General features: G+C 41.9%; 81 protein-coding genes and 1 tRNA gene (1 of these 82 running past the window's edge). 45 read left to right on the plus strand and 37 right to left on the minus strand.

What is annotated here, in order from left to right; all coding sequences use genetic code 11:
• Positions 1-257 precede the first annotated feature (257 nt).
• From KTO63_RS09730 to KTO63_RS09745, 4 genes are all read right to left on the minus strand, one after another.
• Positions 258-1,529, minus strand: a complete 1,272-nt coding sequence (locus KTO63_RS09730) for a glycoside hydrolase family 71/99-like protein (protein ID WP_217791072.1) — start codon at positions 1,527-1,529, stop codon at positions 258-260.
• A 94-nt stretch (positions 1,530-1,623) separates the two neighbouring features.
• Positions 1,624-3,882, minus strand: coding sequence for a glycoside hydrolase family 3 N-terminal domain-containing protein (locus KTO63_RS09735; RefSeq protein WP_217791073.1), 2,259 nt, complete (start codon positions 3,880-3,882; stop codon positions 1,624-1,626).
• A gap of 382 nt (positions 3,883-4,264) precedes the next feature.
• A complete protein-coding gene (locus KTO63_RS09740; RefSeq protein WP_217791074.1) occupies positions 4,265-6,823 on the minus strand; it encodes a Kelch repeat-containing protein in 2,559 nt (852 codons plus the stop codon).
• A gap of 536 nt (positions 6,824-7,359) precedes the next feature.
• Positions 7,360-9,654 carry a GH92 family glycosyl hydrolase gene (locus KTO63_RS09745; protein WP_217791075.1) on the minus strand — a complete coding sequence of 765 codons (2,295 nt, stop codon included), beginning with the start codon at positions 9,652-9,654 and terminating at the stop codon, positions 7,360-7,362.
• 1,095 nt (positions 9,655-10,749) lie between these two features.
• Here KTO63_RS09745 and KTO63_RS09750 point away from each other — a divergent pair.
• The gene (locus KTO63_RS09750) at positions 10,750-12,945 is read left to right on the plus strand and encodes a GH92 family glycosyl hydrolase (protein ID WP_217791076.1); all 2,196 of its coding nucleotides are present in this window, start codon (positions 10,750-10,752) and stop codon (positions 12,943-12,945) included.
• Positions 12,946-13,073: 128 nt separating this feature from the next.
• Positions 13,074-14,360 (plus strand): L-fucose:H+ symporter permease, encoded by a 1,287-nt coding sequence (fucP, locus tag KTO63_RS09755; RefSeq protein WP_217791077.1) that lies wholly within the window; start codon positions 13,074-13,076, stop codon positions 14,358-14,360.
• A gap of 186 nt (positions 14,361-14,546) precedes the next feature.
• Here the strand turns inward: fucP and KTO63_RS09760 are convergent, their stop codons facing one another.
• Entirely contained in the window at positions 14,547-14,993 is a 447-nt protein-coding gene (locus tag KTO63_RS09760; RefSeq protein ID WP_217791078.1) for a PepSY-like domain-containing protein, read from the minus strand.
• Between the two features lie 177 nt (positions 14,994-15,170).
• On the minus strand, positions 15,171-15,608 hold the full coding sequence (locus KTO63_RS09765; protein ID WP_217791079.1) for a DUF6526 family protein: 438 nt from the start codon (positions 15,606-15,608) through the stop codon (positions 15,171-15,173).
• Between the two features lie 162 nt (positions 15,609-15,770).
• Between KTO63_RS09765 and KTO63_RS09770 the strand changes: the two genes are divergently transcribed.
• Together KTO63_RS09770 and KTO63_RS09775 are read left to right on the plus strand one after the other, a co-directional pair.
• The gene (locus tag KTO63_RS09770) at positions 15,771-16,217 is read left to right on the plus strand and encodes a PepSY-like domain-containing protein (RefSeq protein ID WP_217791080.1); all 447 of its coding nucleotides are present in this window, start codon (positions 15,771-15,773) and stop codon (positions 16,215-16,217) included.
• Positions 16,218-16,347: 130 nt separating this feature from the next.
• Entirely contained in the window at positions 16,348-16,797 is a 450-nt protein-coding gene (locus KTO63_RS09775) for a GreA/GreB family elongation factor (RefSeq protein WP_217791081.1), read from the plus strand.
• 445 nt (positions 16,798-17,242) lie between these two features.
• On the opposite strand, the gene fabF is transcribed toward KTO63_RS09775, so the two are convergent.
• Positions 17,243-18,487 carry a beta-ketoacyl-ACP synthase II gene (fabF, locus tag KTO63_RS09780; protein ID WP_217791082.1) on the minus strand — a complete coding sequence of 415 codons (1,245 nt, stop codon included), beginning with the start codon at positions 18,485-18,487 and terminating at the stop codon, positions 17,243-17,245.
• Between the two features lie 360 nt (positions 18,488-18,847).
• On the opposite strand from fabF, the gene KTO63_RS09785 reads away from it, so the two are divergent.
• The 5 genes from KTO63_RS09785 (at position 18,848) to trxA (ending at position 26,761) form a co-directional block, all read left to right on the plus strand.
• A complete protein-coding gene (locus KTO63_RS09785) occupies positions 18,848-19,864 on the plus strand; it encodes a GntR family transcriptional regulator (RefSeq protein ID WP_217791083.1) in 1,017 nt (338 codons plus the stop codon).
• A 1-nt stretch (position 19,865) separates the two neighbouring features.
• The gene (locus KTO63_RS09790; protein ID WP_217791084.1) at positions 19,866-21,470 is read left to right on the plus strand and encodes a solute:sodium symporter family transporter; all 1,605 of its coding nucleotides are present in this window, start codon (positions 19,866-19,868) and stop codon (positions 21,468-21,470) included.
• Positions 21,471-21,762: 292 nt separating this feature from the next.
• The gene (locus KTO63_RS09795) at positions 21,763-23,919 is read left to right on the plus strand and encodes an alpha-galactosidase (protein ID WP_217791085.1); all 2,157 of its coding nucleotides are present in this window, start codon (positions 21,763-21,765) and stop codon (positions 23,917-23,919) included.
• A 63-nt stretch (positions 23,920-23,982) separates the two neighbouring features.
• Positions 23,983-26,016, plus strand: coding sequence for an alpha-amylase family protein (locus KTO63_RS09800; protein WP_217791086.1), 2,034 nt, complete (start codon positions 23,983-23,985; stop codon positions 26,014-26,016).
• A gap of 442 nt (positions 26,017-26,458) precedes the next feature.
• Positions 26,459-26,761, plus strand: a complete 303-nt coding sequence (trxA, locus tag KTO63_RS09805) for a thioredoxin (RefSeq protein WP_217791087.1) — start codon at positions 26,459-26,461, stop codon at positions 26,759-26,761.
• 40 nt (positions 26,762-26,801) lie between these two features.
• Here the strand turns inward: trxA and KTO63_RS09810 are convergent, their stop codons facing one another.
• The 5 genes from KTO63_RS09810 to KTO63_RS09830 all read right to left on the minus strand — a co-directional run bounded on the left by KTO63_RS09810 (position 26,802) and on the right by KTO63_RS09830 (position 30,335).
• On the minus strand, positions 26,802-27,281 hold the full coding sequence (locus KTO63_RS09810) for a DUF488 domain-containing protein (protein WP_217791088.1): 480 nt from the start codon (positions 27,279-27,281) through the stop codon (positions 26,802-26,804).
• Between the two features lie 209 nt (positions 27,282-27,490).
• On the minus strand, positions 27,491-27,676 hold the full coding sequence (locus tag KTO63_RS09815) for a hypothetical protein (protein WP_217791089.1): 186 nt from the start codon (positions 27,674-27,676) through the stop codon (positions 27,491-27,493).
• Between the two features lie 300 nt (positions 27,677-27,976).
• A complete protein-coding gene (locus KTO63_RS09820) occupies positions 27,977-28,759 on the minus strand; it encodes an MlaD family protein (RefSeq protein WP_217791090.1) in 783 nt (260 codons plus the stop codon).
• Between the two features lie 5 nt (positions 28,760-28,764).
• On the minus strand, positions 28,765-29,550 hold the full coding sequence (locus KTO63_RS09825; RefSeq protein ID WP_217791091.1) for an ABC transporter ATP-binding protein: 786 nt from the start codon (positions 29,548-29,550) through the stop codon (positions 28,765-28,767).
• An 8-nt stretch (positions 29,551-29,558) separates the two neighbouring features.
• Complete coding sequence (locus KTO63_RS09830; protein WP_217791092.1) at positions 29,559-30,335, minus strand: MlaE family ABC transporter permease; 777 nt, start codon at positions 30,333-30,335, stop codon at positions 29,559-29,561.
• Positions 30,336-30,644: 309 nt separating this feature from the next.
• Here KTO63_RS09830 and KTO63_RS09835 point away from each other — a divergent pair, with 309 nt between their 5' ends.
• The 4 genes from KTO63_RS09835 to KTO63_RS09850 all read left to right on the plus strand — a co-directional run bounded on the left by KTO63_RS09835 (position 30,645) and on the right by KTO63_RS09850 (position 36,799).
• Positions 30,645-30,920 carry an ArsR/SmtB family transcription factor gene (locus tag KTO63_RS09835; RefSeq protein ID WP_217791093.1) on the plus strand — a complete coding sequence of 92 codons (276 nt, stop codon included), beginning with the start codon at positions 30,645-30,647 and terminating at the stop codon, positions 30,918-30,920.
• A gap of 135 nt (positions 30,921-31,055) precedes the next feature.
• On the plus strand, positions 31,056-32,129 hold the full coding sequence (locus KTO63_RS09840; protein ID WP_217791094.1) for an efflux RND transporter periplasmic adaptor subunit: 1,074 nt from the start codon (positions 31,056-31,058) through the stop codon (positions 32,127-32,129).
• Between the two features lie 147 nt (positions 32,130-32,276).
• Positions 32,277-35,414 (plus strand): efflux RND transporter permease subunit, encoded by a 3,138-nt coding sequence (locus KTO63_RS09845; protein ID WP_217791095.1) that lies wholly within the window; start codon positions 32,277-32,279, stop codon positions 35,412-35,414.
• Between the two features lie 14 nt (positions 35,415-35,428).
• Complete coding sequence (locus KTO63_RS09850; RefSeq protein WP_217791096.1) at positions 35,429-36,799, plus strand: TolC family protein; 1,371 nt, start codon at positions 35,429-35,431, stop codon at positions 36,797-36,799.
• 400 nt (positions 36,800-37,199) lie between these two features.
• Here KTO63_RS09850 and bshC read toward each other — a convergent pair whose 3' ends face one another.
• From bshC to KTO63_RS09885, 7 genes are all read right to left on the minus strand, one after another.
• On the minus strand, positions 37,200-38,798 hold the full coding sequence (bshC, locus tag KTO63_RS09855; RefSeq protein WP_217791097.1) for a bacillithiol biosynthesis cysteine-adding enzyme BshC: 1,599 nt from the start codon (positions 38,796-38,798) through the stop codon (positions 37,200-37,202).
• A 317-nt stretch (positions 38,799-39,115) separates the two neighbouring features.
• On the minus strand, positions 39,116-39,583 hold the full coding sequence (locus tag KTO63_RS09860; protein WP_217791098.1) for a Dps family protein: 468 nt from the start codon (positions 39,581-39,583) through the stop codon (positions 39,116-39,118).
• 134 nt (positions 39,584-39,717) lie between these two features.
• The gene (locus KTO63_RS09865) at positions 39,718-40,593 is read right to left on the minus strand and encodes a transglutaminase-like domain-containing protein (RefSeq protein WP_217791099.1); all 876 of its coding nucleotides are present in this window, start codon (positions 40,591-40,593) and stop codon (positions 39,718-39,720) included.
• A 240-nt stretch (positions 40,594-40,833) separates the two neighbouring features.
• Complete coding sequence (locus KTO63_RS09870) at positions 40,834-41,973, minus strand: glycosyltransferase (protein WP_217791100.1); 1,140 nt, start codon at positions 41,971-41,973, stop codon at positions 40,834-40,836.
• Positions 41,970-42,926 carry a glycosyltransferase family 2 protein gene (locus tag KTO63_RS09875; RefSeq protein ID WP_217791101.1) on the minus strand — a complete coding sequence of 319 codons (957 nt, stop codon included), beginning with the start codon at positions 42,924-42,926 and terminating at the stop codon, positions 41,970-41,972. Before KTO63_RS09875 ends, KTO63_RS09870 begins: the two co-directional genes overlap by 4 nt.
• Positions 42,927-42,957: 31 nt before the next feature.
• Complete coding sequence (locus KTO63_RS09880; protein ID WP_217791102.1) at positions 42,958-43,452, minus strand: DUF4199 domain-containing protein; 495 nt, start codon at positions 43,450-43,452, stop codon at positions 42,958-42,960.
• 5 nt (positions 43,453-43,457) lie between these two features.
• On the minus strand, positions 43,458-44,720 hold the full coding sequence (locus KTO63_RS09885) for a dihydroorotase (RefSeq protein WP_217791103.1): 1,263 nt from the start codon (positions 44,718-44,720) through the stop codon (positions 43,458-43,460).
• Positions 44,721-45,111: 391 nt separating this feature from the next.
• Here KTO63_RS09885 and KTO63_RS09890 point away from each other — a divergent pair.
• Positions 45,112-45,185, plus strand: a tRNA-Pro gene (locus KTO63_RS09890).
• 98 nt (positions 45,186-45,283) lie between these two features.
• On the opposite strand, the gene KTO63_RS09895 is transcribed toward KTO63_RS09890, so the two are convergent.
• Complete coding sequence (locus KTO63_RS09895; RefSeq protein ID WP_217791104.1) at positions 45,284-47,902, minus strand: Ig-like domain-containing protein; 2,619 nt, start codon at positions 47,900-47,902, stop codon at positions 45,284-45,286.
• 778 nt (positions 47,903-48,680) lie between these two features.
• Between KTO63_RS09895 and KTO63_RS09900 the strand changes: the two genes are divergently transcribed.
• Together KTO63_RS09900 and KTO63_RS09905 are read left to right on the plus strand one after the other, a co-directional pair.
• Positions 48,681-53,909 carry a T9SS type A sorting domain-containing protein gene (locus KTO63_RS09900; RefSeq protein WP_217791105.1) on the plus strand — a complete coding sequence of 1,743 codons (5,229 nt, stop codon included), beginning with the start codon at positions 48,681-48,683 and terminating at the stop codon, positions 53,907-53,909.
• 124 nt (positions 53,910-54,033) lie between these two features.
• Positions 54,034-55,059, plus strand: a complete 1,026-nt coding sequence (locus KTO63_RS09905) for a helix-turn-helix transcriptional regulator (RefSeq protein WP_217791106.1) — start codon at positions 54,034-54,036, stop codon at positions 55,057-55,059.
• A gap of 317 nt (positions 55,060-55,376) precedes the next feature.
• On the opposite strand, the gene KTO63_RS09910 is transcribed toward KTO63_RS09905, so the two are convergent.
• From KTO63_RS09910 to KTO63_RS09935, 6 genes are all read right to left on the minus strand, one after another.
• Positions 55,377-55,835 carry a type II toxin-antitoxin system RatA family toxin gene (locus tag KTO63_RS09910; RefSeq protein WP_217791107.1) on the minus strand — a complete coding sequence of 153 codons (459 nt, stop codon included), beginning with the start codon at positions 55,833-55,835 and terminating at the stop codon, positions 55,377-55,379.
• A complete protein-coding gene (locus tag KTO63_RS09915; RefSeq protein ID WP_217791108.1) occupies positions 55,835-56,344 on the minus strand; it encodes a hypothetical protein in 510 nt (169 codons plus the stop codon). Before KTO63_RS09915 ends, KTO63_RS09910 begins: the two co-directional genes overlap by 1 nt.
• Before the next feature lie 58 nt (positions 56,345-56,402).
• A complete protein-coding gene (locus tag KTO63_RS09920) occupies positions 56,403-56,840 on the minus strand; it encodes a hypothetical protein (RefSeq protein WP_217791109.1) in 438 nt (145 codons plus the stop codon).
• A 15-nt stretch (positions 56,841-56,855) separates the two neighbouring features.
• Entirely contained in the window at positions 56,856-57,392 is a 537-nt protein-coding gene (locus tag KTO63_RS09925; RefSeq protein ID WP_217791110.1) for a hypothetical protein, read from the minus strand.
• 38 nt (positions 57,393-57,430) lie between these two features.
• Positions 57,431-58,036, minus strand: coding sequence for a hypothetical protein (locus KTO63_RS09930; RefSeq protein WP_217791111.1), 606 nt, complete (start codon positions 58,034-58,036; stop codon positions 57,431-57,433).
• 183 nt (positions 58,037-58,219) lie between these two features.
• Positions 58,220-59,092 (minus strand): AraC family transcriptional regulator, encoded by an 873-nt coding sequence (locus tag KTO63_RS09935; RefSeq protein WP_217791112.1) that lies wholly within the window; start codon positions 59,090-59,092, stop codon positions 58,220-58,222.
• Between the two features lie 172 nt (positions 59,093-59,264).
• Between KTO63_RS09935 and KTO63_RS09940 the strand changes: the two genes are divergently transcribed.
• The 7 genes from KTO63_RS09940 to KTO63_RS09970 all read left to right on the plus strand — a co-directional run bounded on the left by KTO63_RS09940 (position 59,265) and on the right by KTO63_RS09970 (position 68,514).
• Positions 59,265-60,653, plus strand: a complete 1,389-nt coding sequence (locus tag KTO63_RS09940; RefSeq protein WP_217791113.1) for a hypothetical protein — start codon at positions 59,265-59,267, stop codon at positions 60,651-60,653.
• 47 nt (positions 60,654-60,700) lie between these two features.
• Positions 60,701-62,083, plus strand: a complete 1,383-nt coding sequence (locus KTO63_RS09945) for a sugar porter family MFS transporter (protein ID WP_217791114.1) — start codon at positions 60,701-60,703, stop codon at positions 62,081-62,083.
• Between the two features lie 33 nt (positions 62,084-62,116).
• Entirely contained in the window at positions 62,117-62,905 is a 789-nt protein-coding gene (locus tag KTO63_RS09950) for an SDR family NAD(P)-dependent oxidoreductase (protein WP_217791115.1), read from the plus strand.
• Between the two features lie 11 nt (positions 62,906-62,916).
• Positions 62,917-63,345, plus strand: a complete 429-nt coding sequence (locus KTO63_RS09955) for a hypothetical protein (RefSeq protein ID WP_217791116.1) — start codon at positions 62,917-62,919, stop codon at positions 63,343-63,345.
• Positions 63,346-63,356: 11 nt separating this feature from the next.
• Entirely contained in the window at positions 63,357-64,022 is a 666-nt protein-coding gene (locus tag KTO63_RS09960) for an RraA family protein (protein ID WP_217791117.1), read from the plus strand.
• A gap of 154 nt (positions 64,023-64,176) precedes the next feature.
• Positions 64,177-65,235: a mannonate dehydratase gene (locus KTO63_RS09965; RefSeq protein ID WP_217791118.1), complete on the plus strand. Its 1,059-nt coding sequence runs from the start codon at positions 64,177-64,179 to the stop codon at positions 65,233-65,235.
• Between the two features lie 120 nt (positions 65,236-65,355).
• Positions 65,356-68,514, plus strand: a complete 3,159-nt coding sequence (locus tag KTO63_RS09970; RefSeq protein ID WP_217791119.1) for a GH92 family glycosyl hydrolase — start codon at positions 65,356-65,358, stop codon at positions 68,512-68,514.
• Positions 68,515-68,605: 91 nt separating this feature from the next.
• On the opposite strand, the gene KTO63_RS09975 is transcribed toward KTO63_RS09970, so the two are convergent.
• The 3 genes from KTO63_RS09975 to KTO63_RS09985 all read right to left on the minus strand — a co-directional run bounded on the left by KTO63_RS09975 (position 68,606) and on the right by KTO63_RS09985 (position 70,329).
• On the minus strand, positions 68,606-69,082 hold the full coding sequence (locus KTO63_RS09975; protein WP_217791120.1) for a hypothetical protein: 477 nt from the start codon (positions 69,080-69,082) through the stop codon (positions 68,606-68,608).
• Positions 68,997-69,395: a hypothetical protein gene (locus KTO63_RS09980; protein ID WP_217791121.1), complete on the minus strand. Its 399-nt coding sequence runs from the start codon at positions 69,393-69,395 to the stop codon at positions 68,997-68,999. Before KTO63_RS09980 ends, KTO63_RS09975 begins: the two co-directional genes overlap by 86 nt.
• 337 nt (positions 69,396-69,732) lie before the next feature.
• Complete coding sequence (locus tag KTO63_RS09985; protein ID WP_217791122.1) at positions 69,733-70,329, minus strand: hypothetical protein; 597 nt, start codon at positions 70,327-70,329, stop codon at positions 69,733-69,735.
• A gap of 145 nt (positions 70,330-70,474) precedes the next feature.
• On the opposite strand from KTO63_RS09985, the gene KTO63_RS09990 reads away from it, so the two are divergent.
• Together KTO63_RS09990 and KTO63_RS09995 are read left to right on the plus strand one after the other, a co-directional pair.
• Positions 70,475-71,776 (plus strand): amylo-alpha-1,6-glucosidase, encoded by a 1,302-nt coding sequence (locus KTO63_RS09990; protein WP_217791123.1) that lies wholly within the window; start codon positions 70,475-70,477, stop codon positions 71,774-71,776.
• Between the two features lie 221 nt (positions 71,777-71,997).
• On the plus strand, positions 71,998-72,924 hold the full coding sequence (locus KTO63_RS09995) for an SGNH/GDSL hydrolase family protein (protein ID WP_217791124.1): 927 nt from the start codon (positions 71,998-72,000) through the stop codon (positions 72,922-72,924).
• A 112-nt stretch (positions 72,925-73,036) separates the two neighbouring features.
• Here the strand turns inward: KTO63_RS09995 and KTO63_RS10000 are convergent, their stop codons facing one another.
• The 4 genes from KTO63_RS10000 to KTO63_RS10015 all read right to left on the minus strand — a co-directional run bounded on the left by KTO63_RS10000 (position 73,037) and on the right by KTO63_RS10015 (position 76,051).
• Positions 73,037-73,468, minus strand: coding sequence for a hypothetical protein (locus tag KTO63_RS10000; RefSeq protein ID WP_217791125.1), 432 nt, complete (start codon positions 73,466-73,468; stop codon positions 73,037-73,039).
• 63 nt (positions 73,469-73,531) lie between these two features.
• On the minus strand, positions 73,532-74,122 hold the full coding sequence (locus tag KTO63_RS10005) for a dihydrofolate reductase family protein (protein WP_217791126.1): 591 nt from the start codon (positions 74,120-74,122) through the stop codon (positions 73,532-73,534).
• A gap of 440 nt (positions 74,123-74,562) precedes the next feature.
• Positions 74,563-75,279 (minus strand): LuxR C-terminal-related transcriptional regulator, encoded by a 717-nt coding sequence (locus tag KTO63_RS10010; RefSeq protein WP_217791127.1) that lies wholly within the window; start codon positions 75,277-75,279, stop codon positions 74,563-74,565.
• Between the two features lie 166 nt (positions 75,280-75,445).
• Complete coding sequence (locus KTO63_RS10015; RefSeq protein ID WP_217791128.1) at positions 75,446-76,051, minus strand: DUF502 domain-containing protein; 606 nt, start codon at positions 76,049-76,051, stop codon at positions 75,446-75,448.
• Positions 76,052-76,330: 279 nt separating this feature from the next.
• On the opposite strand from KTO63_RS10015, the gene KTO63_RS10020 reads away from it, so the two are divergent.
• The 7 genes from KTO63_RS10020 to KTO63_RS10050 all read left to right on the plus strand — a co-directional run bounded on the left by KTO63_RS10020 (position 76,331) and on the right by KTO63_RS10050 (position 85,890).
• On the plus strand, positions 76,331-77,260 hold the full coding sequence (locus KTO63_RS10020) for an aldo/keto reductase (protein WP_217791129.1): 930 nt from the start codon (positions 76,331-76,333) through the stop codon (positions 77,258-77,260).
• Positions 77,244-78,419, plus strand: coding sequence for an enolase C-terminal domain-like protein (locus tag KTO63_RS10025; RefSeq protein ID WP_217791130.1), 1,176 nt, complete (start codon positions 77,244-77,246; stop codon positions 78,417-78,419). The genes KTO63_RS10020 and KTO63_RS10025 overlap by 17 nt, the downstream gene beginning before the upstream one ends.
• A gap of 18 nt (positions 78,420-78,437) precedes the next feature.
• A complete protein-coding gene (locus KTO63_RS10030) occupies positions 78,438-79,994 on the plus strand; it encodes a sodium:solute symporter family transporter (protein ID WP_217791131.1) in 1,557 nt (518 codons plus the stop codon).
• A gap of 44 nt (positions 79,995-80,038) precedes the next feature.
• The gene (locus KTO63_RS10035) at positions 80,039-80,467 is read left to right on the plus strand and encodes an L-rhamnose mutarotase (RefSeq protein ID WP_217791132.1); all 429 of its coding nucleotides are present in this window, start codon (positions 80,039-80,041) and stop codon (positions 80,465-80,467) included.
• 165 nt (positions 80,468-80,632) lie between these two features.
• Complete coding sequence (locus tag KTO63_RS10040; RefSeq protein ID WP_217791133.1) at positions 80,633-82,906, plus strand: hypothetical protein; 2,274 nt, start codon at positions 80,633-80,635, stop codon at positions 82,904-82,906.
• A gap of 40 nt (positions 82,907-82,946) precedes the next feature.
• Complete coding sequence (locus KTO63_RS10045; RefSeq protein ID WP_217791134.1) at positions 82,947-84,866, plus strand: DUF1565 domain-containing protein; 1,920 nt, start codon at positions 82,947-82,949, stop codon at positions 84,864-84,866.
• 241 nt (positions 84,867-85,107) lie between these two features.
• The gene (locus KTO63_RS10050; RefSeq protein WP_217791135.1) at positions 85,108-85,890 is read left to right on the plus strand and encodes an endonuclease/exonuclease/phosphatase family protein; all 783 of its coding nucleotides are present in this window, start codon (positions 85,108-85,110) and stop codon (positions 85,888-85,890) included.
• 142 nt (positions 85,891-86,032) lie between these two features.
• Here KTO63_RS10050 and KTO63_RS10055 read toward each other — a convergent pair whose 3' ends face one another.
• A complete protein-coding gene (locus KTO63_RS10055) occupies positions 86,033-86,902 on the minus strand; it encodes an AraC family transcriptional regulator (protein WP_217791136.1) in 870 nt (289 codons plus the stop codon).
• A gap of 411 nt (positions 86,903-87,313) precedes the next feature.
• Here KTO63_RS10055 and KTO63_RS10060 point away from each other — a divergent pair, with 411 nt between their 5' ends.
• The 8 genes from KTO63_RS10060 (at position 87,314) to KTO63_RS10095 (ending at position 104,990) form a co-directional block, all read left to right on the plus strand.
• Positions 87,314-90,478: a SusC/RagA family TonB-linked outer membrane protein gene (locus KTO63_RS10060; RefSeq protein ID WP_217791137.1), complete on the plus strand. Its 3,165-nt coding sequence runs from the start codon at positions 87,314-87,316 to the stop codon at positions 90,476-90,478.
• Between the two features lie 26 nt (positions 90,479-90,504).
• A complete protein-coding gene (locus KTO63_RS10065; RefSeq protein WP_217791138.1) occupies positions 90,505-92,331 on the plus strand; it encodes a RagB/SusD family nutrient uptake outer membrane protein in 1,827 nt (608 codons plus the stop codon).
• Between the two features lie 399 nt (positions 92,332-92,730).
• Entirely contained in the window at positions 92,731-94,857 is a 2,127-nt protein-coding gene (locus tag KTO63_RS10070) for a glycosyl hydrolase family 95 catalytic domain-containing protein (RefSeq protein ID WP_217791139.1), read from the plus strand.
• A gap of 210 nt (positions 94,858-95,067) precedes the next feature.
• Positions 95,068-97,455: a glycoside hydrolase family protein gene (locus tag KTO63_RS10075; protein ID WP_217791140.1), complete on the plus strand. Its 2,388-nt coding sequence runs from the start codon at positions 95,068-95,070 to the stop codon at positions 97,453-97,455.
• 15 nt (positions 97,456-97,470) lie between these two features.
• A complete protein-coding gene (locus KTO63_RS10080) occupies positions 97,471-99,303 on the plus strand; it encodes a right-handed parallel beta-helix repeat-containing protein (RefSeq protein ID WP_217791141.1) in 1,833 nt (610 codons plus the stop codon).
• Between the two features lie 96 nt (positions 99,304-99,399).
• Entirely contained in the window at positions 99,400-101,706 is a 2,307-nt protein-coding gene (locus KTO63_RS10085; RefSeq protein WP_217791142.1) for a glycoside hydrolase family 20 protein, read from the plus strand.
• 119 nt (positions 101,707-101,825) lie between these two features.
• A complete protein-coding gene (locus KTO63_RS10090) occupies positions 101,826-103,937 on the plus strand; it encodes a family 20 glycosylhydrolase (RefSeq protein WP_217791143.1) in 2,112 nt (703 codons plus the stop codon).
• A 498-nt stretch (positions 103,938-104,435) separates the two neighbouring features.
• Positions 104,436-104,990, plus strand: coding sequence for an ORF6N domain-containing protein (locus KTO63_RS10095; RefSeq protein ID WP_217791144.1), 555 nt, complete (start codon positions 104,436-104,438; stop codon positions 104,988-104,990).
• A 79-nt stretch (positions 104,991-105,069) separates the two neighbouring features.
• Here the strand turns inward: KTO63_RS10095 and KTO63_RS10100 are convergent, their stop codons facing one another.
• Positions 105,070-105,918: a carbonic anhydrase family protein gene (locus KTO63_RS10100; RefSeq protein WP_217791145.1), complete on the minus strand. Its 849-nt coding sequence runs from the start codon at positions 105,916-105,918 to the stop codon at positions 105,070-105,072.
• Entirely contained in the window at positions 105,896-107,101 is a 1,206-nt protein-coding gene (locus tag KTO63_RS10105; RefSeq protein ID WP_217791146.1) for a DcaP family trimeric outer membrane transporter, read from the minus strand. The genes KTO63_RS10100 and KTO63_RS10105 overlap by 23 nt, the downstream gene beginning before the upstream one ends.
• A 406-nt stretch (positions 107,102-107,507) precedes the next feature.
• Here KTO63_RS10105 and KTO63_RS10110 point away from each other — a divergent pair, with 406 nt between their 5' ends.
• The 3 genes from KTO63_RS10110 to KTO63_RS10120 all read left to right on the plus strand — a co-directional run bounded on the left by KTO63_RS10110 (position 107,508) and on the right by KTO63_RS10120 (position 113,794).
• Complete coding sequence (locus KTO63_RS10110; protein ID WP_217791147.1) at positions 107,508-108,254, plus strand: DeoR/GlpR family DNA-binding transcription regulator; 747 nt, start codon at positions 107,508-107,510, stop codon at positions 108,252-108,254.
• Between the two features lie 339 nt (positions 108,255-108,593).
• On the plus strand, positions 108,594-111,785 hold the full coding sequence (locus KTO63_RS10115) for a SusC/RagA family TonB-linked outer membrane protein (RefSeq protein ID WP_217791148.1): 3,192 nt from the start codon (positions 108,594-108,596) through the stop codon (positions 111,783-111,785).
• A gap of 20 nt (positions 111,786-111,805) precedes the next feature.
• A complete protein-coding gene (locus KTO63_RS10120; RefSeq protein ID WP_217791149.1) occupies positions 111,806-113,794 on the plus strand; it encodes a SusD/RagB family nutrient-binding outer membrane lipoprotein in 1,989 nt (662 codons plus the stop codon).
• 157 nt (positions 113,795-113,951) lie between these two features.
• Here the strand turns inward: KTO63_RS10120 and KTO63_RS10125 are convergent, their stop codons facing one another.
• Positions 113,952-114,173, minus strand: a complete 222-nt coding sequence (locus KTO63_RS10125; protein WP_217791150.1) for a hypothetical protein — start codon at positions 114,171-114,173, stop codon at positions 113,952-113,954.
• 191 nt (positions 114,174-114,364) lie between these two features.
• On the opposite strand from KTO63_RS10125, the gene KTO63_RS10130 reads away from it, so the two are divergent.
• The gene (locus KTO63_RS10130) at positions 114,365-115,123 is read left to right on the plus strand and encodes an L-rhamnose mutarotase (protein WP_217791151.1); all 759 of its coding nucleotides are present in this window, start codon (positions 114,365-114,367) and stop codon (positions 115,121-115,123) included.
• An 85-nt stretch (positions 115,124-115,208) separates the two neighbouring features.
• Positions 115,209-115,343: the 5' end (the start) of a Gfo/Idh/MocA family protein gene (locus tag KTO63_RS10135; protein WP_217791152.1), read on the plus strand. Its footprint extends 930 nt past the window's final position; the window shows 135 of its 1,065 coding nt (coding positions 1-135); its start codon is at positions 115,209-115,211; the stop codon falls past the right edge of the window.

Below are 115,343 nucleotides of genomic sequence, written 5' to 3' on the forward strand. Positions count from 1 at the left end.
ATTAGTTTCTAGTAATTCTAGGGAAACGGATTAATATTTATCTAAAGGCTCTTTGCGGTTTAAAAAAGGAAAACCCTCCCAACTTTCAGGCTGCTTCTGCCTTACCAGTCGAAAGGGTTACTTCCATGTTTTAAGGGTCATGTTCTGTATCAAAAACTAAAAAACGAAGAGAAACTATTTTCCAGTGCCATGGTTCGTGTCCTCACGAACCATTTGTTTGTGACTGTTGCGATTTCGTGAAGACACGAACCGCGGTACTATTTTCTTTCAGGCATTGTAAAGCTCAGGGGAACTTCACCGCGCAATGTCTTACCTGCTTGGCCTGTGAGCCATAAATATTGGTCAGAAGGCGTTCCGCCCATTTTTAAGAACTCTACATTTTTTCCAACAGGCACATTGTCGGTACATTTAAAAATGGCAGTGCCTTCATTCACTTCATCAAACATAGCTACGTACAACATTTTGCCTCCTGACTTAATCGCGGTTGAAATAAGCTGCCAGTAGAAACGCCCGCCCTGGCGCGGAATAGAGCCAACGGGTTTTATATCATCCGGAAATGCATGTACACTCAGGTTGTGCCAGCTAAAGCCAGGGTACACGCAAGGCACATAGTCAATATTGTTTTGCCTGCACCACTTCATGTCTTCAATCATCAGGTCGCGGTAACGATCCATATCATTGTGCAGCAGCGGCGAGAAGCGTTGAACCGTCCATGGTAAGATCATGTCTGCCATGCGGATCAGTTCATGCAGATAATTATCCTGCAGACAATCAGCATTCAATTCGCGCCATGCTGTAGGTACACCAAGCATTACAGTACAATTGCCATATACAGGATCATTCTTAAGGAAGTTGATCAAACGTTCTAAACCAATGTTGCGAATGTTATAAGGTCTGTCAGGAAAGCCAACGCCCCAGATCACAACAACGGGTTTGCCACGATGATGCAGGTATGTTTTTTCTCCGTCCTGGTTGGTAACTTTTAATTGATCAACAAGGTATTTCCAGTCGTTAATAATAGCGGAGCAATCTTCGCCACTGCCCGGTAGTCCCGATAGGTCGTACATCACAGCGATTGCTCTTTTGTATTTAGAAGCCGCTTCAAATGCATTTTTTAAAATAGCAGAAGATTCTTTTTTGCGATTTTCATTTTTTACATCATCAAAAAAGCGTTGCATAAAAACACCGTCAACACCATATTGCTGCATCCATTTGAAGTGTAAATCTGTTGTGCTTCTATCAACGGAGCTGAAAAATTTTGCCGGTTTTCCATCTGCTAATTTTAGCGGTGTTTCGTATGTCTTTTCGTATTCGCTTACATCAGGCCAGGCATCAACGCCCGATCTGTTTTCATTTCCGTAAGCATAGCCTTTTGCAGAACTGCCATCTCCTGCAGCCCTGAACCAGCCTTGATATCCGGCCATCACCAAGCCATCATACGTTGGGAATAAGGTCGAGCTGCTGTGTCTTGATTGTGCGTGGCTGCTTAAGGTGCAGGCCACAAGAACGATTGCTAATAGTCTTTTCATGTTAGTTATAAGTAATGAGTTATGAGTTTTGAGTTATGAGATTGTCGTGCAGTTGTGAAACCAGTTCGAAGCTGCACCTATTAATTCTTAATTATTAATTCACTCGAAGCGTCGCATTCTGACGAATGTCTTCCGACGAGCTTCCTACCATAATCTTAAAGTCACCAGGCTCCACAACGTGTTTCATTTCGCGGTTCCAAAGTGCCAGGTGTTCAAAGCCAATTTTGAAATCGACAGTTTTGCTTTCGCCTGGCTTCAAAGTAACACGACCAAAGCCTTTCAGTGATTTGACAGGAGTAGTTACACTGCTCACAACATCACGGATGTACAATTGAACAACCTCGGTTCCTTCTGTTGTGCCGGTGTTTTTAATGGTAACATGCACCGTCGCTTTCCCGTTAACAGGAATGGTTGCAGGAGAAATAGCAAGATTGCTGTAATCAAAAGTTGTATAACTTAAACCGTGTCCAAACACAAACAGCGGCGTGTTTGCTTCGTCCACATAAGAATGTCTTGATGTTGGTTTGTGGTCATAATAAAAAGGAAGCTGACCAACCGAACGGGGAAATGTCATCGGTAATTTTCCGGAAGGGTTGACATTGCCCAGCAAAATATCTGCAACAGCCAAACCGCCTTTTTCACCTGAGAACCATGATTCTACAATTGCGGGAATATTTTTTGCCACCCAGTTAATAGAGAGAGGTCTGCCATTGGCAAGTACCGCCGTTATTGGCTTTCCGGTCGCCTGCAGTGCTTTTAAAAGATTTACCTGTTTTTCATCAAGATCAAGATTTGCTCGATCTTTTCCTTCCCCCACAATTTTCAAATCTTCTCCGATCACGACAACAACAGCATCCGCATTTTTTGCAAGAGCAACTGCTTTTTGCTGTAAATCGTTTTCATTTTCAGTCTTCTCGGTTGAATAGCCTTTTTCGAAGTTGACGGAAATACTGTTGCCCGCTCTTTGTTTTAATCCATCCAGTATAGAAATTGCTTTTCCTTCTTCGTTAGAGTATCCGCCGAGGTAGGTGTTTTCGGCCAATGCACCGATCACTGCAATTGATTTTGCATCTTTTTTTATTGGCAATACGCCGCCTTCATTTTTCAACAGGCAAATACTTTCCTGTGCCGCTTTTAACGCCATGTCCTGGCTCTCTTGTGTATGAAATACTTTTGCTTTTAAAGAAGTGTCGGTGTAAGGTTTGTCGAAGAGACCCAGCAAAAATTTTACACGTAATACGTCGCTTACTGTTTTATTCAATTGAGCGATCGAAAGTTTTTTGTCAGCAATTGCTTTGTTCATTGATGTCAAAAAGCCATCGTGAGAGAAGTCGTAGAATTGCATATTTAAACCGGCATTCAATGTTTGAGCCAACGCGTCACTGGTATCACTTGCCACCTGGTGATTTTCAAGGCTCATTCTTATTGCGCCAAGATCTGACAATACAAAACCTTTGAAGCCCCATTCTTTGCGCAATACATCTGTCAGCAACCATTTGTTATCTACGCACGGAATGCCATCAAGCTCACTGTATGCGGCCATCATAGATAAAGCGCCACCTTCTTTTACTGCTTTTTCAAAAACATACAGAAAAGAAGATCGCCCTTCACGTTCGCTCATGAAAACCGGAGAAGTATTGCTGCCACCTTCCGGAATGCCATGTATGGCAAAGTGTTTGGGTTCTGCCACAACTGAGTTTGGCTGGTTTACGCCTTTGCCCTGCAAACCCTTTACCATGGCAACGCCATTCAATGCCGCGAGGTAGGGATCTTCGCCATAAGTTTCTTCCACACGTCCCCAGCGTGGATCACGTGGCAGGCAAAGCACGGGTCCAAGTATCATGTCTACACCATGCGCTCTTGTTTCGGTTGCGATGGTTCTGCCGATGTTGTGTACAAGGGTAGTGTCCCATGCACCTGCCAGTTGCAAAGGGATAGGAAAGGATGTGCTACCAAAACCGCTGTAACCATGTAAACCCTCTTCAATGAAAAGCACTGGAATACCCAGGCGCGTTTTCTCCATGGCATATTTCTGTATGCTATTTGTGATGTCTGCCGTTAGCGGATAAAAATCATGAACTGAGCCGATGCCGGTTTTGCCAATTGCTGCGGCTGTTTTTTCTTCGGAGTAAGCAGATGCTTCGTGGCCGCCCATGGTGGCGACTTCTTTTCCCCACCACATATCAAGCTGTTTGATCTTTTCTTCTGTGGTCATTCTGCCAACCAGGTCAGCCACTCGTTGGTCAACCGGTAGTGATGCATTTTTGTAGGGTAGAACAGTTGGCCGCACCGGATCTTTTGCAAAAGAACATAACGCAACCAGTGCAACTGCCAGAGAGATTTTTGCATTCATATTGCAAGCTTTTGATTTTATATGAATGCAAAGAAAGAAGCGGTGAATTAATTAATGCCTAATTATAGATTAATTGGAGAAGATATTTGGAGAAAGAACACAGATTTTTAATGGGAAGCACGCAGATGACGCTGATTAAGCTGATGTCCGCAGGTGATTGGCACACGGATGACACGGATTAGACGGATTTACACGGATCTTTTAGTAACTGAATTGTTTTCATGAATAGGTTGACGATTATTGATGAAAAAAATCAGTGCAAATCAGTCCAATCCGTGTCATCTGCGTGCCATAAAAAGCAAATCAAGAATACCACAAAAAATAAACGGATCTCCACAATGATCCGTGAAAATCCGTCTAATCCGTGTCATCTGTGTGCCAATCAATTGATCACGTCGTGGAAAGATTTATCGAATTCTTCGCCGTAGATGTCTTTATAATCTTTTACAAATTTCAGGTAAGTGTTATTCGCCAATGTGTGGCGTTTTAGCTGTATCAGGCTTTTGCATTTGTATGTTAATGCATCTTCATTCAATTGATCGAAGTAGAATACATAATGCGTTAACTCGATAATGAACTCAGGGTCCTTGGTAATGTTTTGGTTCTTAATATAGTTAAGGCACAGGTCGATTACAGAATTGGAAACCTCCGACTTCACATTGTCCAGCCAGTTGTATTCTGTTTGTGAAAGGAACGGTCCGCGTCTTATAACCTCTGCCAATGGGTGAACGTATTCCTGTGCGTGTTCTGCAGCATACTTCAATTGCATGAAACGTTTGTAGTCAATATGAATACTGTCGTCAGGTGTTTGGAACTGCCAGTAGCCCGCTTCTTTATTGATTACGCAGTTGCCCACTTTCTCGAGAATTACTTTCAGTTTGGCAATATTTACCGAACGGTTATTCTTCGCGTCTTTTGCAGATTTATCGTGCCATAAAATTTCATCCAGCCCTTCTGAAGAAATACCCCTGCCATCTTTCACGGTGTAAATAAGAATGATGAGGAACAACTCTTTCAGCAAAGGAGTAAACAATCTTGTGATATCGTTGCCATCTTTATCGTACACCTGGAAGTGACCAAACAGGAAGATGGAAGATTTGAACTGCTTTTCATTGTTCGGCGAAAATGCATTGGTAAAAATCGGTTGAAAAACTTCTTCTTTCTCTGGTTGCGCTGGTGTTGATGCGAGTTCTTTTTTGTCTGGCTGCGCTTTCTTTTTGCGAAGCAGATAAATAACCAACCCTGCCACCAGCAATGCCGGAATGATCAGCCAGTAACGGTTCTGTTTTTTTATTGCCGTCACGAAAGTATTGCTGTCAGCGACTTGCGGCGGAAAGTTAAGCGTATATATTTTTACAATAGTGTTTTTGTCTTTTACTTCCTCTTTAGAATACAGCATTGTAACCGCAATCAGTTTGTTGCTGATAGGCGAGTAGTACAGATCCGCATAAGATTCGATATCGTGAAAACTATACGGAATAGAATCTGCCACCAGGTGCAATGTTGAGTCGGTTAAAGAGCCTTTCACCAGTTGCAGTGCGGAGTTAAAACGATCATTGTTTGGAAAGATCAAACCATAAAAATCATCTTTGCCCGGGCCTATTACAAGACTGTTGGCAAAAGCAAACTGAGAGCCAAATGGTTTGAAGTTGTATACTTTTTTAAAGGTCGACGTTTTAATATCAAACCTGTACAGGTCGTAGTAGTTCTTTGGATCAAGCATCTGGTCGCCGGTTTGGCTGCCATAGCCACCAACGATGTATGCCACGTTTGCGTTCTTGTCTACACCAAGCGCAGACAAATAACGCGGAGGAAAATAATCTCCTTTGGTATGTACAGAGTCCCACTGCTGTGTGGCAAAGTTGTAGTGCAATACTTCATTTTTATAACGCAATTGTCCGTAGCCACCTACAACATACAACGAGCCGTCAGCGGGAGAAATGAACTTGTTGGAGTGCCAGAATTCTGTGAGTGGACCGGGCGCAAAGCTTCCGCTCCATTGACGTTGATCAAAATCGTAACCGAACACCTGTTGCTTGTCTACATAAACGTCATAGAATTTTTTAGTGGCACTGTCATAAATCGCCTGGTTACCTGCGAGTAGGTTTTGGTGCTTTGCATTTGGCGTCCACTGCATTATGCCACGATCTCCTTTCAGCTGATACACACCCATAGAGTCATTTCCGCCAATGAAAAGCCTGTCCTGTACAGGATCGTAACCCACATTAGCAAAGCCATTGATGGCGAATGTAGCTGCCATTTCCCATTTCTGGTGCTTTGGTTTTATCCAAACGGGATTGGTTACTTTGGCTTGCTTGTTGCCATTTTTATCATTGCAAACATCTCCGTCAATTTCATCAAGCGGCCAGTAATGTTTAACTACCCCCTGTTCAGATAATTTGATGTCCTTTATCTGCATGGGAGGGATGTCCCTGGTTTTGAATTTCTGAAAGTCGTTTGCGCCCCACAGAAATTTATAACAATTGGCGGCAAATGGCACATTGCTTTTGCCGACAGATTTTTCATTTACAAGTAATTCAATAGTATGTGCGGAGAGATCAAATTTGAAATGGATATTTGACCATTGCTTATAGAGGTGCATGCTGTCAATGAAAAAGCTGATGCCAGATAAGCTTTCGCCGATAATCACCCTGAAGTCTGAGGATCGTTGATTGTATATAAGATCAATGTTTTGGTTATCATGCGTTATCATGCGCAGCACATAACCAAAGTATGTTTCATGATTGGGAAGAAATTTGATATCGAAATTAAGATCGAAATTTTTGGAGAAGCATATGGAATCTTCGGGGGACAGATCAAGAGCCGTTCTTTTTTCAAGTACGACTTCATGACTATTAAAAGTTAACCCATAGGATTGGGAAAAACCAGTAACGTTCAGTAATAAAAATGCAAGCGCAAAACAGAATATATACCTCATCATAAGCAATCGTAAAAATAAGTATCTTTTACAAAGAAACCGTTATATCCGGCGCAACGCCAAATTAAATTTCTTAAACGAATAAGTTCGTGTTTTTTAATGTTGAATCAATGCTGATGTAATGCAAGCGTCAGGGTTAAAAATAAGGTAATTGATTGTTTTTCCATCAAATAAAGTGATAAAAAATCGCCCCGGGAGAGAAGGCACGCAGATGACGCAGATTGGACTGATTTATACGGAGACTATTATTCGCTTTTCCAAATAATTGTTCATTAGCGTTCAGGTTTGACAAGGCTTCGACAAGCTCAGCCTGACAACCTGATTAGAGTGTCACCCTGAGCTTGTCGAAGGGCATTGCACATTCACCATGTTTTTTTAAAAAACCGAAAGGCCCGGATGATCTCCACCCAGGCCTTCGAAAGATTCACAAAGTAAACGTCACTAGAAAACATATTTTAATAACTCTCAACTCTCCATTCTCAACTCTCAACTATTCTGGGCGAATGCGATTCGCCCCCACCATTTTCAATTTTCAATTTTCAATTTGCCTTCGCAAACGGTTTCGCCGGTTTCACATCCGTACCCCAGGTCTTATTTGGTTTCGGACCCATTTCTAATTCGATGGTACAGCCGCTCACCAATTGATCATGAGTGAACCATGGCGTTTTCAAAACTTTGCCATTCAGTTTTGCACTCTGGATATATTTGTTCACCTCATTGCTGTTGTGTGCAATAAGTGTAAATGTTTTTCCATTTTCCAATGCTATCGAAACCTTGCTGAAAACCGGACTGCCAATGGTGTAGACCGGAATGCCCGGTGTCATAGGATAAAAACCCATGGAAGAAAAGACAACAAAGGCAGACATGCCACCACCATCTTCATCGCCCGGAATGCCAAACACATTATCCTTGAACCACAGAGATAAAAGGCTTCTCACTTTCTGCTGCGTTTTCCACGGAGAAGAAGTGTAGTTATATAAATATGGTATGTGAAAGCTTGGTTCGTTGCCCATTGAGTACTGTCCTACAAGACCCGTAGCATCAGGAAACTTTGCCCAGAATTCATACTTGGATCTGTCGAGCCCCTCGCGGAACAGTTGATCAAGTCGTAATTCAAAACTATCTCTTCCGCCCATCAAACCAATCAGACCGGGAATATCCTGTTGTACCTGCCACATATACGTCCATCCGTTGTTTTCGTCATAATAGTCTCTGCCGCCAAGGCCGCCGTCAAACTTCGGATCGATCAATATCCAATTGCCTTTATCGTCCTTCGGCAAAAAGAAATTCGTTTGTTTGTTCCAGAGGTTCCTGTAGTTCTGTCCTCTTTTTTCAAATGTATTGTAGTCGCTTGTTTTGTTGAGGTCCTTTGCAAGCTCTGCCAACGCCCAGTCATCAAAGGCGCCACCGAGTGTTACCGCAACCGCTTGTCTTTTCTCGAATGAATGTACTTCTTTCACGGTCTCTTGTTCGCCATCACGAAGAGCTGGGAAGTAGCCGTTGTTGTGATAGAAATCGTCGAGCGATGTTTTGGGGCCGTTTCTCCATGGCAGCATCGTTGCGTCGGTTGCATTTTTTCTGATGCCTTCGTACGCTTTTTCCACGTCATAATTTTTCAGCCCTTTTCTATACGCATCAAGAAAAACGATAGAAGAATGGAAGCCGTTCATACAGGCATGATCGCCGAAAAGTACTGGAAATGTTGGCATCCAGCCACTTTGCTCATACATGCGCACATACGATTGCAACATGTCCTCTTCTTGTTTCGGATGCAGGATTGTTCTCAACGGATGCAGCGCCAGGTATGTGTCCCACGACCAGTCATCAACATAAAACGGGCGGTTGTCCGTATTGATTTTTTTGTTGTAGCCGCTGTAGTAATGCGCATCTTCGCTGATGTCCACCATGCGTTCATGGCATCTGTACAGCGCTGTATAGAATGAACGTCTTTGCGCTTCTGTACCACCTTCAATTTTTATTTGCGCCATCAGATCGCTCCATGCGGTCTTTGCATTTTTTTCTACGGTAGCAAAATCTTTCGAGGCAATTTCTTCTTCAAAATTTTTCTTTGCCTGTTCAGCACTTACAAAACTGATCGCATATTTCAGTTCAACCGTGCGGGCACTTGCAGGGAAATTGATGTATGGTCTTGCCCCTCCTTCGGTTATGCTTGATGCGTTTTTGATCGCCTTGTTGCTGTCCACATAACCCGTTGTTCCTGCAACATTGAATACGCCGTAAGTGTAAACCCTTATATCGTTGTGATAAGTTTCCATTCCTTGCAACACATTGCCACTAAACTTCCAGGAGGCCGCACCATCATTAAAGTTGCTGAACAGCAGGAACTTATTTTTCCCTTCCGGAAATGAAAACCTGTAGTAGCCGGATTTTTCCGAGGGAGTGAACTCCACTGTGATGCCATCTTCGATCAAATACGTTGAATAGTACCATGGACGCGTAATTTCAAGATTGTGATCATAAGGCATACGCTTACTCCAATTCTCGGCTGCCAATTCTTTTACCGAAGGCTTTACCGAAAAAACCTCGCCCAGTCGGTGAGAAACAATCGTTAGCGGAAAACTCGATATCTGATCATCCAGGTAGTCCTTGCGGATGGGGTACATGCGGATAACCTGGTTGGGCAATTGTGCCGTGGGCCTTGTTGGCTCAAGCAGTTGGCCAATGTTGCCAATTGTAGGGTCGATGTAATCTATGTTTTGTTTTTTAGGTGCCGTCGTATCTTTTGGGACGTTTGCACAGACAACGCCGGTGAAAACCGCTTGTTGCAAAAGCAATAGAAGAATGCCCTGTTTGCTTAAAAATTTTTTCTTCATTCAAAGTTCTTTTTAGAATATGCTATTCTGCCTGGCATTCATAAATCGCTTGTAGCTCCTTGAGAAAATAAATGGCAAGGCGTAACAAATTGGTTGTTTCAGAAAACGATTAGGTACCCGAAGCCTTGGGTTCAAGACCGGGTGAAAAAAATATTTTACTGGTATTTTTTACATGAAAAATGAAAACGGGAATGTGCAAATGGGTCGGTTTCGCTGTAACTTTTTTCAGATTTTCTGACGCTAACGCCGGAAGGAGGGCTGGCAAAAAATGCATTTCCGGGTGCAAACGAACCGCACTGTGTAATGGATCATTCAATTGCAGATGTACTGCATAGCACCCTAAAAGGGATATTACCAAAAACAGCAAAACCATTTTTTCCATAACAAGCAATTGTTTAAAAAATGAGAATCTCCGGTACCCGGAACACTGTGAATTTCAAAATGCAAATAAGCGGGAGAGGTATTAATAAATGATCTAACAAACTATTAATACAGAAATTAATTGGAAACAAATGGAAATTAATGCATCAACTAGCTAATTATTAGGAGGTTAACCACGAAAAAAGTCTTCCCAAACAGTTCATCTAACAACCGGCAACTATCAACTACCAACCAATTAATAGTGTCTTACTGACAATCTTTAGCTGGGCAGCCCCATCATAATTTCTTATTAATAGAAAAAAGTCGCATTAATTTTCCCAATTAAGCAGTTTTTAGCCTTCCTGTTAAGGTCAGGGTAGTTTCTTGCAGGCAGTTACGAAACAAAACGATTGCCGTATGAGGTTACTGCCAGCTGGCGAAATGCCATTAAGCGAATTCTGTAGAGACGCGTTGAACGCGTCTCCGATTTTTAGACTGACATACCCTTTTTTCGGGAGACGCGTTCAACGCGTCTCTACAGGGGTGCAAAAATTTCAACGACATAATATTTATATACACAACCCCTGATCTTTTTATCTCACCTCTTTCGTTGGAATAACAAAGTAGTTTTTTTCTCTCCTTACATGCAAGCAATCATTCGTCATACTACTAGTTGTTCCGACGAAAGAGGTTTTAACAAATTAATACTTCACCCTTCGTTAAAACGATTTCAACATGAATTTTTCACGTTCAAAAAAAATATTCCTGCAGCTCTTTTGCCTCTTTTTTGCAATTCAGGGCAAAACGAATGCGCAGCAATTGATTTCCTATGTTGACCCCTTCATCGGCACCGGAGGTCATGGCCATACATACCCCGGCGCCACCGTACCTTTTGGCATGGTGCAGCTAAGTCCGGACAATGGTACTTCCGGCTGGGACTGGTGCAGCGGCTACAATTACAGTGATACCGTGATCGCCGGGTTTTCGCACATGCACTTAAGCGGAACTGGTATTGGCGATTGGGCAGATATTTCTGTATTGCCGCTCACGCAAATAGTTTCCGGAAAGGAGGAAATGTATAAAATCGGGTTTAGTCATGCCAATGAAAAAGCAAGACCGGGCTTTTACTCCGTAAAATTGAACAATGGCGTACAGGTCTCTCTTACTGCAACTGAAAGATGCGGGTTGCATAAATATGAATTCCCGCAGGGCGATTTGTCTGTAATCAGGTTTGACCTTGGCTTCAGGATAAACGGCGATCATCCAACGGACACCTATATTCGCCAGGTAAATGATTCCACCATTGTTGGTTATCGCTTTTCTTCCGGCTGGGCGAGGGTACAGCGCGTGTATTTTGCCGCAAGAACTTCCGCTCCCATTAAAAAGATCGAAGCAACCAACACGAGCGACAAAGTTGCCAAAGCGCAATTGATCTTCGATGGCGGCAAAACCATTTTAATGAAAGTAGGACTGTCATCTGTTGATGAGCAAAATGCGCTGCTGGCATTGAACGAAATTGGTGACTGGAATTTCGACAACGTATCGCAAAAGGCTGCCGCGAAGTGGGAAAAGGAGTTGGAGAAAGTAAAAATAGAAACGTCAGATGAACACCTTAAACGAGTTTTCTACACGGCATTTTATCACACGTGCATGGCACCCGTTTTATATTCGGATGCTGATGGAACGTACAAAAATGTAAACGGAAATGTTACAAAAATGGCTTCAGGCCAGCGTTACACGGTTTATTCTTTGTGGGATACATTTCGTGCGCTCAATCCATTGATGAGCGTTACACAACCCGATCGCTATGGCGATATCTTAAACACAATGCTCGCATTTTACGACGAAAACGGACTGTTGCCGGTTTGGGATCTCAACACTTACGAAACCAACACGATGACAGGCTATCACGCCATTCCTGTATTGGCCGATGCTGTGTTGAAAAACTGGCCGGGCGTAGATGCAGAGCGGGTTTACAAGGCGATGCAAAAAAGCGCTTATCAATCCATAAGAGGTATTCCTGATTATATAAAATATGGTTTTTTGCCACAGGACAAAGAAGCGAGCAGTGCATCCATTACGCTGGAGTATGCGTATGATGATTGGTGCATTGCGCAGGTGGCCCTGAGGCTTGGGAAAAAAGACGATTACAACCTGTTTATGAAAAGATCACAGTCGTACATCCATCTTTTTGACAAAAGCACAGGGTTCATCCGCGCAAAAAATTCCGACGGACAATTTGTATCACCTTTCGATCCTTACTATTCAGAACACAACGGAAGAAGAGCAGCTTACACAGAAGGAAACGCATGGCAGCATTCATTCTTCGTGCCGCAGGATATTCGCGGACTTGCGAAATTGCATGGTGGTAACGATAAGCTTGGACAAAAACTTGATTCTCTTTTCTCTGTAACGTCCAATGTAACTGGGGAGAACGCTTCTGCAGACATCAGCGGGATGATAGGCCAGTATGCACATGGCAACGAACCGAGCCATCACATTGCATACATGTATGACTTTATTGGCCAGCCGTGGAAAACACAAAACATTGTTCGCCTCATCATGGACTCATTGTATCATGACGCGCCGGATGGTTATTCAGGAAATGAAGATTGCGGACAAATGAGCGCGTGGGCAGTGTGGAGCATCGTTGGCTTGTATCCTGCAAATCCTGCGAGTGGCAGGTATGTGTTTGGCAGCCCTTTAGTTGACAACGCTGTTATCACAGTGAAGGGCAACAAACAATTCACCATCAAAGTAAAAAACAACAGCCGCGAAAATAAATATATCCAGTCCGTAGTACTAAACGGCAAGAAGTACGATAAGGTGTACGTTGATCATGCTGACCTGATGAAAGGCGGAATGCTTGAATTCACGATGGGCAAGGAGCCGAATAAGAAGTTTGGCACTGAAGCATCACAATGGCCGTAATGGAACGCAGATTTTCATGATTGTCATGATTTGTCAAGATTTTTTTTGATTTGAAATTTGGATTCCAGATCTTTCCTAATCATGACAATCATGAAAATCTGCGTGCTTGTCTTAACGATTAAAACTATATGATGAATAAAGTATCTTTTACAGAGAAGAAATTCCTGGTAACTTTTGTTTTTGTGACTTCTCTTTTCATGCTCTGGGGCATTGCCCATTCTATGAGCGACGTATTGAACAAGCACTTTCAAAACGTATTGAATTTGTCCAAAGCCAATTCTGGTTTAATACAATTATCCGTCTTCGGAGCTTATGCCGTTATGAGTATTCCGGCAGGGATCTTCATGAAAAAGTTTGGCTACAAAGCAGGTGTGTTGTTTGGCCTTATATTATTTGCCACCGGAACATTTTTATTTGTGCCTGCGGCAAATGAAAAGTCTTTTACTTTTTTCAGAGTTGCCTTATTCATATTGGGTTGCGGAATGGCAACGCTTGAAACCGTGGCGCACCCGTTCGTTGCTGCACTTGGCGATCAGAGGGCCAGCGATAGAAGAATCAATTTTTCACAATCATTCAATGCGGTGGGAACGATGATCGGCCCTGCATTGGGTTCTTATTTTTTATTGCGTGCAAATACAGAAGTAACAGGAGATTTGTCTTCCGTGAAAGGGTTATATGTTGGTATCGGCAGTTTCATTGCATTGGTTGCCGTGTCATTTGCTTTTGTAAAAGTGCCCGCGCTGGTAGATCCGCATGGTGCTTCATCGGCTGATCTGGAAAAAGAAAATGTGGATACAGAACCGGGTAAAAAATTATTTCAACATCGTCATTTTGTGTGGGCCGCTATTGCACAGTTTTTTAATGTTGCGGCACAAGCAGGAACCTGGAGTTACTTCATTAATTACGGACATGAAAAAATGGGTTTCACCGATCAAAAGGCGGGCAACTTCATGGTGGTATTTATGGGCATGATGGCGCTTGGTCGTTTTGTAGGAACTTTCTTGATGAAATACATTGCGCCAAATAAACTGCTTGCATACTTTGCATTGGGCAGCATTGCCATGTGTTTGATCGTGGCGCAAAGCTGGGGCTGGCCTTCATACATAGCGTTGCTGATGATCAATTTTTTCTTCAGCATTATGTTCCCAACCATTTTCAGTTTAGGCTTAAAAAATCTTGGTAGTCATACACAACAAGCGGCGCCATTTATTTCCATGGGTGTTGTGGGCGGCGCATTTTTCCCATTTGTTATGGGTCTCATCGCCAACCAGGATGTTGCCAAAGCATACTATCTTCCTATTGTTTGTTATTTCGTTATCTTCTTGTTCGGCTATAAGTTTTATGAAGTGAAGAAAACTGTAGCACCAAAGTTAAGAGCAGTTCATGCTGAGGAAGAATTAGGAATTAAGAATTAAGAATGCTTTATAATAATGTCTTTGCGACAAACGCATAGAAGAACCTAAAAAGGCATCGATGGCCCAAGCTATCGATGCCTTTTTCTTTTAGGCTACATATTTTGTTGCACGTGTTGAAAAGCTTCAAATCGTTAATCTGCCGCACACGAAGCATTCTTAATTCTTAATTCCTAATTCTTAATTGTTCTAAATTCCAGTACTAGACTTAATCTCCTTTCCGTCCTTATCTAAATACAAATACTTTTTCTCGATGCCTTTTTTTAGATTAAAGCGGTAAAGGCTTTGCCCCTTATTGTCTTCAACAAAATCTGTAGAGTTCAGTTGCCAATCTGCATAGCGGCTTTTTGAGAAAGATTCTTTAACGTCTTTTGGTAGATCGTCTTTATCTATTTTTGTTTCCGTGTTGTCCCAAGTGCCATCCACGTTATAATGTGCCACATAGTCCTGTTTCTTTTGTTTAAACTTGGCAGTGTAGTTTGATACATTGTTGCTCCATTTTACATCGCTTGCTTTGGGATACTTTTCTGCAAAGCTCGTTTTCGCTTTGTCGGGTATGTTAACTACCTGTGCCCGGGATATATTGGTTGCCAGCAACATAGCGGCAACAAGAAATGAAAAGATTGCGAGTTTCATAAATGTTTGTTTTCAATATGAAACCTATAACAGGATTGCAGGGATTTAGTTTAGAAATTAGGAATTAGAAATTAGGAATTAGGAATTAGAAGTGCAGAGGCAAACGATGATCGCGAATTATTCATAGCTAACCGACCTTAAATTTCTAACTCCTAACTCCTAATTCCTAAATCCTGCCTACACTCTCATATCATCTGCCACCCAGTTTTTAATCGATTTCTTTATTGCATTCGGAGATAGATTTTCTGCGAGCGTTCTGTCGATAAGCGGCAACAATTCTTCATCAGAAGCAAAGCGCAATGCTGCAATTTGTCCGAAGGTGAGTTTGCTTTCCAGTTCATCCATTTTTTTATTCGTCAAAATGAAATAGCGCAAACGCATTTCAAGGCGCACAATTCTGTTTTGATTGTTCAACGCATAATGTTGCCTTAGCATAAAAGATAGCCAGCCTATGACAGCGAATGCGGCCGCAATGGTAATCCAGAGATCATGTTGCTCGGGATACTTGTAACTACATCGTACGCTAAAAATGATGGCTATTAAAATGACGGGATAGAATATAAAATGATGAGGCGCATAGTACTTTCTGTGGTTACTATAATTCTGGGCTGACATGTTTGTGTTTTTTGTAAATCTAGCGTAAAAAGACTTACCCTGATTCCTCAATAAGGCACGGTAAGGTTTTTGCATCTACTGTAATAAACCTTTGATAAATACCGATCCCGATTACAAGCATCGGGAGTGGAAGTAATTTGTTTACCATTAAAACTTGAATTTATGAAACTTACAATGTTGTCATTTTTTGCGGGCATTATGTTGCTGGCCAATAATCTGTGCGTCGCCCAGGTAGTTAACATTCCTGATAAGGCGAAGAAAGCTTTTGCAGAAAAATATCCGCATGCCACTAATGTAGACTGGGACAATAATGTATCCAATTACTCCGCCAAGTTTAAAGAGCACGGAAAAGGATACGAGGCCCACTTTAATGTAGATGGTGTATGGGACAATACCGAAACACAAGTAGCAAATGGCGATGTACCTGGTGAAGTTAGAGAGTCTTTTACCAAAAGCCGTTTCAAAGATTGGGAAATAGCTTCTACGGATTATGTAGTTGATAACAAGAACAATCACTATTATCGTTACAACCTTAAAAAAGGAATCGAAAAGAAATTCCTGTATTTCGATAAGGCAGGTAAGGAAGTGAAGGTGAACACGGGGATATAGGGGAGTTAGGAATTAGGAATTAGAAGTTAGAATATTGGGGCTTTGATAAGTTTGGCTAAGGTTCACGCCAAACTTGTCAAAGCCTTTTTGTTTTCAAACAATTAATTTTGAAGGCTAGGAAATTATTGAAATGACTCTTAAAGAACAGGTATATAATCAATGCGTGAATATCGTGTCCCAAAGAATTACCGATGTTCAAAAAACGTTGGATGATTTGAGGGAAAGCATCGCGAATGAAACCAAAAGCACGGCAGGCGATAAATACGAGACAGCAAGAGCAATGCTCCATATAGAGCAGGAAAACGTGACGAAGCAAATGACTGACTTGCTTGAGCAAAAAGCACAACTCGAAAAGCTCTCGATGATTGAGGCGAGTGACACTGTCATAAAAGGAAGCCTCGTAAAAACAGACCGTGGATATTTGTTCCTCAGCATTGCGTTGGGAAAAATCAAACTGAGTGATCAAACTGTTGTTGCTCTATCTCCACAGTCGCCGCTGGGCAAGCAGTTGATGGGATTGAGAGTGGGAGAGAGTACTTTGATGAATGGCACTAAATATGCGGTCGAGGGGATTGAATAAATTATTACACTTAATAGCGGTGAAGTTTTGTCGGAGACTAAGACGTGACGGGTTTTAAAAACCTGTCACGTCTAGTGGTGCACCCGAAATATCAATTAATTACAAGCCGCACATTATGAAACAAGACCGCGTCGTCATTGCGAGGCAAGCGGAGCATGTTGTCTGATATTGTGAACGCATATTGCACTAGCTGGAATTGCCGAAGCAATCTCCCAGAGCGGTGAGATTGCTTCGCCCAGTTGTTGTATGGATAGTCTTCGTTTTAATTAGGCCTTTCATTGTCCGCAGGGCTCGCAATGACGGTGCGAGATTCACTAGTATATCTGAGGTCTTTTTTAAACGCAAAAAGACCTGAAAGGTTTCAAACCCATCAGGTCTCGAAATATGAAAATAAAGATCACACATTAACCAACTGGCCGCCGGCTACCGGAAACCGGCCGCTGGCCTACGGCTCATACTTTTTAAACACCGTAGTAGCAATGTGGCCGCCAAAACCAAATGTGTTGCTCATCGCATAGTTCACATTCTTTCTAACAGCTTTGCCCAAAGTATAATCATAAGCATCTGCAAATTCAGGCTGCACGTTTTCAGTGTTGATCGTTGGTGGAATAATGCCATGCACGATAGCATTCACACAAGCGATTGCTTCAACAGCACCAGCCGCGCCGAGCAAGTGACCCGTCATGGATTTGGTAGCGCTGATATGCAATTTTGATTTGTCAGTAAATACTCTCTGTACAGCTTTCAACTCACTGCTGTCACCAAGAGGAGTAGAAGTAGCGTGCACGTTCAGATAGTCAATATCAGAAGGAGAAATACCTGCATCGTTCATTGCTTCCAGCATACCCAGGTAAGCACCTTCGCCTTCAGGGTGAGTTCCTGTCAAGTGATACGCATCAGCAGCCATACCGCCGCCTACAACTTCTGCGATAATCGGCGCACCTCTTTCCAATGCGTGCTCAAGGCTTTCAAGAATAAGCGTACCAGAACCTTCACCCATTACAAAGCCATCGCGTTTCACATCAAAAGGACGTGAAGCTTTTGCAGGATCGTCGTTATATGTAGACAATGCTTTTGCTGCATTGAATCCACCCATACCAGATTTTGTGATCGGCGCTTCAGAACCACCAGTGATGATCATATCTGCCTTGCCCCATTTGATATAGTTGAATGCGTCAATGATAGCCGTGTTAGAAGTCGCACAGGCAGACACGGTAGTGAAGTTTACACCACGCAAACCGTGCTTAATGGAAATGATACCAGATGCAATGTCAACGATCATTTTAGGAATGAAGAACGGATTGAAATGTGGCGTACCATCACCTCTTTCAAACTCTGCCACTTGTGTTTCGAATGTACCAATACCACCGTTACCCGAACCCCAGATAACGCCAATGCGGTTTCTGTTCAGTGTAGAAAAATCGATCTGGGCATGTTTAATCGCTTCCTCTGTAGAAATAACCGCATACTGGGTAAACAGATCGTATTTTCTTGCTTCAGATTTTTCGATGAAAGTATGAGGATCGAAGTTTTTCAACTCACAGGCAAATCTTGTCTTGAATTTAGCAGCGTCGAACTTAGTGATGGGAGCAGCTCCGCTAACACCATTTTCAAGCGCAGTGGTAAAGTCTTTCAGATTGTTACCAATAGGAGTCAACGCTCCCATACCGGTAATTACAACTCTTTTCATTGAGATGAAGTGTATTTAATTTTAAATGAGAAAGGATAAGACGCCGCAAATGTATGAAATTATTATTTAATAAAATACCGATTGGTATATTTTGAGATTTTCGTTCAATAATCTATTATATTAAATCACAACCATTTATCGTATCTTTCATTTTTTCCTCCACAAAGAAGATTTATATAATTATCACGCCTTTTTATTTGGTAACATTCAATTGATGTTTATATTTGTGGTATAGAATAGGATAGGATAGTTTGAAACGATGTTGCCATTCCTCTCTTGCTAAGCGATAGTATGTCACCGTCTTTTTAACTATTTTACAATCTAACGTTATCCCAACATTTTAGACGATTGAGTTTCTTTATGAGAAATATTTTTGAACAAATTCACGAACTTGATGGCATTCCCGGCTTGTCAAAGCATGAACAACTTGTGCAGGGAATCATCAACTCCATAAACGAAAAGATTGTAACGCAAGGCGATCCTCTTCCCTCCGTAAATACTTTAATAAAAGAAGTGGGTTTTGCCCGCGAAACCATAGCAAAAGGTTATAAAGAACTTGTACGAAGAGGCATTGTGGAATCCAAGAATCGTGTGCGTTTTTATGTAGCCAATGAGGCAACCGGCCAGCAATTGAAAGTTGCCCTCTTGCTTTTTGCATTTGATAGTTTCCAGGAAACATTTTATAAAACCTTCCGCTCCAAACTTGGTGAGAACGTACACATTGATGTGTTCTTTCATCATAATAATATTGACGTATTTGAAACCATCATTTCAAACATGCGTGGCAAGTATGGCATGTATGTGATAGCACCGATACCGCATCCAAGAACTGCAGGCATATTGAAAACACTGCCGATGAACATGTTCCTGATGATCGACCGGTACGAGCCCATGGATGTTGAGTTTTCTTATGTTACACAAGAGTTTGAGCAAGCTTCCTATGATGCATTTGCCCAGCTGGCAGACACGATCAAGAGCTTTGACGAAATGATTTTCTATCACCGTCCTGCGGCTGATACACCCATTGAAATACTCAATGCATTCAAGCGATTCATAAAAGACTTCAAAGTAAAAGGTGTGGTAAAAAACGAATACCTGCCCGGCGCTTTAGAAAAAGGGAAAGTCTACTTTACCATAAATAACGCAGAATTATGGCTGATGCTGAAGGATTCGAAGACTAAGAAAATGAAGCTAGGTAAAGATGTTGGCATTCTGTCGCACAATGATGATGTGGTGAAAGAAATTATTTGCGATGGTATTACCACTTACTCCACTGACTTTAGATCGATGGCAGAGAAAGCAGCAGAGTTTGTGTTGACACGCAACAAAGTGCAGGAGATCATTCCAACAGTTTTGATCAGACGTAATTCCATTTAGAATGCGCTGGCAAATCGTCATCAGTTTTTTGTGTTGCTCTTTGCTCGTGGCAGTTATTTCGTGGATCAAAACACACAAGCAAAAGCTTCGCACTTCCACAGATTATTTTCTGGGAGGAAGAAGCCTTGGTTTTATAGTAGTAGGCGGCTCACTTTTTTTAACCAACATCAGCGCCAATCAGTTCATTGGAGAAAATGAATCTGTCTATATAAACAACATGTCCGTAATGGCGTGGGGAATGACTTCCATCTTTGCCATGCTGATCGTGTCGGAATTTTTTCTTCCTATTTATTTACGGATAGGAGCCATAACAACACCTGATTTTCTGGCAGTGCGTTTCGATAGTGCCACCAAGAAAATTGTATCCGTTATTTTCCTGGCAAGCTACATCATAAGCCTTATCCCTGCTGTGTTATACGGCGGAGCAGTTGCTTTTGAAGGTATGTTTCACATACAGGAAATGTTGCGCATCAGCTACTGGGAAACGATTTGGTTTTTGGTAATAGCTATTGGCGTAGTAGGAGGATTGTATTCTCTGCTTGGCGGACTGAAAGCAATCAGTATTTCGGATACCGTGCTGGGTCTGGGTTTGCTGATAGGTGGTTTGTTATTGCCTTACTACGGATTCAAATACCTTGGTCATGGCAATGTCCATGAAGGGTTGAACGTGGTGCTGAGTTCAAAACTATCTCACCTCAATTCAATCGGCTCGAAAGACGATGCGGTGCCTTTGTCGACCCTGTTCACAGGCATGCTGCTCATCAACCTTTACTATTGGGGAATGGAGCAATATATAATGCAGCAGGTATTGGCATCAAAGAATTTGGCAGAAGGACAAAAAGGAATTGCACTCGCGTGTTTTTATAAATTGATTTCACCATTGTTGCTTAATGTGCCGGGCCTTATTGCGGTGCACATTTATGCGAACCTAAACAATACGGCCTCTGTATTTCCAACGTTAGCGGGAGATGTACTGCCGCCGCTATTTACAGGACTTATTGCAGCGCTTGTTTTTGGGGCGGCACTAAGTACGTTCAGTGCGGGTATTAACAGTGTAGGTACTTTGTTCATCATGAACCTGTACAAACCCTGGGCCGAGGCGAAAGGAAAAAATAGCAGTGAGAAACAGTTGCTGAGAGTAGGAAAGCGATTTCAATTTGCGGTGATATTGATAGGTATACTAATTGCGCCGTTCATTATTTTTTCATCCGGCGGATTTTATACCTACATACAAAAGGTGTCGAGCTTTTTTAGTGTGCCGGTGTTTACGATTTTGATCGTCGGGTTCACCACCAAAAAGGTGCCTCCGATAGCAGCGAAAGTGGGTGCATTGTTTTTTATCATCGCTTACTCGATCACGCAGTTTGTTGTGGACACAGGCATTCATTATTTGCACATGGTCGCAATATTATTTGTCGTAACAGTATTGTTGATGTTGTTGATGGGAAAGCTTTGGCCCATGCCGGTTCCCTACAATCGCACCATGCAGCCTGCAGGTACTGTCGATCTCAAACCATGGAAGCACCGTTACATATTCGGGATCATTTTGATAGTGCTGATGGTGTTGACGTTTGTGGTCTTTTCTCCCGTGGGGCTAGCGAAGTAATTTGAAAATTTGAGAATTTGAAGATTTGAAAATGAGAGGTGTAACATTTCTCATTGAAATATATAGGGTTTGAAGTTTGAAGTTTTTTGTGGAGTCAGCAGTGGTGCTACTATTAAGGTTTCGTTGTGTCACTCACTTCAGCATTTGTATTTCTATTCAGCAGAGGATAGTATTTACAGCTGTAACGAAACTCGCACAGAAAGAATTTTCAAATCTTCAAATTTTCAAATTCTCAAATTGGTGTTCTCATTTTCAAATTAGCATATTAGCATATTGATTAAAATTGTTAAGAATGAAGAAGAATCTTGTTTTCTCGGTAGTACTCCTTCTGGCTGGTTGTGTTCACGGCTTTGCTCAGAAAGAAAAGATCGTTATTGAAACGCAGAATGCTGCAATAGTTTTTTCCGTGAAAGGTGACGGCAAATTGTACCAGACTTATTTTGGTGAAAAGCTGATGGGTGCTGATGCATACGCGCAACTATCAGAGGAAGGCAAAGAGAGTTATATTCCTGCCGGAACAAACAATCTGTTTGAACCTGCAATCAGGATGGTGCATGCAGATGGCAATCCCTCGCTCGAGCTTAAATACGAAAGTTCAAAAACCGATAAGCAAGGAGATGTTTCACATACTTCCATTGTGTTAAAAGACAATAAGTATCCTGTAACTGTAGTGCTGCATTTTGAAAGCTACTTCAAAGAAAATACTTTCAAAGAGTGGACAGAAATCACACAGAACGAAAAGAAAGAGGTGCAGTTAACCCGCTATGCATCTTCTATGTTGCATTTTAGTGCAAACGATTACTGGCTTACACAATTTCATGGTGATTGGGCCGCGGAAATGCGTATACAGGAAAGTAAACTCACAAACGGCATCAAAACTATTGATACCAAACTTGGTACCCGTGCTGATATGTATGCTACCCCAACTTTCTTCCTGGCTCTCAACAAACAATCCGATGAAACAAGCGGCGAAGTAATTGCGGGAACGCTTGCATGGACGGGCAACTTCCAATTCACTTTTGATGTGGATGAAAAAAATGACCTGCGCGTTATTTCCGGCATTAATCCTTTTGCTTCAGAATATTCATTGAAATCCGGCGAGGTATTTACAACGCCTGCATTCATTTTCACTTACTCTCACAATGGTAAAGGCGAAGCCAGCAGAAGCCTGCACGCATGGGCAAGAAACTACGGCGTACTCGATGGAAACGGTAGCCGCCTTACGTTGCTGAACAACTGGGAGTCCACACAATTTGACTTTGATGAAAAGAAACTCTCCGGTTTATTTGCTGATACAAAGAAACTAGGTGTTGATATGTTCCTGCTGGATGATGGTTGGTTCGCTAACAAATATCCACGCAATGACGACCACGCGGGACTCGGCGACTGGCAGGAGAACAAAGCGAAACTGCCAAACGGCCTCGGTCATTTGGTAAAAGATGCAGAAAGCAAAGGTGTAAAATTTGGTATCTGGATAGAACCTGAAATGGTGAATCCAAAAAGTGAATTGTATGAAAAACATCCTGACTGGATCTTGAAACTTCCTAATCGCGATGAAGATTATTTCCGCAATCAATTGGTGCTAGATCTTACAAATCCTGTGGTGAAAGAATTTGTGTACAACATGGTGGATGATATGATGACAAAGAATCCCGGCATTGCGTACATCAAATGGGATTGCAACAGGATGATGACGAATACTTATTCTCCGTATCTTAAAAACAAACAGTCTCATGTATACATCGAGTATGTGAGAAGCCTGTATAGCATATTAGAAAGATTGAGACAAAAATATCCAACACTTCCAATCATGCTTTGCTCCGGTGGCGGTGGCAGAACCGACTATGGCGCATTGAAATACTTTACAGAATTCTGGCCAAGCGATAATACAAACGCTGTTGACCGCGTGTTTATTCAGTGGGGTTACTCTTACTTTTTCCCCGCAAACACTATTGCAAACCACATCACGTCATGGGGCAAGCAATCGCTTAAATATCGCACAGATGTTGCAATGATGGGCAGACTTGGTTATGATATCGACGTTGAAAAAATGAGTCCTGACGAATTTACTTTCAGCCAGGACGCCGTTAAAAATTATAAACGCCTGAGCGACGTTATCTGGCACGGCAATCTGTACAAACTTGTTTCTCCATATGACGAGAGTCGTGCAGTGTTGATGTTCTCCAACGATGCAAAAACAAAAGCAGTTGTCTTTGCTTACAACCTTAATTTCCTTTACGGAAAAAGATGGGAAGCTGTAAAATTGCAGGGCCTTGATCCTGCAAAAAAATACACCATAAAAGAAACGAATCTTTATCCGGGCCACAACTCATCTGTTCCTGAAAATGGAAAAACATTTACAGGCGACTACCTGATGAAAGTGGGCATCAATCCAAGTTCTGACAGAGAGTTGACAAGTACTGTAATTGAAATAACAGAAGCTCCGTAAATAAACTTCCGGGCAGATTGAAGCAATCCGCCCGGAATTATTCCAAATAAACAAAGATGCGTTATGAAGTATAATGTAATGTTATGCAAGCTATTCGTATTGACTTTATTCTCGTTTAATTTATTTGCACAAAACGGTTCAGGCATAAAAACAATTGCGTTTGGAAAGAACAATGTCATTCGCTATGATCTTTCTACAGGTTTTTACGATGTTGTCTTTAACGGCAAGGTCGTAATCAAAAAAGCGTTTGCAGAGGGTCGATCAACTATGTCTTTCACCAGCAAAGATTTATCGAAAAGAACATTTTCTTCCAAAACCATCACAGATAAATTTGGCAAAGGGACCTGCAGCATTGTAACGCTAACCGGCAACAATAACTTGCAGATGCAACAATTGTTTTTTACATATCCGGGCAAAGATTATTTCTTCACACAACTTGTTGTTACAGGCGCAAAAGAAGGCTGCAACTATCTTTCCGTATTAAACAGCGCCGCAGTTGACATGGAAAAAGATGCAGATAATCGCTCAGTTTTCATTCCGTTTGATAACGATGCGTGGATGCGTTATAGTTCTTACAATTTGGATAAAAGTAATTTCACTGGATCTGAAGTTGGGGTAGTGTACAGTGATAAAAACGATCACGGCTTTATTGCAGGTTCACTTGATCAGGATGATTGGAAGTCTGGTGTAATGATTAAAGGACAAAGCGAATCAACATTATTGTTGAATGTTTTTGCAGGATTTACAGACAGCCTCGTAACACGTGACCGCAAGGCTCATGGCTTTGTGGGACTCAATCAAAAGTCATCAGCTTCTCCAAGATTTTTGATTGGTCTTTTTGATAACTGGAAAGATGGAATGGAAACCTATGCAAAGAGTGTGCGAACGCAATCTCCCCGTTATATTTTCAAATGGAACAAGGCAAAACCGATGGGGTGGAACAGCTGGGGCGTACTACAGGAAAAAATAAATAAGGAGAATACTGGCGCGGTCATTGACTTTTTTGCTGATTCCTGCAAAGGTTTTCGCAACGCTGATAACACTTTATATATTGATCTCGATTCATTTTGGGACAACATGACAAGCGGTGGAATCGGCGGCGACATCAGCACATTAAAAGCATTTGCGGATCATTGCAGAGCGAAAGGTCTGCGTCCCGGCGTGTATTGGGCGCCTTTCACCGACTGGGGCAAAAATGCTGACAGAAAAGTAGAAGGGTCTGATTACAAATACAAGGATTGTTGGCTCACAGTAAATGGACAGTATCACGACTTTGACGGAGGAAGAGCGATGGATCCAACACATCCGGCAACGCTGGCAAAGATTGCGTTTTACATGAAACGCTTTAAAGAATGCGGCTTTGAAATGATCAAGATCGATTTTCTCGGACATGCTGCTATTGAAGCAGATCATTATTTCGAAAGCAACGTTCACACGGGCATGCAGGCATACAAAAAAGGAATGCAATATCTGAATGATCAAATGGCAGGCACTATGCTTGTGTACGCGGCTATCTCCGCCAATATTGCAACCAGCAAATATGTTCACATGCGTCGCATCGCCTGTGATGCATTCAAACAAATAAATGAAACTGGATACACGCTTAACAGCACCGGACTGGGCTGGTGGCAAAATGAGTTGTATGATTTCGTAGATGCCGACCACGTTGTGTTTGGCAATGAAAGCGAAGGTGTTAATAAAGCACGTTTAACCTCATCTCTCATTACCGGGACGTTAATAACAGGCGATGATTATTCTAAAGACGGCCAATGGAAAGAGCGTGCAAAGAAGTTCCTGCAGAATAAAGACATTATTCAGCTTGCACAGGCAACGAATAATTTCCGTCCTGTTGCAATTGAGGTGGGTGATAAAGCACCAAATATTTTTGCGAGCGTGGGAAAACAATATACCTACATAGCAGTGTTGAATTATGATGACGCAGAAAAGCAGTTTACTGTTGACTTGACGAAGCTTGGTTTGAAGAATGCAAATCACACGACAAAAGAACTTTATTCAGGTAAAGAGAGAAATGTTGGGAATACTTTGCAATTAACATTGCCTGGCAAAGATGCGGTGATTTATAGGATATCGAATTAGTGTGAACATGTTAAAGGGATTGCTTCGCCTCGTCCCCGACGAAGCGATCTTTGCCTAATGTGTTCGGTATTCATTTTCTGCAGAGGCTCGCAATGACGTGTAACCTCGGAACTTGAATGGAAACTGCGAGGCAATAAAACAAGACTGTGGCGTCATTGCGAGACCAGTGGAGCAGGAAGGTCGTAGAAGATTAAGAGTGCGGAACATGAACTAATCGGTCGAAGCAATCTCATTGAGAGTGCTCTACCGATGTGAGGTCCCAGACAATGATGACTTTCATAACAAAGACAGAATAGGCAGGAATCGTTCATTAGCAAAGCGTTTGAGTTAATACTCAGGCGCTTTTGTTTTTTTCCGAATTTTATCATATTAATCTACGGGCGGACCGGTATAAAAAACCGCTGCGGTACAATTTTTTGGCAACTAACTTAAATCAATGTTTATGGAAGGAAATCAAAGCTTTGGCAATCTGATAAATGGGAGCAAGCCCGTGGTGGTTGATTTTTTTGCAGAATGGTGCGGCCCTTGTAAATTGATGCCTCCCATTCTTAAAGAATTGAAGGACATGGTGGGCGACAATGCCATCATCATTAAAATAGATGTCGACAAGAATCCGAATGTTGCAGCTGCCTACAATATACAAGGAGTTCCTACGATCATGATATTCAAAAACGGCAAAGTGATGTATCGCCAGAGTGGAGTAGTGCCAGCAAAGCAGTTGAAAATGGCGATGGATCAGGTGTAGAGACAAGGCATTGCCTTGTCTGAACGGGCACGCCCAATACCTAGTTCGCAATTTCATTCTGCGAACGCAATTCCCCGTTCTCATCAATATGCTGCACGTCAACGTTCAGTTCATTCAACACTTTGCCGATCAATTTACTTCGGTGGCATTCAGAAGGTTTGCTTTCGCTGCACATTAGTACAACCCTGATATTTTTTTCGTAAGCCGTTTCAATTCGTTTGATACCGTTTTTAAAAGCCTCGGTTTCTGCCAACAGGTCGTAATTCACTTTGCCTTTTTCATCGTAAAACTTACTGTTCGCAGGTCGTCCGCCAAGCGCTTCCCCCATGAAGAGGTAAGTGATATTGTTGTCTTTCAATGTATCAGCGAGTTTCCGGGCAATATATTGAGGGTTGTGTTTCGAGTAGGGAATAGAGCGCACATCAATCAGGTATTGAATATCAAACTGCTTTAGTAAAGCGATGAATTCTTCAATTGTTCGAGTGCCGTGACCGATTGTGTATATAGGGTGTTTAATCATGGTGATTGCAGCCGGTAGTCCGTGGCCGGTGGCCGGTGTTTTAGTGCGGGAATGTTTATAATAATTTCATACCAGTGAATGTTTATCATTTTGGTTGGATGTTCTAACCAACTACTGGTTGCCGGCTACTGGCACCAGAGAAAAACACCAAAAGGAGGCTTTCGCCTCCCTTTTTCCATGTACGCCTATAAACGGCCCTGTTTATTAGCTTAAGCTTCGAAAGATTGTTTGTTTGCATTGGCTTCTGCCATCAGTTCTTTAGCCGCTTGCAATGCAAGTTCCTGTATTTGTTTACGGATCGTCGAATTTTTAATTTCATTCGCCAGCGAAATAATGGCCAGCGCGGTTTCTATTTCCTTATTTACCCTTCTTTCTGCGTTTAGATCGTTATTCATAAGCATCTTTTGATTTCAGTTAACAAGCGATGACTTAGTCGCAGGAATTTCCGGGAGGGAAACAACGTGGAGGAATTTTTTTACTGCAATCACCACAGACTGAATAACTGAATAACTGAGTAACTGAATAGTTCAAAGTCAATCGGTTAGGTTGGTCAAAAAAGCGCTTTGCTTTAATACAGATCAAATCACATCAAGCTAGTTGGCCATCAACATTCAGTTATTCAGTTACTCAGTTATTCAATTATTAGCAAAAAAATCCGTGTAAATCAGTCCAATCCGTGTCATCGGTGTGCTATTTTAGTTTTTAGTCGCTTCCCTTGTCGAGTCAGCTGACTTCTTCGCTTCGCGTTCTTTCTTTTTTTGTTCCTTTTCTTGCTGTTTTTCTTTTTTACGGTAGTATTTTTTGAAGAGGAAATTTGAGTGTAAGGCCTCCATGTTTTCACTAAAGCCTTCAGAGCCTTTTTTAACGGAAGTCAAAGCCGCCTTAGCCGAATTTGATGTGCTTTCCAAACTTTTTGCCAGGCTGTCGCTGTTTAGCAAACGGCCGATCGTGCCATGGCCAGAATTCACCTTGGTAATCATGTCGGAAAGACTATTCGTCATTACTTCAGCGTTGTCAATAATGCGTTTTGCTTTGCCCAATACCTTGTCGTACTCAATAGGATTGATCGTTCTGATCTGATCACCGTCCTTTATAGGCACCGAGGAAGCCATCATTGTAGAATCGATGGCGCTGCTGATCACCACTAATTTATCCCCCATCAAACCATCGGAGCCTATGCTGGCGATCGCGTTGTTTTTTAGAAACTTTTTTACTTTGGATTGCAGTATCATATCCACGCGGGCAAGCGAATCGGAAATGATTTCTATGGCGTCAACAGTTCCTACATTAATACCAACAAAACGCACGTTATTGCCCACTTGCAGGCCACCAACATTTTTAAACGTGCCATACACTCTGAATGTGCTCTTGAACATATTCTTTTTGCTGCCGATAACAAAAATGCCAATGAACAATACAAGCAATGCAACAATAGTGAATGCACCCAGCTTAATTTTTTGTTGTGGTGTGGTTTTCATTTTATCTATTTGAAGAATGAGTTTACTCGCTCATCCTGTGATTTTTCGAGGTCTTTGTAAGAACCTTCTGCAATGAACTTACCCTCATGCAAAACCAGGATACGGTCGCCCGTGATCTTAGCGCAGGCCAGATCATGCGTAATGATGATAGACGATGTCTGGTATTTTTTTCTCAGGTCCATAATCAATTGGCTGATCTCTTTTGATGTGATGGGATCAAGTCCCGTTGTTGGCTCATCATACAACATGATAGCGGGTTTCAATATCAGAGTTCTCGCTAGTCCGATCCTTTTGCGCATACCACCGGAAAGGTCACCCGGCATTTTGTCAATGGCATCTTTTAGTCCTACTGCATCCAAGACATCCTCCACCTCTTGATTGATCTTGCTGTCATCCTTCATTTTCAGCACACGCGTCAAGGGAAAGGAAAGGTTTTCCCTCACCGTCATTGAATCATACAAAGCACCGCTTTGAAAAAGGAAACCCAGCTTTAAACGGATTTCTTTTAACTCATCTTCAAGCAGCTCTTTAATCTCTTTTCCAAAAACTTTTAACGATCCTTCATCATAGTCCAGCAATCCAACAATGCATTGTATCGTTACAGATTTACCCTGTCCCGATCTGCCCAGCACAACTAAATTTTCTCCTTTACAGAGCGTGAGATTGATATCTTTCAAAACTTTATTGTCTTCAAACGATTTTTGCAAATGTTCCACTTTTATGACAATATTGTTATCATCCGTTTTAGCTTCAGTTGCTTGTTTAGTTTCAATGGTTAATTCATCTTGCATACTAACGTTTAATTATAAGCGAAAATGTTTGTTAGTTGTACAGCAATGCCGTCCAATATTATGATCCATAGTGAGGCGCTTACTACGGCTGAGTTGGCTGCATGTCCTACGCTTTCTGTTCCTCTGTTGGAATGATAGCCGTGATAACAACCAATAAAACCAATAGCAAACCCAAAGAATACGGTCTTGATAACTCCGGGAAAAAGATCGCTGAAAGCCAAGGCATTGAATGCCTTGTTGAAGTATAAGTGCAGACTAACTTTGTTATCTAAATTGGAACCAACAAATCCTCCGAAAAGAGAGATTGCGTCGGCCATCAAAGTCAATAGCGGAATCATGAAAGTGCATGCCAGGATACGCGTTACCACCAGGTATTGAATTGGGTCTGCGCTCGAAACTTCCATAGCACTGATCTGTTCTGTTACCTTCATGCTTCCCAATTCTGCGCCAATACTCGAAGCTATTTTTCCGGCAGAGATCAGAGCAATGATAACAGGTCCGATTTCTCTTACAACTGAAACCGATACCATGCCGGGAACATAACTCGCAGCGCCGAAATCTTTTAACGTTGGTAGGGACTGAAGCGTTAGAACAAACCCCAGTATGAAGCCGGTTACTGCGATAAGTGGGAATGATTTATAGCCGATAATAAAGCACTGGCGGAGGAATTCGTTCCACTCAAATCCTTTCCTTAAAAGATGGCGAACAAAGGAGAGGAAGAAGTTCACCTGGTCGCCAACCTTTTCAAGTAATTTGTAAACGCCGGATTTGATAGTCTGTTCCATGGTAAGGAAAACAGAAAGTTTTAAATCCGCTTAGCTGATAACTTCCTGCAAGCCAATAGGTATAAAACAGTGCCGCCAGAGTAGGGGTATTTTGAAGAGGTTTTGTGGAAAATAATGCCCAGCGGGGCGTTTAACGCTAAACGCTTAATGCTTAATGCCGCCGGAAAGCTGCACATTTGCGTTAGGCGTTAGGCATTTAGCCTTAAGCAGTTATTTTTCCCGGTACAATTCCTAAAGAAAAGTTGTTTTTGCAACCAATTTAAATATTTGAATAAATAAATTTGTTTCTTTGTGAAAATTCATGCAACAATGGATATCAAAAGAGCAGAGAAAATTTCCAAAGCATTGGCTGATGCAAACCGCCTGACCATTCTTAAGGAAGTGAAGAAGAGCAAAGATTGTCTGTATTGTGTGGACCTCAACGAAACCCTCGATCTGGCCCAGCCTTCCATCTGTCACCACTTGAAACAGTTAATCGACAATGAACTCATTTCTTCTGAAAAAGAAGGCCGTAATGTGAAATACTCTCTAAACAATTATGTGATAGATGATTACATCAAGTTTTTGGAAGGACTAAAAGTCTAAAAAAAAATTTTTTAATTTATTTATCGAAATATTTAAATAAATCAATAGGTTTGTATTCTATTTCAATTTTGAATTCTGACATAAAGATGCAATTTATTTATTGAAATATTTAAATAAATCGAAAAAAGAAACACCATGCTGACAGATTTTAGAGGAGCGAAAAGACTATTGAACTTATCCTTATTCATTATTGGTTCATCTATTTTCCTGGCCGCTTGCTCCAGCCAGGCAAAAGAACCCAATCACACGGCCATCAACACCGTACCTCAGGCAACTGCTGTAGACGGTAACATTATAACTCCTTCGGTTTTAACTGACATACTGGAGGTAACTGGTACGCTGGTGGCTAATCAACAGGTGGATATTGCGAGCGAGCTTACCAGGAAGATAGTAAGCGTGAATGTAAAAGAAGGATCGCTCGTGAAGAAAGGCGCTTTGCTTTTTCAACTTGACGACGCAGACTTGAAAGCGCAGCTTGAAAAATTGCAGCAACAGGAAAAGCTTGCAGCGCTTAATGAAGAAAGGCTTCGTGATCTTATCAAACATGAAGCAGTGGTACAACAGGATTACGATCAGGCTTTCACCAATTTAAAAGTATTGCAGGCGCAAATACTCGAGTTGAAAGTAATGATCGACAAAACGCGCATTCGTGCACCGTTTGATGGACAGATCGGTATCATTCACGCATATCCCGGTGCCATCGTTTCTACCAACACGATATTGACCAACATTCAGGATAACAGTTCTGTAAAAGTTGAATTCAATGTGCCGGAGAAATACACAAACACAATTACTCCTGGTAGTTTACAGAAGTTCACTGTTGCTTCTGACAACAAGCAGTACGCTGCAAAAGTAGTTGCCCGCGAATCAAAGCTGGATCAGAATACAAGAACCTTGCTGGTTCGTGCGGTAGCAGATAATTCAGGAAGGACATTGATGGCTGGACAAAGTGCTAGATTGAACTTATCGCTACATTCATCCAACAACGCCTTACTGGTTTCATCACAGGCATTGATGCCTTCTTCACAAGGCTACAATGTGTACGTTGCCAAAGATGGCAAAGCACAGATAGTGCCCGTGGAAATTGGCCAGCGCAATCCCTCAAACGTAGAAGTGCTGAAAGGTTTGCAACCCGGCGACACGGTGATAACGAGCAATTTGTTAAGACTTGTACCTGGTTCTGCGATTCGCTTTGTTACTGTTAAATAGGTTTTGAGTTGTGAGTATTAAGTTTTGAGTAAGGTTCCCGATTTTAAAAGTCAGCCTAACGGATGCTGGCACTTCCTACTCAAAACTTATAACTCAAAACTCACAACAAAATCCGTCCCCACATACTATAATTCATACAACATATTTATGAGTGCTATTTCACAAGTAAGCATATCCCGGCCTGTGCTGGCGGGGGTAATGTCAGTCCTATTGATTTTATTCGGGATCGTTGGTTACACGTATCTCGGTACAAGGGAATATCCTGTAACGGATTCACCCATTGTAACAGTAACCACCGTGTATCCCGGTGCCAGTGCGGATATCATCGCTTCGCAGGTTACGAAACCTTTGGAAGAAGCGGTTGCAGAAGCAAACGGCATTCGAGCCATCTCGTCTCAATCAAGAGAGCAGGTGAGCATTATAACAGTAGAGTTTAATTTGAATGCAGATCTGGAAGCTGCTGCAAACGACGTACGGGACAAGGTTTCCAAGTCGCGTCAACAATTACCAACAGACATTGAACCTACAATAGTTGAGAAAGCGGGTCCTGCAGATTTTCTCGTGTTTCTTACTGTTCAAAGTGATAGTAAGAGCCTTGAAGATATTACTGACTTTGTAAACATCAATATCAAAGAAAGACTGCAATCCATACCCGGAGTGCGTTTGGTTGATACGTATGCGGGTCGTAAACGTGCCATGCGCCTGCGCATGGACCCGGTTAAACTCGCTGCGTATCATTTAACGCCAGCTGATATTCAGACTGCGTTGCAAAAAGAAAATGTCGATTTGCCAAGCGGAAGAATTGAAGGCGACAATACAGAGGTTACACTTCGTACACAAGGAAGATTGGTGACAGAAGATGATTTCAACAACATGATCGTGAGTGAGAAAGGCGGCGCTATCGTTCGGTTCAGAGATGTTGGTACGGCTATTATGTCCTCTCAAAACGAGCGTACAGCAATGATCGTAGGCGAAGGACAAACAGCTCGCTACGGTGTAGGTACCGGAGTTCAACCGCAACGTGGTGCGAACTCCCTGGCTATCGTGGATGAATTTAAAAAACGCTTTGATGATATCGTAAAATCCGCACCGAAAGATTACATCATTTCTCTTGGTAAAGATTTCACTGTTCCGGTGCGTAACTCACTGGCCGAAGTAGAAGAGACTTTGCTACTTGCATTTGGTCTCGTGGCAATGATCATTTTTATTTTCTTACGGGACTGGAGAAGTACGATCATTCCGTTGGTTGCGATTCCGGTGTCGATCATTTCTGCATTCTTCATCATGTACATCTGTAATTTTTCCATCAACGTGTTGACGCTGCTGGGATTGGTACTCGCCATCGGGCTTGTGGTGGATGATGCGATTGTAGTTCTAGAAAATATTTACAGCAAAGTAGAAGAAGGCATGACGCCGTTACAAGCAGCGAGAAAAGGTTCGGACGAAATTTACTTCGCGGTTATTTCTACCACTGTAACACTCGCGGCGGTGTTCTTGCCAATACTGTTCCTGGGAGGAATTACAGGAAGACTGTTTAAAGAGTTTGCCATCGTGGTATCTGGTTCTGTATTGATCTCAGCTTTCGTTGCGCTGACCCTTTCGCCAATGATGAGTGCCTATCTGCTGAAAGCAGGAACATCACATGGATGGTTGTATCGCAAGACAGAGCCATGGTTCGAAGCATTGAACAGAGGCTATGCGAAAACACTGAGAGCGTTCTTTAAAGTAAGATGGCTTGGCTTTGCAATATTGCTGATATCATTTGGAGTAGCATATTTTCTCGCTCCTAAATTACCATCCGAGTTGGCTCCGCTGGAAGATAGATCAATGGTAGGTTTGGCGGTTATCGCACCTGAAGGAACATCTTACGAAAGCATGGAGCAGACTATGAAGGAGATCAGCAATTATGTGTCAGATTCTATTCCTGATTTGAATGAGAACAGAACATACGCAGCAGTTGCGGCTTCTTCCGGAACGCTGGTTCAGCCTGTAAATGGCGGCTTCCAGTGGATATTCCTGAAAGATCCGAAAGATCGTAAAAGCGGAATGACGCAACAGCAGGTGTATGAAAAACTAGTAGCGGCATCTGGCCGGTTCAGAAATGTAATTTGTATTCCGATACAAATACCAACCATCGGGGGTTTCTCAAGTTCCCAACCTTTGCAATACGTTATTCAGGCTCCTGATTTGAAAAGCCTTGAAGATGTTATGCCGAAGTTGATGGGTGAAGTTTACCAAAGCAAAAAGCTCAGTTTCCAGGACCCCGACTTCAAGATCAACCGTCCGGAAATAGGCATCACCATTGACAGACAACGCGCCGCACAACTTGGTATTTCAACACAGGAAATAGGAAGAACATTGCAACTGGCATTGAGTGGAAGACGATATGGCTACTTCATTTACAATGACAGGCAGTACGAAGTGATCGGACAACTGGAAAGAAAAGAAAGATCTGCACCAACCGATTTGAGTTCATTGTTCCTGAAATCAGGAAGCGGAGATATGGTGTCGCTGGATAACCTTGTAACAAGAAATGAGAGCGTGAGTCCACCCGCTATTTATCGCTACAACCAATCTTACAGCGCTACCATTTCTGCAACGCCTGCAGCAGGTGTAAGTCTTGGCGAAGCGATCAAAGAAATGGATGGCATCGCAACAAAAGTGTTACCAAAAGGATTCAGAAAGGACCTTGCCGGACAAAGCCGCGACTTTTCTGAAAGCAGCTCCAGCCTTGTGTTTGCTTTCATCTTTGCGATCATATTGATCTATCTGGTATTGGCTGCACAATTTGAAAGCCTAATCGATCCATTCATCATTTTGCTCACAGTGCCAATGGCTGTTACCGGAGCATTGTTGAGTTTGTGGCTCACACATCAATCCATCAATGTATTTAGTGAAATCGGTATCATCATGTTGATTGGTTTGATTACAAAGAATGGTATCCTCATTGTTGAGTTTGCCAACCAAAGAAAGCAGGAAGGAATGAGTGTGAAGGATGCGATCCTGGACGCCGCGATCTCACGTTTCAGGCCAATTTTGATGACAACATTGGCGATGATCTTTGGTACACTGCCAATTGCATTGTCATTGGGCACTTCATCAGGAAGCCGGACATCACTGGGTATCGTAGTAGTGGGTGGTTTGTTGTTCGCCGGTGTGCTTACGTTGTATGTCATTCCTTCGGTGTATTCATTCTTCTCTCGTCCATATAAAAAGAAAGTTGAAACCGGCGTTGTTCCCAGTGGTCATGGGGAACTGATTGCTCAACCTTCTATTGTTCATTAAATAAAATAATAATCATGCACGCGGATAATTTTCATTTTAAATATTTAGTCTACACATTGCTGCTGTTCATTGCGTTGTGTTCCATCTCGTACGTCGCGAGTGCACAACAGCCGGGTGTTCAGCGGTTGTCTATAAAAGATGCGGTTTCGATGGCCGTACAACATAACAGGGAAATAAAGATCAGCAGCCTGGATATAAGCAAAGCACAGGAAGGTTCAAAGATAGCTCGCAGCAAATATTTACCTGTAGTTGGCGTAACCGCACAAGTGTCTCATTATTTTTCTCAACCCATATTTTTTGGGTTGGGAAATAATGGCACCGATGATAAAATTCCATACAGCCGTTTCGGCGGAAAAGATCAGGCGTTAGGAGCATTTAATATAGTTCAGCCTTTGTACGATCCATCAGCGAAATCTGCTAACACACAAGCGAAACTTTTAGAAGAAGAAAGCAGGCTTTCATTGTCGGATAAACAAACGGCGGTTGCAGCGTATGCACGCCAAACTTATTTACTGATAGTTGTATTGGGTGAACGTATCAAACTACAAAAAGAAAGTCTTTCGCGTAATGAAAAAGCCTTGCAGGACGCACGATCGCTGCTGGCGCAGGGCCGTGCATTGCGTGTAGACACTTTGAGAGCGTATACATCCGTAAAGAACCTTGAGCCTGATCTATTGAAATTGTCCAACGCCATTGATGTAAACAAGCAACAATTGAAAACATTGCTGGGCCTTGATTCATTGCAGACAATCGAACTAACAGATTCCATCGCCTTGCCGCTTGCAGAAAAGACAGTGCCTTCTGAGGAGGATGTATACAACCAGGCAAAAGAAAAAAGAGCGGACCTGAAGGCTGTTGCTTTGCAACAACAAATAAGTGATCAACAGATTCAATCGGCGAAAGCGGATAAGCGACCTAATGTAGCGTTGGTGGGACAATATATGATACAAACGCAAACGAATCAGTTTAACTATGCTAATGCTTATTATCCATCGACAACTTTTGTTGGTGCACAGGTGAACGTACCGATATTCAGCGGGTTCAGTAAGGATGCAAAGATTCAGCAGGCAAAGATTGATAAGCAACAGGCAGTGTTGCAAACTGAAAACGTGTATGAGCAATTACGTGTGGATGTGAAGCAGGTGGTATCAGCACTGAATGAGACGAGTGCACGCATGCAAACAAGAATAAACGTTAAAGAAACGGCACAGCTGAGTTATGACATCACACAATATCGTTACGCAAAAGGTGTGGCGTCAAGACTTGAGTTAACAGATGCTGAACTGGCGCTTACTGGTGCACAACTGAATTATTTAGAAGCAGTGTATGATTATTTGACCGCGCAGATTTCGTTGTACCGCGTTACGGGGAGAGTTGAAAATTGAAAATTGAAAATCGAGAGTTGAAAATTGAGAGTTGAGAGTTGAGAGTTGAGAGTTGAGAGTTGAGAGTTGAGAGTTGAGAGTTGACAAAAGTGTAGTCGTTGAAGATACAATATTTGACCTAAAACATCGAATGGTTGACTGCGAATAACTCTCAATTCTCCATTCTCAATTCTCCACTAATTTTCGTGTTTGATATATTGTTTTTTAAAAAAGGAAAGGGCTGTTTTTCTAAACGGGCCCTTTTTTTGTTCGTAGAGACGCATGAAAATGCGTCTCTGGTGTTGCGCCAAATCCCTGTTCAAAAAAAACGTTCGGTGCGACATGTGCCCGAACGTTGTAAATAATGTATGTATGAATGTGCCGTGCGGGTGCCGCACCAGAGACGCATTTTTATGCGTCTCTACGGGAGGGAAATAACGATGAATTCTTTGCCCAGGCCTTGTGTGTTTTTGTAAACACAATCGATAAATGTTGGTCCGTACTGCGCATAGAACGGCATAAAATTATCTGTTCTTTCCTGCAGGCTGTTATTCGGAAAGAGCGCCTTTTTGATCACTGCTATCTGATGCTGTTGTGCTGAGAATTTTCTTTTTTCTGCACGAAGCATTTTCTTTTGCAGATTCTGTAGTTGCTTTGCGCTTTTTGTGTGCAGTGCATCTACGTGTTGCAGCAATGTGGTGTCGATGTTGTTCACTACATCTTTCAAATGTTTGTACAATGCATCAAAGTCCTTGAACTCGTTGTTCAGATCGACCTGCACGTTGGAGTCACGCTTTACCAATTTTTCCAGCAATATGTTTTCAGGTTTGAAAAAGTCAGCAATGTCAAAATCGAGATGGCTGATCTTTTCATTCCATTTCTTTTCGACCACTAAAAACGAATTGCGCAACAGCAAAACAGGATAGGGAACGTTGTAATGCTCAAAAAGATCTTTTAGTTCCAGCCAGTACGCCAATTCCCCGCCACCACCGATGAATACAATGTTTGGTAAAATTGTTTCCTGGAACATTCCGCGCAATATAACGTTAGGGCTAAAACGTTCCGGATGCTGTGCCAGCTCCTGTTGTAATTCTTCTTTGGTAAAATGTATTTGTTGATGATCTACTTTGTAGCCGTCATTATTTTCAACAATGCGTTCGCGAATATTATCTTTTAAGTAAAAAAGGTTGATCTCTCTTGGATTCGCTTGTACTTTATAGTGGTGATCCAGTTTTTTAATGGTGCCTTCAACAATCGAAGAAGGTGTTTTGTGCAAAAAATCTTCTTCGAAAATTTTGTGCATGGTTGCCTTCAATGCCGCACTGTCAGGGATTAAAACGATCAGCCCATAGTTTGCGAAAAGTGCATGTGCCAGTTTGAATGTAGCCGTCTGGATATTTGAACCTTCTGCATAACATTCACGCAGCAGTTGGATCAAATCTTTGCCGTGAGGGAAGATGGATAATTGTCCGTCAAAAGCATCGATCATTTTCAGCAAAGCCTTGTCTACTTTCATTCTTCCAACGGCGCCGGTTTGTGTGGTTTGCCAAACAAATTTTTGTCCGTCAACTGTTACTTTGCCCAATTCATCCAGGTCAGCATCTTCGCTGCCCATATAATAAACGGGAACAAAATTGTATTGTGGTAACTGTTGCTTTAGTTCACCTGCGAGTTTTATGGTGTGCAATATTTTGTAGACGAAGTATAAGTAGCCGGTGAAGATATTCGGCTGGTGTGCCGTAACAATCGTAAATGTATTTTCCTGTAAAAGACTTTCGATGTTGTTGTTTACCTCAGTGGCGTTTGATACTGCAGCATATTGCTCTTTCAATGCATCCACCAGCAATTGCCTGTTGGTAGGGAATGCTTGTCTTGCCGCAATTGCTTGCTGTATGCCGTTTATATCCTGTGAATGTTTGTAGAAAGGTTGTAGTGCCTCTGCGTTTGCAATGTAGTCCAAAGTTATTTTAGAGAAGAACCCTGTCTCTGCAAATGAAGCATTGGTTGATGTGCAATTCATAGTTTACAAAAGTACATGTAATTTGAAAATTTGAAGATTTGAAAATTTGAAAATGGGGGTTAACGACAGAGTTTGTGATGATCGGTAGGCTTTTGTTTGGGAATTGTAATGTTGAATAAAAATGCCGAATAATATTCTGTCGATGAATGGAGCGTCGCAAGGATGGTGGGCTTTATTACAATTGCTGATAACACAATCGGAACCCAAAAACAAACAATGCCGATCAATAACCGGCACTGCTTTTTATTTGCTCATTTTGACGACTTGAAAAACCAGAGACCTTAATTTTCAAATTTTCAAATCTTCAAATTTTCAAATTATTTCAGGTAGGAGCGAAGCATCCACGCTTTTTGCTCGTGGAATCTCAACAGTCCGGTAAGGAAATCTGCGGTTCCGGTATCTCCGAGACCATCAACTTCTTTGATGTCTTTTCTGATGAGGTTAGCCAGTGTTTCGTGGTCGTTCACGAGGTTTTTCAGTTGCTCGTCCTGGTTAGTAGTGTATGCCGGTTCATCAAGACGTGCGAGTTCAAGATAGTCTTTCAATCTGCCTTCGGCGTGATGGCCGAGCATTCTTATTCTTTCGGCAACACCATCGATGTGTTCAGCCAGCTCTTCGTACTGTCCTTCATAGAGCTTGTGCATTTCCATGAAATTATCACCCTCGTAATTCCAGTGGTAATTTCTCGTCTTTGTATACAAAATTGTTTCGTCGGCTAAAAGAACATTCAATTTTTCTGCTGCTTGTTGCAAATGTTTTTCTGGAATGCCAATGTTCGGTTTCATGTTAACGCTGGTTTTATTTATTAATAAGTTTTGTGTAGTGAGTTATGGGTAACGAAAGTTACAAAAAAAATTATCCCTTATATCTGAGATTTGCCGCTTCTTCGACCAGCATAACTCAAAACTTGCAAAAAAGTTTACTCACCCAGCAGGTCGGAAAGGCCCATGAGTTCGTTATACTTGTACAAATGTTTGTCTTTTTCGAAACATTTTGCAAGTTCTTCCAGCAGTAATTGTATTACTTTTTTGTTATCGAGTGGCTTAAAGTAAGAGGTGACAGGTGGTACTGAAATACGGTGAAAGTAAGTATCCACGTCTTTTTGCGTGTATACCTGCCCATTAGTGGGATCTATATAAAATTGAATTCTGTCAGCCGGATTTTGCTTTACAGCTTCCCAATCGCCGTCTTCTACATCGTAATAGGCAAGGATAAACTGGCGAGGAATGTTAACTGCCCGGATGGGAATGTCCAGCAGGTTTGATATGATCAGCAAAAGAATTCCATTATTAAGTGTATTGCCTTTGCGTGCATCAAGCAGTTTATTGAGTAAAAAATCGTTGGGTTCGGTATAGGCAACTTCCATTCCTTTAATACGGTAGTATTTGTAAAGTATGGTCGTAATGACTTTTGTTTGCTCAAGGCAGGTGAGGTATCCGTTTAGCTCCAGCCATATATTGCGGCGCATTTTTTCGATCTCCTGCAATGCCTGCTCGGCTGTTAATTCGGGATATTGATATTTTGCAGCCAGCAAAGCCCCTCCTAAAAGATCAGGTTGCGGTTGGTCTTTCCATCTTGTAAAATCATCTGTAAGATCGCGGAAATGCAGGCGGTGGATGAGCAATTCGATACGCTCCTGCGTATTCTCGTCGGGAGTGTTTTCCCAGAGATGCTCCAGGTTGGGGATAATGTTTTTCCCAAACGAAATGATCCGGTCACTTACCATGCCAAATACTTCTCCATCGGGATCGTCCATAAGGTGAAAAAGGGCAGATATTTCTCGGGTTTCTTCCATGCAGTTTTCTCATCCAATTTGGAAATAAATTTCGTGTTAAGTCTACAATTTTTCAGATTAACTTTTCCACAGGGGTGAATAAGACGGCACGCAGATGACGCTGATTAGACTGATTTGTACTGATTAGTTCGTTGAGATACTTATCCAACCGGCCTTTTCATTTAGTGTTTTTTTTCAACGCATCGGAATAATGGGAAACAGGAACCGCGTAAATCAGTCTAATCAGCGTCATCTGCGTGCTCACTCTGCGATCGCTTCAATCGCTTCCGCCAGCTTCTGCCAGCTGTATTTCTTTTTCTCTTCTTGTAAAAATGGTAGGAAATGCGTTTCGCCCTGATTGAAATATTCAACTACGCTTTCGGCAATGGCTTGAGCATTGGGTTCACATACCAGGCCTACTTTGCCATTCGGCACGTAATCGGGCAAAGCACCGACATTAGTGACGATCATTGGTTTTTCGAAATGATAGGCGAGGGGAGTGACGCCGCTTTGGGTGGCGTTTCTATAAGGTTGTATAACGACGTCGGAGGCTCCGAAATAATATTTTACATCGTTATCTTCAATAAAATCTGAACTGACAACGACATTGTCGCTGATGCCTAGTTGTTGAATTTGTTGCAGGTAAATGTTTTGGTCATCATAAAATTCTCCTGCTACTAAAAGTTTGAAGCGGTCGTTCTGAAAATTTTTGTCCTTCAAAATTTTAATCGCATCCAGCAAAATGTCGAGGCCCTTGTATTTACGGATGAAGCCGAAGAAAAGCAAAATTTTATCTTCCTGATCGAGCTTGAGGTGTTGCCTGGCTTCGCTTTTGACAACGGCCTTCCCAAAATTGTCGTACAGTGGATGCTCCACTTTTTTAACAGGGACGGTTACGTTAAACTGCTTCAGATCCTTCATTACTTTATCGCTCATGGTAATGAAAGCGTCGCAGGGTTTGAGGAAATATTTTGTAAACGCCGTGTCGCCGGGACGTTTTTCGTGCGGTAAAATATTGTCCGTAATGGCGACGATCTTTGTGTGTTTATTTTTTTTAACGATCCTTAAAACGCTTCCCAGCGCAGGTCCCATTAAGGGCAACCAATAGCGCACTACCAATAAATCTGGCTTCAAAGCCTTTATCTCCTTACCAGTTTTCAGCCAGCTAAGTGGCCAAATGGAATTAAGGCGCTGAAGAATAGTTAGATCCTCCGGAGCGGGCCCGGTTGCATATTGCGTTTTTCCCGGAAAAAGAAAAGAAGGATACAGCAGGGTGAAATTGTAAATAGTTACTTCATTGCCCATGCCCATGAATTCCCTTGCAAGTCGCTCATTAAATGTGGTAATGCCTCCGCCTCTGAAAGGGTGTGCCGGGCCTAGAATAACTATTTTTTTGCTCATGCCTGATGTTGGTTCAATCCTAACTTTTGCTCAATTAAATAGGAGTTTCTCGAAGCAGAATTACGTGCGATCAGCTCACCCAAAAATCCTGCAAGGAACAACATTGTACCCATTACCATGGTGGTAAGGGCTATGTAAAATGAAGGTCTTGTAGTGAGTGAAAAACTGAAATCTATCAGTTTTGAAATGATCAGGTAAGTGCTTACTCCAAAACCGATGAGGAAGAAGATTGACCCCGCTAATCCGAAGAAGTGCATAGGACGTTTACCGTACCTGCCTACAAATGTTATTGACGCAAGATCAAGGAATCCGTTTACAAATCGTTCCAAACCAAATTTTGTAACACCGTATTTGCGGGCTCTGTGCTCAACCACTTTTTCGCCAATCTTTCTAAAGCCGCTCCACTTGGCAATTACAGGAATATAACGGTGCATTTCGCCGTATACTTCAATGCTTTTTACCACTTTTTTTCGATAAGCTTTCAGTCCGCAATTGAAGTCGTTCAACTTAATGCCGGAGACTGCACGGGTAGCTGCATTGAATAGCTTGGAAGGAATATTTTTAGTGAGCGTATTATCGTAGCGTTTCTTTTTCCATCCGCTTACCAGATCGAATCCATCCACAAGAATCATTTTCCTCAACTCCGGAATTTCATCGGGAGAATCCTGCAAATCTGCGTCCATCGTAATGATAACTTCACCAGATGCAGCCTTGAAGCCTTCGTTCAGCGCTGCGGATTTGCCATAATTTCTCTGGAAACGGATGCCTTTAATACAGTCGTTTTCTTTACGAAGTTTTTCAATCACGTCCCAAGAGTTGTCCGTACTTCCATCATCGATCAGAATAACTTCATAGCTATAGTTATTCGCGATCATCACTTTTTGTATCCATGCACAAAGTTCAGGAAGTGATTCTTCTTCGTTTAAAAGTGGTATTACAACAGATAAATCCATTCAATAAAGTTACTGGATGATAAATTGCTATTTAAGAATTCTTTTTTCTAAGTGCCGCGCCCAGGGCAGAACCGATTGCGCCGGTCACCAGCGTACTGATCAATGCCGATGAAATGGCGATGGGGATATAACCCTTGTTCACACTGTCTCTTGCCGTTTTTTCAATATCAGCAGGAAGTGTATTTCCTTGCTGTTTCAAAGCTTCGATGGTCGCCTTAACGGCATCTTCTTTTAGTTCGGGAAATAAAACCGTAACGGAGAAAACGGAGTAAGCGATCATAATGACCGACGTTACTGCGATGCTTTTAAAGCCAAACGCAAACGCGTTGCCAAATGAAAGTGGCTCTTCTGCTTTACCGCTGTAGTTTACAACGTTCAAAGCGGCCAATACAAACAATACAATCGCCGGCAAAAAAACAATTGCCGAATTGTTCTTGAGGCTGGTATATGAAATAAGGAGATACGCAATGATCACTGCAATTCCGATAACAAGGCCCGACAGTAAATGTGCATTTTTGGTCTTCATAAGTACTATTGATTAAGCGTCAGCTTTTTTCCGTAAACAGTTCCTGCAACTTTTCCTACAAAGGCTTTACCTATGAAAGGAGTGTTGCTGCATTTGGAAACTACATTTTTTTGAGTAAATGTATAATGTTCATCAGGTTGGTAAAGTGTTAAACTTGCCTTTTGATCAACATTGATGCTTGCGGGCTGATTGAATATTTTTCTTGGGTTAACAGAAAGCAGTTCTACAATTCTTTCTTCCTGCAACTGTGGCAAATAAGTTCTGAGAATGCTATAGCAGGTTTCGAGCCCTATCATGCCGTCTTTTGCATATTCAAACTCAAGAATTTTGGCATCATAATCCTGCGGCAAATGATGCGTAGCTATACAATCGATCACACCCTCGGCCACGGCTACACGAAGCGCTTCCATGTCCTCGCGTGTGCGAAGCGGTGGATTCACTTTAAGGTTGGTGTCATATTGCATCAGGTCCTCATCGCAAAGGGCGAGATGGTACGGTGCAACAGAGCAGGTAACCTTAACGCCATGTTCCTTCGCTTCTTTTATCAAAGCCACAGATTTGGGCGTACTAATGCCTGTAAAGTGAACACGAGAGTCTGTATATTTTGCGAGTTGAATGTCTCTTGAAACGATCAGTTCTTCTGCAATGGAAGGCTTTCCGGGCAGACCAAGGCGGGTGGAAATAATACCCTCATTCACCAGTCCGTGTGCTGCGATGCTTTCATCATCTGGAAGTTGCAGGATCACGCCGTCGAATGCTTTTACGTATTGCAAACCTTTCAGCAAAATGCCGGATGACTGCAGAGGATGTAGCCCGTCGCTAAATGCTGCGGCGCCGCTTGCATGCATGTCGTACATTTCTGCCAGTTCCTTTCCTTCCGTTTTCCTGGTAATGGCGCCTATCGGCAAAATTTGTGCTGGAAGACTCTCTGACGCACGAACGATATATTCCACTTGTGATTTGGTGTCGATTACTGGTTTGGTGTTCGGAAGTACCATTACGCTGGTAAAACCGCCCGCAGCCGCGGCCGCAGCCCCTGTTGCAAGTGTTTCCTTGTGCTCGATGCCCGGATCACAAAAGTGCGCGAAAACATCCATCCACCCCGGTGAAACGGAAAGGTTGGGGATATTAACTACTTCATCCGCCGGTTCTGTTATAGAAGAATCGATGGCGCGAATGATGCCGTTTTCAACTAAAATATCTTTTGTGCTGTTGTGAAAAGGAGAGGCTGGATCGTTGATTTTTGCTTTCTTGATTAGGACCTTCATTGCTTGAGAATTGAGCGAAGTTACGGGTTGTAATTCAATAATTTGAAAATTTGGGAGCCGGAAAATTTGAAAATTTTCAGAGCCAGCCCCAAAAGTGTAAGGGGTAACTTAATTTTCCAATTTCCACATTTTCAAATTTGCAAATTATTATGTTTTTCTCTTAGCTTTGCAGCCCTCAATTATATGTGATTGAGTAGCTTGCAGAGGTTTCGTTAGAATAATCTGTGATAGTTCGGGTGGTAGCGCATCCCGCAGGGGCGGGAGGGTCGCAAGTGAGCCGAAGTAAATTGTTCTTTTAGGTTTCAGCAGGTACTTGTAGTTATTTACTTTAACCCCAAACATTAAGTAAATAACTCAGGAAATAAATGTGAGACGAAGGTCTTGCAGAGTTCGGGTGGTGGCGCAGCCCGGTAGCGCACTTGTATGGGGTGCAAGGGGTCGCAAGTTCGAATCTTGTCCACCCGACTAAAAGGGTAACAACCCGATTTAAAAAAGCTCGTAAAATGTTGATTTTACGAGCTTTTTAATTTTAGACTTTTAAGCCTATGATCCTATATTCAATCTCATTGCTTTAAAAGCTTAACCTGTTTAATTCGTTTACCGCTTTTCCATATTTCTGCATAATAAACGCCCGATGCAATCTCCGAAGAAAGTTGAATGGACAAATTGTTTGAACCTTTTGATACTGTGAAAGATTGCTGTTTTACCAGCCGGCCCATGCCATCAAAAATACGAAGCTCTATTTGCCCTGCTTCCGACATATTTGCTGTTAGCATCAATCTATCTGTGAAAGGATTGGGTGACACTTGTATGTCAAATGCCTGTGCGATTAAAGCAACTCTGACAACAGGGGAATAAGTGTATTGATTATCCTGATCAACCTGTTTTAACCTGTAGGCAACGTATGCTGACGAGATGTTTGTAATGTCGTCGTTATAATGATATGAATGCAACTGTTGACTGTTGGTGCCGGGCACAAATGAAATGGTGCTAAAATCTGTTCCGTTTGTGCTTCTTTGGATCTCGAAGCCTTTGCTGTTATTTTCCTGGGTTGTCGTCCAGGAAAGCTTTGCGGTTTGATTTTGTAATTGCACAGAAAAATCCTTTAATACTATAGGCAACACACGTGAAGTCGTTTTCACATCGATTACAACATCATCCGTGGAGGTACAGGTGCCGCGTTGGATCGTCCATCTGAAGACATAATTTCCTGGTACGATGGATTGTACAGTGGCATTGTAATTTTCAGGGCTAACAATAGTTGGCAGGTTAGGGCCTTTAACGAATGACCATAACCCTGTTTCTCCCGAAGCCGGTGTACTTCCATTCAAGGATAACGTTGAAATGTCCGTAAGTCCCAATTGATCCCGACCCGCGTTGGCAGGCGCGATGGGATTGGCATTGATATTTGCCATAACCGGCACCCGGGCGCTTTCACAGCCACCTGTTTTTACATTATATTTTGTTACCCAATAGTTGGTTGATGAAGATATATCCGGGGTCAAATAACTGCTACCGTTTACCTGTACCGTATTGCCGCCGCTGGAAGCGTCATACCATTTATAATCTTCGCCGCTTGCTGCCCCGCTTGCAGTAAGCGAAACTTTTCCCGGACCACAGTTAAAGCCTGCTGTCGCGGTTGGTGGTGCAGCAGCTGATGTAATGGTGACATCGACTGGTTTTATTACGCTACAGCCACTAATATTGCTTGTTAATTGGATATAGTAGGTGCCGGATTGACCAATCGATTGTGGAGAGGTTATTGGACGTGTAGCCAATGCATCTTCATAATATGTTACTGTGCCGTTATTGCCAGTTGTATACCATACGGCCGGGTTGGAAGTAATATCTATTGTAGCGGGTTCGCAATTTGTTTGAGGAGAATTTACTGTCAGTAATTCTGCTGGTAAATTGTTTACCGTTACAGTAATAGTCCCGGCAGTACTTGTTTCTCCGTAAATGTCATTTACGAAATAATCATTGGTTACTGTTCCTGAGATAAATGCGGCGTCAGGAGTGAAATTGACAAGACCGCTTGCGTCTGTAGTAAAAACTCCTTTGCCAGGAATTGATTTTGTTTGTTGAATACCAGGTGTTGTAACATCCAGGTCGATGCTGGCTTTGTTGAGATTTACTCCTGCAGGGTAAGGCGCCTGGCCTCCACCGTTAGGTGTAAAATCATTTGATAATGGATCAAAATATTTTGAAACACCAGTACAGGTGCTATAGTTATCCGCCACTGCTGTAGGAGCATCGAGAGGTGAATATACGTCCATATATAAATTGCGAATCTCTTGGATATTAGTAGCGCCGCCAGTACTGCCGGTGAATCCAAATTTGAGTGTTGGAGGCGGTGCATAATTATAGGCAATATTCTTTAGTATAGTGTATTCTGTTGGGACTGCACCTCCAACTGTTATCTTCACCGTAAGGAGGTATCCTGTTACTATATCTGAACCATCGACAACAGGTTGCATTTCAATCCGCGCTTTTCTGTAACCCACGCTGGTCGGTTCTGTCGCTCTGCCCGGGGTGGAGTCAATAATTAGAAAACGTGGAGTAAGGTCTGTCGTTTTTTGTGTTGCAATCCAAGGGTAATCGGTGAGGTTAGTCGAACGGTCAAGCGCTCCAATTCCCGGACCCCTAACTGTAACAGCGTTGGTATCTCTTTCTCCAACAGTAGTTCCTCCAATTCTGCCCTGAAAGCCCTTTGAAAAATTTCCGTATGCATCAAAACCGATCCCAATATATCCTTTTGGAACACCAGGAATATCCGTCAGCTGCGCATATCCGAGTGAACCACCAAAAGCTCCGGGGTGAAAATCAGGGGTTGCAACCGTAGCGTCGTATAGAAAAAAACAGATGCCGTCACCAACCCATTCTCCATCGTGCATGAAGTATTCAAATTCGACCACCAAGCCGTTGTTGGAAGGAAACGATACGGAGCAGAATGCAACTCCAGATTGATAGTTATCATTGCTGGTGAGTCTTAAACAACCTTCGCCTGGAGGGTCGATTATTCCGGAGGTAAGATAGGCGGGTTTGTTTCCTTGCAGAATAACGCCCGCTGCAGTATTATTTTTAAATGTTTCGACATAAGGAAACTGAGCGTTTACGCTTAGGTAAACAATCAATGTCATGCAACAAAGCAGCACTCTCCGGCCAAAGAATGATAGCGCCATTTTAATCAATTTTAATTTGATGATAGTTAAAAGGAAAGGTTTGAAGTTGCGTGTTCCTGGTATTGTTTCACGTGCTGGCATGCAGCATAATTTTCAAGGTCGTCTCTAAGAATTTACGACTGTGTTTTTTGAGTTCAAAAGTCAAAGGTGGTCCTGATTGAATAGGCATTTATCGCAATTTGGCATTTGAATTTTGGAGCAATCTTTAATGAGTTTGCTCATCCAATCAAATGTCTTTTTATCCAAATGATGCCTCTGATTTATAATATCGCGAAGTTAGACCTGGCGGTTATTTTGTAGTTACGGAGAAAGGCAAAACACTTACGTATTTCGGCAAACTTACACGATCTGCTTCTGTTGAATTAAATGCAATTAATATTTATACACTAGTTGTAACAAACCATATAGACCCATTCAACGCATCATATTAAACAAATATCATTTTTCTAAATAATATTAGCGGATTTGTAATGTGAAGCAGTTTAGTCGTTCGTAATCTTGCACAATTATAATAGCAACGAACAACAATTATAAGCTACTTCATTGATCCTTTTGTTTTGTGCATACTCTCTAAAATATTTTAAGAGTATATGTCAAAATATTAACGTAATGACCATTAATGCTTCAGTTGGTTAGCAAGGATAAATTTTTTGCAAGGTTATTTTCAAAAGCTTGATTTTACTATTAATGTTCTACGTAAGCAATTGGTTATAGAACCATTTGTACCGTACCATTTTTGCAATTTGAACAAGTGTATTAGTCAATAAAATCTCGAACTATGAGAAGCCAAGCCAGAAGAAGACTGGTTCTATTTGTCGCCTTTCTCTTCCTCTTTTTGGGAAACAGTTGGGCGCAGTTTTTCACAATCTCTTATCCCGTCTCTGCGGAGAATATAACGAGAGCGATGGGACAGAGTAAAGTAACTGTCAAAGTTGTTTTCAACGCATCCTCATGTGTGGGCACTACCGTTAAAATTTCGTTACCTGTTTCTGTAAGCTATGTTCCCGGCACAATAACAAAAACCGGAGGAACTGCAGCTTTGGGTATCAGTGAAAAAAATATTTCAGATCTGCGCAGTCCGGTCTTCGATATTACCGGCACACCGGTTCTTGGAAATGAGATTACGTTTACACTTAGCCGTAATGCGTCCTGCGGGGCAGATGCACCGGGTAAAGACAGTGTTTATGTGTTCAGCAGTTGTGGCGACGCATCTGATCTTGTGCCTGAGAATGGAACGTATAATTTGCTTTCACCTGCATTAAGCATTGCACCGCCTGTTTCAATAAACAACGCCTATTTGGGAAAAACAGATATGCGAAGCTTTACTGTTACCAATGGCGGTAACGGCTGTGGGGACACGCTTCGCCTATATGTTATTTATCCAGCTGCAGGCATCGTTAATACAAATAGTAATCAGTTGTCTGTAGGCGGAATGAATTTTTCTCCGTGGCGCAGCAACGGCGATACTTTGTTTTACAAGATTTTTGGCGCCAGCTTATTTGGTGGTGATAATTTATTTTGTAATGGAGAAAGTGTTGCCTTCAACGAGCCCGTAAAAGTTGTAAAGTGTAACGCCGCTACCACCTATGGCATTTATTGGGGTAATACACCAGATCCCGGCAGCGCATGTCAACTTGCGGAAACATTCGGTACAGTAACAATGGCTTCCGGTTCTCCCAATTTTTCCCAGCCTTCCGGCAATACCGTTCGTACAAGTTTTACAAGCGAATGTGATTCCGCTGCATATCGCGTAACATTTACCAATGGCGGCACAGGCGAAATACATGCCGCGACTATGTACAACGTTAAAGTAGAGTACACTTTGTATGACTGGGAAAATTATTCGGCTTACCAGGGCGGTGCATTGGGCAATTTTAGCATAAATGGAAAAGGAGTTAATTACTCATCGCCTAATTGGCAGGATGGTGCAACATATGTTGATCTGAAAGATCAACTTACCGCAGATCCCGATGGTCCCGGCGTTGGCCTTGAAGATATGGACGGTGATGGGTTTTACGATGATCTGCCTCCGGGCCAGGTTTTGACACTCGATTTTAAAATGAAATATAACGGTGCCGAACGCTTTGCTTGTAATACTGATAAACACAGGCAATGGAACAACGTACTTTTTTATAACAATATGTGTGATCCCGAAGGCGCAGCCCTTACAAAATCCACATGGGCCTATGGTCCCACTGAAGTGGATGAAGAAGGATTTGGTTCATTGTCTCGGTTGCCTGTCAACATAGTTGGAGATGTGCCTTTCCGTTTTACATTCAATGCGCAATGGGCAAAAAATGATAACATCAATTTTGGTGTCAATGGCCGTTATCAATACCGCATGATACTTCCGGCTGGTGTAAGTGTGGTGGGGACGGGCAATCCTACTTATGGTACAACAAATGTTACATACACTATAAGTGGTGACACGATAATCATAACATCTCCGGATAATAAATTCGACAGTGCAGGAATTGATCTTGTATATAAATGCGGACCAAGTGTTAATCTAAGTTTCTGGCACGGTCTCCGCAAAATAAATGACTACGTCAACTATCCTTATTGCTATCCCGGTGGAGATAAATTCTGCACAACAATTAGTGGCTTTGGTCACTGTCCGCCTGCTATATGCGTGAATGGAGGTGCGGTTACCTATCTGCCTGTAATCAGGCGTGTGGATGGTTCTCTTGGCTGGACAGATTATACACTTACACAACGTCAATCAGCTACTAATATCAGCAGTTATGATTTGTCCAAAGCTCTTTACCTGGATACTATACAAATAATCGGAAGTGCACTTCAGCATGACAACTTCGATAATGTACACGTGATGTTGGAGCTTGATAAAACAACAATATCACCGATTGGTCAAAACAAACTCATACCATTAGACATGCATGTTGAAGTATGGCGGGCCGGTGCAAAAGTGAGTGATTGTGTGGTGAGCAATTCAAGTGATAGTTCCACCACAGCATCCCAACGCATTGACTGGAACTTGTGTTTGCCTATTGGTGGCATTAAAGAAGGAGATAGTATCTATACGGTTTCCCGTTACATAGTAGCTGTTAATGAAGGCTTACCACAACACGATGTGCAATCGGGCAATAGCTGGCATTTTTATAATAAAGATGCAGGGGGTGCTCCACACAGTTGTACAGAGGCTTGGGTGCCTGAAATGTATTTGGTAGGAACTGCCATTGGGGAATCCGTTAATACACTGGCTTCACCTGTTTGTGGCGAGTTTTCAACCGGTGATGGTATTTTTTCTCCGATAGGCAGAAGGTTTGATGCGACGGGAACAAACTATGCGAATGAATTTCGTCCAATGGCATTCATTGATTCTATTGTGTTAATCGTGCCACAGGGCTATGATTATAAATCTGCCAATTTGGAAAAATTTGCGAGTGCTGGATCTCCATCTGTAACCACCGCTCTAACACCTAATGTTGTGAATGGCAAAAATTACACTTTCGTAAATCCCGGCAACTGGCCATTCTTCGAAGTTGGCAAAATGCCAAATTACGGAGGAAGCTTTGTTCCGACAATTGCGTCTAATTGCCAGGTGACAACACTTGAAGAGATACAAGTAAAAGTGTATGTTAAAGACTACTACTATGCTTTTGGCAATGTGGCCAGCGTGCCTTCTGCCTACAAGTATTTGCTCGACCCCGGTTCTTCAGCCGATCTTGCGAAAGATAATGATCCTGCCGGCGGTTATAAAATGAACATTAATTACAATGCCACACAAAGACCCAATCTCGTTATACAGAACCAAACAGGAACAGTGCAAGGCGTTGCTACGCAACAATCATGGGACATCAAGATTAGTAACACAGGGCAAACAACAGCGAATAATCTTTGGCTCGCTTTTGAAAAAGGAAATGGAAAAGGAGGCATAAGCATTGACAGCGTTGTATTTGTACAAACTCATGCCAAGCCGACGGGGCTGGGCGCTTATTCTGCGCCTGGTATTACGGGTTACAACTGGTACAAACTAAGTGATGCCGGAATAGCTAGTGGCTCCGAGACTGTCCTGAGAGTTTATTTTAAGTACAGCAGCTGTACTAAAGATAGCATTCTGATGAAGGCAGGCTGGAGTTGTTCCGGTTATCCTTCACCCAATCCAACAAATTACCAGTGTTCTGTGAGCCAGGGTTATTTAACAGTGGATCCATTACCAAGTCAAATACAGGTTAATGTATTGCGCCAGCCTGGCGACAACGCTTCTATAAATTTATGTTCTCAAGACAGCGTTTTGCTCGTTGTTAACAGCGCACAGGGAGCCAATTTGATCAACCCCTATCTTACATTCCATACTCCTTTTGGTTTTAACGTAAGTCTTCCTGTCGAGGTAGAGTATCCCTATGGAAGTGGTGATTATCAAAACGCAAAAGTGACACAGCAGGCCGATGGAAGTTACAAGATAGACTTGAATGGTCACAGTGTAATTAACCAAACCGGATTATTGGGTACGCTTCAGGCGCAGAGTACTGAATTAAGGCAGGCAAAAGTCAAAATCAAATATTCAGTCGACTGTTCTTTTGCTTCTGGTTCACCGCTATTTCTTCAGTTCTATGGAAGTCTTCCATGTGGAAACAACTCAATTGGTAATGGCTCTATTGCAGCAACCAATGGGATTTACATAAATGGAGCTACGGCAGTTGGCAGAGCTGGGGGCAGCTTCATTCCGGGCGGTTCGTCTACATTAAAAATGGGGGAGCGACTTACGCTTGATCTTTCTGTTACACCAACTTCTGTAGGTACCCAACCGAAAGATTCTGTAGTGTATCTACTGCCGGCCGGATTGGGTTACGTTGAAGGAAGTTTTGCACCCGGCGGTAATTGTGGAAACTGCACGATTAGTGTTAATGGCAATGCGCTAATTGTGGCTTTACCTGTCGGAGTTGCAGCGGGCACACCTATTAATTACAGCATTGATGTTGAACCCCAGGCACAGGGTTGTGGCACCGTAAATATAAACGGATTATTTAAAAGGGAGGCATCACCCCTCAGTTGTGGTGAAACGTCTTGTTCCAGCACCAGGGTAGTGATAGGGCAGTTCAGCTCAGGCGATATCGTTATTGAGAAGCCGACATTCGTGCTCAGTAATTTTGATTTTGCACCGGCGGTTATAGTGCCAGGGTCGAACACAAAGACATACAATCTCACAATAACAAATACAAGTGATGTAGATGCTCCGGAAAACAGCTACGTTGTGAACATCTATTGTGGATCAAATAATAATGGTAAACTGTTGTATAGCTTCACTACTAGTGCTATCCCTGCAAACAGCAGCGTTCTTGAAGCAGGCAGCTTTAGTTTCACGTCCCCGCTGGATTGCGGTGCTGGTTTAGGGTTGTACGCTGAAATGCAGGATACTACAAAGACTGGTACTCCGGCTCTTTTATGTAATAAGCCTTCCGGTCTGGCAAGTTTAACGGTGTTGCCTGTAAAAATTGTTTCATTTAGCGGCCAGCACAAAGGAGATAATAATTTACTGCAGTGGGTAGCGACCAATGAAGTTAATCTGTATAGTTATGAAATACAGTACAGTTCAAATGGACGGGATTTTAATAATGTAGGAATCGTATATCCTGTCAAGGGTGGCAGTGGTGACAGGAAAAATTATAGCTACCTCCATGAAAATGTGAAGGGAAATGCCTGGTATCGGTTGAAGGTTATTGACATCGATGGGAAAATTGGCCATAGTAACGTTATCTATATAACTGTAAAACAATCAGGAGGTAACTTGAATGCGGTAGGTAATGGATTGTATCCGGTTCCTTTTTCCAACAGGTTGTATGTCAACCTCTATAGCAATGTAAGCAAGAAGGCTGTTATTAAAATAGTGAATAGCATCGGCATCACAGTCAAAGAAGTGGAGGTTGTACTTCGCGAGGGAAGTTCAGTTTATATACTGGAGAGTTTAGATAATTTGCCATCGGGTACCTATTCCGTATTTGTAATAACCGACAGTGATAAACTTGTAATGAAAAGCATGAAATAAATATTTGATTATCTGTTTGTACTTGAAAGGATGGCCGGAAGGTCATCCTTTTTGATTCACTATAAAATAGGTCTTGTTGCGAACCTTCTTATTGGACAAGTGTTTCTAGGGACAAAGCATTCCGATGAAAGAAATCGTTACCGATTGGGGAATTGATATGGCTCATTTTCAAAGCTTATATAAGAAAGTAGAGACGTTGTATGGAGAAGGAGTGACATTGAAGGATAACTGGATCCACTTTGATAATAATTTTGCAAAAGGTGAGGTGGGTTTTTTTCCTTTGAACAACCGCCTGTCGATAATGAAGCTGGATGTCCTATTTTCGGAAGCCGTTAATTTTAAAAGAAAGACAATTGAGAACCCAGATTATTATGCTTGTTTGTTCTCATTAAAAGAAGGAGTTGATTTGCATGCGTTTGATATAATTGAAGAACAGGAATGGAATCGTTTTGGTTTGCATGCAAGGCATTCCGTCTTATATTTTTCTTCTGATGTACATACCCTTTTCCGGGTTACTCCAAATGAAAGGATAAAAGTGCTGATTGTTGTTTTTACCTCTGATGCTTTGAGTGATTTTTTGCCTGTGAAACATCAAAATAGTGTTTCTCAATTATTTCAAGGTTCTACAGTTAAGGGGTATGCAAGTATGAGTGCAGGTATGATCGACGTTGTAACGGATATACTGCAAAATGACATGCTGAATGACTACCAAACATTATATCTCGCAGGTGCCTCGCATATGATACTGTCTATGTTAATGCAGCAAATAGAAAAGGAAAGTGAGCGGTTAGAGCAGTCAACCGGTATTCACAAAGTTGCAAGAATCATTCAGATAAGAAACCTGCTTGTCAATGATTTTTCGAAGGAGAACCCGCGTATTGAGGAACTTGCACGCAAGGCACAAATGAGCGTAGCAAGGTTCAAAATGGTATTCAAGGAACTGTTTAAATTGCCATGTTATCAATATTATCAGCGTCATCGCCTTCTTGCAGCAAAGCAAGAATTAACTCTTGGAAAATCTGTTACGGAAACAGCATATGAATTTGGTTTCAATTCAACCAGTAACTTTTGTGTCGCTTTCAAAAAAATGTTTAATATATCTCCCAGAGAAATAGCCAAAACAAAAGGTAAAATAGACAGTGCACTTTAACGTATTTCTGAGAATTATTTTAAATGCTTGTATTTATTGCTTCATTGATTTTGTCATATTTTTGGGATGTTACAGTTCCTAAAAATATTCCTGTGTGCAAATCCTTGAGCATGTAATTTGTTAGAAATTCATTTGATTAAATATCAAAGTTTTATAAAGCATTTTCGAATCTTGTGCACCCGACTAAAAGGGGTTCATCCCAATTCAAAAAAAGCTCGTAAAACGTTGATTTTGCGAGCTTTTTAATTTTAGCCAATCAAATAATTTCAAATAACGATAGAATTAAGTCAGTAAGCCGCACTGTTGCCAATACGGCGTTAGGCGTTTATGCTTTCGTTTTCCAGCTTATTCTTTAAATCAATGAGTCGCTGTTTTACGTTTGTCTGCAAATTGGTTGTAATAAAATTTGTCAATAAGTTAAATGGAAATCTAAGGGTAAATGAATATAGAAAAATTACTTCTGTTGTGTCGTTTGCAACTTGCTTAAAAGTCCAGGAACCGAAAAACGACTTGAACAAATAAGGACCTTTAGTCATTTTGATCGCTGTTACTCTCGGTCTGTTATATGTCACATATTCTGTCACCATGCCAAGTCCATTTTTGGCAACACAGTGGGCTTTAACACCTTTGCCTGCTTGTTTGGCACCCTCTATTAGTTCGGCTTTTTTCAAAAAGGTATCCCAATTTAAACGACTATTGTAGTCCTGAGTATAATCAAAAACGGCATCCACTTTTTCGTTTATCAGGATTGTCTCTGTAAACTTTATTTGTTCCATTATTCAGAGTTTTTCTTGATTGATTTCAATAAATAACGCTGAAAAACTTTCAATATCATTCTTGCAGGAATATTGAATAGAAAGTAAAGACGTTTGTCAATGCTATATGTCGTTGTTAGTTGTAGTGTTGTCGTTTCGCCTGTTGTTGTTAAATAGTAAGCACCTGTTGGAATTTGAAAAACGCCTTCGGAAAGTTCAAAGAAGTATAAGACTTTAAATCCCTTTTCCGGATTGAATGAGAATGAATATTCTCTCAATGGCTTCCAAACTAATATTTCCTGAATAAACTTTTTTCCACTGTCAAAGTATGCGATTCGTTTTTCCCCTTGTCCTTCTGAAATAATGTCTGCTCTTAGTGGCTTTGGAATGTCAAGTAGTTTGAAAATTGCCGGATCTGAAAATTGTTCAATCTTCACGTTCGTAATGTTTTCCCAAATGATTTCAGGTCGTCCATTAATGTTTATTGTTGAACCAAGTGTCTTTGCGATATGTCGATTATTATTTTTCAAATTTCTTCGGGTTTTAGTCTCTTCGTTCGAATTATTGGTAAAGTTTGAAAACTTATAGTCAAGAATAATTTCCGTCCATTGAAACAGGGTCAAAACTATCCTTCATAACGAAAAATTTTATGAGCGCTGTATTATTTGTTCCGTGTTCCTTGTCAATCGTAAAACTTTGTCCTGGAAGTGTTTTTTCTAATTTGTCGGCAATTATATTTTTAAGATTTTTCAAATCTTCGATTGTGCCGGCAATGTAGTTTTCTGTTATTTCCGCTTTGTGCCAGGTCATTACTTTTAAATAATTGTAAGGCCCACAATGGCAATGTTCAGAAAGAAAATCGTTTGTTGGTTCAGTTGTGTAGTTCTTCAGAAGTTTTACAAAATTGTACAGCCCATGTTTACTTCCATAAAGCCTCCATTGGCTTTTGTTCCCTTTCTTTTCCAGGTCGTAATAAAAGTCGAGCTCGCGCCATTCGTCTTTGATTCTTTGGTCGATGTTGGTCATTGTTTTTGGTAATCGTTATTTTATTTTGTGGAAGAAGAACTGCATCTTGCTTGGGCCGTCACCGACAAACAAGAAATTACCACTAATATAATTATAGTAGTAAACAATTAAGTCATCACTTTTTGTTTCATAAATTCTTAATCTTTGAATATCATGCGTGCTAAAAAGAACATGAACAACAGGAGGAATTTCAAGTTGCTCTTTCTTAAAATAAATCTCGTAATAACCTTTTTTTGAAAATTTTCCATTTAAAGTAGTCGCTTTAAAAACTGACGTGTCTTTATAGTGTAAACAAAGTTGCCCCTTTGAATTGAAATTAATTTGAATAAAATCTAAGTCAGACTTTAATGTTTGGGATGTGTCAAAAAGACTGACAGCTGTTTCTAAATAATCTTTCTTTGTAACCTGAAGATTAGATCTGATGAGATAAGGTTTATTATCGTAGGCACCTTCAAATTTGTTAGAAATAGGATTTATGTCCGACTTCTTTATCCTGGAAGTTGTTTCACAAGAGCACGCGGATATGATAAGTAATAAAAAAAAGTATTTCATGTTTGATGGGTTACTGGAAAATGGTAGCTCCACGTGTATCAATTCTCCGACTGATGCCAAACAGCTTGTTGCGTACTGGCTTGATAATTTGTTTTTTCGAATTCGACATTATATCGCTTGTGTTTGTCATAAAATGGCAAAAAAACATAAAATGTACCGAAAGAAATTTGCTGATAGTCAGTAATGAGATTCCCGTTTTTTAGAAGTCCAATTCTAAATACTCTATTTCGAAATAGGTTGACCATTATTACGGGAATAACTAAGTATTTGCGCTTGAATACAAAATAACCTTTATCGAATTTTCCAGTGAAGGTCTTCTGTTTTATTATTTGATTTTTGTCCCAATATGTAACCAGTAGTTTATTGGATGCAACAGCTTTGAACTCAAAAAAATTAATACTGTCCTTAGGATTATAACCAAAGTCAAAAATGTTCCCATACAAATCTCCTTTAGCTGAGTCTTTACCAATCTTTGAATAGTTTTTAAAACGTCCGTTTAAGTCTTTTAGATTATCGCGAGTTATTAAAATCCGATTTTCATTGTCGATGGTTTTTGTCAGAGACGCACATGAAAATAGCAGCAGTGCTTGAAGCAAAAATAAAATTGACGGCAAGGTTCTCCTTTTTAATTGTACGGTTTTCATTACTTGGCAATGCTTCGGCCCCTAAGTCACGGACGAAGGGTTTGGGTTTAAAAGTGAACTTACTAATTATTCTGTAAAATCAAAAAAGCAGACTGGCGCACAATCGGCAAACTATTAATTAAAGAGTAACTGAATAACTGAATGGTTGATGATCGTAATTCAAAATCGAAAATGAACATTCAGTTACTCAATAGACATAAGTTCCTTCCTATATTCAGAAGGTGTTTTCGCGGTTATTTTTTTAAAGAAGTCATTGAAATGAGTGAGGTTTCGATAGCCTGAATGATAGCAAACATCGGCTACTGTCAAATCCAAATTTCCCAATAATTTGCAGGCATGCCCTATCCTCAATTCATTTAGAAATCCGGTAAAAGATTTTCCTGTTCGTTTTTTGAAAAAGCCACAGAAAGCCGGCGGCGTCATATTCGCTATTCTTGCAATGGTGGCCAGCTCAATAGATTCTCTAAAATTTTCCAATGCATAGCGGTATACATTGTTCATTCTTTCTGTATCCTTTTCATTGAATGAAAGCCGGAACGCAAAAGAGGAAAGCTGTTCTTGCCTTTTCGTGTTTATCAGGATATTCATTATTTCCAGGAACAGGATTATTTTCGTGATGCCTGTTGCATTCAGGATCTTGTCTAACAGAACCGCTATTTTTTGACTTGCATATGGCGGGAAATTTACCCCTGCTTTTGATTTCTCAATGAGATTTTCCGCTTTCTGTATAAAGGGTTCTTCAAGACCCAGCATCTTCAAATAGTTTGAGGGAAAATAAACAACAATAGCCTTCCCCGTCTGGTTTTCAATTGAATCGCATTCAGAAGGGTCTCCGTACCAAATATGGGGAAGATTGGGCCCCAGTAAAATGAGGTCTCCGGCTGAGTAATTTCTAATGCAGTCGCCAACAATACTTTTCCCGGAACCTTCAACGATATAGTTCAATTCGCATACTTCATGAAAATGAAAAAGAGAATTGAAGTAACTTTTACTGACTTTCTTTACCAGAATAGCCTGCGTATTCAGGGTTCCTACTTCAATTAAATTTGCCTTCATCGCCTTTCATTTTGCAAAAAATGAAGTTACGATATTCGGCATTTATAAAAGAATTTTCCGCTATCTGTTGTATTGTTAGCTGCAATCTGGTTAAAATAGTTTAAGTAACGGTTTATAGACTTGTAGGAATGTTGTTCAATTGAAATTAGTTTTGAACCAATACTCAATCAGCATGAGAAGACGGATTTTTGTAAAAACTACGGGAAGCTATTTCCTGTTATTTCCCCTGGTTAAGCCTTTCACCAATATTGGTTTGAATAAGGCCGGGCAGCATGATGCCGAACTCAAAGCGAAGTGTGTGGCAGCCTTTAACAGGTTTGAAGAAGTTTGGGAGTTTAATGATTTCTGGAGAAGAGGTAACACTTTTGACGCCTGTCTGAATTTTGCAGATGCGCTGCATAAGAGATGGCCCAATGATAATGAAATAAAATCCATACAGCAGAGAGTAAATACGATGCTGGAAAAAGATTTTGCCTATTTCAAAAGCATTGATCCCAGTGGAATGTGGACAGATGATTTTGGATGGTGGGGATTGATGGGCCTTAATGCAAGGCGACATTTATTGCGCACTGGTAATAAGGAATTAGCAGATAAATATTTGCAGCTCTCCACCGATTTGTGCTGGAAGCAGGCAAAAGATCATGCCTATGATTCTTTATCATCAGCCAATCCGGTTCCGCATGGTTTCACAAATGGAGATGCGAAAGGCAATGACAAGGGTGTAAAGAACACTGTGACCAATGTTTTGTTTTTCCTGTTGTCTACCCGTATTTATCGTTTGATGTTTGCAGAAAACATCAGCGACAATGAAAAATATCTTGAAATGGCTTACAGCCAATGGATATGGTTTGACAGTTGGTTTCAACTGGGCAAGTATGAATATCTGAAGAAAACCACGTCGGGTGGCGCATTGGTACAGGAACGGCCAACCGCTTTTTTTGATGGATCTGATTATGCGGCAATCACCCATCCAACCTGGCATAAATGGTGGGTGTGGACAGGAGACCAGGGCATGTTACTTGCCGCTCTTTCTGATCTGCTGGCAATCAAAAACAATCTTGCCACATGGATATCATCGCATAAAAAGGACGCGCACTTCGATATCAATGCCTTTTCGAAGAAGGTGCATCATTACATTTCACTAATAAGCAAAGGCATAAAAACTACGCTGGTTAGTGACAAAGACCACATCATTCGCGAAGCACCTCTTGTAGCAAACATGGGCCCCGAGTTTGGCAGCGATTATCTTGCCGGACGCGGCATCATGATGCGATACCTGGGAACGATTGACGGAGGCATTACAGGAGTTGATTTCAAAAATAATGTTACGGCAACAGCCAACGCAATTTGGCAAACCCGCGATGCCTCCAATAATCAGTTTCAGCCTGAATACACAAGCATTGAAAATGATAAATTGTATATTCAGCAATTCAGGAGTCAATGGGGCCTTGCAGATGATATTTTAAAATGGGATATCGCAAATGCGAATCTCCAGCAAAGGATAGGAGTTTGTCAATCCATAGGACTCGATGCATTGGGCGCAACGATTCGCCTCATGTAGATCTGTCAATATTTTTTATAACGATTTATAACGATTAAAGTGGCCATATGAAATTACATGGAAATGCTTACGTGGTATTAATTTGCCTTACCGCGGGTTTTGGCGGATTTTTATTCGGCTTTGACACAGCGGTAATATCCGGAGCTATAAATTTTCTAAGGAATCAGTTTCACTTGTCTCCCGTCATGGAGGGCTGGCTCATGAGCTCTGCATTGTTGGGTTGCGTTATAGGTGCTGCCATTGCCGGTTACCTGTCCGATAAATATGGCCGCAGAAAAATACTTATAGCATCTGCCTTTTTATTTATAGTGTCGGCCATTGGGTGTGGCATCGCGCAAACGCCTTCTTTTCTTGTTGTAGCGCGGATTATCGGCGGCATAGGCGTTGGTTTTGCAGCAATGGTTGCTCCCATGTTTATCTCCGAATTGTCACCGGCGAGGCTTAGGGGCAGGTTGGTTTCATTTTATCAATTGGCTATAACTCTGGGAATTTTGTGTTCTTATCTTTCCAATGCTTTTCTTTTGCGATATGCAGACAGCCACATAGCTGCAGGCTCACAAAGTTTCATGCATTACTACCTGGTGGCCGAAGTATGGCGCGGCATGCTTGGTTCCAATATGATTCCTGCATTATTCTTTTTCATCTTCCTGCTTTTTGTGCCGGAAAGCCCAAGATGGTTGGTGAAAGAAGGCCATTTAACGGAAGCAGAAAGAGTTCTTGAACGTGTTAATGGCAAAGAAATAGCAGCGTCTGAATTAAATGCCATTGAGGTAAGTATTTCAGAAGAGTCGGGCAGCTTCAGGCAATTGATTGCTCCGGGCATTCGTGTCGCCCTCATCATTGGAATCTCCTTGCCTTTCTTAAGCCAGCTTTCAGGAATTACAACAGTAATGTATTACGCTCCCGCAATTTTTGAGCAGGCAGGAGGACAATCAGGCTCGGCCATGGGAAGCACTGCAATCATAGGTTTCTTCAACATGATATTTACGTTTGTCGCCATCTGGAAAATTGATAAATGGGGGAGAAAGCCAGTGTTGATCTGGGGGTTTGCCGGCCTTGGTCTCGCATTGTTCCTTATTGGCATGGCGTTCATAAAAGGAAATACTGCCGGAAACTTTTTACTGGGTTCATTCATCTACTACATAGCTGTATTTGCCTCCACACTGGGGCCTGGCGTCTGGGTAGTGATCTCTGAAATTTATCCCACAAAAATAAGAGGAAGGGCCATGTCTGTAGCAACACTTTCTTTGTTCCTTGGTTCCACCTTCGTAACACAGTTGTATCCTATGCTGCGAGAATCCATTGGAATAGGGTATGTATTCCTGTTATATGCATTGGTAATGCTGCCGGCTGCTTTTTTTGTAAGAAAACTTGTGCCTGAAACGAAGGGCAGATCATTGGAAGAGATTGAACACTTATGGAAAAATTAAAGCTGGCCAATTAAGAATCTAAATTGATATTCTATGGATAATTCCATCGATCTGAAAAATAAAAACGTGTTGGTTACCGGCGGTAGCCAGGGCATTGGCGCAGCAATATGCCGGGCAATGGCTTCCTGCGGAGCTAATGTAGTTGTCAACTATTTGGATAATAAGCAAACTGCAGAAACATTAGCAACGGAACTTCAATCGCAATACGGTATTAAGGCGCTTATATGCCAGGCTGATATTGCCGATCAAAAGGCCGTTCTACAAATGTTTGAGTTTATAGACAACAACCTTGACAAAATAGACATACTGGTAAACAATGCAGGTTGCGAAACCATTGGACATGCCATTAACCTGAGCTTAGATGAATGGGATTTGATCTTTAATGTAAACCTCAAGGGCGCCTTTATTTGCGCGCAGGAGGCGGGCAAAAGGATGGTGAAACAAAACAGCGGAGTCATTATCAACATATCATCTATTCACGATAAAGTGCCCAGAAAAGGATTGGTCCATTATTGCGCTTCCAAAGCAGCGATGAATATGATGACCAGATGCCTGGCGTTAGAGCTTGCTGAAAACAATATCCGCGTTGTTACCGTTTCACCAGGTGCCATTGAAACCGAAATGAATAAATCGGAAATTGAAAAATTCGGTAGAGAAAAATTCAATAAATGGATACCAATGGGAAGGATTGGTATTGCTGAGGATGTGGCGTGGACATGCGCATTTCTTGCCAGCAATAAAGCTGCTTACTATACTGCAACTGAAATATATATTGATGGAGGCTACAAGGAAAATACAATTCCTTACGATCCCCGTCCTTAAATATAAAAAAGATGAACCCAGCATTAATTGAAATTTATTCCCATGCCGGAGAAGGGTATAACCCGTTTTTTATAAAAGATAACTGGCAGGTGGCGCAACTGAACTACATGCCCGCGCAAGATATTTTTGGTATTGAAAAAATGGATAAACACGAACAAACGGATGAAGTGTTTGTCCTTCTGAAAGGCACAGCTGTACTCATTGCTGCAGAGGAGCATTCAACGGGTTTCGCATTTCAATGTATTCATATGAAGCCGGGCATTACATACAACATTCCTGTAAATGTGTGGCACAATATCGCAATGGAAAAAGATGCTGAAATGATTATCGTGGAAAAAAGCAATACCCACCTTGGCGACTGTGTGTACAAGGCATTAACTCAGCACGAAAAATCTGAATTGAACAAGCAAATACGTGACACTTTAAATCAAAGCAAATAAAAAATATTTCTATGAAATCCTGGGCAAACGATACAGAGCTTTTTGAACTCTTTAAAAAAGAGTTGTACACCCCGGTTGTTGGGGACATATTAGATGGGTTCGGGTGCTATCACCAGTTTCTTCCTTACTCCATTCAGCCAATACATACTTCTGACGTAGTAGTAGGAAGAGCCATGCCGGTATTAATGATTGATGTGTATGGACCGCAAAAAAAACCGTTTGGCTTATTAACAGAAGCGCTCGATCAATTGCAGAGTGGTGAAGTATACCTGGCCAGTGGCGGCGAAATGCGCTGTGCTTATTGGGGTGAGTTGCTTACGGCAACGGCAAGAACAAGAGGTGCCGTAGGTGCCGTAATCAATGGATTCCACAGAGATACCCATCAAGTTGTTGCACAAAACTGGCCGGTGTTCAGCCGGGGACGGTATGGACAGGATTCTTGTGTACGCACGCAGGTGGCGGACTTTCGTTGTGACATACAAGTGGGTGATGTTTGGATAAAACCCGGAGATTTGATTTTCGGAGATCTGGATGGGGTTTTGGTTATTCCAAAAAAATATGAAGAAGAAGTAATCATTAAAGCGCTTGAAAAAGCCAGGGGAGAAAAAGTAGTTCGCAGAGAAATTGAAAACGGCATGAGTAGTACGGATGCGTTTAAGAAATATGGAATACTGTAATCGTGCGAATCAAAGTGCTGCCAATTAATAATTAATAATTAATAATTAATTGGCAGCACTATCAAATGAAGAGAAGTCAAAATTTTAGAGTGGCAGGATATTAATTATTAATTATTAATTATTAATTAGCTGTTCGCATAAATCGAAAAACATTATGAAGTTAGGATTAGGACTTTATCGCCATATGCTCAACAGGCAGCATTATGATTTTGCCAGGCAATGTGGTTGCACACATCTTGTAGTGCACCTGGTAGATTATTTCAACAAGGGAAAACAGGAAAATAAAAACGATCAACCCATTGGAGACAACTCCGGATGGGGATTTGCGGGAGACCCCGAAAAAATATGGACGGTTGAAGAATTGCTACAATTGAAGAAAGAAATTAATGAAGCCGGATTGGAATTAGAAGCCATTGAAAACTTCGATCCTGCTCACTGGCACGATATATTATTGGATGGGCCTCAAAAGAAAGTGCAGATTGAAAAACTGAAACAGATCATTCGCAATGTTGGCGCAGCGGGAATTCCTGTATTTGGATACAACTTCAGTCTCGCAGGAGTAAGCAGTCGCATTACCGGAAATTTTGCACGCGGCGGGGCTCGCTCCGTTGGCATGGATGGCGTCGATGAAAGACCTATTCAAAATGGTATGGTTTGGAATATGGTGTACGATAAAAATGCGTCGACTGGTTCCATTCCAGAAATTACGCACGAGCAATTATGGGAAAGGCTTACATGGTTTTTAAATGAATTAATTCCTGTTGCCGAAGAAGCAGGCGTGAAACTAGCAGCACACCCCGATGATCCGCCCATGCCGTACATAAGAAAAACACCGCGGCTGGTTTATCAACCGCAGTTGTACCAGAAATTGCTGGACATTAAACCCAGCAAGAGCAATATGCTGGAGTTCTGTCTTGGCTCCATTGCCGAAATGACTGAAGGAGATGTTTACCAGGCAACTGAGCAGTACGCATCAAATGTTGCTTACGTACATTTCAGAAATGTGAGGGGCAAAGTGCCACATTACAAAGAAGTGTTTGTTGACGAAGGAGATATTGACATGGTGCAGATCATTCGCATTTTGAAACGAAAAGGCTTCGATGGCGTGCTTATTCCAGACCACACTCCTCAAATGAGTTGTGAAGCTCCGTGGTATGCAGGCATGGCTTATACATTGGGTTATATGAAAGCTTTGATGCAAACCATTGAATGATCCGTGAGTGGCAAAAAAGCAGCAATACAGGTCAAATTAACTGTTGTTTAATATTGATCTATTTTAGACTTTGCAATTGCATCACGATAGTCTTGGCAGTAAAAAATTTTAGGCAACAATATGAGAATAGTCGTCTTCTTTGTAATTCTATGTATGAGTCTCCGGTCCATTGCACAGGAGAATATTGTGTGGCAAATCGGGAAGATAGATAAGACCGGAAAAGAGTTTGCACTTTATCAAAAACGATACAAAGATTTCGTGGCCAGGTTTGGTGGCGAAAATGCTGTTTACAACGTAGGGTTTTCAAGCGAGTCGACAGATTGGCCGTATGTACTGCCGGGGCCATTGGATAACTGGGGAGGCGGAGGTTACTGGGCTGGCTTTTACCCAAGGCATTTTCCAAGAATATTTTTTCAATTACCTCAAAAGCCAGTTGATGGAAAGTTCAGGTTTGTTGTTGGCGTTGCTGATGCTAATAACAAGAATGCACCGGCTATTCAAATTGATATAAATGGCCATCGTACCACGCAACAGCTTGATGGTGGAACAGGTGCTTCATTAACTGATGCTGCAGCAACCGGCAAAGCACAACTTGTTGAAGTAGATGTGCCGGCAAGCTGGCTAAAGAAAGGAGTAAATATTATTCAGTTGGGAAGTGTATCCGGCTCGTGGTTGGTATTTGACTATATGCAATTACGATCCGACAAACTGCTCAAAATCGCTCCTTCATACAGCTCGCTGATTGCTTCCGCGCAACCAGCTCCCTTTGAATACAGCGCTTCGAATAAGCGTATTCAACCATTGCTCGTGGATGTTTATCAATTGAATTCAGGAGGTGAATTAAACATTGAGATAGAAGGGTTGAAACCTGTTATTAAAAAAATCGAAAGTGGCCACAGCGTTCTCGAAATAGATATGCCGGCAATTCCTTCTTCCGGGAAAAAAATAAACAGCCATGTGATGATAAGGTCAGGCAATGACATAGTTTATGATGGACAAATTACGCGGTCACTGCAGCCTTTGCACCAGTACGCTGATTACGTTGATCTGTTACTCGGCACAGGTAATTCCAGGTGGATGTTTAAGCCCGGGCCCTCATTGCCGCTAAGCATGGTACAGATTGCGCCCGACAACCAGGATCAAACGTGGAAGGCCGGTTATGAATATACTGTTGACAATATTATGGGTTTTAGTCATTTCTCCGACTGGACGATGTGCGGCTTGTTAATGATGCCCACCACCGGAAAGCTGCAGGTAAACCCAGGCAGAGAAGATCATCCTGATGAGGGCTATCGTTCACGCATCGACAAAAAAACAGAGAATGCAAAAGTCGGCAGGTATAGTGTGTACATGACCGATACCCACATCAAGGCGGAAATTTCAGCTTCGAGAAGGGCTTCCATCCAGCGGTACACATTTCCATCAAGCGACAGTGCCCGCATTTTGGTTGACATGTTTACGCCGAACGAGTATCCACACAACCTGGTAGATACCAAGATCACGAAGGTTAGCAATACAGAGATAGAAGGCTATGCAACGTACTACAACGCATTCACCGGATATACACTAGAACAATCATACACCGTTTATTTTGTTATCCAGGTGAGTAAGCCTTTCGCGTCGATGGGAGGGTGGGTTAACAGCAAAGTCGCGCCGGTAAAGGGATATATTCCGGAATGGAAAATGAATCACGAGTTTGATTCATCACCGGAAATATTTGAGAATGTTCATGAAATTAATGGTAAAGGAGATGCAGGCATTTTTCTGAATTATAAAACAAGGAAGGGTGAGCAAATTGTTGTCCGCACGGGTGTTTCACTTGTAGATGTGAAAGGCGCAAGAAACAATCTCGAAACTGAAATTACAAAACCTTTTAATTTTGATTTTGATGGAGTGGTTCAGATGCAGCAGGAAGAGTGGAACGAATACCTTGGCAGGGTTCAAATACAAACGGACGATTATCTTCAGAAAGTAAAGTTTTATACAAATTTTTATCGTGCACTTGCCGCGAAAGCCATATGGAGCGATGCTGACGGACGATTCAGAGATGAAAACGAAGCGATACAGAAACTTTCCGGAAAAGATGATTGCATTGTTAGCGGTGAATACTGGAACACATTCTGGGACAATCAGCAACTCTTCAATTTAACAGCGCCGGAAATCTCTTCAAAGTGGGCAAGATCGGCTATCGCTTTATATAAAAATTCAGGATGGTTCAATACGGATCCCGCTGGAGTTGAACACACAGGCGTTATGGTCGCGATGCACGTGGCATCGCAAATTCAGGGGGCATGGCAAAGTGGAATACACGACTTTGATTTGCCATTGGCTTATGAAGGATTGAAAAAAATGATGACTGCGCCGCCGCAAAATTTTGCCGGTGGCGGTACGGTTGGAGTGGAGGACATTGTTCCGTATCAACGCTATGGTTATGTGCCGCAGGGAATGGGCGCTTCGTCCAACACTATGGAGTATGCATATGATGATTATTGTTTGGCACAAATGGCGCTTACACTGGGGAAACGGGACGATTATTTATTCTTTCAAAAACGTTCACAAAGTTGGAAAAATTTAATGGATACCACTACCGGATTTATCCGTCCTAAAAATGATAAAGGCGAATGGGTTACTCCATTTGATCCCTACCACACACCGGGATTTGTAGAAGGCAATGCTTTCAACTATAGCTGGTTTGTGCCGCAAGATCCTGAGGGACTAATTGCTGCTGTGGGTAAAGAACGATTTGCATCGAGGCTTGACAGTGCAATGTTTAAATCATCATTTGCAAACTTTAATGCACAGGGCGACGACTTTGCAAACTATCCCATCAATCACGGAAATGAGCCCAGCATGGAGGTCGCGTACCTGTTCAACTGGGCCGGCAAGCCGCAACTAACCCAGAAATGGGCAAGGGCCATACAGGAACAATACTATGGCACAACGCCGTATGACGGGTATCCCGGCGATGAAGACTTAGGACAAATGAGCAGCTGGTTTGTAATGAGTGCTATTGGATTATTTCAAATGGATGGCGGTTGTTCCCAACAACCAATTTATGAATTAGGAAGTCCGAGATATCCAAAAATTACCATCGATCTTGGTGGCAGGTATGGTCGTGGAAAGCAGTTCATAATAGAAGCAAAAGGTGCGTCCAAAGAAAATAAATACATAACGTCTGCTTTGCTGAATGGAAAACCTTTGAATGATTTCAAGATACTTCAGCAGGATGTACTGAAAGGGGGCAAACTGGAATTATCTATGCAGTCTGACCAACCATAGAGGAACCCTGATTTTGAATAGTAAACTGATCTCTATCGACGCGAATTTATTGCGTTGGTAGTGATCAGTTTTGTATACCTCACAATCTACATTAATAGTAATATTTCGGTGACCCTTTACAGTCGTATTCGATTGTCATTCTATGGAAAACAAATGAAACGCCCCAAAACTGTTCGAGGTCCATACTGGATTCCGGCGTTACATCTATCGCCGTAGGTAACATATAAGAATTGTAAGTGTAGGCATTTGCGAAATAGCCTTTGGTGAAATTGTTGGTATTGAAATTCATGTTAACAAACATCCAGACCTTGTTAGTTCGCATAAGATTTATTCCATTGTCGTAAGCCTCATACATATTGGAGTTGCCGTTGGCATCATACACAATGTCCTGAACATAGGTCGGCTTAAGAGATGTTATTTTTATGGCCCTTCCATAGCTGTCGTAGTCAATAATTCTGCAGAGAATAAATGCGCCGGCAGCGTTATAAGGTGGCCGCTGATCTGTGATATATACGCCACTTAACTTGTGTAGGGGATAAGTAATGAAAAGTCTCCCATTGAAAAACATTTTTTAATCCCGGAGAATTGTGTATCCAATCGGTAACCCTTCCCTGGTTGTCGTACCGGAAATGTTGATCGTAACTCCATGTTTGCCTGGCTGTATCAGGGTAGGTGCCGAGGACATCTTTAGGTTGACCGTTTTTGTTGTAATAAACAGTAAATTCATTGTAAGTGTCTCTCATCCACACCTTGAATTTTTTTATGTCGCAGTATTGAAAATCCTGCCCAGGATTTTTATGTATCTCGCTGATGATTTTTTTGCAACCCGCAAAATTGAATGTGATAGTTATTGCAAGCAATGTTAGTGATAATTTTTTCATAAATAGCCCGGTATTAAGTTTGAAAAAATGAAATTATTTACCAGCCTTTTTTCGGTAGGGGCGGCATAGCGAAGCGGGAGAGATATATAGAATACGGGAAAGAAAGAGATGTTGAAAAGCTTTTACGAATCTACCAATAGAAGTTATTTTATAAAATGACTCTCGTCAATGAAAGGCTTGATGGTGGTCAATTTAACGTAGATGACTGTTCACCCATATTTGAATTGAGTGCCAAGAATAAAACGATTTTATGAAAGAGAGTATGGGAAGAAAAAGGATTTGAAATCCACGAAAGGGGACAGTTTCTGTGTTGAGTTTAATCTATAATTTTCAACTATTATTTCCAGATGTTGAAATTGATCCTGAATTTTTTCTCTTGCAATAGTTTTCTCCAGTCAGTAAACAGGAAAAGGCAAATTAGAACTACTCCGATTAATGTTCCCACTAAAACCTTCCATGTCAAAAGTCCATGAAGAATGTCATTGAAATTATTTGCGACATAATCACCGGTAAAAACCATAACGGCATCGCTAATAAATTTGCCAACAATGAACGCGGGAATCAGATAGGAAGTTTTAATTCCGGAACTTCCCGCCACTGTAAACAATGGTGTAGAAGGCAGTGGCATGAGTGTATAAAGCAATACAAAGAGTTGAACCTTCCAGCTATTGTTGGCGAGTTTGCCGCCGATAAATCGCAGGTCTTCGTTTTTTTGAGGTTTGATAAAACGTTGCGATAGTAAATATACATAGGTGCTATATAAATACCTGCCTGCTGCAGAACCGGCAACGCCGGCAATAAGAACGAGCCAGATATTTAAATCAAATCTTACCTGGAAAAAAACCATTACCATCCATGCCGGAGGGCCTATGAAAGGCACCATATCCACAACAAGAGATGAAAGAAAAACAAAAAAATAGTGTAGAATGTTCATAGCTTAACCTCCTGTGTGTATTTCTGATTTAGCATTGCAACGGACTTACAAATTAACTCAAATTGTATGCGATAAGGTGCAATTTGTGAGTCGACCACTATGTTAACAATTTAGGTATTTTCGTGCAACTTAAACATGACGTAACATGCGAACAAAGTTGCTTTTTGTATATTTTTTTATATTGAGTTTCTCTACAACTCTTTTTTCGCAAAATAAGAAAGAGCTTGCCGGAAAAATATTGTCCGACAAAAAAATGGACACTGTATATGCGATGGCTGAAAAGCTGTTGGCTAAAGGGTTTAACGCTGGTGACGGCTATCCGCAGGTGTGGATCCGGGATATGAACACTTTCATAGAAACATCTTGTAAGGTGTACAACACAGACAGCATCCGAAAGAATCTTCTAACGTTTTATAAATTACAGCAGCCAGACGGAGAAATTGTTGACGGGTATGTTTTGAAAGGGCATGTTACCTGGAACGATCCTAACATTTATACAAATGACCTCGATCCCCTGCACGTTGGGTTTATAAACACCGTTGAAACGGATCAGGAGACTTCGCTCATCCAGGCAATTGGAAAATACATTCGCGTTACCGGTGATGCTTCCATTTTAAATGAAAAGATTGGCGATAAAACGGTGCTTGAAAGAATGGCTTTTTCCATTGATTATTTGTTAAAAAACAGGTATTCTGAAAAGTACAAATTATTGACCGGCGCAACTACACAAGACTGGGGTGATGTGCAAATTGAAGGTGGTGCCGTCGTTGATGTGGATGCGAATACGCACTGGGCGATTGACGTGTATGACAATTCGATGTTTGTTATTGCGTTGAATAACATGATCGCCTTTAGTAAAGTTGCTGCGGACAAACAGAAGTGGACAAATCTGAAGGAATTGACTTCAACTAACATCCGCAAATACTTGTGGGACGAAAAGAATCATAAGTTCATTCCGCATATTTATGTGAATGGCTCTCCCTTTCCGGCTGACTTTGATGAAAACAAAATACACTATCATGGCGGAACTGCTGTAGCAATTGAAGCCGGTCTTTTGTCGAAACAAGAGATAGCTTTGGTTAATAAACAGATGTTAAAGAATGTTGAGTTGTCAGGTGCGCCGTCCATCGGTCTTACGGTTTATCCTCCATATCCCGAAGGGATTTATAAAAACTCAACTACTTCCAAGCCTTATGTATACCAGAACGGAGGCGATTGGCACTGGTTTGGTGGCAGAATGATCCAGCAATTAGCCGCCAATGGATTTACGCAGGAAGCATACGATGAATTACAGCCGATGTTGAATATTGTACTTAAACACAACAAGTTTTATGAGTGGTATGGTGTACATGGGGAACCAAGTGGTAGCGGTGACTTCAAAGGCAGCGCAGGGGTACTTGCAAAAGCCATTGCAATGCTTCGCGATTGGGCACAGAAAAATAAATAAGCGACAAGTGTTCCGATAAATCCTTTCCTTCTTTACGTAGTTAAAGGCCGTCTCATATTCTATTTGAGGCGGCCTTTAAATTAACAGTAGTTCACGAACGATCAATTAACTACTATCCTATCCAATAGCTAATAAAGTGGAGTAAAAAGAATATCTCCGCCAATTGGGTTTGGTGTGTAGTGCCTACCTTACGATATAAAAAACAGGGTTAAATTACGCCTATGCAACGTTTATATTTAATGGTAATCATTTTCCTGAGCATACAAATAAAGAGTTTTGCTCAACCTTATTCTATTCCTGCTAATACTAAAAAGATCGTTGTTATTGGCAACAGCATTACGTATGCCGGTTATTACGTATCGTGCATAGACGCGTACTTACGCCTGCAATATCCCGAAAGAAATTTTGAAGTGATTAACGTGGGCCTGCCCAGCGAAACAGTTTCAGGATTATCAGAACCCGGTCACGCGGGTGGTCAATTTCCCCGGCCTGATTTGCATGAACGCCTGAAACGCATTTTAGAAAAACTAAAACCCGATCTGGTATTTGCCTGTTACGGCATGAACGATGGTATTTACATGCCTTTTGATGACAACCGTTTTCAAAAATTCAAAGAAGGAATGAACTGGCTGCATAAAGAGGTAGTTCAAACAGGAGCAACCATTATACACATAACGCCTCCCATTTATGATGAGCAAAAAGGAAAGGCATACGCCAATGTGCTTGATATCTATGCAGATTGGCTGATCAGCCAACGCTATACAAATAACTGGAGCGTGATCGACATCCACTGGCCAATGAAAAAGTATTTGGAAGATCACCGCCTTAAAGATTCAACATTCAGGTTCGCGGAAGATGGCATACATCCCAACAATAACGGACATTTTATTATGGCAAAACAGATTCTGCTAAGCCTGGGCGAAACAAAATTTGCTGCTGCTAGCAACATGCATGATGTTTTGTCAGGCTATAAAAACGGCGATTCCGTTTTTCATTTAATAGAGAAAAAACAAGCCATTAGTAAAGATGCGTATTTAACTTTTATTGGGCACAAAAGACCCGGGATGAATGCAGGGCTTCCTTTACCAGAAGCTGAAAAGCAATGCGCAGAAATTGATAAGCAAATCTTAATGATCACCAAACCCTAACCAGGGGATCTCTGTACTAACTGAATTGAGCTTAATTTTTGGCCACCTAATTAAAAAGTCCGTTGAGTAAACTGCAACGGACTTTTTCTTTGATAAATCAGGTTATGCGTGCTTAGCGCCCAGATTCTTTTTTTAATTTTTCTGGTATCCAGTTCTGTTGCTGCATTGAATTGGGCATAGGCTCAATCATTGCGTTGTAATCCATTTTTGGAGAATTCATTTTATAACAAATGCTGTTGCTGGGAACAACGCAGGGCATTCCGTCAATAGGTAATTTATATACATCGAAATAATTGTTGCGGGTTACCAGCATTCCTTTTTGAGATTGGAGGGCAAGTAGTTTTTTTGCAAGAGGTCCTGGTGCAGCTATTTTTTCTGTGGCATTATTATCCTTAATCTGCACCGAGCCAAGTTTAGGTAAATAATTCTGTACGTTAAAGTCGCTTAATTGCGGTGTTTGCATTTTTAATGTCTGTCCGTAAATGTTCGTAAAGGTCAAGATATTGGCCAGTGCTATAACAATAAAAGGAAGTAGTTTTTTCATAATGGTTAACAGGTTTATTCAATTAAATATAGAATAATAAAATTGAATTTGATGCACGAATTTCTACTTGTGGTAAGCATGTACAACGGTTCCTTTTGGAAAAACCTTTACGTCTGCCAACTTCAGGTAAAGCGGCATTGCCGGACCGTTGAAAATTGGTAATCCCGAACCTAATGCGACGGGATGAATAGCCAGATGGAATTCGTCGATGAGACCCGTTGCTATGAGATGCTGCATGAATCCGGCACCACCAATTGCTACGATCGGTTTCCCTGATTCAGCTTTCAGTTTACTTATTTCAGAGGTAAGATCGCCATTGAAAACCTTCGCGTTGATCCATGAATCCGCGGCGGACGTTAGCGCTCCATTTGTTATTTGTGCAGCATCGATGCCATCAAATCCTTTTTGGGTAAAGACACCTTTGGGTATAGTGTTCATTGGCACAGCAAACGGTCCGGTGGCTGTTGGCCAGTAAGGTGCCATTTGCTCAAACGATTTTCTGCCCATGATAATTAAACCTGCCTCGCTGATTTTTCCGACACTCCAGGATGATGACTCCTCGTCTCCGGTATTAAAGATCCAGTCTTTCCGGTCATTGGAGTCGCTCACAAAACCGTCGAGCGACATCGACATCTTCAAGATTAATTTTCGCATGGTGTGATTTGTTTTCACAAATGTACCCTGCACACTTCTAACCTGTGAGGGGTGAAAACGTCAATCTGGGGGTTGATTGTGTCTTGCAAAAACCCGAATATCATTCGCTTCGCGATATTTAACATGTCGCCCCTCTGGGGCTGGTATTCGGTTCGTGTTAACCTAGAACGTAGCTACTAACATGTTGCCCGCTGGGGCTATAAGGAACATTCGCTGAGGTCGACCAAGCCCCAGCGGGGCGATACGTTAGCAGAAGAAGGCATTTCGTTGCGGCGACCAAATGCCAGCCCCAGAGGGGCGACATGTTAAATGTCGCGAAGCGGAAAATGTTACCCGTATTTTGGGTTGATGGCTATGGTGGAAACACGAATCAAAAGCCCGTTCGAACCGGATTCATCTGGCGGCCCTCGTTAGAAAAAAAAGGTTGTTATCAAATGCCCTTATAGCAGGTTAAATGCTTGCGCAAAAAATATGATGTCGTAGTTGGACTGGGCGTTTAATTTTGATCTGATGTTGCGGCGATGTGTGTTTGCAGTGCTTTCAGCAATATGTAATTGTTCAGAGATCTCTGCCGCGCTGTGCCCACTTCCCATTAACCGGAGAATCTCTTTTTCACGTTTCGATAGAGAAGCAAATATGTGTTGGTTGTTTCGGAGAAAATTGTTTTCTGCAAGCAGCCGATCAACTTTTGCAGTAATGTGATGCTCTTTGTCGATGGGCGTTGCGTTTGAAATTAAATGAGAAACCTTGCCATCCTCCGTTCTGTGAAAAACCCTGGTACTCGTGAGGTACCATTTCCATTCTACTTCCGGCGAACGTCTTGCCTGCTGAAAATAAGACACCACCTGATCATCATCTCCACTCATCATGAGGCTGATTACCTTGTCATAATAATGAACTCTGTCGTCGGGATTAAAAAAGCGATCATGATATTCTTCACCCAGTTTCTGAAGATCTTCAAGCGAAAAGCCGAGGATGGTTTGACCGAGTTTGGACATGTAAACCACTGAGGCGCCGTTGGCCATATCATGCACAATTACAACTGTAGGTAGAGAATCGGAAATTACATTCAGGTAGGCAATTTTATCAGCAAGGCTGATATTTGAAGGAGGGAGTTCGCTTCCGGCACTTGTTTGTTCATCAGGGTATTTGATCATACAGTCGTTCTATGCGGTTTTAGGGTATTTTGCGAAGATAAACAGTTTGCTTGTACGGCCCTTACTGCCGGACGTTTTATTATTAAGACACCCAGTAAATACGAAGGTTTACAGGCCTCAGGTATTGAATAACAACAGATGGCGAAAATGTAAAGTAATCGCATAACTAGGCTATCGCAATTCCTTTGCCAAGTTTGACCAGATATTCGTTGAGCGTTTTAGAGTTTATTTGCAATTTCTTGTATGAGCCTGCCTTAACGATTGCTACCTGGCCGCTACTGAAAGAAGGCGCCGCCGGGATAAATACAGTTGCATCGCCGTTGCTTGCCACATCAACCAAATATGCCGGCGTCCAATACTCCTGTGTATGGACCAGGCAAGTTTCAAAAATAACCTCCTCCTTCTTGGGACCCACGCCAACTTTGACTTCAGTTTCTTTTCGCAGATCATTATAACCGGGAATGAAAAGGGCCAGTTTCTCGTCCAGCCAGTCACTCATCCGTTTGAATACAGAAAGTTTGACGAGGAAGCCTGCCAATATACAAAATGCTAAGAGCAAAATGATGGCAATGATCGCATCGCCTGTGGCGCCCAGCAAAGTATCGATGAAAAGCAGCTTTGATACTTTGTTTCCAATTTTCAGCAGACTGGACCAAAACTTTTCCAGCACAGCAATTGAAATAAGCACCGGCATCAAAAACACAAAACCGGTAATGATGTGGTTGCGAATAATTTTGAATGACCGTTTTGACCGCAAAGGTGTGCTTTCCATAAGTTGTTTTTTAGTGGTTGTGATTGTTGGTTTTATCAATAACACAAAATGCAATGAAGAGTTTGTCAGCGGGCGTACCAGAATCGGTGACTAGCCGGTATTTTCTAACTAATTGACATTGAATTGAAATGTCTGTTTTCTGCGTGACAGTTGACGAATAATCTTTAGAGTTGTTTTTCCTTGAAATCGAGCAAAATAAAGGAAGAACTTACTAAAATAGCAATAGCTTAATAAGTGGCACATGGATACCTTTATTAAATCGAACTTATAAACCGAGGTATGAGTAATCCATTAACGGAAACATTTTTTAGTAGCAGATGCGTACTGGGAACGGCTGGCCTGGGAGGAATATGGGGGCCGGTAAACGTAGAGGAGTCAATCCAAACCATTCTGCATGCGCTGGATTCGGGGTGTACAGCTATTGACATGGCACCAGCCTATGCAGATGCTGAGGTAATAGTGGGTGAAGCATTGAAATTGTGGAAAGGCAAACTTCCGTTTATCAGCACAAAAGTGGGCAGGTTAAAAAGCTTCGCTTCCGGAGATGGCAGTTATGATTATTCCAATGAAGGGATGGAGCAAAGCGTGATGAACAGTTTGCAAACTTTGGGCGTTCCTTGCGTTGATTTGCTATTGCTGCATGAGCCGGAGGTTGTATCGGCAGATGAAGTAGAGCGGGTGGTAGAAAAAATGGTTTCATTTAAAAGGAGAGGAATTGCTCAAAAAATCGGGCTGGGAGGAAACTATCCCGATTGCTACAAATCTTATTTGTCAAAAGGTGTTTTTGATGTGGTAATGAGATTTAATAAACTGAATGCCTGCATCATGGAAGATCAGTATACAGAGCTGCCATTTTGTATAGATAACAATATTGAATATTTTTTAGCAAGCCCATTGTATATGGGGTTGCTCGGACAACGCTTTGATGAATTTTCGCTCAATAAACCTGATTGGATACCGGAACACATTATGAGCCGGGCCAGGGAAGTAAAATTGATTGCGGATAAATACAACATGCCGCTGAATGAACTGGCACATCGTTACCTGTTGGGCCTTTCATCTGCATTTAGAATAGTTATCGGAGCTTCCAATATGCAACAACTCACGAGTACAATAAAAGATATTAATCACGGCCCTTTGCCGCTGGAGATACAAACACAGATCGCAGATTGTTTACAAGATAAAACCATGTATGGCACGAATAGATAATGAAATTTTTGACATTACCGGAATCAAGATAAGAGTATTAGATCCGGTTAAAAATGTTCTCCCTTTCCAGGACGCGACTATGGGCCCCTTTCACACCTTTGGAATGGCTATCCTCACGCTGGAAGATGCTGGTGGAAATATAGGAGAGGCACCGGTGTTCAGTACGTATGTTAATGTGCTGGAAACCTGCCTGTTTCCTATTCTTTTGCATAGCCCCAATATTTTATACAAAGATCTCTATCCTGCTTTGTACTGGTCCATTCGCAATGAAGGTTTTCGCGGGCAGGCAGCGGCATTACTGGGGCAAATAGATATGGCTTTACACGATCTCGCAGCACGCAGAAGCGGAATTCCCTTGCATAAATACCTGGGAGCCGAAAAAACTTCAGTGAAAGTTTATGGCAGCGGTGGCGGCACAAATTATACCTGCAAAGAGCTTGAAGAAGAAGTGAATTTTTTCCTTGACAAAGGAGTGCAGTATTACAAAATGAAAGTGGGAAAGAATTTCGGGAAGCAGATAGATGAAGACGCAGAGCGCGTAAAATTTGTACAACGAATTATCGGTAATCAATGCAAACTGGCGATTGATGCAAACCAGATATGGACTTACGACGAGACATTAACTTTTATAGATAAGGTAGACATTGATAATATTGCATGGCTTGAAGAGCCCGTTCACTCGGCGGCTTATGATCAAATTCAAAAGTTGTGCGCTCATGTACCTGTTCCGGTATCGTATGGCGAATCTGAACGTTCAGCAAAAACATTTCCCATCTTAAGTGAGTTGGGGGTGAAACATTTTCAGCCGGTGCCCACACAATTGTCAGGCATAAAGGAATGGTCGGATGTAAAGAATCTTGCCGAAGAAAAGGGCCTGATGTTTTCTTCCGGAGGATATTCTTTTTTTACTGCGTTTCTTTTGGCAACAGCCGGTGACAATGCCATGCTGGAAAACCTACGGTGTCTTATGGAAGGACTGGAAGAATATTTATTGGTAATGCCAGAGTGGGAACAGGGAGGTTATATGAAATTGCCCGATGTAGAAGGATTGCCGGTGAGAATCGATTGGGAGTATTGTGTCAGGAAGAACAAAATCATTAAATGCTTTGCATGGAGCAGACAAACCGTAAAGCCGTACTCGGCTATCGTAACACTCTAATTTTCTAAAAATAGTATTGTGGATATAACGCTTGCCTTAGTTGATTATTTAGTACTGCTGTTGTACCTGATAGCACTTTTTTTTGTCGGGTTTTATTTGAATAAAAAATCGTCTGACAATGATATTTTTTTAGGAGGCCGATCTTTGCGCTGGTGGCAAATTGGCTTTTCCATGTTTAGCGCAAACGCCGGCCCTATGATGCTCATAGGCTTTGCCGGTATTGGTTTTTCGCAGGGTGTGGTAGGAAGTAATTTTGAATGGCTCGCATGGATATTCCTTCTTATGCTCGCTATGTTTTTCTTGCCGCACTACATGTCCACAAAGATCAGTACAATGCCGCAGTTCTTACAATTGCGCTTTGGAAAAAGATCATACAATTTCCTTGTGGTGTATAGCCTTATCTCTATCCTCGTAGTATGGCTGGGAAGCGCTTTATACGCAGGCGGATTGTTGATCTCGCAAATATTCAACTGGCCATTGATGAGGGCGGTAGTAATCATCGCCATTATTGCAACGAGTTTCACCGCAATCGGCGGATTGAAAGCTGTGGTTCGTACAGGTATTTTTCAATCCATCATTATCATTGTTTCTTCCGTAGTGCTTACGTTTTTGGGTATATCCAAAATTGGCGGTGTAGGCAAACTGTTGCACGCAACACCCGAAAATTATTGGAAACTTTTCCGCCCCGCTTCTGATCCGGAATATTCATGGGTGGCCGTTATATTGGGGTATCCTGTGGTGGCTATATATTACTGGTGTGCCGATCAAACCATTGTGCAGAAAGTGCTGGCAGCAAAAAATATTCGCGAGGGCCAGCTGGGAGCAATGTTCATTGCAGCGCTGAAAATCATCATGCCGTTGATTTTTATTTTTCCCGGCATCATGTGTTTTGTGTTGTTTAAAGATACAGCGCAGCCTGACAATGCCTATATTACCCTGGTAAAACAATTGATGCCCCACGGGTTGCTGGGCCTTTGTATCGCTGCTTTGATAGCAGCATTGATCGATACCGTTTCTTCCGGATTGAACTCTTTCAGCACCGTATTTACATTGGATGTGGTTGCCCAGTTCAGAGAGTTGAATGATGTACAGAAACGAACCATAGGCAAATGGGTTACCGTTGTTGCTGCTTTCCTCGCAGTACTGGTGGCTGTTTTGTTTTCTCATTCAGGAAAGGGTTTCTTCGAATTGAGCCAGGGACTTGTATCCATTCTGGCACCGCCATTGTCAGTTGTTTTTTTAGCAGGTATCATGTGGAAAAGAGTGAATAGCCTGGCAGCAGAAGTGGTATTGTATGGAGGAGGATTGTTGTGCCTTGTCATTGGCGCCTGCCATGTGATGAACTATCCATACAAAGGATATTGGCCACACTTCCTGTTGTTGTCATTTTACATTTTTGCCGTTTTAAGTATCGTTATTGTTGTCATCACATTACTATCCGAAAAGAAAGAAAATACAGCGTTACCATCATTGGTAGAAACAAATAAAAAGGCAGGGCATCAGTCCCGCAATGTTTGGGCAAGATGGGCATTGCTCGGGGTTGTAATGGGAGGCATTTATTTTATTTTCAGATAGCATGCGCCTAAGCAAAAGGCGCACAATGAACAAAAAACATTTGTATGAACAGTTTCTATAATCGTTTACTGGCAATAGGTTTGGCCATCGTTATAATGAGCGGCTGTAAAGAAAAAAACACACAACAACAATTGGTTGAAAAAGTTTTTGTGGTAAACATCACTCCTGATTCGTCAAAAATGAGTGAATATCTTGCGTATCATAAACAGGTATGGCCGGAAGTAGAAGCAGGTTTCAAAAAAGCGGGATACAAGAAAATTACATTGTATCGCTTTGATCATTTGTTAGTGATGAACATTACTGTTCCTGCAGATGCCGATTTAAACGAAATGGGCAAAGTAGCCGAATCGTACAGCCCCCGTTGCGCAGAATGGAACAAAATAATGAGCCATTACCAGGTAGGCGTTGCGGGAACTGCTGCAGGGCAAACCTGGGTGGAAGCGAAACCGTTTTATTCATTTGGTAATCAGTAAAAAGGTCCTATTAATAATTAATAATTAAAAATTAATAGGATGGCATTCATCAGAAAACGCAGCTTCCTTGTTCGCAAGTGAGGCCTGTTCAAATTTTAGAGAGGTGCCATGTTAATTATTAATTATTAATTCCCAATTGCACTAATACAAACTTAATAGCATTCTATGTTTCTTTTAAAAAGAGCCTCGTCGCTCCTCGCTTTGTCATTGCTTACTACTTCTTTGTTTGCGCAAAGCGATTTTTCTACGCGTTATTTTAAAATTCATGTTAATGAAAAAGGTTTTATTACCAGCATGAAAAATATAACGGTAACGCCTAATCGCGAGTTTAGCCCAGTGGACCGTCCTTCTCCGTTGATGCTGCTATACGATGGCGCTAAGAAAATATATTATGAGCCCGTTAAAGCTGCTTATCAGAAAAAGGAAAAACTGATAAAGCTTACATATAGCAATGGTTCTGTTGCCAGCATTCGCATCGATCCTCATTCAAAATATTTTAAAATGACGCTGCTGTCTCTTACAAAACGTGAAGGGATAGAAGGCATTCAGTGGGGGTATTATCATACCAACATCACCAATCTTTTTGGTGAAATTATTGGTGTAGCACGTGATACCAGCAGCAAAGTCAATTATACTATTGGCATGCTTGCTTTGAATGATAACACATTAGGAGGCGCTTCTTCAACTGTAGGAGATGCCGCACCTTTCCAGTATATCATTCACACGCCGGATGTTCAGCGCTTTCCTTTGCCCGACAGCTTGCATGAAGGGCAGGTCTTTAGCCTCGGTGGAAACGGCATCAGTGACGTTGCCTTTTATGCGCATAAAGAACCCTGGTACCGCATTATGTATGGCGATGCAGCGCAGGTAGATGAGAAAGGAAGAATATCTATAGCCTATCAATCAAGGGATCGTTCCGGTAAACGGGAAATAAGTTTTTCATTAATTCCCAATATGGCTGCTAACATTCCTAACCATATTGACGTACAACCTTTGCCCGGTGTGGATTATATCGGTTCTTCCGTAGCATTGTGGGGTAGCCCCGACAGCACTGCGTTGATGGATGTAATGCAGAATATCGTTTTATCGGAAAAGCTGCCGTATCCAACTTTTAATGGCAGGTGGGTGAAAGATCCGGCGTCTTTTGTACCCGATGCAATGAGTGCAGGTAACCTTAACGATAGCATCATTTCTTACACACATCAACTTGGTTTCAAAGCAATCAGTCTTTACGATCAAGGCTTCTTAAGAACCAACAGGGCCAATGAAGGTTATATAGATGGAAAGAATTTTGAACACAAGCCTATCAAAATGAATGCAGGTAACAAATCGCACAAAGAGTTTTCTGCATTGGCTGCGAAATATGGAATCATTATAGGAAGAACGACCATCACCAACTCATTGCCTCCTGGTTCGCAAGATGCAAGCCCGGTGCCAAGCGACAGTCTTTGCTATCAGCAGAAACGCCTTCTTGCAAAATCAATCGATGCGAACGACACTATCATCATTGTCGACGATCCAAAACATATGGAGGAAATTGCAAGCTGGGAGGGGCATGGTGAAAATCTGAACATGATAAAAATTGGCAAAGAACTGATACATTATCTTGGAGTGTCCGATAAACCACCTTACCGTTTGTTGAATGTAAAACGTGGCTACTGGAAAACAACGCCTGCAAGTCATGCGGCTGAAGACACCATATACAAACTGCAGGTAACGGTTAATTACGGCTACGATGGAATTATTCCGAACATGCAGTTGCAGGACAAAATTGCAGAATACTACGCAGACGTTTGTCGCATCAATGGGCTTGCTTATTATGATTTTGACGGACAGGAATTCTTGTTTAACAACGGGCATGGCTATTATTCCACCAAGCGGTTTTTTCATAAAATGTTTGATCACGCAAAAAGCACCGGCGTTCCTTATATAAGATTTACTGGCGCAACTTTATCCGAAGGCTCATGGCATTATCAAAGTATTTGGAACGTTGGCGGCGGAAAGAATTTGTATGATGCTGATACGCGCGAGTGGGGCAGCACCACTAGCCAGGGCAAGGATTTGCGTGATGTAACCTATGGTAACTTTTTTCCGGTAGGAATGGGTGGAAATTTTCCCATCAATGCGAAATCAACAGTTGAACAATATGAACATGTTCAGGCGATCTCAGTGGGAGTAGGAACTACTTACAGTTTAAGTTTGAATCAAAAAGATGTGGAAGCTTGCCCGCAGAAAGATGCCATCTTCCAAGTGATTCGCACATGGGAAGATGCAAGGGCCGCCAATGCGTTTCCCCGCTGGATAAAAACACAACTCGCTGATCCTGCCAAAAGCTGGAAACTGGAAGCAGCAAATGATGCAAATACATGGAAGCTGTACGAGGTGGTTAATGGTAAAAAACTACAGTCATTTGTTTTAAAAAGAGCCGCGGGATATTAGTATAATTGCAACCTCAGATAAATTAAACGAAAAGCTTGCTATGAAATTTTTTCTTCTTTTGATGTGCATGTGCAGCGCATCATCCTTTGCACAAAATAAGATACAGGGAAAGGAATACCATGTATCAACAAAGGGGAACGATGCTAACGATGGCTCTGCATCGCGACCATTTAAAACCATATCTGCAGCTGCACAAATGGCTATGCCCGGAGATGTGATTACTGTGCATGAAGGTATTTATCGCGAACAGATAACTCCACCACGCGGCGGTAATTCAGACCAGGAGCGCATCGTGTACCAGGTAGCCAAAGGAGAAAAAGTAGAGGTGAAAGGTTCAGAAATGATCAAAGGTTGGACAAAGCTTGCTAACGACACATGGGAAGTGAAAATTCCCAACTCGTTTTTTGGAAAGTTTAATCCTTATAAAGAATTGATTCATGGCGACTGGTTTTGGCCCAAACCAAAAGACCGGAAATACCACAGAGGTGCCGTGTATCTTAATGGCGACTGGCTGATGGAGGCTGCTGGTAAGGATGAAGTAATGACAACCGCCAATGAAAAAAATCAACTATGGTGGGCAGATGCAGATAGCAATACGACTACCATTTGGGCGCAATTCAAAGGAGTTGATCCTAATAAAGAAATGGTTGAAATCAATGCACGTCCAACTGTTTTTTATCCTGATAAATCATTCATCAATTATATTACAGTTCGTGGCTTTACCATGGAACAAGCCGCTACCAATTGGGCACCACCAACAGCAGAGCAAATGGGATTGATCGGCACACACTGGAGCAAAGGATGGATCATTGAAAACAATGTGATTGAATACTCAAAATGTGTAGGCATTGCACTGGGAAAATATGGTGATGATCACGATAACAATGAAACGGAATCTGCCGAAGGTTATGTGGGCACGATCAACAGGGCGCTTGCCTATGGCTGGAACAAAGGCACAATAGGCGGCCACATTGTTCGCAACAATACTGTTGCCTATTGTGAGCAGACGGGCATTGTAGGCAGCATGGGCTGTGCGTTCAGTGTTATTGAAGGAAATGTGATCCATGATATACATGTGAGGCGATTGTTCGACGGTGCAGAGATGGCTGGAATTAAATTTCACGGAGCGGTAGATGTACAAATCAACAACAACCACATCTACAAAACCAACATGGGTATTTGGTTGGATTGGATGGCGCAGGGAGCACAAATTAAGAACAACCTGTTTAACGACAACGGCTTCGACATCTTTCTGGAAGTAGATCACGGGCCAATGCTGGTGAGTAATAACATAATGTTGTCCGCATCGAATTTACTGATGAATTCAAGTGGTGCGGCTTTTGTTCATAATCTTTTTGCAGGCAAGATGAATATCGTGAACTATGACAGCCGCTTAACGCCTTATCACAAACCTCATTCAACATTCGTGGCAGCACTGCATGATAACCCTGGCGGCGATATACAATTTGTCAACAACCTTTTTGTAAAGCAGGGCGATGCTTCTCCGTATAGCAAAGCATTGTTGCCGGTTGTTTTTTCCGGTAATGTATACACACAGGGCACTGTAATGATCCAGCGCAGTAACGACGCTAAAAAGCAATTTGGTGAAATGAACAAAACGGCACAAGAAAGCATGAGTAAATATCATGACCAGGATGCAGTGGAAAAAAATGCGGTAGCAGATACAAATTTCAATGCAGCAACCCGTTTGCTGGAAGAAGGGAGAAATATTTACCTCGAAATCGCAGTTAACAAAAAGTGGCTGACAACCCAACGAAAACCTGTTACCACTGCCACATTAACCAAGGCTGTGGTTCCAGATCTTCCATTTGAAAATACAGACGGCACACCCGTAAAGATTCATACAGATTTTTTGGGAAGAAAAAGAAATATGGCAAATCCATTTCCCGGTCCTTTTGAAATGGCTGGTGACGGAAAGCAGAAAATAAAAGTGTGGTGAGGGGAAAGGAGTTAGGAATTAGGAGTTAGATGTTAGATGTTGTTTAGTTAGGCTGTTTGGAAAATTAGAAGCATCTTGCTTGTCATTCCGGCGAAGGAGGTATCTGTTTTTTACACTAACGAAAAGTATGTGTGAACAATAACGCAGATAGCTCCTTCGTCTGGATGACAAGCAATCTTTTTTGTAGGTTATGAACACCTCCATTGAATTAAAAATACAAGTAAGCTATAAAAAATAATAAATGAAAAGGATTTTGAATTGTGCAATAGTTGTTCTTGCGATCGCTTTTAATTACAGTTGTAAATCTTCTAAGAAGGCCCAGGGTTCTGCAAGCGAAACAATTACTGTCCTTACATACAATGTTAGGAATTGTCTTGGTTTGGACAATACGGTAAATTATCAACGTGTTGCTAATGTTATTTCAAAGATCAACGCGGATGTAGTAGCCATTCAGGAATTGGACAGCGCCACTAACAGAAGCAAACATGTAAGTGTGCTGCATGAGTTGGCTGGTTTAACAGGATTGGTCCCCACTTATAATGCATCCATCAGCTACCAGGGAGGTAAATACGGTATAGGAATTCTTTCGAAGGAAAAGCCGTTGAATGTTGAAGGAATCTCGCTGCCGGGAACGGAAGAAAAAAGAAGTGCAGTAGTTGTTGAAATGAAAAACTATGTTTTTGTCTGCACGCATTTTTCATTAACAGAACAAGACAGAATAAAATCTGTGTCATTGATCGATGAGCTTACCGAAAAATATGCTAAGCCCGTTTTGCTCGGTGGCGACTTGAATGCCACGCCTAATTCTTCAGTGGTAAAAGCGTTTTCAAAAAACTGGAATATTCTGACTGATACTTCCAAGCTTACAATTCCAGCAAACAAACCGACTGAATGTATCGATTATATCATGGCACGCAAGCAGCAAGGCCGTACATTAAAGGTCTTGCAGTCTGTAGTAGAGAATGAACCTGTGGCATCTGATCACTTGCCTGTTTGGATAAAAGTAAGCATGGGCAATAATTGAAAATTGAAAGTTGAAAATTGAAAATGCAGAAGGTCGAACAATAGTAACACTGTTCGACCTTCTGCATTTTATAAAACAGGTGTAAAGTCAATATTCCAAGCACCTCATTTTCAATTTTCAACTTTCAATTTTCAATTTATTCTCAACTCTCTTCAATCGCATATTGTTTTAAAAACTCTCTTGGCGATAATCCCTTAATTTCCTTGAAGTGTGTATTGAAGTTGGAAATGCTGTTATAGCCGCTATCATAGCACGCTTCCGTTACGTTGTGATTGCCTTCCAGCAATAACTTGGCAGCATGGCTGATGCGGATCTCCTTTACAAAGTCTATCAGGGTTCTGTTTGTTTTTTGTTTAAAAAAACGACAGAACGCAGAGGTGGACATCGTTGTTATATCGGCTACCTCTTGCAAGCTGATATCATTTTGGAAATTCCTGAAAATATGGTCAAATACTTTATTAATCTTTTGTGCCTCAGAAGAGCTGTCAACTGAATTGAAAAACGGAGACGATAATATTTTAGCAGAAGACGATTGCGCTAGAATGTCAAGTAATTGCAACATCAAAGCAGCTCTTGTTAAACCTGTTTCAAACAACATTTGTTTCATCACCATTTGTGCTCTCACCACTGTTTCTCCTGAAAACGAAACGCCTTTCGCTGCATTGTTGAAAAGGGTAACCAATGCTTTGGCTTCTGGTTTTTCCAATAGTTGATTGCCCAGGAAATTAGGGAAGAAATGAATCACAGTAGCATGTGGGTGTATCATAGGATCGATAGCCCTGTAGTACTGCCAGCAGTGCGGCAGATAGCTTCCCAAAAGTACAAGTTCGGTACCTTCAAAGTCTTCTATATGGTCACCAATAAATCGTTTGCCTGAAAGGTTTTCAATTAACGCAATCTCAAAATTGACATGACTTTTTAAGGTGGTATATTTTTTAACCTCAATCATATCAGATCGAACGGTAAAAGACTGATCCGGAGGAAATGTGAAATTCTCGTAGATGTATTGCATCGTTAGTTGGCTATGTATTGCAAATTAAAAGAAATAATCATTTGCCGCGTGTTTTCTTTCGTGCAGAATGATTGAGAAATACAATCATGAATTGGTAACGTAAACTTCTTTATAAAAAATGCAATCCTGTGTTTATTACTCCCCGGTTATAAGTGTTTGAATCAATGTTGGTTAGTTGGGTAGAAAAAGATAACATGATCGTGTCAGTCCGCATGAGTCGCCTGTTTTCATGAATACATATATGTGAGTTTGCACAACTGGATAAGATTAAGTGTCTGAATACATATGTTAAAAAAACGGTAGTGATTGGCAAATAACCAGTTGTTATCCGGTTGTAGAAAAATGAATTTTGAGGTAGTTGGAGATGTGATCACTGCATTCCAATTATCTGTTAATTCAAAACTTTAACTAATGATCAGTTTGCCAAAACTAACGATGATAGCAACGAGCATGTCTTGCTTGCTTTTGCTAAGCGATCTGTCTTACGCGCAGGCACCCAAGGAGGTGACCGGTCATGCACAGGAAACCATAGTGGTGAAAGGTGTTGTACAGGATTCGAAAGATTTATCCCCCCTTTCAGGAGCTGTTATTCAACAGCAGGGAAGTTCCTTAAAAACCGCAGCTAATGATAAAGGAGCGTTTGAAATAAGAGTTCCTGCTAAAAGTAAGCTTATTGTATCAATGGTTGGTTACAGCACAATCGTTGTTAATGCTGCACCGGATGTAGTTATAAAACTCGAAACCCATGCCAGCAGCATGGAAGACGTGGTTGTAATCGGTTACGGTAGCCAAAAGAAGGAGTTACTCACTGGTTCTGTTGCTAACATGAAATTTAAAGAAGCAGATAAAGAAATGCCAAGCACAATGTTGGCCAATGTATTAGCCGGGCAAATGGCCGGCGTAAATGTTTCAACGCCTACCGGTCTTCCGGGGCAAGCTCCAACGCTTACTATCAGGACAGTAACAACATTCAATGCTGCAGGACAGCCAGTACTGTATGTAATAGATGGAAAAATTATGGGGGCTACCGATTTCAACAATTTAAGCCCTAACGACATTGATAATATTACTGTATTGAAAGATGCTGCTTCTACAGCTACATACGGATCGAGAGGTGCCGGCGGTGTAGTACTTGTTACTACTAAAACAGGTGTAGCGGGCAAAGCGAGGATCAACTATTCTTTTAATACTGGTACAGACAAAAGGGCAAAGAATGTTCCTTTAACGAGTGCGGTGCAGGCAGGAGAATTATATCAACGAATCAATCCTACGTCTGATCCTGCAGGCTGGGGATGGACACAAAGCGACATCGATTATTTTAAGAACATTAATAACGGATGGGGTTATGATCAACTGGGTGCAGTATGGCGCGACCCATCCACAACTTCCCACAATCTAAGTGCGTCAGGGGGAACCGATAAACTTCGATACTATGTAGGTGGCTCCTATGTAAAGCAAAATGGTTTTCTAAACAACCTGAAGTATGACAAATACAATGTAAGAGCGAACATTACCACCAACCTTACGAAAAACCTGGAAATCTTTGCCGGGTTATCACTTAACAATGATCTTACTTATAGCACTACTAATACTTCAGTTGGCGATCCTAACGGCATTTATACCAAATTGCTTGTATGGCAGCCCGACCAACCTGTGTGGACCAACACCGGTAAGCCTATTGATTACGGCTGGATAGCAAACGTAGGCGCTGAAACGCGTGGAGATGGCGGCTATATTAACAGTAACTATTTAAAACCGGTAATTAATTTACGAGGTACTTACAAAGTTCCCTTCGTTAAAGGCCTGAGTGCTATTGCTAACTACAGCAAATCGTATACAGATAACCGCACCAAGACTTTTCAAAAACAATACACGATGTATGTGATGCAAAAACAAGGGTTACATATCATCAGTACAAATGACACGGGTATCGTTTCAACGAAAACCTCTTCGCAGGTGAGTCAAAGCTATATCCAGGAGGATGCAGGATGGGGTGAAGACAGGCAGCTCAATCTTCAGTTAAATTATGAGCGAGCCTTTGGACAACATCACGTAAAGGGCTGGTTGGTGTACGAAAATTTTGTGCAGTCCGGTCTGGGAATGTCTGCAGGCATCAACGGTTTCCCGGTATATACTACTGACCAATGGTGGGCAGCAAGTACCAGCAATGCACAATCATATGTTTCTAACAACACTAAATACTCAGATACGACGATTGGCAGAAAATCGTGGGTGGGCCAGTTCTTCTATGACTATGCCGGAAAATACCTCGCCAGCTTTACCTATCGTTACGATGGTTCTATGAGGTTCGCACCCGATCAGCGTTGGGGTTTCTTCCCATCGGGATCTGTCGGTTGGGTAATCTCAAAAGAATCATTCTTTAAAGTAAACTGGATCGACATGTTAAAAGTAAGAGCTTCTGCCGGTCTTGTGGGTAATGATGCTGTACCTAGTTATTATTGGCAGGAAACTTACGTACCAGGTAAGTCCGCTTATTTCGGAACCAATCCTTCGACCAATGCTGGCGTTACATATGGAAGTATCCCGAATAAGAATTTGACATGGGAGAAATCGCTGAACAAGAATATAGGCGTTGATCTTAACTTCTTAAGACATTTCAATGCAACAGCTGAATACTGGCATACGCATACCTATGATATCCTGGGCCTCAGAACAACTTTGGTACCTCCAACTTTCAGCCCGACCTTGCCTGCCTACAATTATGGCGTCGTGAATGCGCAAGGTGTTGATGTTAATTTAGGCTATGCCAACAGAGCCGGTAAAGTAAACTTCCATACCAATATTACAGCCTCTTACGGCGCGGCAAAGTATGAACTGCGTGATGTGAACGCTACTTACGATTGGCAGACTTTTAATGGCAGAAGTACTACTTATATAGCGGGATATAAAGTGGCGGGCATGTTAAGAACACAGGACGATCTTGATCAATTTACAAAAGCAAATCCTAATTACAATTTCAATGGAAACAAACCGGCATTGGGACAATTGGTATATGCCGACTTAGCGGGTGCCGGAAATGTAAAAACACCGGATGGAAAAATTGATAGCTACGATGGTACTGTTCTTAGAAAGAACAACAACCCGGTTGTGCTGGGCTTGAACTTAGGCGCTGAGTGGAAAGGATTTACCATAGAAGCGACATTCAACGGAATGGTAAGGCAGTGGAAGTCCTTTAATGATCTCAGCGGTGGCGTGGAATGGAACAGGGTTTGGAACCAATGGTACAGCAACAGCTGGAGCACGAGTAGCCCTAATGCGTGGTTGCCTAAGAGATATTCAGCCAATGATGGAACCAAAGACGTAAATAACTCTGGCAGTAATTTCTGGTACGCAAATGCAAGTTTTGTGCGCCTGAAATTTTTGAACCTCGCTTATTCGTTGCCGTCTCAGTATGTTCAAAAGATCGGCGTACAGAGTATCAGGTTCTATTTCTCGGGAGCTAATTTATTTGTGATCAGCAAATTCAATAAAAAGTATTACGATCCTGAAATGAGCGGTGGTACTGCATTTCCTATCATGAAGTCTGTAAATTTCGGTGCAAGCATCACTCTCTAATTCGTCAAGTTTAAAGTATAAACAAAATGAAAAAATCTATTTATAAATTATCTCGTTTTTTGGCGGTCGCAGGTACGCTTGCATTGGTCGTGCCGGCATGTAAAAAAGGATTGGACTTTACGAATACGAATGCCATTAATCCGGCTAACGTTTGGAACGATCCCAATATGATCAAAGCTTTTTTAAATGATATTTATGGTGGATCAATGCCTGGGTTCGCCTTTGATGGAAACAATTCCGATGAAGGAATTAATGGTCCTAAAACTTTAGGCAACTATCAGCGTGGTATTATTACAGCTGATGTCAACTATGTAAATCTGAGTTACACCTACATTGATAAGACCAATTATTTTTTGGACCAGCTGTCAGCAGTGTCGCCAAAAGTGCTTGATCCGTCGCTGAAAAATCAATATACAGGAGAAGCTAAATTCTGGCGCGCATGGACGTACTGGAACATGGTAAGCGCATTGGGTGGAGTGCCATTAATTCTACACACACAAAATCCACTTGATACCACCAGCTTAAAGGTGCCGAGAAATAAAACATCTGAATGCATCACGCAAATAATGAAGGACCTCGACAGCGCTGCTATGTTGTTGCCTGCCGTTTATCCATCAAATACTGATTTCGGCAGGATCACAAAAATAGCAGCGATGGGATTGAAAGGCAAAATACTAATGTGGTATGCAAGCCCACTGTTCAATCCTTCTAATGATCAGAGCAGATGGCAAAATGCTTATAACGCAACAAAAGCTGCCGTAGATTCAGCTGCCAACGCGGGATACATGTTGAATCCTAACTATAGAAATATCTGGTACGTAAGAAATAAAGAAATGATCATGGTGAACCAATTTTACTGGTCCGATCATCCGATGAATTTTGCGCCCATACGTCCGTTACCATTTACACAAGGATCTACCGGTAGTAACCAGCCCATTTTGTCATTGCTCACTGCGTATCCAAAAAGAGACGGATCGCCTATGCAATTTGATAAAGCGCAATTAAGCAATCCTGCTTACAATGCCCAGTTCCTGACCGATTTTTATACCAACAGGGACGATAGGTTCTATGCTACTATTTATTGCGGAGGAACAGTATATCCGACGCCTGATCTTATCGTTGGTCAAACAGGTAAAACAACTTATTGGCTTGCATTTAAATGGGACGCTGCAAATAACAAGTATACCAACATCTTCGGTAGTGTATATCCTGGTGGCGCACAGGGTAGTGAAATAACCGGATTTTTAGACAGGAAAGCGTTGGATACAGCTCAAACATTGAATACGGTTTCCAGCGCTCAGCTAAATGGAGGCGTTGCTTTCGCCGTTCCGATGCGTTTCGCTGAATTGTTGATGAACTATGGCGAATGCGCCAATGAATTGGGAAAAAGTAGCGAAGCGCTGGACGTGCTGCATCAAATTCGCAAGCGTGCAAATATTCTGCCGGGTGCATCGAATAACTATGGCATTACCGCGGCTTCGCAAGCAGATATCCGCACAGCTTATATCAACGAAAAGCAAGTAGAGTTTGCATTTGAAAACCAGCGTTTGCCAGACTTGCGCAGATGGAAGAGATATGACATTCTCAATAGTCAGGGTGCACGTCACGGATTGTTGCTTGTAATTAATCCGGGAGCTCCACTTCCTGCGCCAACGGACAATATCATGAATCCGTCGGTAAGAACTAATTTTTCTGCAACCTATGTAGATAATTTGGATGGAGACCCTACATTTTATTTCAACCTGGATTTGAACCATTGGTTCTATCCTTTAAATCCGGCGCAGATTTCACTGGAGCCAAATAATTTGCCACAGAACAATGAGTGGGGTGGCTCCTTTGATCCGTTGCAATAAATATTTTTTCTCATGGCTCAATGTTAGTTTTTGGTTTGAGGGAAGGGAGGCTGGCAATCCTCCTTTCCATTTTTTAATCTAAATAGTTATAGACTTTACAATAACATTTGATCCACTACAATATTTTTTTACGATGAGTAGTGTGATGTGAAAAGAAGGTTTCTAGCAGTTTTGGTCAGTTTTCGTTTAATGAAAGGAGGAAGGCAATGCCTCCTTTCTCTTTTTGTAGGTGGGCAATAACGCAAAATGCTAAACGCCTAACGCCTAACGCAGGGCCTCTCCGCGTTAAGCGTTAGGCGTTTAGCGTTCAGCCCACCATGGCTAACAAAGTGTATGATTTAGATAATTTATATTAACCATAACCGGGTTTAAAAGACTAGTATTGACACGATGAAAAAAATGAAATTTCTCCTTGTCGCCATCATCATGATAAGTAGTGCAATTGCTGTTTGTCAGCAAGGTGCGGAAAACGCTGCGCTCGCCATAGTAGATGCACATAAGATATCTTTTACAGCGCCGGCACGTCATGTGCCTACGGATAAAATGCCTGATGCGCCGTTGCTGGGCAACGGTGATATTGGAGTAGCCATTGCGGGCGCTCCGGATTCACTTTCTTTCTACATAGGTAAAAATGATTTTTGGGGTGTACGAACAGCTGCTCCTATGACTGTGGGAAAGATTCAGTTAGTCGTGCCAACGCTTGCAGGTGCTACATATGCTGCAACGTGCGATATGCGTCGTGCAGTATGGAACGGAACATTTGCTAACGGTAAGTATGCTCTCAATATTCGCTCATGGGTAGATGCGAATGGCAATCATATTTTCATCGAAATAAAAAATACAGGTTCTCTGCCTGTTGAAGTTTCTGCTAATACTATCCTGGGCGACAAGCTCATTGATCATGGTGGTTTGTACAATCCTGATGAAGGCAAAGCCAATGCCCGTAAGGTTGGATTAGCATCAGCGTTGCTACAGTCAAATGGAAATACGATGAAGCTTGCCCCTCAGGCAAGAACCGTTTTTGCCGTTGCTCTTTTTTCAGATGTAGATGCCAGCGATCCGTTGAAAAAAGCACAATCGGAGTTAAGCTCGCTCACACAAAAAAAGGCCGATGGTTTATTTGTTGCCCATCAGGCATGGTGGGAAAAATTTTGGAAAAGATCTTTCATCGAAATACCCGACAAGGTGATAGAAGAGCATTGGTATTCCACACAGTACATCATGGCTTCCTGCAGTCGTGCGGGTAAAATAGCGCCCGGCCTTTGGGGCAACTGGATCACATCTAACAATACGGCGTGGCATGGCGATTATCATCTCAACTACAATTTTCAGGCACCTTACTACAGTCCATATTCTTCAAATCATGTTGAAATTTCTTCGCCCTATTATGAGGCTGTCAACAACATGATTCCATTTGGCGATACACTTGCAAAACAGCATGGCTGGAAGGGCGTTTTTCTTCCGGTTTCCATGGGGCCATGGGGCACTAGTCCCGAAGGCCCTGACAGTCACTGGGGACAGCACTCCAATGCTGTTTTTGCGGCGTTGCCATTTATCTGGCATTATCAGTATACACAGGATACAGCATGGCTCAGAAAAACGGGTTATGCATATATGAGAGAAGTGGAAAAATTCTGGACGGATTACCTTACGTTCGAGAATGGCAGGTACGTCATTGAGCATGATGCCATTCATGAAGGTTCAGGCGGTGCAGGCAGGTCTGGCATTAGCGAAGACATGAATCCTATTCTGACACTTGGCCTTGTGAAAACCTTATACACAAGCATGTTGGCGATGAGTGAAGACCTGGGAGTAGATGCAGCCCTTCGTTCAAAGTGGAAAGAAATTATTGAGAAGTTGAGCCCGTTTCCAACACAAGAACGCAATGGGAAAACAGTATTCCGTTATACAGAAAAAGGAACAGCATGGTGGGGCGACAATACATTAGGCATTCAGCATATTTTTCCGGCAGGCGCCATTGGGTTGGATTCCGATCCGAAGCTGTTAGAAATCTCGCACAATATGATCGATGCAATGGCTCGTTGGAAAGACAACAATGGATCTTCCTCCTGGTACACAGCCTGTGCCCGCGTCAATTACCAGCCAGAAAAAATACTCGCAGAGCTTCGCAGCATGTACGATAAACATTCTATGCCCAACAAGATCCTTTATTTTGGCGGTGGGGGAATAGAGAATGCGTCTCCATCCCTGGCCATTAATGAAATGCTGCTGCAATCCCACGAAGGTGTTATCCGGTTCTTTCCGTGCTGGCCGCAAAACCTCGATGCACGCTTTGGTTCGCTAAGAGCTGTTGGCGCTTTCATCGTATCGGCAGAAATGAAAAGTGGACTCGTTCAACATGTAACAATAGTGAGTGAAAAAGGAAAACCATTAACCATAGTCAATCCATGGAAAGCCAATAAAGTGCAAGTGTATAGAAATGGTAAGAAAGCGGAAATGCTGTCAGGAGAAAGGGTTCGCATGACTACATCAGCAAAAGAAAGGATACAATTGCAACCTTTGTAGTTTAATTTGAAGCTGTAAAAAAGTTGGGGTATCTGCCAATATAACGGTAGTTCAGGGAGTGTCATAGTTCTAACTTAGAACACTCAAGATGGAAGTCAAAAGTAAAAAGTAAAAATTCAAAAGCTTTTAGCGCGGATTTGTTTTTTTACGAGCAGCCACGCTGCAATACAAGCTTTTGATTTTCGCTTTTGAATTTTTAATTAACAAACTATGTATCCAATCAGAAAAATATTTTTAGCATCCTCATTGCTGTTCTGTTGTATGACCTCAATGGCCCAGCAAGATGTAAACAATGTTTTAGATAAAATAAAGGGCTCGCTATCTTTAGAAGTATGGCACTTTGATGCAGGGAATAAAATCCTGGAAAAACAAAAAGTAGCTTTCATAAATAAATCAGACGGTTCTTTAAAAACGCAAGATGCGGAATGGAAAACATCTGTTACTGCTATTCAACAAGAAGCTGATGGTGCCGTACAATTGAATATTAAATTCACTTTGCTGAGCGGTACTGTTAACAATGCATCAACGGCCATTAATTTTAATTTTTCGGATTGGAGCACAAAAAATTATGTGATGATTCCCGCTGCTGTTTATAACGGTAATCGTTTTCCAGTGTTAAAAGGCGGCTATATGCCACCCTATACAAGTGATATGTTTTGCAACAAAAATGTACCACTCACCATTTCAGATAATCCCCGGTTGGCATTGCATGAAGGTGAACCGTCAAAGATTGATCTGTTGACATGGAACGCCTCTACGCCGGTAATGAGTTTTTTTTCACCTGCTATGCACAAGGGTTTTATTGTGCTAACAGAGCCTAAAACAAAGTGGGGCATTAACGGATTGTCTGTTGAAGAAAATGCAGACAGGTCAAAGGCCGGATTCTCCGTTACAGCTCCGGGTGTTCGTGAGTATGCGGCTGGTTTCGGTGACTTCAGCAAAAGCCATGATAAACCCTGCAACTGGAAAACAGGCGATGAAATAGATGTGAAGTTGTACGTGTATGTTTTTAGTGCAACAGATATTCCATCTTTTTTACAAACGTACATGGACAAACGGAAAAAGTTATTGGGAGAAACACCGCAATATTATGTGGCACCCATGAGCGCCATTTTTCATTATACTACTTTACAGCTAGACAAGGCACGTGTTCATAAACCTTCGTTTTATGATACCATGTATTTTCCAGAAAATAGCTTTACCCGTTTTCAGTTGGGATGGATTGGCGGTTTGATGAATACCTATCCAATGTTATCGTTGAATGATGCTGAACGTTCCAAATGGATTGCCAATACCTTCGATTTCGTTGTATCTAAAATGCAGGGCAAAAGCGGATTCTTTTACGGAGTGCTGGATAACGGCATTACAACCGTTCCTGAAAGACCCATTCCTGACAGCATAAAGGCGTTACATCCTGAGATCGTGTCCGATGCTATGGTGCGTAAGAATGGCGATGCCTTATTATGGATGTACAAACATTTTTTGTTGTACAAAGAATTGGGCAGGGCCAATGAAATAAAACCTGAGTGGGAAGCTGCTGCGAAAAGATTGGCGCAGGCTTTTGTAACTACTTTTGAAAGAGAAGGAGAGCTTGGCCAGTATGTCGATCCGGAATCAGGAAAGATCGTGGTGTATAATTCTGCCGCCATTTCTTCTGCTCCTGCGGGGCTTGTGTTGGCTGCAATATATTGTCATGAACCTGCATTTTTAAAAGCTGCAGAAGCCATTGCCGACAGCTATTACAACCGCTTTACCAAAACACTTGGTTTAACAGGCGGCAATTGCGGAGATATCAGCATGGATCCAGATTCAGAATCGACTTTTGGTTTGCTGGAATCATTTATGGCTTTGTATTGGGCGACCGGCAAGAAGCATTGGCTTGAACTTGCCAAAGCAGAAACCGCATTGGGCTCAACGTGGACTGTATCATACAATTACGAATTTCCAAAGCAAAGTGACCTCGGAAGTTTTGATGCGCATTCAACAGGTGCAGTTTGGGCAAGTACACAAAACAAACATGCGGCGCCGGGCATTTGCAGCGCATCTGGAGATTATTTGTTCAAACTATATCGTGCTACAGGAGATACCAAAGTTGCTCAATTACTGAAAGATATTATCAACGGCCATACGGAACAGGTTGAATTGCCTAACCGCCCCACTGTATCAGCAGGTGTGACAGGCGCTGAAAGAGGCGCCAAACTGGGCTGCTCAATGGAACGAGTTCAAATATCAGATGCTGAAGGAAGAGGAGTGATTGGTAAATTGTATAACGGTTCCAATGGCTGGACCGAGCTCAACGGATTATTAATGAGTTTGGAGTTGCCGGGTATTTATTTGCAAACAGACAGAAACGAAATGTTTGTGTTTGACCAGGTGCAGGCAACAAGTGCGAAACAAAAAGACGGTTCGATTTTGGTGACGCTAAAAAATCCAACACCATTCGATGCATCTGTTAGTGTTTTCGCGGAAACTAGCAAACAATCTCTAAAACCATTATCTTATACCGCTTTTGTGCATTGGCCAAAAGTAGCTGTGGCTGCGGGAAAAGAAACCATTGCTCGTGTGGCCAGCAACGGGAATGTAACGGTCATTAAGTAGTCGAAATATAAAAAAATGTCAAACTTGAAATGTCTCTTGTGTTCGTTGTGTGCAATGTTGTTCGTTGTTGTGTCTTATGCCGCAGCACCAACCGATACCATCTATGCGAAAGATTTTGGAATAACTCCCAATGCTTTCGAAGACGTCGTTCCTGCCATGCAGAAAGCTATTGCTGCGTGCAAACAAAAAGAAAAGGCCGTCCTAGTATTTCAGGAAGGGCGCTATGATTTTTGGCCAACGCATGCGACAGTGAAGGAATATTACATTTCCAACACATCATCACAGGAAGAACTTTCTCAGAAAAAATACGTCATAGGCTTATTGCTCGAGCAATTGAATAATCTTGTTATAGATGGAAATAATTCGCTGTTTGTATTTCATGGTAAAATGACTTGTTTTGTTTTTGATCATTGCCGCAATATTTCTTTGAAGAATGTGCGAATGGATTTTGAGCGACCTACTATGTCGGAATTTGCCATCAAAGAAATTCAACCAGACCATCTCCTGGCAGCTGTTTCGCCTGCTTCCACATTTACCGTACGTGACAAGAAAATATATTGGTACGGAGAAGGCTGGGGGATGAAAAACTATCACGCGATTATTTCCAATCCTTCAACAGGCATTAATCGTTATAGCTCATGGACGCCGTTCCAGCAAAGCGAAGCCGTTCAGACGGGTCCAAGAGAAGTGAGGTTCAATGGCGATTTTTCAAAATTCAAAGGCAATGCCGGCGATGTTATTTCTGTAAGAGATCCAATAAGAGACCAGGTAGGCGGGTGGATCAATCATTCAGGAAATATTCAACTCGAAAATGTCAGCATGTATTATATGCATGGGCTCGGCATCGTATCACAATTTTCAGAAAATATTTCGTTTCGTCATTTTAGTACAGTGCCTCCGGACAGCAGCCGTCAGATGTCCTGCTTTGCAGATGCTTTACATTTTTCAGGTTGCAAAGGTTCCATTGTTATTGAAGACTCGCATTTTAAAGGCTTGCACGATGATCCGATCAATGTGCACGGCACTCATTTAAAAATAGTAGAAAAAAAGTCACCTACAGATATCCTGGTGGCATTTATGCACCCGCAGAGTTATGGTTTTGAGGCGTTCTTTCCGGGAGACACAGTATCGCTTGTCCATCCAAAAACGCTTGAGTATTTTGGAGAAAATGTAGTGGCTTCAGCTTCTCTTGTTTCTCCCAACGAAATGATCCTTCATTTTAATAAAGCCCTGCCTGAGCAAACAACAGTTGGAGATTGCCTTGAAAATATTACCTGGACAGCTTCGCTGACTGTTCGCAATTCTGTTTTTGAAAGTGTGCACACAAGAGGCATTCTTGTAACAACACGCAAGAAGGTCGTGATAGAAGACAACCTTTTTTACAGAACAGGGATGCATGCAATCCTTATTGCGAACGATGCATTGGGCTGGTATGAATCCGGCCCCGTGCAGGATGTGCTGATCAGGAACAATCGTTTTGAAGAGTGTGCATACAATAGTGCACCAGGTAATTTTGCCATTGCAATAGCTCCCGAAAATCATGAGCTAAAAAAAGGCTATTTTGTACACAGAAATATACGCATTGAAAACAACCAGTTTAAAGTGTATGATCCTCCGGTATTGACTGCGAAGAGTGTAAACGGATTAACATTTACTAATAACAAAATCGTTCAAACGCATGTGTTACCCGGCGATACAACTAAGGTCTCTTTTGTAATTGATGCCTGCAAACAGGTTCGTCTTCAAAACAACACATTTGAAACAGACTGGAAGCCGAAACTGTTGATGATGCATGCGGATAAAAATGGACTAAAAGCTGAGAGTGATATTTACGTAGTTACACAATAATCGGATTTCGTACAGACAAGGCATTGCCTTGTCTCTGGTGGCACAGACAAGGCGGTGCCTTGTCTCTACAATAACTTAAAACAAACCCACACCAACATGAAATATATACTATTGCTTGCCTGCTTTATACCTTCACTGATATATGCACAAACAGGCCCTTCTATCATTCCTCGACCCGTAAGCATGCAGATGAAGGATGGGAGTTTTGTTCTAGACAAAGATGTAGCTGTATATGCAACCTCCAAGGAAAAACCGGTGCAGGACGTTGTTCGGTTTTTTAGCAACTATATCAAACAGATAAGCGGTCTTTCACCCGTGCAGAATAAGGCAAAAACCAAGAGCATTCAGTTTTCTGTTATTAAAGACAATGAATTGGGCGAAGAGGGCTACAAGTTGTCAGTAAAGCCTTCCGCAATAATAGTCCAGGCAAACAATGCAAGGGGGTTGTTTTATGCCGTGCAATCACTTATGCAAACACTGCCGGCTGTCCGCACCAACCAGATTCTTCAGATACCATGCATGGACATAACAGATTATCCGCGATTCAAATGGCGCGGATTGATGCTAGATGTGAGCCGTCATTTCTTTGCCCCAGAACTGGTTAAAGAATTTATTGATCTGCTGGCTTCGTATAAAATGAACGTATTTCACTGGCACCTCGTAGACGGAGCCGGATGGCGTATTGAAATAAAACGTTATCCTAAACTTACGCAGCAGGCAGCGTGGCGTGTAGACGAAGGCAATAAAACATGGAGCTGGGGAGAAGTACAGTTTAATGCAGATCGCTCAAAGGCCACATACGGCGGCTATTACACGCAGGAGCAGATTAAGGAGATTGTTGCTTATGCAAAAGCAAGACAGATCACTATTGTGCCTGAAATTGAAATGCCAGGTCACTCTGAAGCAGCAATGGCTGCATATCCGGAGCTTTCCTGTACACCACTCAGTACTTTTGGGCAATCAGGAAATTTCTATGCAAGCAAAGCGCAAAGCAATTACTGTGCAGGCAACGACAGTGCGTTTGTTTTTCTGCAAAATGTATTGACCGAAGTGATGGCCTTATTTCCTTCTACTTACATTCATGTTGGTGGGGATGAAGTGGATAAAACCAGTTGGAAAAATTGTCCTAAATGCCAGGCAAGAATGCACAAAGAAGGCTTGAAGAATGAAGAAGAATTACAAAGCTATTTCATGAAACGCATAGAAAAATTCGTGATCAGCAAACACAGGAAGATGATAGGCTGGGATGAAATTCTTGAAGGCGGTTTGGCACCTGAAGCAACCGTAATGAGCTGGCGCGGTGAAAGTGGTGGCATAGCCGCAGCACAGCAGGGACATAATGTAGTGATGACGCCGGGAACCCCATGTTATTTTGATCACTACCAAGGTGACCCGGAAACAGAACCTTTAGCTATTGGTGGATTTAATACACTGCGCAAAGTATATAACTACGAACCAATACCAGTTGAGTTAAAGCCGGACGAGGCTGTTCATGTACTGGGCGCACAAGCCAATCTGTGGACAGAATATATACCCACTTTTGAGCATGCTGAATACATGATACTGCCGCGCATGCTCGCATTGAGCGAAGTGGTATGGTCTCCAAAAGAAACAAGAAACTGGGAATCTTTTTATCAGCGCCTGCAGCCTCATTTATTTGGTTTTGAACAAAAGGGCCTGCACTATTCAAAAGGCAATTTCAAAGTGGATATTAAACCAACGATGGTAAACGGAAAATTGTTTGTAACACTTGGTAGTGAAAATCCACAAGCAACCATTCGATACACCACCGATGGTAGCACTCCCAATTCAGGAAGCGCTGTATACCAGCAACCCATTGAAATCAACAAGTCCGTAACAGTAAAAGCATTGATGGCTGTCGACAAAAATGTCGTCAATACAAAACCTTCTGAGCAATCATTTACAGTAAATAAGGCAACCGGTAAAACGGTTCAGTATGAAAATGCAAACAGCCGCTATTACGCCGCTAACGGCCCTAACACATTGACGGATGGTATCAGGGGCACAAAAGAAATTGGAAAGAACTGGCATGCGTTTAATGGAAACGACATGGTTGCCACTATTGATTTTGAAAAGCAAATAACAGCAGACAGCATTAGCCTGGGTTGTTTACAGAATTATGGTCAGTGGATATTTTTTCCTCAATGGGTGAAGTTTGAAGTGTCGTCTGATGGCAAGAATTTTACAGCTGTAGATACGGTTATAAATACAGTTCCACCAGGAGATCGCACCTCACAGATACAAACGTTTGTTGCAAAATTTAATGCCCAATCTATCAGAGCCGTTCGTGTTACAGCGAAAAACCTTGGTGTATGCCCTCCGGGCCATTCTGGTGAAAACCAGCCGGCGTGGTTGTTTTGCGACGAGATTATAGTGGAATAAACTTAGCCCATAGGGCTTGTATATCAATAGAAAATATTGCGTTAAGAACTCTTTGTCCGCAAGACATACACAAATTAGGAAGTTGTATAAAAAGAATATCAAAAAAAAATGGCTTACAGATGAAAGAATTTTTATTGCTGGTTGCTTTATTGACCGGTTGTTTTGTGTACACCAATAATGTAAATGCGCAGAACGAAGCCGAAGTCAATGCTTCTCCCTTTGTGATCCCGGCCTTGCGCGAGTGGAAAGGCGGCGTGAGTTATTTGGAGTGGCCAAACAATGTTAAGTTAGTTGTAGATCCTGCATACAGGAAAGCATTGCTACCTGTTGCAAAATTATTCGCTGAAGACCTCCATTTACTGTCGTCTGATATGCATCCGAAAGTCATCACCGGACAGGCATCGCCCGGTAATGTTTATTTCACGCTTCGGCCAAATGACAGCAGCCTGCCGGCGGAAGGATATGTGTTAGACATCAGCAACAGCATTCGTATTGATGCTAAAGATTCCATCGGTGCTATTTGGGCAACGCGGAGCCTGTTGCAAATATTGGAACGAGAGCATTTACATCATCGCATTCCCAAAGGAGTGGCCCGCGATTATCCTAAGTATGCTGTGCGAGGATTTGTATTAGATGTTGCACGCAAGTTTTTCACCATAGAGTTTTTAAGAGATTATGTAAAATTCATGTCGTATTACAAGATGAACGATTTTCAAATTCATCTTAGTGATAATGGCTTTAAAGACTTTTTCGGCGGTAACTGGGACAGTACCTATGCAGCTTTCAGATTGGAAAATACGACGTATCCCAACCTTACGGCCAAAGACGGCAGCTACTCAAAAGCAGAGTTTGTAGCGTTGCAGCAAATGGCGCAACGTTATGGTGTAAACATTATTCCTGAAATAGATGTCCCTGCACATTCCCTTGCCTTCAGTAAAGCTGTGCCCGGCATTGGCAGTAAGTTGTACGGACAGGATCATCTTGATTTGGATAATCCGCTTACTTATACCGTTGTTGACAATGTGTTTAAAGAATACTTGCAAGGTCCGAACCCTGTTTTCATAGGAAACGAAGTACACATCGGTACAGATGAATACGCAAAGAAGGAAGCTGAAAAATTCAGAGCGTTTACCGATCATTATATTCGATTTGTTGAAGGCTATGGAAAAAAAGTTCGTATGTGGGGATCGCTTACGCATGCTGAAGGCTCTACGCCTGTGAAGGTTGAAAATGTAACGATGAATCTTTGGTACAACGGCTATGCCGATCCCAAAACAATGTTTGATCTTGGCTACAAAGGCATCAGCACGCCCGACGGTTGGTTGTATATTGTGCCCGCTGCAGGTTACTACTACGACTATCTCAACACAAAAAAGTTGTACGACGAATGGACGCCAAACAGAATTGGCAAAGAAACCTTTGATGAAAATTATCCACTTTTAAGAGGCGGTTCTTTTGCTGTGTGGAATGACCATGTCGGAAATGGCATTACAGAAAAAGACGTGCATCATCGCGTATTTCCAGCCATGCAGGTGTTGTCACAAAAAATGTGGGGCGGTAGTGTGAAACCGATGGGTTACGATGATTTTGCCGCAAAAAGTAAACAAATAGGAGAAGGGCCGGGACTCAATATGCTGGGACGCCTTGCCGGCAAAGATTCGCTGGTGTTTTCTTTGGATACGAAAGAGAATGTAACCAAGATACACAATGCTCATTTTGACAAGACAAAGGAGGAGCTGGATTTAAAAGGAGATGACAGTTACCTCAAGACAAACATTACTGGTATAGGCTATGATTATACTGTAAGCTTTTGCATAAAACCATCGAAAGACAATTTGCCCGACGCTGTTTTGTTTTCATCAAAAGATGCCGTTGTAGTGTTGAACATGCAGGGTAGCGGCAAGCTGGGATTTTCCAGAGAAGGATATTCTTATAGTTTCAATTACGCGCCGCCTGCTGGTGCGTGGACACATATCACCATCAAAGGAAATAACAAAGGGACCTCGCTGTATGTGAACGGAGTACTTGCCGAAAAACTGGAAGGTGCCAAAAGAACATTTGCCAACGGCAAGCAGACAGCGAAAGTGCAAACGCTGTTTTTTCCTTTACAATACATAGGCAGCAATAGTAATGCCTGCAAAGCGCAAATCAGTGACCTTAAAGTTTTTAATCGCGAATTGGATGAAGCGGTTATTAAGGGCATTGCAGAGGAAGTCAAAAGTCAAAAGTAGAAAGTCAAAAGCTTTTTTATTCCGGTTTAACGAGTGTCTTTTTTGATGAAAAAGAAATCGTTAAATCGGATTTTTTTATCATATGGTGTGTTTGAATTTCTCGCCTAAATTTCTTGTCATACAGATTAGTTTTTCTTACACGCAGCCATTTTGCCCCGGAAATCGTCTAACGTTAATCAGTAATCGCAGTGGCTACGTCTTATGCGAAGTATTCTTGTTATGTGGAACCGAAAAATCAGTTTAAGGTCACAAAATTGTGACCTTAAACGTCTGAATATACAAACCCGTTTGAGGACGCAAATTGCGACCTCAAACGAAAATTGAGCGATTATTTGAGATGACAAATTGCCAACTCAGTATGAGGTCACAAATTGTGACCTCATACTGAGTTCGAAGTCGACTACTTTTTTAAGGTTGCAAATTGCGTCCTCAAACATGCGGTCACAATTTGTGACCGCATAATAAAGCAGAAATCAACAAATCTTTATAAATTATTTTATGCGAATCATTCAAAGTATTCAGAATCGAATTTATGAAATCAGAGGCGAGCGTGTAATGTTAGACAAAGATCTGGCAGCTCTTTATGAAACAGAAACCAAACGGCTAAAAGAGGCCGTTAATAGAAATATAAAGAGATTTCCAACTGATTTTATGTTTCAATTGACAAAAGAGGAATGGGAAGCTATAAGATATCAGGTGGATATGCTGGAATCGAATAGTTCTTTGAGGACGCAATTTGCGTCCTCAAAACGGGGCGGTATTAGATATATGCCTTATGTATTTACAGAACAGGGAGTCGCAATGTTAAGTAGTGTAGTAAACAGTGAGAAGGCTATAAGTATGAACATTGCCATTATGAGGGCTTTTGTCGAAATAAGAAAAACTCTTCTTGTTCAAAACGACTTGAAGGAACAGCTAAGATTGGTTAAAAACAAAATAGGAGAGCATGATGCCCAACTCAACCAGATCTATGACGCGTTAGAAAATATTTTGGACGAAAAAGCTGCACAGCGAAAATGGGAAGATCGCGACAGGATCGGGTTTAAGAAATAGCAAGATGTAAAACGGGCTTCTCAATTTTTTTAGGAAGCCCATTCCTGTGTAAAAACGTTTTCTATGCACCGGGTTATAATTACTGACTATATACTTTTCTATCGTTAATGGCCTGCACGTGCCTTGCATTATTGCCCTCCATTTTTTCAAGCGTCATGATCTGCTCTTCTGATGCTTCAACAACATGCTTCATCACAATCCATTGAACACTTTCTGTAAATGGTGGTGTAGTTAACGACCCCTTATAGGTGTAGTAAGATTTAAGGCCTTTGCTTTTGAATTCAGCAATAAGGTCATCAAGATTTACCTCGCCGGCATGTAGCTCAGTTTTTTCTCCCTCTTTTCCGGGAATCTTATTCAGGAACTCTTTGATGAATTTGTTTTCAGCCCCCATTTTAAAAAGCACCGCAATCACTAAATATTCATTCTTGTTTGCAGAATCAAGCAGGACATTTACTATGTGCATTTCCATGGGGAAAGTCATCCCGTCTACCAAATGCTCCGAAGGTGTATGAAAATGAAATTGTTTAGACGTATAATCTTTTCCATTCACAGTGCATTTGCTTCCGTCTTTGAAATCCAGTTCCACCGTGTGGCCAAGGTTTTGCGCAGCCTGAATGTCTGAATGAAAAACAAGTGAGATTTTTTCCTTTCCATTATTATCTGCTTTTGCAGAAATAATGTCGATGGGTGATTGCGAAAGATTATCTGTGTGCTTTGGAAGCGCATAGCCCTGTTCTATTTTGCTGTTGGCGTCGGGCGCTTCAGACTTTACTTCGTTGTCGCTTAACAACGTGTCTGCATGGGTAGGGGCGATTGAAGCACTCGAATCATGCATTTCCTTTTTCTCGTTAGGCCTGTTCTTGCATGCCAGCATGAACAGACAAAACACGATTAGTGGTAACCTATTGTGCAGTATTGTTTTCATAATAAAATTTTTGAGAGAAATTGAATTTGAATGAAAATTGAATTCTTGGATCCGTGGTTGTCCATCCATCGCTGAAATTTTTGCGATCGAGGTATTGGAGCTCCAATTCTATCATTACATCTTTTACCGGGGAATAGATTATGTTGGCTATAGCGTATTCGCCCATTTTAAAAGCAGAAGGCAATTGCCCGTTTGCATTGTCGATCTTAACAAAAGAATATCCGATGGTGCTGCTGATTTTTTTGTTCCAGTAATGATCATAAAAGCCAACAAAGCCAGTAATAGGCAGCGGTACCCCCTCAATGGGATTGGACCCTTCTTTCTTAATGCCAACATCGGCAGGGGCATCTCTTATATAGCTTTCAATGCCTTTTCCATAAAGTAGCTGTAAATGGATCATGTCCTGGGAAAACACTTTTATTCTTGAGCTTAAGTTTAGTCCCCACCCAGCTTTTCTGCCGCTGTAGTTGATTCCGGACGTATCGAGATCTTTCCACTGGAGTTGCCTTAGAACACCGGCCAGTTCTACATATCCCCACGGCTGTGCGATGCGGTATTCTGCAGTTAAATCTGGCAGGTGAAATACCGGCTTAACGTTTTTTAGCTCTACCATTTCCGTATATTGTCCTTCATCTGCAGTGCCACCAGGCTTTTCCAATGCAATTGTCAATTTTGTATCGCCCTGTATGGGCATATAACGAACCTGAAGACTACGGATAATTGCCATGCCATTCGGTCCCCAATATTCAAGATCATTGGGAAAAACATCCGTATCCACAAAGGGACTCCATGTTTGCCCTGCTCCGAATTTTCCCAGTTCTCCGTAGGCGTGCCGGAGACGAAAGGTCGTTTGCCCAGCATCTACACCTGATCCAAACAAATCAAATTCAAACAAGGTAGTCAGCGGGCCCAGGGGCGTTGGGACATAACTTCTCATTCCAAATCTTGTTTGGCGAACGCTGAAATAAAGTTGTCCGTCAGGGCCAAATTGATTTTTATAAGAAGGCAACTTCGTTGGTCGCGGCACATCATACCATTTAGGGTCCATTTGTTTGAAATCATAAATGACATCTGTGAGCAGAAATCCATAGATCTCAAGATTGGGCCGTTTTTTTGTATCCTCCGCTGCAGCTTTTTTATTTTTTATGGAGTCTGTAATGTGAGATTGTGCAAATGTCCTCATGCTTGTCGACATCACAGCCGATAAGAGAAATAATTTCAGTAAGAGCAAGAACGAGGCCGGGGGCTTACTGATCTTTTCAAAACACGCTTGCATAAGCGGGCATTATCAAGTGTAAAATTGAGATCTGATTGTAGTAAGAGAGGGGTACTGTAAAAGCAAGTTGCTCATAGAGCCAATTAATAAATAATAATTAATAGGCATAGCACCAAAATAAAAGAGCAGCACGCTGGTCTTTTAACACCAAAACCCCATTCACGGTTGACGACGGCGCCTATTTATTACTATTTTTTAATTAATTGCATCCGGTATTATCGGCAGAAAAACGCGTCTTTTTTGCAGGTTCATATTTTTTGCTGCAATGTTTTACGGTTTTTGTATATATTTAGTCCTTATAGCTCAGGCTAACATGCTAAAACCAGAACGACACGCTTTGATCCTGCATCAGGTAAATCTGCACAATAAAGTGCTTTCGACAAGCCTCAGCGAACTGCTGGAGGTGTCGGAAGATACTATACGTCGCGACCTCATGGAACTTTCCCGGGATGGGAAAGTTATCAAAGTACACGGAGGAGCGTTGTCACGGTCTTTTCACAAAAATGTAAAGGATAAAGAAGTATATGCGGTGGATAGTAAAAGATCCATTGCGGCAAAGGCATTGCATCTTATACAGGATGGCATGTTGATCTTTACTTCAGGTGGAACAACCATCCTGGAGCTGGCACGCATGCTGCCGGAAAGTTTACATGCGACCTTTGTTACAGGCAGTATACCTGCTGCCCTGGAATATATGTATCACCCAAACATAGAGGTGATCCTGTTGGGTGGCAAAGGATCAAAGAATTCAAAAATAACAGTAGGGGGGACAGCAATCTCGGCAATCCGGCAGATAAATGCGGATTTGTGCCTGATTGGTATTAATGCGATAGACCCTTACGCAGGTATAACGGACAGCGATTGGGAAGTAGTGGAAGTGAAACGTGCAATGATACAACAAGCAAAAAAGACGGTGGCTTTATCTATTTCGGAAAAGGTAAATAGTAAGGATCAATTACTCATTTGTGAATCTACTTCGATTGATGTGCTCATCACCGAACTGGATCCAAATGATGAAAGGCTTGCGGCGTATAGAAGCAAAGGCGTTCAACTTTTATAACACACACAATAATTCCTGAATAACACATGAGAAAACAACTGTTGATGACAGAGGTGCCTGCCCTGCTGATTACAAATCAGCAGCAGGCACCTCTAAATCTGGTGCTTAAAACCTTTAACACAAACAACCGCACCGCACCCCCAGTTGGCGCCGTCGTCACATACAAGGCTACGGAAATAAATGTCCGGCCCAGTTCATAAGGGTATTTCACCCAAACAAACAAGCACTTTAAAAACAATCAATTTATTTAATTCGAACCCGGCCCTGTCCGTAAATGAATAATGCACATGGCACAGGCGATGGGTATGCAAATTTTGTAAAAACCAAAATGTAAAAACTATGAGAAAGTGGAAGTTTTTTAGTTTGATCATGCTTGCTGTGTTTTGCATGATCACCAACAACCTGGCGGCTCAAACGGTTCCCATTACCGGAACAGTGCAGTCAGGTGATGGCACTCCGCTTGCGGGTGTAACAGTGCTTGTAGCAGCCACAAACAAAGCAGTTGTTACCGACAACGCGGGTAAATTTTCTGTCAACGCAAATCCAAATTCTACACTGCAATTCAGCTATGTAGGCTTTGTAACGCAAAATGTAAAAGCTTCGGCAGGTATGGTTGTGCACCTCGTAAAAGATGAGGGCCGCCAAATGGAGGACGTCGTAGTAACCGCAATGGGTGTTAAAAAAGAACGGAAAGCCCTAGGGTATTCCGTTACAGACATCAATGCCGGAGAACTGATGAAGAACAAAAACACCAACCTCGTGAACTCACTAAACGGTAAGGTGCCTGGTGTGAACATTACACAATTCAGTGGTTCTGCGGGTGCCGGTGCTTCCATTACCATTCGTGGTGGTAACTCTACATCAGATGGAAGGCAAAACCAGCCTTTGTTTGTTATAGACGGAATTATATATGACAACTCAACTACTATTAGCGGTAATACAGGTACGGATGGTTTGTCGCGCAGCAATACCACTTATTCAAATCGTATCATGGACGTAAACCCTGAAGATATTGAAAACCTGTCTGTGCTGAAAGGTGCGGCTGCTGCTGCATTGTACGGATCAAGAGCTGCAGATGGTGTGATCATCATCACTACAAAAAAAGGAGCGGAAGGCACTGTAAAAGTGAATGTGAGTAGCAAGATCAGTACTTCCTGGGCAAATAAATTACCAGACGCACAAACAACATTTGGCAACGGTTCGTACTCAAGCAACGGTGTATATAACAATAACTCGTATGCCAGCAATCCTCTTTCCGGAAGTACATTGCTAATGTATAGTTCATGGGGACAAAAGATCGCAACTGACTCGATTTACGATAACATTGGCAACTTCTTTCAGCATGGTGTTATTTATGATAACAACGTAAGCGTTTCCGGTGGATCAAAGAACGGTTCTTTTTATCTGTCCGGTTCTAATTTCAATCAAACAGGTATAGTGCCAAGCACAGGTTTTAAGAAGACTACTTTTCGCTTTAATGGCGAGCAAAAATACGGTCGCCTTACTGTGAATGCAAATGCTGCTTATTCAAACGCCAACACTGACAGAACATTGACCACCTCTGGTTTGTATGCAGGTGGCGGCGGCGGTGCAATGGGCGGTGTATATAGCTTTCCGCAGGTATTCAACATGAAGAATTATGTAAATCCTGATGGAACACAACACCGGATATATGGAGGAACAGTGCCTTTGGAAAATGATATCGATAATCCATACTGGATCGTTAATATGGATAACCTGACATCGCAGACAAAACGTTTCACCGGAGGTATCAATGCAACTTTTAAAATTGCAAACTGGTGGGATGTTATTGGTCGCGTAGGTTATGACCAGTACAATACGAACGACTATACATACATTGCTCCGGGATCTGCAGTCAGCCCATTGTATCAAAATGGCCGCCTGAGTAAAAATGGCATTAGTTACTCTTACGTAACAACAACGGTGATGAGTAATTTCCATAAATCATTTGGAGATTTTGATACCCACCTGATGCTGGGAACAACGTCAGAAAAAACAGATGTTGCCAATCAAAATCACTGGGGTTATAATTTCATCACAGCGGGATCTATTAACTTCAATAATATAGCAACAACCAATCAGTTCTTTAAAGATGGCGTATCGCAAAAACGACTGGTGGGAGCTTACGGAGAAGTAGGTCTTTCATATAAAGACATCGCCTACATTACCGCAACCGGACGTAATGACTGGTCATCTACATTGCCGTTGGATAACAGGTCTTATTTTTATCCTTCTATCAGCGGTTCATTCGTTTTTACTTCATTGCTACCTAGAAATTCAATTCTTTCTTTTGGTAAAGTGCGTGCAAGCTGGGCGCAGGTTGGTAAGGATGCAAACCCTTATGCAACGCTCACTTACCTGAACAATCCGATCAGCATTGGTTCATTTACAGGTGTGGGTAATCAGTACTCAAGCGGTAATCCTAATCTGTTGCTTGAGTTGCAAAAATCATGGGAAGTTGGTGGTGAGTTTAGATTCCTGAATGGCCGCATTGGTTTGGATTATACTTACTATCACAGCGAAACAGAAAACCAGATCGCTTCACCACGTTTGTCTAACGCTTCAGGATACATTTTTAAATCAATCAACTCGGGTTCTGTAATTAATACAGGAATGGAAATCTCACTTACAGGTAAACCGATTGTTAAAAAAGATTTCGGATGGGATGTAACATTGAACTGGTCCTACAATAAAGGCAGATTGGGAACCTTCCTTACAGGCGTAACTTATTTTTATCCAACAGATGCCCAGTTCGGAACAATACAAGCAGCCTCTGTTCCTAACGGCGGATACTTTCTTGGCATGACCGGTTCAACATGGTATCGTGAACTGGATGCGAATAAAGTTGAAATGCCAGGTGGACGCTACCAGGTGGATCCTACAACAGGATTGTATAAAGTGAATGCTACCAGTCCGGTGGTTGGTAATCGCGAGCCTGACTTTATTGGTGGTTTGAACAATACGTTCCGCTATAAAAGATTCTTGTTGTCATTCCTTCTGGATTTTCGCAAGGGTGGAGACATCTATAACGGTACCGAGTATGCGATGATTACAAATGGTTTAAGCAAACAAACGTTGCTAGGTGACCGCCAGTCGGTAACTGTAACCGGCGTTAACAGCCAGACAGGCGCTGATTTTAGCCAGACCTATACTGCAGGACAGAACTATACCATTAACGGCGTAAACTTTGCCGGTTCTTACATGATCCAGCAATACTGGTTGAACTATGCAGCTAATTCAATGAACTTTATCCAGTCTGTTAACTGGTTGAAACTTCGCTCCCTGTCATTAACGTATGACTTTGGTGGCATCTTAAAGAACAAAAAAATCATCAAGGACCTTTCAGCAACAGCAGTGGGCACCAATTTATTTACATGGACAAACTACAAAGGAATGGATCCTGAAGTGAGTGCGGCAGGTGGTACAGGAGGATCTGGTTCTACAGGTATCGACTACCTGGGAGTGCCTGCAGTAGCGAGTTTCACGTTCGGAGTAAATGTTACGTTTTAACCAATGAAAAAAAGAAAATTATGAGAACTTCAAAATATATTATACTTGGTTGCTTGCTCGCCGTGGGTATGACGTCGTGTAAAAAGTGGCTCGATGTAAATACGGACCCGAGCAGCCCAAACAATGCAAGTGCGGCAATACAGAACAGGCTGCCTTGGATCGAACACTTTTATCAATACACTTCCGGTGTTTCCAATTATCGTGCTGCGGCCCAGGCTGGCGTTTTCTACAGCACTAATGGTACCAGTGGCGTTCAGCTTAGTACTACCTGGACCTCACACACCGGTAACACTACGTCTTACCAGACATGGTTTGTAGAAGTAGCCTCCAATCTTAATGATCTCTACAATACCGCACAAAAGCAAAATGCCTATCATTACATGGCGGCCGCCGATGTGTTCCATGCATTAGGGTTCATGCAGATGCTTGATCTTTATGGTGAAATGCCTTATACGCAAGCGATCTCCCAAAATCCAAGCCCTGCATATGACGACGGCAAAACGATCTACAACGGATGCATGGCAAAACTGAACGAGGCCATTAGCTTGTTCAATAAACCGCAAGATGCCTCTGTGCCATCGCTTGCTTCAGGAGATTTGTGGAACGCTGGCAGTGTGGACAAATGGATAAAATTATGTTGGGGATTGAAAGCCCGCTACATGCTCAAACTTTCAAAGAAATCGGATCTGTACAATGCAGATTCAATTTTATATTGTTTGTCAAAAGGTCCGCAATCTATTACTGATAACACTGTTGGACCGGGCTTCAACAATAGCACCGTGACAGATTACCTGATAGGCGATCCGGTTGTTACAAACGGTAACTTTGATTATGCTGCATATGGTAGTACGCAACGTCTCTCAAAATATTATTGCGACATGCTTACGAATATGCGTGGTTCTGGTGTGATCGATCCCCGCATGACCAAAATCGTGCCCGCATCAATGGCAAATGTTAAACTGGATGCAGGTGGCAGGGTAGCATCTTATACCTGGCAACGTGCCATCGGAGTGGATGTATTTGGTGCTGCAGCAAGACTGTTAAAAGGTGGCGCAACCTCGATCACATCCGTAACCTATGCGACAAAGAATACGCCAATCGCATACAAGATCACCAATACAACGGACCGTACAAATTTTATCAATGACCAGACAACGTACGGTCGCACTTTCACAGTTAGCAATGATACAGTGACGGTAACTTATAAAGCGGGCTCTTATTACATTAATAGCACCAACTACATATTAGCAGGAGATACCGCGTATGTAAACCTTCGCAGCAGTGCCATTGCAACATCAGGTATTCCGGCACAGGGACCATCGGATGTTAGCTGGTATCAATCAGCCGCTGCCTTTAATGCAGGTGTTGTTGCTTCCACAGGTTCCTTCCAGGTTCGCCCGGTTTCAGATCAGGAGATTTTGACCTATCATGAAATGTGTTTCATAAAAGCAGAAGTCTACATGCGCAAAGGTGACGCCGCAAATGCTTATGCCGCATACACGGCCGGTATTCAAGCACACATGGATATGATGCAGGCCAAGCTTACATCATGGCAGGCAGCAGGATACACTGCTACCAATCCTGACATGGCGCCAATGAAAGCAAGTGATATTTCAGCGTATATGACAAGTGCGGCAGTTTCTCAGGGCGACATAACTATGTCGGACATTATGTTGCAAAAATACCTGGCAATGGGTTGCAGCATTGAAAACTGGAACGATATGCGCCGGTTTAACTTTAGCGCAGGAAACATTGGAAGCTTTGGTGTGGTTTATCCTGGAATAAACAGAGGGCCTTTATTTGCGGGTACCGCGGCATACACCGGAACAACGCTCGCGGATCCAAGATATTGGCCGCGTCGCTGGAGTTTACCTACAACTATCGAGTTGAGATATAACTTAAACAATGCCACTGCACTAAATGCACACGTGTCTGATCAAAATATCTGGAGCATGCCTGTTTGGTGGGATTGTGCGACAGATGCTGAATACAGCGGATATTTGAAATAGTGATATAAGCAGTTTATAGTGTCGAAATATATGCAAGTTGTAAATGGCCCGGTTATTCCGGGCCATTTCTGTAGGGGCGAATCGCATTCGCCCTGTTCCACAAACGGCGAGTCGCCAATTGTAGAGCAGGGCGAATGCGATTCGCCCCTACAAATTATTATCGAATGTATTTGTCTATCAATTTGCCAATCTCCCCTGCAAGTGCCTGGTTACCTTCGGGTACAGAGTTCCATATAGCCCCCATGAAAGTTTGAATTCGTTTGAGGAACAACGGAGGACGATTTTCAAATACAGCCTTGTAAAGATTCTCTGCCGGGTTGCCAACCTTTTCCACAGATACAGGCTTCCCTTTGAACACTACTTTAAATGTATTTGCCATAACTAAATTTACTCCTTTTTTTAAAAGCGAAACCATCCTGTACTGTCCTGCTCAAATGTAGCTATGACCAGGATTGCCATAAAAATTACATGACTAAATCAAAAGTGTATAAATGACAATTATTATATTTGAAATGAATTCTGAGGAACTGATGGCCGATCCATCAACTTCGCAAAAGGATAAGCTTGCTGATGAAAAAAATATTTCAACGTTCATGCTGCTCTAATATTTATTTGAAGCTGGTTTGGGTTTTCATGGCAGGACTCATTTCTTGCCAGGAACACAATGCCCCTGCGGCTTCATCTTCTAATGTCATCAGTGTAAAAACAATTGCATCAACTCCTGCCATTGTTGAAGTGATTGATACTGCGGGCAAGATGTTACAGCCCGATTCCCTGATTGCTATCGGCAAAAAAAATGCACTTCCTCTGCCAGGTGTATATCAATGGAAAAATCATTTGGTTTTGTATGCTGCTATCGATGATTTGGAAAATGTTCAAAAGCAAACTCATGCAGCATATCCAAACGCGGAGGTTAAAGTTTATCAGCATCCATTTTATAATTTCAATCGCAAACATTGTGGTGATACGACTTCTGCAAAAGAGTGGGACAATATCATACTTACGGCCAACCTTGTAAGAGATACCGCTTTGCAACGCGAATATCTCGACTATCATGCCACGCAATTTGAAAAATGGCCCGAAGTTTCCAAAGGCTTTTGTAATGCCAGTTTTCAGCAATTACTGGTGTATAAAAATGACAGGCAGTTAATGCTCGTGATCAGTATTCCCAAAGGTGCAAGCCTCGACGAATTAAATCCAAAGACAACAGAAAACAACCCGCGTGTAGACGAATGGAACCAACGGATGAAAAAATACCAGGAAGGAATAACGGGGACGGGGCCTGGGGAAACGTGGGTGTTTTTAAAACAATTAAGAATTAAGAATTAAGAATTCATTCTGTGTGGCATCGGAGAGACATATAAATTGTCCTTGATGCAAACTCAAAACTCATCACTCATAACTAACAAGTCAAATGTTACAATTAGGCATACTTGGACTCGGAGAGGGCAGAAGCACAATGTCTGCAGCCCTGCAAAGCAAGAAGTACAAATTGAAAACCATTTGTGATGCAAAAGATGAACTTTGCAAACAGCGCGCAAAGGAGTTT

It is taken from the genome of Pinibacter aurantiacus, assembly GCF_019130065.1.
GTDB classification, from domain to species: domain Bacteria; phylum Bacteroidota; class Bacteroidia; order Chitinophagales; family Chitinophagaceae; genus Pinibacter; species Pinibacter aurantiacus.

Excerpts from the sequence above, each read along its gene's own strand:
- KTO63_RS09730 (WP_217791072.1), bottom strand. The coding sequence starts at position 1,529 with ATGAAAAGACTATTAGCAATCGTTCTTGTGGCCTGCACCTTAAGCAGC.
- KTO63_RS09735 (WP_217791073.1), bottom strand. The coding sequence starts at position 3,882 with ATGAATGCAAAAATCTCTCTGGCAGTTGCACTGGTTGCGTTATGTTCT.
- KTO63_RS09740 (WP_217791074.1), bottom strand. The coding sequence starts at position 6,823 with ATGATGAGGTATATATTCTGTTTTGCGCTTGCATTTTTATTACTGAAC.
- KTO63_RS09745 (WP_217791075.1), bottom strand. The coding sequence starts at position 9,654 with ATGAAGAAAAAATTTTTAAGCAAACAGGGCATTCTTCTATTGCTTTTG.
- KTO63_RS09750 (WP_217791076.1), top strand. The coding sequence starts at position 10,750 with ATGAATTTTTCACGTTCAAAAAAAATATTCCTGCAGCTCTTTTGCCTC.
- fucP (WP_217791077.1), top strand. The coding sequence starts at position 13,074 with ATGATGAATAAAGTATCTTTTACAGAGAAGAAATTCCTGGTAACTTTT.
- KTO63_RS09760 (WP_217791078.1), bottom strand. The coding sequence starts at position 14,993 with ATGAAACTCGCAATCTTTTCATTTCTTGTTGCCGCTATGTTGCTGGCA.
- KTO63_RS09765 (WP_217791079.1), bottom strand. The coding sequence starts at position 15,608 with ATGTCAGCCCAGAATTATAGTAACCACAGAAAGTACTATGCGCCTCAT.
- KTO63_RS09770 (WP_217791080.1), top strand. The coding sequence starts at position 15,771 with ATGAAACTTACAATGTTGTCATTTTTTGCGGGCATTATGTTGCTGGCC.
- KTO63_RS09775 (WP_217791081.1), top strand. The coding sequence starts at position 16,348 with ATGACTCTTAAAGAACAGGTATATAATCAATGCGTGAATATCGTGTCC.
- fabF (WP_217791082.1), bottom strand. The coding sequence starts at position 18,487 with ATGAAAAGAGTTGTAATTACCGGTATGGGAGCGTTGACTCCTATTGGT.
- KTO63_RS09785 (WP_217791083.1), top strand. The coding sequence starts at position 18,848 with ATGAGAAATATTTTTGAACAAATTCACGAACTTGATGGCATTCCCGGC.
- KTO63_RS09790 (WP_217791084.1), top strand. The coding sequence starts at position 19,866 with ATGCGCTGGCAAATCGTCATCAGTTTTTTGTGTTGCTCTTTGCTCGTG.
- KTO63_RS09795 (WP_217791085.1), top strand. The coding sequence starts at position 21,763 with ATGAAGAAGAATCTTGTTTTCTCGGTAGTACTCCTTCTGGCTGGTTGT.
- KTO63_RS09800 (WP_217791086.1), top strand. The coding sequence starts at position 23,983 with ATGAAGTATAATGTAATGTTATGCAAGCTATTCGTATTGACTTTATTC.
- trxA (WP_217791087.1), top strand. The coding sequence starts at position 26,459 with ATGGAAGGAAATCAAAGCTTTGGCAATCTGATAAATGGGAGCAAGCCC.
- KTO63_RS09810 (WP_217791088.1), bottom strand. The coding sequence starts at position 27,281 with ATGATTAAACACCCTATATACACAATCGGTCACGGCACTCGAACAATT.
- KTO63_RS09815 (WP_217791089.1), bottom strand. The coding sequence starts at position 27,676 with ATGAATAACGATCTAAACGCAGAAAGAAGGGTAAATAAGGAAATAGAA.
- KTO63_RS09820 (WP_217791090.1), bottom strand. The coding sequence starts at position 28,759 with ATGAAAACCACACCACAACAAAAAATTAAGCTGGGTGCATTCACTATT.
- KTO63_RS09825 (WP_217791091.1), bottom strand. The coding sequence starts at position 29,550 with ATGCAAGATGAATTAACCATTGAAACTAAACAAGCAACTGAAGCTAAA.
- KTO63_RS09830 (WP_217791092.1), bottom strand. The coding sequence starts at position 30,335 with ATGGAACAGACTATCAAATCCGGCGTTTACAAATTACTTGAAAAGGTT.
- KTO63_RS09835 (WP_217791093.1), top strand. The coding sequence starts at position 30,645 with ATGGATATCAAAAGAGCAGAGAAAATTTCCAAAGCATTGGCTGATGCA.
- KTO63_RS09840 (WP_217791094.1), top strand. The coding sequence starts at position 31,056 with ATGCTGACAGATTTTAGAGGAGCGAAAAGACTATTGAACTTATCCTTA.
- KTO63_RS09845 (WP_217791095.1), top strand. The coding sequence starts at position 32,277 with ATGAGTGCTATTTCACAAGTAAGCATATCCCGGCCTGTGCTGGCGGGG.
- KTO63_RS09850 (WP_217791096.1), top strand. The coding sequence starts at position 35,429 with ATGCACGCGGATAATTTTCATTTTAAATATTTAGTCTACACATTGCTG.
- bshC (WP_217791097.1), bottom strand. The coding sequence starts at position 38,798 with ATGAATTGCACATCAACCAATGCTTCATTTGCAGAGACAGGGTTCTTC.
- KTO63_RS09860 (WP_217791098.1), bottom strand. The coding sequence starts at position 39,583 with ATGAAACCGAACATTGGCATTCCAGAAAAACATTTGCAACAAGCAGCA.
- KTO63_RS09865 (WP_217791099.1), bottom strand. The coding sequence starts at position 40,593 with ATGGAAGAAACCCGAGAAATATCTGCCCTTTTTCACCTTATGGACGAT.
- KTO63_RS09870 (WP_217791100.1), bottom strand. The coding sequence starts at position 41,973 with ATGAGCAAAAAAATAGTTATTCTAGGCCCGGCACACCCTTTCAGAGGC.
- KTO63_RS09875 (WP_217791101.1), bottom strand. The coding sequence starts at position 42,926 with ATGGATTTATCTGTTGTAATACCACTTTTAAACGAAGAAGAATCACTT.
- KTO63_RS09880 (WP_217791102.1), bottom strand. The coding sequence starts at position 43,452 with ATGAAGACCAAAAATGCACATTTACTGTCGGGCCTTGTTATCGGAATT.
- KTO63_RS09885 (WP_217791103.1), bottom strand. The coding sequence starts at position 44,720 with ATGAAGGTCCTAATCAAGAAAGCAAAAATCAACGATCCAGCCTCTCCT.
- KTO63_RS09895 (WP_217791104.1), bottom strand. The coding sequence starts at position 47,902 with ATGGCGCTATCATTCTTTGGCCGGAGAGTGCTGCTTTGTTGCATGACA.
- KTO63_RS09900 (WP_217791105.1), top strand. The coding sequence starts at position 48,681 with ATGAGAAGCCAAGCCAGAAGAAGACTGGTTCTATTTGTCGCCTTTCTC.
- KTO63_RS09905 (WP_217791106.1), top strand. The coding sequence starts at position 54,034 with ATGAAAGAAATCGTTACCGATTGGGGAATTGATATGGCTCATTTTCAA.
- KTO63_RS09910 (WP_217791107.1), bottom strand. The coding sequence starts at position 55,835 with ATGGAACAAATAAAGTTTACAGAGACAATCCTGATAAACGAAAAAGTG.
- KTO63_RS09920 (WP_217791109.1), bottom strand. The coding sequence starts at position 56,840 with ATGACCAACATCGACCAAAGAATCAAAGACGAATGGCGCGAGCTCGAC.
- KTO63_RS09925 (WP_217791110.1), bottom strand. The coding sequence starts at position 57,392 with ATGAAATACTTTTTTTTATTACTTATCATATCCGCGTGCTCTTGTGAA.
- KTO63_RS09930 (WP_217791111.1), bottom strand. The coding sequence starts at position 58,036 with ATGAAAACCGTACAATTAAAAAGGAGAACCTTGCCGTCAATTTTATTT.
- KTO63_RS09935 (WP_217791112.1), bottom strand. The coding sequence starts at position 59,092 with ATGAAGGCAAATTTAATTGAAGTAGGAACCCTGAATACGCAGGCTATT.
- KTO63_RS09940 (WP_217791113.1), top strand. The coding sequence starts at position 59,265 with ATGAGAAGACGGATTTTTGTAAAAACTACGGGAAGCTATTTCCTGTTA.
- KTO63_RS09945 (WP_217791114.1), top strand. The coding sequence starts at position 60,701 with ATGAAATTACATGGAAATGCTTACGTGGTATTAATTTGCCTTACCGCG.
- KTO63_RS09950 (WP_217791115.1), top strand. The coding sequence starts at position 62,117 with ATGGATAATTCCATCGATCTGAAAAATAAAAACGTGTTGGTTACCGGC.
- KTO63_RS09955 (WP_217791116.1), top strand. The coding sequence starts at position 62,917 with ATGAACCCAGCATTAATTGAAATTTATTCCCATGCCGGAGAAGGGTAT.
- KTO63_RS09960 (WP_217791117.1), top strand. The coding sequence starts at position 63,357 with ATGAAATCCTGGGCAAACGATACAGAGCTTTTTGAACTCTTTAAAAAA.
- KTO63_RS09965 (WP_217791118.1), top strand. The coding sequence starts at position 64,177 with ATGAAGTTAGGATTAGGACTTTATCGCCATATGCTCAACAGGCAGCAT.
- KTO63_RS09970 (WP_217791119.1), top strand. The coding sequence starts at position 65,356 with ATGAGAATAGTCGTCTTCTTTGTAATTCTATGTATGAGTCTCCGGTCC.
- KTO63_RS09975 (WP_217791120.1), bottom strand. The coding sequence starts at position 69,082 with ATGTTTTTCAATGGGAGACTTTTCATTACTTATCCCCTACACAAGTTA.
- KTO63_RS09980 (WP_217791121.1), bottom strand. The coding sequence starts at position 69,395 with ATGAAAAAATTATCACTAACATTGCTTGCAATAACTATCACATTCAAT.
- KTO63_RS09985 (WP_217791122.1), bottom strand. The coding sequence starts at position 70,329 with ATGAACATTCTACACTATTTTTTTGTTTTTCTTTCATCTCTTGTTGTG.
- KTO63_RS09990 (WP_217791123.1), top strand. The coding sequence starts at position 70,475 with ATGCGAACAAAGTTGCTTTTTGTATATTTTTTTATATTGAGTTTCTCT.
- KTO63_RS09995 (WP_217791124.1), top strand. The coding sequence starts at position 71,998 with ATGCAACGTTTATATTTAATGGTAATCATTTTCCTGAGCATACAAATA.
- KTO63_RS10000 (WP_217791125.1), bottom strand. The coding sequence starts at position 73,468 with ATGAAAAAACTACTTCCTTTTATTGTTATAGCACTGGCCAATATCTTG.
- KTO63_RS10005 (WP_217791126.1), bottom strand. The coding sequence starts at position 74,122 with ATGCGAAAATTAATCTTGAAGATGTCGATGTCGCTCGACGGTTTTGTG.
- KTO63_RS10010 (WP_217791127.1), bottom strand. The coding sequence starts at position 75,279 with ATGATCAAATACCCTGATGAACAAACAAGTGCCGGAAGCGAACTCCCT.
- KTO63_RS10015 (WP_217791128.1), bottom strand. The coding sequence starts at position 76,051 with ATGGAAAGCACACCTTTGCGGTCAAAACGGTCATTCAAAATTATTCGC.
- KTO63_RS10020 (WP_217791129.1), top strand. The coding sequence starts at position 76,331 with ATGAGTAATCCATTAACGGAAACATTTTTTAGTAGCAGATGCGTACTG.
- KTO63_RS10025 (WP_217791130.1), top strand. The coding sequence starts at position 77,244 with ATGGCACGAATAGATAATGAAATTTTTGACATTACCGGAATCAAGATA.
- KTO63_RS10035 (WP_217791132.1), top strand. The coding sequence starts at position 80,039 with ATGAACAGTTTCTATAATCGTTTACTGGCAATAGGTTTGGCCATCGTT.
- KTO63_RS10040 (WP_217791133.1), top strand. The coding sequence starts at position 80,633 with ATGTTTCTTTTAAAAAGAGCCTCGTCGCTCCTCGCTTTGTCATTGCTT.
- KTO63_RS10045 (WP_217791134.1), top strand. The coding sequence starts at position 82,947 with ATGAAATTTTTTCTTCTTTTGATGTGCATGTGCAGCGCATCATCCTTT.
- KTO63_RS10050 (WP_217791135.1), top strand. The coding sequence starts at position 85,108 with ATGAAAAGGATTTTGAATTGTGCAATAGTTGTTCTTGCGATCGCTTTT.
- KTO63_RS10055 (WP_217791136.1), bottom strand. The coding sequence starts at position 86,902 with ATGCAATACATCTACGAGAATTTCACATTTCCTCCGGATCAGTCTTTT.
- KTO63_RS10060 (WP_217791137.1), top strand. The coding sequence starts at position 87,314 with ATGATCAGTTTGCCAAAACTAACGATGATAGCAACGAGCATGTCTTGC.
- KTO63_RS10065 (WP_217791138.1), top strand. The coding sequence starts at position 90,505 with ATGAAAAAATCTATTTATAAATTATCTCGTTTTTTGGCGGTCGCAGGT.
- KTO63_RS10070 (WP_217791139.1), top strand. The coding sequence starts at position 92,731 with ATGAAATTTCTCCTTGTCGCCATCATCATGATAAGTAGTGCAATTGCT.
- KTO63_RS10075 (WP_217791140.1), top strand. The coding sequence starts at position 95,068 with ATGTATCCAATCAGAAAAATATTTTTAGCATCCTCATTGCTGTTCTGT.
- KTO63_RS10080 (WP_217791141.1), top strand. The coding sequence starts at position 97,471 with ATGTCAAACTTGAAATGTCTCTTGTGTTCGTTGTGTGCAATGTTGTTC.
- KTO63_RS10085 (WP_217791142.1), top strand. The coding sequence starts at position 99,400 with ATGAAATATATACTATTGCTTGCCTGCTTTATACCTTCACTGATATAT.
- KTO63_RS10090 (WP_217791143.1), top strand. The coding sequence starts at position 101,826 with ATGAAAGAATTTTTATTGCTGGTTGCTTTATTGACCGGTTGTTTTGTG.
- KTO63_RS10095 (WP_217791144.1), top strand. The coding sequence starts at position 104,436 with ATGCGAATCATTCAAAGTATTCAGAATCGAATTTATGAAATCAGAGGC.
- KTO63_RS10100 (WP_217791145.1), bottom strand. The coding sequence starts at position 105,918 with ATGAAAACAATACTGCACAATAGGTTACCACTAATCGTGTTTTGTCTG.
- KTO63_RS10105 (WP_217791146.1), bottom strand. The coding sequence starts at position 107,101 with ATGAGGACATTTGCACAATCTCACATTACAGACTCCATAAAAAATAAA.
- KTO63_RS10110 (WP_217791147.1), top strand. The coding sequence starts at position 107,508 with ATGCTAAAACCAGAACGACACGCTTTGATCCTGCATCAGGTAAATCTG.
- KTO63_RS10115 (WP_217791148.1), top strand. The coding sequence starts at position 108,594 with ATGAGAAAGTGGAAGTTTTTTAGTTTGATCATGCTTGCTGTGTTTTGC.
- KTO63_RS10120 (WP_217791149.1), top strand. The coding sequence starts at position 111,806 with ATGAGAACTTCAAAATATATTATACTTGGTTGCTTGCTCGCCGTGGGT.
- KTO63_RS10125 (WP_217791150.1), bottom strand. The coding sequence starts at position 114,173 with ATGGCAAATACATTTAAAGTAGTGTTCAAAGGGAAGCCTGTATCTGTG.
- KTO63_RS10130 (WP_217791151.1), top strand. The coding sequence starts at position 114,365 with ATGAAAAAAATATTTCAACGTTCATGCTGCTCTAATATTTATTTGAAG.